General features: G+C 72.6%; 87 protein-coding genes and 4 pseudogenes (2 of these 91 cut by a window edge). 59 read left to right on the forward strand and 32 right to left on the reverse strand.

Going from position 1 to position 115343, the window contains the following annotated elements:
• The 8 genes from ACIF83_RS05985 to ACIF83_RS06020 form a co-directional block, all read left to right on the forward strand.
• Positions 1 to 485: the 3' portion of an MmgE/PrpD family protein gene (locus ACIF83_RS05985; protein ID WP_399723755.1), read on the forward strand. Its footprint begins 964 nt before the window's first position; only the last 485 of its 1449 coding nucleotides appear in the window; its start codon lies off the left edge, out of view; its stop codon occupies positions 483 to 485.
• An 11-nt stretch (positions 486 to 496) separates the two neighbouring features.
• Complete coding sequence (locus ACIF83_RS05990) at positions 497 to 1369, forward strand: oxaloacetate decarboxylase (RefSeq protein ID WP_399723758.1); 873 nt, start codon at positions 497 to 499, stop codon at positions 1367 to 1369.
• 50 nt (positions 1370 to 1419) lie between these two features.
• A complete protein-coding gene (locus ACIF83_RS05995) occupies positions 1420 to 2676 on the forward strand; it encodes an aconitase/3-isopropylmalate dehydratase large subunit family protein (protein WP_399723761.1) in 1257 nt (418 codons plus the stop codon).
• Positions 2673 to 3182, forward strand: a complete 510-nt coding sequence (locus tag ACIF83_RS06000; RefSeq protein WP_393477028.1) for a 3-isopropylmalate dehydratase — start codon at positions 2673 to 2675, stop codon at positions 3180 to 3182. Before ACIF83_RS05995 ends, ACIF83_RS06000 begins: the two co-directional genes overlap by 4 nt.
• Positions 3183 to 3308: 126 nt before the next feature.
• The gene (locus ACIF83_RS06005) at positions 3309 to 3992 is read left to right on the forward strand and encodes an MBL fold metallo-hydrolase (protein ID WP_399723764.1); all 684 of its coding nucleotides are present in this window, start codon (positions 3309 to 3311) and stop codon (positions 3990 to 3992) included.
• 60 nt (positions 3993 to 4052) lie between these two features.
• Positions 4053 to 4901 (forward strand): oxygenase MpaB family protein, encoded by an 849-nt coding sequence (locus ACIF83_RS06010; protein ID WP_393477023.1) that lies wholly within the window; start codon positions 4053 to 4055, stop codon positions 4899 to 4901.
• 120 nt (positions 4902 to 5021) lie between these two features.
• On the forward strand, positions 5022 to 7241 hold the full coding sequence (locus ACIF83_RS06015) for a tetratricopeptide repeat protein (RefSeq protein ID WP_399723768.1): 2220 nt from the start codon (positions 5022 to 5024) through the stop codon (positions 7239 to 7241).
• A 64-nt stretch (positions 7242 to 7305) separates the two neighbouring features.
• Positions 7306 to 8865, forward strand: coding sequence for a phytoene desaturase family protein (locus ACIF83_RS06020; protein WP_399723771.1), 1560 nt, complete (start codon positions 7306 to 7308; stop codon positions 8863 to 8865).
• Positions 8866 to 8926: 61 nt separating this feature from the next.
• Here the strand turns inward: ACIF83_RS06020 and ACIF83_RS06025 are convergent, their stop codons facing one another.
• Positions 8927 to 10693, reverse strand: coding sequence for a serine hydrolase (locus ACIF83_RS06025; RefSeq protein WP_399723774.1), 1767 nt, complete (start codon positions 10691 to 10693; stop codon positions 8927 to 8929).
• A 153-nt stretch (positions 10694 to 10846) separates the two neighbouring features.
• On the opposite strand from ACIF83_RS06025, the gene ACIF83_RS06030 reads away from it, so the two are divergent.
• From ACIF83_RS06030 to ACIF83_RS06040, 3 genes are read left to right on the forward strand one after another with little or no spacing between them, the layout of a single operon-like run.
• Positions 10847 to 11974, forward strand: coding sequence for an NAD(P)H-dependent flavin oxidoreductase (locus ACIF83_RS06030; protein WP_399723777.1), 1128 nt, complete (start codon positions 10847 to 10849; stop codon positions 11972 to 11974).
• Positions 11971 to 13521 (forward strand): acyl-CoA synthetase, encoded by a 1551-nt coding sequence (locus tag ACIF83_RS06035; RefSeq protein WP_399723780.1) that lies wholly within the window; start codon positions 11971 to 11973, stop codon positions 13519 to 13521. Before ACIF83_RS06030 ends, ACIF83_RS06035 begins: the two co-directional genes overlap by 4 nt.
• A gap of 42 nt (positions 13522 to 13563) precedes the next feature.
• Positions 13564 to 15090: an acyl-CoA synthetase gene (locus ACIF83_RS06040; protein WP_399723783.1), complete on the forward strand. Its 1527-nt coding sequence runs from the start codon at positions 13564 to 13566 to the stop codon at positions 15088 to 15090.
• Positions 15091 to 15097: 7 nt separating this feature from the next.
• On the opposite strand, the gene ACIF83_RS06045 is transcribed toward ACIF83_RS06040, so the two are convergent.
• The 4 genes from ACIF83_RS06045 to paaK all read right to left on the reverse strand — a co-directional run bounded on the left by ACIF83_RS06045 (position 15098) and on the right by paaK (position 18975).
• Positions 15098 to 16048 (reverse strand): hypothetical protein, encoded by a 951-nt coding sequence (locus ACIF83_RS06045; protein WP_393477003.1) that lies wholly within the window; start codon positions 16046 to 16048, stop codon positions 15098 to 15100.
• A 49-nt stretch (positions 16049 to 16097) separates the two neighbouring features.
• Entirely contained in the window at positions 16098 to 17009 is a 912-nt protein-coding gene (locus ACIF83_RS06050; protein WP_399723787.1) for a TIGR03620 family F420-dependent LLM class oxidoreductase, read from the reverse strand.
• 98 nt (positions 17010 to 17107) lie between these two features.
• Positions 17108 to 17440 (reverse strand): ArsR/SmtB family transcription factor, encoded by a 333-nt coding sequence (locus ACIF83_RS06055; protein ID WP_389177157.1) that lies wholly within the window; start codon positions 17438 to 17440, stop codon positions 17108 to 17110.
• 239 nt (positions 17441 to 17679) lie between these two features.
• A complete protein-coding gene (gene paaK / locus ACIF83_RS06060; protein WP_393476998.1) occupies positions 17680 to 18975 on the reverse strand; it encodes a phenylacetate--CoA ligase PaaK in 1296 nt (431 codons plus the stop codon).
• A 142-nt stretch (positions 18976 to 19117) separates the two neighbouring features.
• Here paaK and ACIF83_RS06065 point away from each other — a divergent pair, with 142 nt between their 5' ends.
• A complete protein-coding gene (locus tag ACIF83_RS06065) occupies positions 19118 to 19585 on the forward strand; it encodes a hypothetical protein (RefSeq protein ID WP_399723791.1) in 468 nt (155 codons plus the stop codon).
• A 50-nt stretch (positions 19586 to 19635) separates the two neighbouring features.
• The gene (locus tag ACIF83_RS06070) at positions 19636 to 20502 is read left to right on the forward strand and encodes an alpha/beta fold hydrolase (protein ID WP_399723794.1); all 867 of its coding nucleotides are present in this window, start codon (positions 19636 to 19638) and stop codon (positions 20500 to 20502) included.
• Here ACIF83_RS06070 and ACIF83_RS06075 read toward each other — a convergent pair.
• Entirely contained in the window at positions 20471 to 22219 is a 1749-nt protein-coding gene (locus ACIF83_RS06075; protein WP_399723797.1) for a sulfatase, read from the reverse strand. The two genes, ACIF83_RS06070 and ACIF83_RS06075, sit on opposite strands and share 32 nt — an antisense overlap.
• Positions 22220 to 22536: 317 nt before the next feature.
• Between ACIF83_RS06075 and ACIF83_RS06080 the strand changes: the two genes are divergently transcribed.
• Positions 22537 to 23106: an SMI1/KNR4 family protein gene (locus ACIF83_RS06080; protein ID WP_399723800.1), complete on the forward strand. Its 570-nt coding sequence runs from the start codon at positions 22537 to 22539 to the stop codon at positions 23104 to 23106.
• A 9-nt stretch (positions 23107 to 23115) separates the two neighbouring features.
• Here the strand turns inward: ACIF83_RS06080 and ACIF83_RS06085 are convergent.
• Together ACIF83_RS06085 and ACIF83_RS06090 are read right to left on the reverse strand one after the other, a co-directional pair.
• A protein-coding gene (locus ACIF83_RS06085; RefSeq protein WP_399723803.1) for an IS5 family transposase occupies positions 23116 to 23960 on the reverse strand; the annotation gives its coding sequence in 2 pieces (ribosomal slippage) (positions 23116 to 23627 and positions 23627 to 23960; 846 coding nt in all).
• A 37-nt stretch (positions 23961 to 23997) separates the two neighbouring features.
• Positions 23998 to 25611: an acyl-CoA synthetase gene (locus ACIF83_RS06090; RefSeq protein ID WP_393476990.1), complete on the reverse strand. Its 1614-nt coding sequence runs from the start codon at positions 25609 to 25611 to the stop codon at positions 23998 to 24000.
• Positions 25612 to 25798: 187 nt separating this feature from the next.
• Between ACIF83_RS06090 and ACIF83_RS06095 the strand changes: the two genes are divergently transcribed.
• The 8 genes from ACIF83_RS06095 to ACIF83_RS06130 all read left to right on the forward strand — a co-directional run bounded on the left by ACIF83_RS06095 (position 25799) and on the right by ACIF83_RS06130 (position 34948).
• Complete coding sequence (locus tag ACIF83_RS06095; RefSeq protein WP_393476987.1) at positions 25799 to 26599, forward strand: crotonase/enoyl-CoA hydratase family protein; 801 nt, start codon at positions 25799 to 25801, stop codon at positions 26597 to 26599.
• 139 nt (positions 26600 to 26738) lie between these two features.
• On the forward strand, positions 26739 to 27680 hold the full coding sequence (locus ACIF83_RS06100; protein ID WP_399723807.1) for a Zn-ribbon domain-containing OB-fold protein: 942 nt from the start codon (positions 26739 to 26741) through the stop codon (positions 27678 to 27680).
• Positions 27677 to 28726 (forward strand): thiolase domain-containing protein, encoded by a 1050-nt coding sequence (locus ACIF83_RS06105; protein WP_399723810.1) that lies wholly within the window; start codon positions 27677 to 27679, stop codon positions 28724 to 28726. The genes ACIF83_RS06100 and ACIF83_RS06105 overlap by 4 nt, the downstream gene beginning before the upstream one ends.
• Positions 28723 to 29889 (forward strand): thiolase domain-containing protein, encoded by a 1167-nt coding sequence (locus tag ACIF83_RS06110; RefSeq protein ID WP_393476978.1) that lies wholly within the window; start codon positions 28723 to 28725, stop codon positions 29887 to 29889. The genes ACIF83_RS06105 and ACIF83_RS06110 overlap by 4 nt, the downstream gene beginning before the upstream one ends.
• A gap of 82 nt (positions 29890 to 29971) precedes the next feature.
• Positions 29972 to 30214, forward strand: a complete 243-nt coding sequence (locus ACIF83_RS06115) for a DUF397 domain-containing protein (RefSeq protein WP_393476975.1) — start codon at positions 29972 to 29974, stop codon at positions 30212 to 30214.
• A gap of 140 nt (positions 30215 to 30354) precedes the next feature.
• Entirely contained in the window at positions 30355 to 31275 is a 921-nt protein-coding gene (locus tag ACIF83_RS06120) for a universal stress protein (protein WP_393476972.1), read from the forward strand.
• Positions 31276 to 31512: 237 nt separating this feature from the next.
• On the forward strand, positions 31513 to 34377 hold the full coding sequence (locus ACIF83_RS06125; protein ID WP_399723814.1) for an ATP-binding protein: 2865 nt from the start codon (positions 31513 to 31515) through the stop codon (positions 34375 to 34377).
• Positions 34378 to 34450: 73 nt separating this feature from the next.
• Positions 34451 to 34948, forward strand: coding sequence for a hypothetical protein (locus tag ACIF83_RS06130; RefSeq protein ID WP_145881428.1), 498 nt, complete (start codon positions 34451 to 34453; stop codon positions 34946 to 34948).
• A gap of 13 nt (positions 34949 to 34961) precedes the next feature.
• Here the strand turns inward: ACIF83_RS06130 and ACIF83_RS06135 are convergent, their stop codons facing one another.
• Both ACIF83_RS06135 and ACIF83_RS06140 read right to left on the reverse strand, forming a co-directional pair.
• Positions 34962 to 36932, reverse strand: coding sequence for an N-acetylmuramoyl-L-alanine amidase (locus ACIF83_RS06135; protein WP_399723818.1), 1971 nt, complete (start codon positions 36930 to 36932; stop codon positions 34962 to 34964).
• Between the two features lie 325 nt (positions 36933 to 37257).
• Positions 37258 to 38403: an aminoglycoside phosphotransferase family protein gene (locus ACIF83_RS06140; protein ID WP_393476964.1), complete on the reverse strand. Its 1146-nt coding sequence runs from the start codon at positions 38401 to 38403 to the stop codon at positions 37258 to 37260.
• A 308-nt stretch (positions 38404 to 38711) separates the two neighbouring features.
• Between ACIF83_RS06140 and ACIF83_RS06145 the strand changes: the two genes are divergently transcribed.
• On the forward strand, positions 38712 to 40205 hold the full coding sequence (locus ACIF83_RS06145) for a hypothetical protein (RefSeq protein WP_398138179.1): 1494 nt from the start codon (positions 38712 to 38714) through the stop codon (positions 40203 to 40205).
• Positions 40206 to 40320: 115 nt separating this feature from the next.
• Here ACIF83_RS06145 and ACIF83_RS06150 read toward each other — a convergent pair whose 3' ends face one another.
• Positions 40321 to 41811 (reverse strand): PP2C family protein-serine/threonine phosphatase, encoded by a 1491-nt coding sequence (locus ACIF83_RS06150; RefSeq protein ID WP_399723822.1) that lies wholly within the window; start codon positions 41809 to 41811, stop codon positions 40321 to 40323.
• A gap of 348 nt (positions 41812 to 42159) precedes the next feature.
• Between ACIF83_RS06150 and ACIF83_RS06155 the strand changes: the two genes are divergently transcribed.
• Positions 42160 to 42573: an SsgA family sporulation/cell division regulator gene (locus ACIF83_RS06155; protein WP_398138181.1), complete on the forward strand. Its 414-nt coding sequence runs from the start codon at positions 42160 to 42162 to the stop codon at positions 42571 to 42573.
• A 139-nt stretch (positions 42574 to 42712) separates the two neighbouring features.
• The gene (locus tag ACIF83_RS06160; protein ID WP_399723825.1) at positions 42713 to 44746 is read left to right on the forward strand and encodes a phosphocholine-specific phospholipase C; all 2034 of its coding nucleotides are present in this window, start codon (positions 42713 to 42715) and stop codon (positions 44744 to 44746) included.
• On the opposite strand, the gene ACIF83_RS06165 is transcribed toward ACIF83_RS06160, so the two are convergent.
• On the reverse strand, positions 44736 to 45761 hold the full coding sequence (locus tag ACIF83_RS06165; RefSeq protein ID WP_399723828.1) for a Gfo/Idh/MocA family protein: 1026 nt from the start codon (positions 45759 to 45761) through the stop codon (positions 44736 to 44738). The genes ACIF83_RS06160 and ACIF83_RS06165 overlap by 11 nt on opposite strands.
• A 165-nt stretch (positions 45762 to 45926) precedes the next feature.
• Positions 45927 to 47021: a chemotaxis protein gene (locus ACIF83_RS06170; RefSeq protein ID WP_393476946.1), complete on the reverse strand. Its 1095-nt coding sequence runs from the start codon at positions 47019 to 47021 to the stop codon at positions 45927 to 45929.
• 423 nt (positions 47022 to 47444) lie between these two features.
• Between ACIF83_RS06170 and ACIF83_RS06175 the strand changes: the two genes are divergently transcribed.
• The 6 genes from ACIF83_RS06175 (at position 47445) to asnB (ending at position 69772) form a co-directional block, all read left to right on the forward strand.
• Positions 47445 to 49169, forward strand: a complete 1725-nt coding sequence (locus ACIF83_RS06175) for a fatty acyl-AMP ligase (RefSeq protein WP_398138185.1) — start codon at positions 47445 to 47447, stop codon at positions 49167 to 49169.
• Positions 49170 to 49301: 132 nt separating this feature from the next.
• Positions 49302 to 63026, forward strand: coding sequence for an SDR family NAD(P)-dependent oxidoreductase (locus ACIF83_RS06180; RefSeq protein ID WP_399723831.1), 13725 nt, complete (start codon positions 49302 to 49304; stop codon positions 63024 to 63026).
• Positions 63027 to 63059: 33 nt separating this feature from the next.
• Positions 63060 to 65675 (forward strand): thioester reductase domain-containing protein, encoded by a 2616-nt coding sequence (locus tag ACIF83_RS06185; RefSeq protein ID WP_393476937.1) that lies wholly within the window; start codon positions 63060 to 63062, stop codon positions 65673 to 65675.
• Positions 65672 to 66811: an alpha/beta hydrolase gene (locus tag ACIF83_RS06190; RefSeq protein WP_393476934.1), complete on the forward strand. Its 1140-nt coding sequence runs from the start codon at positions 65672 to 65674 to the stop codon at positions 66809 to 66811. Before ACIF83_RS06185 ends, ACIF83_RS06190 begins: the two co-directional genes overlap by 4 nt.
• Before the next feature lie 62 nt (positions 66812 to 66873).
• Positions 66874 to 67653 carry an alpha/beta fold hydrolase gene (locus ACIF83_RS06195; protein ID WP_399723836.1) on the forward strand — a complete coding sequence of 260 codons (780 nt, stop codon included), beginning with the start codon at positions 66874 to 66876 and terminating at the stop codon, positions 67651 to 67653.
• Positions 67654 to 67930: 277 nt separating this feature from the next.
• Positions 67931 to 69772, forward strand: a complete 1842-nt coding sequence (asnB, locus tag ACIF83_RS06200; protein ID WP_393476928.1) for an asparagine synthase (glutamine-hydrolyzing) — start codon at positions 67931 to 67933, stop codon at positions 69770 to 69772.
• Between the two features lie 256 nt (positions 69773 to 70028).
• Here the strand turns inward: asnB and ACIF83_RS06205 are convergent, their stop codons facing one another.
• Together ACIF83_RS06205 and ACIF83_RS06210 are read right to left on the reverse strand one after the other, a co-directional pair.
• On the reverse strand, positions 70029 to 70592 hold the full coding sequence (locus ACIF83_RS06205) for a DUF4232 domain-containing protein (protein WP_393476925.1): 564 nt from the start codon (positions 70590 to 70592) through the stop codon (positions 70029 to 70031).
• Positions 70593 to 70720: 128 nt separating this feature from the next.
• Positions 70721 to 72358, reverse strand: a complete 1638-nt coding sequence (locus ACIF83_RS06210; RefSeq protein WP_399723839.1) for an alpha/beta hydrolase — start codon at positions 72356 to 72358, stop codon at positions 70721 to 70723.
• A 308-nt stretch (positions 72359 to 72666) separates the two neighbouring features.
• On the opposite strand from ACIF83_RS06210, the gene ACIF83_RS06215 reads away from it, so the two are divergent.
• Positions 72667 to 73296, forward strand: a complete 630-nt coding sequence (locus ACIF83_RS06215) for a chaplin (RefSeq protein ID WP_399723842.1) — start codon at positions 72667 to 72669, stop codon at positions 73294 to 73296.
• Positions 73297 to 73534: 238 nt separating this feature from the next.
• Positions 73535 to 74389, forward strand: a complete 855-nt coding sequence (locus ACIF83_RS06220; protein WP_399723845.1) for a GNAT family N-acetyltransferase — start codon at positions 73535 to 73537, stop codon at positions 74387 to 74389.
• Positions 74390 to 74431: 42 nt separating this feature from the next.
• Here ACIF83_RS06220 and ACIF83_RS06225 read toward each other — a convergent pair whose 3' ends face one another.
• Both ACIF83_RS06225 and ACIF83_RS06230 read right to left on the reverse strand, forming a co-directional pair.
• Positions 74432 to 74914 carry a nucleoside deaminase gene (locus ACIF83_RS06225; RefSeq protein WP_399723848.1) on the reverse strand — a complete coding sequence of 161 codons (483 nt, stop codon included), beginning with the start codon at positions 74912 to 74914 and terminating at the stop codon, positions 74432 to 74434.
• Positions 74898 to 76187: an MFS transporter gene (locus ACIF83_RS06230; RefSeq protein WP_399723850.1), complete on the reverse strand. Its 1290-nt coding sequence runs from the start codon at positions 76185 to 76187 to the stop codon at positions 74898 to 74900. The genes ACIF83_RS06225 and ACIF83_RS06230 overlap by 17 nt, the downstream gene beginning before the upstream one ends.
• A 59-nt stretch (positions 76188 to 76246) precedes the next feature.
• Between ACIF83_RS06230 and ACIF83_RS06235 the strand changes: the two genes are divergently transcribed.
• Both ACIF83_RS06235 and ACIF83_RS06240 read left to right on the forward strand, forming a co-directional pair.
• Positions 76247 to 76639 (forward strand): MerR family transcriptional regulator, encoded by a 393-nt coding sequence (locus tag ACIF83_RS06235; RefSeq protein WP_399723853.1) that lies wholly within the window; start codon positions 76247 to 76249, stop codon positions 76637 to 76639.
• A gap of 15 nt (positions 76640 to 76654) precedes the next feature.
• Entirely contained in the window at positions 76655 to 77431 is a 777-nt protein-coding gene (locus ACIF83_RS06240) for a GNAT family N-acetyltransferase (protein WP_393476907.1), read from the forward strand.
• A gap of 7 nt (positions 77432 to 77438) precedes the next feature.
• On the opposite strand, the gene ACIF83_RS06245 is transcribed toward ACIF83_RS06240, so the two are convergent.
• Positions 77439 to 77702 carry a GlsB/YeaQ/YmgE family stress response membrane protein gene (locus ACIF83_RS06245; RefSeq protein WP_393476904.1) on the reverse strand — a complete coding sequence of 88 codons (264 nt, stop codon included), beginning with the start codon at positions 77700 to 77702 and terminating at the stop codon, positions 77439 to 77441.
• Between the two features lie 216 nt (positions 77703 to 77918).
• Between ACIF83_RS06245 and ACIF83_RS06250 the strand changes: the two genes are divergently transcribed.
• Positions 77919 to 79373 carry a hydrolase gene (locus ACIF83_RS06250; protein ID WP_393476901.1) on the forward strand — a complete coding sequence of 485 codons (1455 nt, stop codon included), beginning with the start codon at positions 77919 to 77921 and terminating at the stop codon, positions 79371 to 79373.
• A 39-nt stretch (positions 79374 to 79412) separates the two neighbouring features.
• Here the strand turns inward: ACIF83_RS06250 and ACIF83_RS06255 are convergent, their stop codons facing one another.
• Positions 79413 to 82136 carry a glycosyl hydrolase 2 galactose-binding domain-containing protein gene (locus ACIF83_RS06255; RefSeq protein WP_399723858.1) on the reverse strand — a complete coding sequence of 908 codons (2724 nt, stop codon included), beginning with the start codon at positions 82134 to 82136 and terminating at the stop codon, positions 79413 to 79415.
• A 100-nt stretch (positions 82137 to 82236) separates the two neighbouring features.
• Complete coding sequence (locus ACIF83_RS06260; RefSeq protein ID WP_398138196.1) at positions 82237 to 83421, reverse strand: ROK family protein; 1185 nt, start codon at positions 83419 to 83421, stop codon at positions 82237 to 82239.
• 119 nt (positions 83422 to 83540) lie between these two features.
• Here ACIF83_RS06260 and ACIF83_RS06265 point away from each other — a divergent pair, with 119 nt between their 5' ends.
• On the forward strand, positions 83541 to 84995 hold the full coding sequence (locus tag ACIF83_RS06265) for an APC family permease (protein ID WP_399723861.1): 1455 nt from the start codon (positions 83541 to 83543) through the stop codon (positions 84993 to 84995).
• Between the two features lie 346 nt (positions 84996 to 85341).
• Here ACIF83_RS06265 and ACIF83_RS06270 read toward each other — a convergent pair whose 3' ends face one another.
• Complete coding sequence (locus ACIF83_RS06270; RefSeq protein ID WP_393476889.1) at positions 85342 to 85779, reverse strand: SPW repeat protein; 438 nt, start codon at positions 85777 to 85779, stop codon at positions 85342 to 85344.
• A 226-nt stretch (positions 85780 to 86005) separates the two neighbouring features.
• On the opposite strand from ACIF83_RS06270, the gene ACIF83_RS06275 reads away from it, so the two are divergent.
• The 5 genes from ACIF83_RS06275 to ACIF83_RS06295 are packed head-to-tail and all read left to right on the forward strand — an operon-like array spanning position 86006 to position 91374.
• Positions 86006 to 87277 carry an NAD(P)/FAD-dependent oxidoreductase gene (locus ACIF83_RS06275; protein ID WP_399723864.1) on the forward strand — a complete coding sequence of 424 codons (1272 nt, stop codon included), beginning with the start codon at positions 86006 to 86008 and terminating at the stop codon, positions 87275 to 87277.
• Complete coding sequence (locus tag ACIF83_RS06280; RefSeq protein ID WP_399723867.1) at positions 87229 to 88005, forward strand: DUF1365 domain-containing protein; 777 nt, start codon at positions 87229 to 87231, stop codon at positions 88003 to 88005. The genes ACIF83_RS06275 and ACIF83_RS06280 overlap by 49 nt, the downstream gene beginning before the upstream one ends.
• Complete coding sequence (locus tag ACIF83_RS06285; RefSeq protein WP_399723870.1) at positions 88002 to 89264, forward strand: class I SAM-dependent methyltransferase; 1263 nt, start codon at positions 88002 to 88004, stop codon at positions 89262 to 89264. The genes ACIF83_RS06280 and ACIF83_RS06285 overlap by 4 nt, the downstream gene beginning before the upstream one ends.
• Positions 89261 to 90571, forward strand: coding sequence for a class I SAM-dependent methyltransferase (locus ACIF83_RS06290; protein WP_399723873.1), 1311 nt, complete (start codon positions 89261 to 89263; stop codon positions 90569 to 90571). The genes ACIF83_RS06285 and ACIF83_RS06290 overlap by 4 nt, the downstream gene beginning before the upstream one ends.
• Positions 90568 to 91374 (forward strand): DUF1295 domain-containing protein, encoded by an 807-nt coding sequence (locus ACIF83_RS06295; protein ID WP_393476877.1) that lies wholly within the window; start codon positions 90568 to 90570, stop codon positions 91372 to 91374. The genes ACIF83_RS06290 and ACIF83_RS06295 overlap by 4 nt, the downstream gene beginning before the upstream one ends.
• A gap of 18 nt (positions 91375 to 91392) precedes the next feature.
• On the opposite strand, the gene ACIF83_RS06300 is transcribed toward ACIF83_RS06295, so the two are convergent.
• From ACIF83_RS06300 to ACIF83_RS06315, 4 genes are all read right to left on the reverse strand, one after another.
• The gene (locus ACIF83_RS06300) at positions 91393 to 92145 is read right to left on the reverse strand and encodes an anti-sigma factor domain-containing protein (RefSeq protein WP_399723876.1); all 753 of its coding nucleotides are present in this window, start codon (positions 92143 to 92145) and stop codon (positions 91393 to 91395) included.
• Complete coding sequence (gene sigK / locus ACIF83_RS06305; RefSeq protein WP_393476872.1) at positions 92142 to 92726, reverse strand: ECF RNA polymerase sigma factor SigK; 585 nt, start codon at positions 92724 to 92726, stop codon at positions 92142 to 92144. The genes ACIF83_RS06300 and sigK overlap by 4 nt, the downstream gene beginning before the upstream one ends.
• 196 nt (positions 92727 to 92922) lie before the next feature.
• The gene (locus ACIF83_RS06310) at positions 92923 to 93237 is read right to left on the reverse strand and encodes a hypothetical protein (protein WP_393476870.1); all 315 of its coding nucleotides are present in this window, start codon (positions 93235 to 93237) and stop codon (positions 92923 to 92925) included.
• A gap of 174 nt (positions 93238 to 93411) precedes the next feature.
• Positions 93412 to 94059, reverse strand: a complete 648-nt coding sequence (locus ACIF83_RS06315; protein ID WP_393476868.1) for a sigma-70 family RNA polymerase sigma factor — start codon at positions 94057 to 94059, stop codon at positions 93412 to 93414.
• 249 nt (positions 94060 to 94308) lie between these two features.
• On the opposite strand from ACIF83_RS06315, the gene ACIF83_RS06320 reads away from it, so the two are divergent.
• Positions 94309 to 95277, forward strand: coding sequence for a MerR family transcriptional regulator (locus tag ACIF83_RS06320; RefSeq protein ID WP_393477525.1), 969 nt, complete (start codon positions 94309 to 94311; stop codon positions 95275 to 95277).
• A 172-nt stretch (positions 95278 to 95449) separates the two neighbouring features.
• On the forward strand, positions 95450 to 96691 hold the full coding sequence (locus ACIF83_RS06325) for an FAD-dependent oxidoreductase (RefSeq protein WP_399723881.1): 1242 nt from the start codon (positions 95450 to 95452) through the stop codon (positions 96689 to 96691).
• 275 nt (positions 96692 to 96966) lie between these two features.
• Here the strand turns inward: ACIF83_RS06325 and ACIF83_RS06330 are convergent, their stop codons facing one another.
• From ACIF83_RS06330 to ACIF83_RS06345, 4 genes and pseudogenes are all read right to left on the reverse strand, one after another.
• A complete protein-coding gene (locus ACIF83_RS06330; protein ID WP_393476864.1) occupies positions 96967 to 97335 on the reverse strand; it encodes a hypothetical protein in 369 nt (122 codons plus the stop codon).
• Positions 97336 to 97436: 101 nt separating this feature from the next.
• Positions 97437 to 98813, reverse strand: a complete 1377-nt coding sequence (locus ACIF83_RS06335) for a cryptochrome/photolyase family protein (RefSeq protein WP_393476861.1) — start codon at positions 98811 to 98813, stop codon at positions 97437 to 97439.
• Between the two features lie 73 nt (positions 98814 to 98886).
• On the reverse strand, positions 98887 to 100416 hold the full coding sequence (locus tag ACIF83_RS06340) for an SDR family oxidoreductase (protein WP_399723885.1): 1530 nt from the start codon (positions 100414 to 100416) through the stop codon (positions 98887 to 98889).
• Between the two features lie 177 nt (positions 100417 to 100593).
• A pseudogene (locus ACIF83_RS06345) lies at positions 100594 to 101211 on the reverse strand (LysR family transcriptional regulator).
• Between the two features lie 176 nt (positions 101212 to 101387).
• On the opposite strand from ACIF83_RS06345, the gene ACIF83_RS06350 reads away from it, so the two are divergent.
• From ACIF83_RS06350 to ACIF83_RS06380, 7 genes and pseudogenes are all read left to right on the forward strand, one after another.
• Positions 101388 to 101465, forward strand: coding sequence for a putative leader peptide (locus ACIF83_RS06350; protein ID WP_350786652.1), 78 nt, complete (start codon positions 101388 to 101390; stop codon positions 101463 to 101465).
• A gap of 248 nt (positions 101466 to 101713) precedes the next feature.
• A pseudogene (locus ACIF83_RS06355) lies at positions 101714 to 101842 on the forward strand (dimethyl sulfone monooxygenase SfnG); the annotation flags it as partial.
• Positions 101843 to 101901: 59 nt separating this feature from the next.
• Complete coding sequence (gene ssuE / locus ACIF83_RS06360; RefSeq protein ID WP_393476857.1) at positions 101902 to 102456, forward strand: NADPH-dependent FMN reductase; 555 nt, start codon at positions 101902 to 101904, stop codon at positions 102454 to 102456.
• Between the two features lie 198 nt (positions 102457 to 102654).
• A complete protein-coding gene (locus tag ACIF83_RS06365; protein ID WP_399723889.1) occupies positions 102655 to 103797 on the forward strand; it encodes an LLM class flavin-dependent oxidoreductase in 1143 nt (380 codons plus the stop codon).
• Positions 103798 to 103833: 36 nt separating this feature from the next.
• Positions 103834 to 104370, forward strand: a complete 537-nt coding sequence (locus tag ACIF83_RS06370) for an HXXEE domain-containing protein (RefSeq protein ID WP_399723892.1) — start codon at positions 103834 to 103836, stop codon at positions 104368 to 104370.
• 111 nt (positions 104371 to 104481) lie between these two features.
• Positions 104482 to 105174: pseudogene (locus ACIF83_RS06375) on the forward strand (conjugal transfer protein TraA); the annotation flags it as partial.
• A gap of 149 nt (positions 105175 to 105323) precedes the next feature.
• On the forward strand, positions 105324 to 106877 hold the full coding sequence (locus ACIF83_RS06380; RefSeq protein ID WP_399723894.1) for an alpha/beta hydrolase: 1554 nt from the start codon (positions 105324 to 105326) through the stop codon (positions 106875 to 106877).
• A 125-nt stretch (positions 106878 to 107002) separates the two neighbouring features.
• Here the strand turns inward: ACIF83_RS06380 and ACIF83_RS06385 are convergent.
• A pseudogene (locus ACIF83_RS06385) lies at positions 107003 to 107146 on the reverse strand (acyl-CoA dehydrogenase); the annotation flags it as partial.
• A gap of 147 nt (positions 107147 to 107293) precedes the next feature.
• Here ACIF83_RS06385 and ACIF83_RS06390 point away from each other — a divergent pair.
• The 8 genes from ACIF83_RS06390 (at position 107294) to ACIF83_RS06425 (ending at position 114430) form a co-directional block, all read left to right on the forward strand.
• The gene (locus tag ACIF83_RS06390) at positions 107294 to 107644 is read left to right on the forward strand and encodes a YciI family protein (RefSeq protein WP_393476845.1); all 351 of its coding nucleotides are present in this window, start codon (positions 107294 to 107296) and stop codon (positions 107642 to 107644) included.
• Positions 107644 to 108846, forward strand: coding sequence for an RNA polymerase sigma factor (locus ACIF83_RS06395; RefSeq protein ID WP_399723899.1), 1203 nt, complete (start codon positions 107644 to 107646; stop codon positions 108844 to 108846). The genes ACIF83_RS06390 and ACIF83_RS06395 overlap by 1 nt, the downstream gene beginning before the upstream one ends.
• A gap of 122 nt (positions 108847 to 108968) precedes the next feature.
• Positions 108969 to 110291, forward strand: coding sequence for an aldehyde dehydrogenase family protein (locus tag ACIF83_RS06400; protein ID WP_399723902.1), 1323 nt, complete (start codon positions 108969 to 108971; stop codon positions 110289 to 110291).
• A 37-nt stretch (positions 110292 to 110328) separates the two neighbouring features.
• Positions 110329 to 111237 carry an aldo/keto reductase gene (locus tag ACIF83_RS06405; protein ID WP_399723905.1) on the forward strand — a complete coding sequence of 303 codons (909 nt, stop codon included), beginning with the start codon at positions 110329 to 110331 and terminating at the stop codon, positions 111235 to 111237.
• Positions 111238 to 111515: 278 nt separating this feature from the next.
• On the forward strand, positions 111516 to 111884 hold the full coding sequence (locus ACIF83_RS06410) for a BlaI/MecI/CopY family transcriptional regulator (protein ID WP_393476834.1): 369 nt from the start codon (positions 111516 to 111518) through the stop codon (positions 111882 to 111884).
• Complete coding sequence (locus ACIF83_RS06415) at positions 111884 to 112813, forward strand: M48 family metalloprotease (protein WP_399723908.1); 930 nt, start codon at positions 111884 to 111886, stop codon at positions 112811 to 112813. Before ACIF83_RS06410 ends, ACIF83_RS06415 begins: the two co-directional genes overlap by 1 nt.
• Before the next feature lie 107 nt (positions 112814 to 112920).
• The gene (locus tag ACIF83_RS06420; protein ID WP_399723911.1) at positions 112921 to 113313 is read left to right on the forward strand and encodes a VOC family protein; all 393 of its coding nucleotides are present in this window, start codon (positions 112921 to 112923) and stop codon (positions 113311 to 113313) included.
• A gap of 46 nt (positions 113314 to 113359) precedes the next feature.
• Positions 113360 to 114430 carry an adenosine deaminase gene (locus ACIF83_RS06425; protein WP_393476826.1) on the forward strand — a complete coding sequence of 357 codons (1071 nt, stop codon included), beginning with the start codon at positions 113360 to 113362 and terminating at the stop codon, positions 114428 to 114430.
• Here the strand turns inward: ACIF83_RS06425 and ACIF83_RS06430 are convergent.
• Together ACIF83_RS06430 and ACIF83_RS06435 are read right to left on the reverse strand one after the other, a co-directional pair.
• Entirely contained in the window at positions 114412 to 114927 is a 516-nt protein-coding gene (locus ACIF83_RS06430; protein WP_393476823.1) for a DUF664 domain-containing protein, read from the reverse strand. The two genes, ACIF83_RS06425 and ACIF83_RS06430, sit on opposite strands and share 19 nt — an antisense overlap.
• A gap of 99 nt (positions 114928 to 115026) precedes the next feature.
• Positions 115027 to 115343: the final stretch of a LysR substrate-binding domain-containing protein gene (locus ACIF83_RS06435; protein WP_399723915.1), read on the reverse strand. The gene runs 598 nt beyond the window's last position; 317 of the gene's 915 nt are visible here — the last part of the coding sequence; the start codon falls outside the window, past its right edge; its stop codon occupies positions 115027 to 115029.

Raw genomic sequence — 115343 nt, forward strand, 5'->3', positions numbered from 1 at the left:
CCCCACATGCCATCTACCACCACGGCTGGTGGCGGCCCGAGCGTCCGCTGACCACGATCGGCGCGCAGATGTTCCTCGGCTACGCGGTCGCGGTCGCGCTCCTCGACGGGCATGTGCGCCCCGAGCAGTTCGCCCCGTCCCGCATCGACTCCGACGACGTGTGGGAGCTGATCGACCGCGTCGACGCCACGCTGGACGACAGCTTCGACAAGGAGGGACCGGAGGCCCGCTTCTCCACCCGCGTCCGCATCACCCTGCGCGACGGCCGCGAGGTCGAGCGGCTGGTACGGCAGCCGCACGGCGGCCCCGACGACCCGCTCACGAACGAGGAGATCGCCGACAAGTACCGCGCCCTGACCGCACGCGTCATGGACGCCGGCCGCGCGGACGCCGTCGAGGCCGCCGTCCTGGGCTTGGAGGACCTCGACGACATCGCCGCCCTCACCGATCTGCTCGCCGCCCCGGTCCGCGGCGCGCTCGACTGAGAGGGCACGCCATGTCGCTCACCCCAGCCGCACGGCTGCGCGGGCTCCTCGCCGCCGACGGCCTGATCGCCGCCCCCGGCGTCTACGACGGCCTCGGTGCCGCCCTCGTGGCCCGCACCGGCTTCACCGCCGCGTACCTGACCGGCGCCGGAGTCGCCGTCGCCGGGTTCGGACTGCCGGACATCGGCTTGCTCACCCAGACCGAGATGACCGACCGCGCCCGCACGATCGTCACCGCGCTGGGCGACGTGCCGCTGATCGCCGACGCCGATACGGGCTACGGCGCCCCGCTCAACGTCGTACGCACCGTGCGCGAGTACGAGAAGGCCGGTGTGGCAGCGATCCAGCTGGAGGACCAGAAGTTCCCGAAGCGGTGCGGGCACCTGCCCGACAAGGAACTCGTCGACGCGGACGACTTCCTGGTCGTGCTGCGGGCCGCGCTGGAGGCCCGTACCGACCCCGACACGGTGATCGTCGCCCGCACCGACGCCCGCGGGCCGCTCGGCGTCGAGGTGGCGATCGACCGGGCGGGCCGGTACGCGGAGGCCGGGGCGGACGTCCTCTTCGTCGAAGCACCCGAGAGCATGGACGAGATCGAGCGGATCGCCGCGTCCGTCGACGCCCCGCTGCTGATCAACATGGTGCAGGGCGGCCTCACCCCCGACGCTGCTCCCGAGAAGCTCGCCGCCCTCGGCTACCGCATCGCCATCCACCCTGGCGCCCTGCTGGGCCCGTACGTCCTGCACGGACTGGAGGCCCTGACCCGCCTCGGCGGCACGCTGCCCGAGGTCGCATCCGGTCCGCAGGGGCTGTTCGAACTCGTCGGCCTGCGCGAGTGGTTCGCGCTCGGCGAGCGCCACCGCCATGAGGGCAGTGCCCGATGAGCGGCACCACGAACACCGAGCATCGGCAAGAACGACGAGGAGCACGCCCGATGGGCATGACCATGATCGAGAAGATCCTCGCCCGTAAGGCGGGCCTGCAGCGCGTCGGGCCGGGCGACACCGTGGTCTGCGACGTCGACCTGACCGTCATGATCGACCTGCAGTTCGCGACCGGCTGGGTCCGGCCGCTGCGGATCGACGACCCGGACAAGGTGGCGGTCGTCATGGACCACGCCGTCCCCGCCCCCAACGTCCACGACGCCCTCGGCGGCACCCGTGCCCGCGCCTTCGCCCGGGACTTCGGCATCGAGAAGTTCTACGACGTCGGGCGGCACGGCATCTGCCACGAGGTCATCGCCGAGAACGGCCTCGCCCGGCCCGGCGAGATCCTCGCCTGCACGGACTCCCACTCCTGCGCGGCCGGCGCCTACAACACGGCGGCACGCGGGCTCGGCCCCGCCGAGGTGTACGCGATCCTGTGCACCGGCCGGACCTGGTTCCAGGCCGCTCCGACGATCCGCTACGAACTCACCGGCACCAAGCCCGCCGCCGTCTTCGGAAAGGACGTCTTCCTGCACATCGCCGGCACCTACGGCGACGCCACCAACCACAACCTGGAGTACGGCGGCCCTGGCCTCGCCTCGGTCCCGATGAACGACCGGCGCACCATCGCCACCCAGGGCGCCGAGATCTCCGCCGACTTCTCGACCTTCCCGATCGACGACCCGGCCCGGGAGTTCCTCGCCGACCGAGGCGCGCCCCCGGAGTCGTACACCGCCGCCGACCCCGATCCGGACGCGGCCTACGCCGCCGTACGGACCGTGGACCTCTCCGCGCTGGAGCCGTACGTCGCCCGCCCCGGTACCGTCAGCAACAACGCGCTCCCGGTCTCCGCCGTCGAGCGGCGCAAGGTCGACCAGTGCTTCATCGGGTCCTGTGCGAACGGGCAGTTGGAGGATCTGAGGATCGCCGCGGAGGTCGTCCGAGGTCGTCAAGTGGCTCCCGGCGTACGGCTGTTGGTGACTCCGGCCTCGCAACAGGTGTACCGGGAGGCCCTGCGTGCCGGGTACCTCCAGGATCTCGCCGACGCCGGAGCCGTCGTCACCAACTCCACCTGCGGTGCCTGCTTCGGCTACCACATGGGCCTGCTCGCGCCCGGGGAGGTCTGTCTGACCTCCTCCACCCGTAACTTCACCGGCCGTATGGGCAGTCCGGAGGCGTCGATCTACATGGCCTCCCCGGCCACCGTCGCCGCCTCCGCCCTGGCTGGGCACGTCACCGACCCGCGAGGAGTACTCGCCCGATGAACACGCTGATCACCGGCAGGGTGTGGGTCGTGGGCGACTCCGTCACCACCGACGCCATGTACCCGGCCTTCGCCATGAAACTGCCCGTGCCCGAGGCCGCCCGGCACGTCTTCTACGAGCTGCGACCCGGCTGGACCGGCCAGGTGCGGCCCGGCGACCTCGTCGTCGCGGGGCGCAACTTCGGGCTGGGCTCCTCACGCCCCGTGGCCGCACTCTTCCGCGAGCTGGGCGTGGCCGCGCTGGTGGCGGAGGAGTTCAACTCCCTGTTCCTGCGCAACTGCGTGAACCACGGGCTGCCCGCCCTGACCGTCCCCGGCGTCACCGCGGCCTTCACCGACGGCGACACGGCACGGCTGGACTTCGCCGAGGGGTGGGTGGAGAACTCCGCGACCGGCACCCGGCTCCGGGGCAGCGCCCTGCCCCCGCTCGTCCTGGACATCCTCGCGGCCGGCGGCATCCTGCCGAAGCTCGCCCGCGAGGGCTACGTGCCTGTGCCGCAGCGATGAGGCCCGTGCCCGAGCCGGAAGGCCTGTGCCCCAGCGATGAGGCCCGTGCCCGAGCCGGAAGGCCCGTGCCCAAGCGATGACCCGTACCCAAGCCGCAAGGACCGTACCCAAGCCCTGAGGACCTCCATGCACCACCAACTCGCCCCCGGCATCACACAGATCGCCACCACCCGGCGTGACAACGCCTTCCTGGTCGCCGGAGACGACGGCTACACCCTCGTCGATGTCGGCTGGGCCGGCGCCCCCGGCGTCCTGCTCGACGCGCTCGCCGACCTCGGCGGCAAGCCCGGCGACATCCGCCGGATCGTGATCACCCACGCCCACCCCGACCACGTCCAGGGCGCCGCTGACCTGCGGCACCGCACCGGCGCGGACATCCTCGTGCACGCCGCCGACCGGCCCTGGCTGGAGGCCGGCCGCGTCCCGCCCGAGGGGCGCTCGGGGCTGCCCGGGCGGCTCCTGGACCGGCTGCCGAAGCTGCACTGGACGCCGGTCACCGCGGACGGCACACTCGCCGACGGCGATCTCGTCGACGGGTCCGGCGGGCTGCGGGTGATCCACACTCCGGGGCACAGTCCCGGGCACATCGTGCTGTGGCACGAGCCGAGCCGCACCCTGCTGACGGGAGACGCCGTCTTCCACCGCGGTCGCCTCGATCTCGGTCACGCGGCGCTCGCCGCCGACCCCGGACTACGGGCGGATAGCCTCGCGAAACTGCCGGCAGACGTCCGCGCGGTCGGCTTCGCCCACGGCGCCCCGCTCACCGGCGCGGGGGCCGGGACGTTCCGGAGGTTCGTCGAGAGTCCGTAACCGGCGGTATCGCTCCGCTCCGCGGCCGTGGCATCGTGGTCGCAGGGCGGAGGTGACCCCATGACCGATGCCGACCCGGGGCTGTTCGGCCCCTCCTCGGTGACCTGGCAGATGCACGGTGACCCGATGATGTGGGTCGCCGGCGTCCGCGCGCTGTACCTCCAGGCGCTGCACCCGCGCGCCGTGCGCGGCGTCATGCAGAACTCCGACTTCCGGCGCGACGCCTGGGGCCGGCTGATGCGCACCGCCGACTTCGTAGGCACCACGACCTACGGCACCAGCGAGGCGGCCGAGCGGGCCGGTGCCCGGGTGCGGAAGATCCACCGCATGCTCCAGGTGAGCGACCCGGACACGGGGGAGCGGTACGGCGTGGACGAGCCCGAACTGCTGCTGTGGGTGCACTGCGCGGAGATCGACTCCTATGTGCACGTCCTGCGCAGCTCCGGTTACCCGCTCACCGACGCCCAGGCCGACCGGTACATCGACGAACACCGCGTCAGCGCACGTCTGGTGGGCCTCGACCCGGACGCCGTACCGGCCGGCCGGGCCGAGATGGCCGCGTACTTCGAGAAGGTGCGGCCGGAACTGGCCGCGGGACCCGAGGCACGCGCGGTGGACGACTTCCTCCTCCGCCCGCCGACGCATCCCCTCCTGGTCCCGGCGCGCGAGGTGCTGTGGCGGCGCGTGGCGCAGCTGGCGTACGCCTCCCTGCCCCCGTACGCCCACGAGTTGTACGGCAGACCGGCCCCCCGACCCGCCGTCGTGGCCCGCCGGCTGCGGGCCACGGGCGCCCTGCTGCGGTGCGTTCCCGCACGTCTGCGCTGGCAGCTGCCGCCCAAACACATCCTGCGGGCCATGGCGAGGCTCGGCCCGGACGTCCGACCGGCACCGTACAAACTGGGGCGATAGGCCGCCATACTGGACGAGCAGGGGGGTGTGTCACGGATCGGGCCGCGTCGTACGCGGTCGCTGCACGTGGCGATGTCCCCCAGGGGGCGGGGCGGACAGCGACGGGGGCGACGGCGCGCAATGGGGGAGAACAGGCTGGTTCAGGGCCGGTACCGGCTGCTCGATCTGATCGGGCGGGGCGGGATGGGCGAGGTGTGGCGGGCTCGCGACGAGTCCCTGGGGCGGCAGGTCGCGGTGAAGTGCCTCAAGCCGCTCGGCCCGCAGCACGACCCGTCCTTCACCCGCGTCCTGCGGGAGCGGTTCCGCCGGGAGGCCAGAGTGGCCGCCGCGCTCTCGCACCGCGGAGTGACCGTCATCCACGACTTCGGCGAGTACGACGGCGTCCTCTATCTCGTCATGGAGCTGCTGGAAGGACGCGACCTGAGCCGGCTCCTGGAGGACAACAAAGGGCATCCGCTGCCCGTGGGTGACGTGATCGACATCGCGGAACAGGTCGCCGCCGCCCTCGCCTACACCCATCAACAGGGCATCGTGCACCGCGACCTGAAACCCGCCAACATCGTGCGCCTGACCGACGGCACCGTGAAGATCTGCGACTTCGGCATAGCCCGCCTCGGCCACGACATCGGCTTCACCGCCCGCCTCACCGGAACCGGCGTCGCGATGGGCACCCCGCACTACATGTCCCCGGAACAGATCGGCGGCACCGAGGTCGACCAGCGCAGCGACCTGTACTCGCTGGGCTGCGTCCTGTACGAGATCGCCACCGGGGCACCGCCGTTCGACCTGGACGACGCCTGGGCGATCCTCATCGGCCACCGCGACACCCCGCCCCGCCCGCCCCGCACCCACCGCCCCGAACTGCCCGCCCCCTTCGAACGGATCGTCCTCGACCTGCTGGCCAAACAGCCCGAGGAACGTCCGTACGATGCACGCGAGTTGGGGCGTCGCCTGGCCGCGGGGCGTACGGCGCCCACGTACGTGCCGACGGTCGTGACAGGACGGCCGGGCGCCGGTGGGACGGCCGCGCACGAGGCCCGCCTGCCGGCGTGGACCCGAGGCATGACCACCGGCCACAAGGCGGTCGGTACCGGACTGCGGGCCACCGCGCCGGACCCCGGCGCGGCCCTGCGCGGCGCCTGGACCGCCGGGGCCCGGGTCGCCGTCCTCTCCCGGCCGGCGCCGGACGCCGTGGCCGCACTCACCGCACGGCACCATGAAGGCCTCGCACTGGCCCGGCGCGGCCGCTGGGCCGAGGCACGCGACGTGCACCTGACCGTCGCCGCCGAACGGGCGGCGCTCCTCGGCCCGGACCACCCCGACACCCTCGCCAGCCGCTACGAGGCGGCCTTCACCCTCAGTCGCACCGGCCGGGCCGCCGACGCGCTGCGCGCCTACACCGACGTCGTCGCGGCCCGGGCACGCGTCCTCGGCCCCGAGCACCCCGACACGCTGGCCGCCCGCCAGGAAACGGCCTACGTACTGGGCCGGTTGGGCCGCCACTTCGAGGCTCACCAGGGCTACACCTCGGTCCTGGCCGCCCGGATGCGCGTCATGGGCCCCGACCATCCCGACACCCTGCGCTGCAGGCACAACCTCGCCTTCAACCTCAGCCGGCTCGGGCGCCTGGAGGACTCGTACCGCATGGCGCTCGACGTGGCCGCCGCCCGCGCCCGGGTGCTCGGCCCCGATCACCCCGACACCCTGGTCACCCGCTACGAAGTCGCCTACGCCCTGGGTCAGTTGGGCCGCTGGGACGAGGCGCTGCGCACCTACGGCGAGGTCGTCGACGCCCGCGCCCGCACCCTCGGCGCCGACCACCCGGACACCCTCGCCGCCCGCTACGAGGCCGGCATCAGCCTCGGCCGGCTCGGCCGCAGCGCGGACGCCCTCCGCCTCTACCGCGGCCTGGTCGAGGACCGCACCCGCGTCCAGGGCGCCACCCACCCCGAGACCCTGCGCGCCCGCCACGGCCTGGGCGTCAACCTCGGCCGCCTCGACCGCTGGGAGGAGGCCCTCGTCGAGGCCCGCGACGTGTGCGCGCTGCGCGAACGCGTCCTCGGCGCCGACCACCCGGACACCCTGGTCAGCCGGCGCGAGGTCGCCGTCGCCCTGGGCTGGCTGGGCCGCTGGACGGACGCTCTCACCGAGTACCGGCGGGTCGCCACGGCCCGCGAGCGCGTCCTCGGCCCCGACCACCCCGACACCCTTGCCAGCCGCAACGACGAGGCCCACTGCCTGGAACAGCTCGGCCGCGGTGCCGAGGCCGTGGAGTTGTACCGCAGAGTGGCCGTACTGAGCCGGCAGCGGGCGTCCGGCGGACACCGGCCCGTACCCTGACCCGGGCGCCGACACGTCCGGCACGCCTCTGGCCGACGTAGATCATCACGTGTTACGAAGAACCATGCCTGCCAACGAGGGAACCCGGACGTACGACGCCGTCATCATCGGCGGCGGCCACAACGGCCTTGTCGCCGCCGCCTACCTGGCCCGGGCCGGCCGCTCCGTGCTGCTGCTGGAACGGCTCGGCCACACCGGCGGTGCCGCCGTCTCCACCCGTCCGTTCGCCGGGGTGGACGCCCGCCTGTCGCGCTACTCCTACCTGGTCAGCCTGCTGCCGTCGAAGATCGTGCGCGATCTCGGTCTCGACTTCCGCGTCCGCGGGCGCACCATCTCCTCGTACACCCCCGTGGAGCGTGGCGGCCGGCCCACCGGACTCCTCGTCGGCGGCGGGGAGCGGCGCACCCGGGAGGCCTTCGCCCGGCTGACCGGCGGCGAGCGCGAGTACGACGCCTGGCAGCGCTTCTACGGCATGACCGGCCAGGTCGCCCAGCGCGTCTTCCCGACCCTCACCGAGCCCCTGCCCACTCGCGACGAGCTGCGCCGCCGCATCGACGACGACACCGCCTGGCGAGCCCTGTTCGAGGAGCCGATCGGCGTCGCCGTCGAGGAGAACTTCACCGACGACCTGGTCCGGGGCGTCGTCCTCACCGACGCGCTGATCGGTACCTTCGCCGACGCCCACGACTCCTCCCTGGCCCAGAACCGCTGCTTCCTCTACCACGTCATCGGCGGCGGCACCGGAGCCTGGGACGTGCCCGTCGGCGGCATGGGCGCCCTCACCGACGCCCTGGCCACCGCCGCGCGGGAGGCGGGCGCCGAACTCGTGACCGGACACGAGGCGGTCCGCATCGAGACCGACGCCCACACCGCCGAGGTCACCTACCGTACGGCCGACGGCGAGGGCGTCGCCGCCGCACGGCACGTCCTGGTCAACGCCTCCCCGCAGGAACTGGCCGCCCTGACGGGGGACTCCGCACCCGAGCCCGCCGAGGGCGCGCAGCTCAAGGTGAACATGCTGCTCACGCGGCTTCCCAAGCTCCGCGACCCCTCCGTCGACCCCCGCGAGGCCTTCGCCGGCACCTTCCACATCGCCGAGGGCTACGAGCAGCTGGCCGCCGCCCACGCCCAGGCCGCCGCCGGTGAACTCCCCGCCGCGCCGCCCTCGGAGATCTACTGCCACTCCCTGACCGACCCCTCCATCCTCGGGACCGACCTCGCCGAGCGCGGCTACCAGACACTGACCCTGTTCGGACTGCACACCCCCGCCCGGCTCTTCGCCCGGGACAACGACGCCGTACGTGAGGAACTGCTGAAGTCCACCCTCGCCCAGCTCGACGCCCACCTCGCCGAACCCCTCACCGACTGCCTCGCCACGGACGCCGACGGCCGCCCCTGCATCGAGGCGAAGACCCCGCTGGACCTCGAACGCGACCTGCGCCTGCCCGGCGGCAACATCTTCCACCGCGCCCTGTCCTGGCCCTACGCCCAGGAGGACACCGGCCGTTGGGGCGTCGAGACCCGGCACGCCAACATCCTGCTGTGCGGCGCGGCCGCGGTGCGCGGGGGAGGGGTGAGCGGCGTGCCGGGGCACAACGCGGCGATGGCGGTGCTGGAGGGGTAGCGCGCACTTGTTCCTGCGCCCTGCCGGTCCGGCCGACCGGTGACCGCCCCGGCGGTGGGCGTCAGTCGGCCTCAGCCGTCCACCCCACCGCCTCGATCCGTGCGGCGTCGGCCGGCCGCGTCTCGTCGAAGACGACCTCGCCGTCGGCCTCGACGCGCGACGCGTCCACATAGGCGCCGCGGCCGACGTACAGCCGGTCCGTGGTGTACCGCCAGCGCACGGCCAGTTCCCGGGCGGCCGGCAGGTCGGCGGTCAGCCGGTGCCAGACGCGCCCGGACCAGCCGGTCACCGACCCCGCGGGGTGTTCCTGCGGTTCCTCGCCGTGACTCATGGTGGTGAACGGCACCGGCTGCCAGGTGGCGCCCCCGTCCGTGGTGGCCTCCAGGGCGAGGAGGTCCGAGGCGGGCTCGATGTCCCACCACAGGGCGCAGCACAGCCGGGCGTCACCGGGCGAGGTGTCGACCGCGGGCAGGGTCAGGGTCGCCGTCGTGGCGTCGGCCGTTCCGGAGAACCAGGCGGTACGGCCACGGGCCGGGCGGACCGGTACGGCGCGGGCCAGACGGGTGCCCGCGGCGACCCGGGGAGCGGACCCCGACCGCCAAGTACGCACCGGATGAACGGAGTTTCCCAGCACCACGAGGAAGGAGTCGGTGGTCGGGTCGAGTACGAGCGAGGTGCCGGTGAAGCCGGTGTGGCCCGCGGTGTGCGGGGTGGCCATCGCTCCCATGTACCAGTGCTGGTAGAGCTCGAAGCCGAGACCGTGGTCGTGGCCGGGGAAGGCGGTGTTGAAGTTCGTGAACATCAGGTCCACCGACTCCGGCTCCAGGATGCGGGTACGGCCGTAGGTGCCGCGGTCGAGCAGCGTGCGGCCGAGGACCGCGAGGTCCCAGGCGCAGGAGAACACCCCGGCGTGGCCCGCCACTCCGCCGAGGCTGTACGCGTTCTCGTCGTGCACCTCGCCCCACACCAGCCCGCGGTCCAGCCCCGACCAGGGCGGGCGGGCGATCTCGGTGGCGGCGATCGTCGGTTTCCAGGACGCGGGCGGGTTGTAGCGGGTGCGGTCCAGGCCGAGTGGAGCGGTGATGTCGTCGTGCAGGAGGACGTCGAGGGCGCGGCCGGTGATCTTCTCCAGGACGAGCTGCAGGGAGACCAGGTTGAGGTCCGAGTAGAGGTAGACCGTGCCCGGCGGGTTGAGCGGCGCCTCGTTCCAGATGAGACGGAGCTTCTCCTCGTGCGTCGGCGCGTTGTAGAGCGGGAGCCAGGCACGGAAACCCGAGGTGTGGGTGAGGAGTTGACGGATCGTGATGTCCTGCTTGCCGGCCTGGCCGAAGTCCGGGAGGTACGAGGCGACGGTCGCCTCCAGCTCCAGAGTCCCACGCTCCAGCTGTTGCACGGCGAGCAGTGAGGTGAAGAGCTTGGACACCGAGGCGAGGTCGAAGACGGTGTCCTCGGACATCGGGATCTGCTGGTCGGCCGGGAACTCGATCCCGGTGTCGGTCTTGTCGTCGTATCCCGCATAGCGCACCGCCATGCCGATCGGCTGGTGCAGCGCCACGGTCGCGCCGCGTCCGGCGAGCAGGACGGCGCCCGCGTACCAGGGGTGCTTGGGGGAGGGGCCGAGGAACGTCTCCGCGTCGGTGACGAGCCGGCGCAGGTGAGCGGCCAGCAGTCCGGCCTGTTCCGGGGAGCCGTGCCGCAGGGTGCGGTGGCCGGTGGCGGACGCGGCCTCGGCCGGGCCGGCCGGGAGGCCGGCGAGAGCGAGGGCACCGCCCAGGGTCAGGGCGCCCAGTTGACGGCGGGTGAGTCTGGTGGCCGGCTCATCGGTCATCGTGAAACTGTCCTGTCGGGTGCGGGACGTGTCAATGAGGCGTGCGCGTCGGCCGGGGTGAACATGAGTCCGGAGGAGCAAAATCTGCCGAGTATCTGACGGAGCATCAGAAAACCTCTTCCGTCGTCCGGGGGACTGCGGCATCCTGCGCCCATGCAGACGGAGCTGAGCAGGAAACTCGGAGTCGAGCACGCCGTCTTCGGCTTCACGCCGTTCCCCGCCGTCGCCGCGGCCATCAGCCGGGCCGGCGGCTTCGGCGTGCTCGGCGCGGTCCGCTACACCGCCCCCGACGACCTCAAACGGGACCTCGACTGGATCGAGGCGCACGTCGACGGCAGGCCGTACGGGCTGGACGTCGTGATGCCCGCGAAGAAGGTGGAAGCCCCGAATAATCGAACACTGACCGAGGCGGACGTCGAGGCGATGATCCCCGAGGCGCACCGGCAGTTCGTGCGGGACACCCTGGCCAAGCACGGGGTGCCGGAGCTGGCCGAGGGCGAGGCGTCCGGGTGGCGCATCACCGGGTGGATGGAACAGGTCGCCCGCACCCAGCTCGACGTCGCCTTCGACTACCCGATCCGGCTGCTCGCCAACGCCCTCGGCTCCCCGCCCGCCGACGTCGTCGCCCGCGCCCACCACCAGGACGTCCTGGTCGCCGCGCTCGCGGGCAGCGCCCGGCACGCCCGCAAGCACCAGGAAGCGGGCATCGACATCGTCGTGGCCCAGGGCTACGAGGCCGGCGGCCACACCGGCGAGATCGCCTCCATGGTGCTCACCCCCGAGGTGGTCGAGGCGGTCGATCCGCTGCCCGTGCTGGCCGCAGGAGGCATCGGCAGCGGACAGCAGGTGGCGGCCGCCCTGAGCCTCGGCGCCCAGGGCGTGTGGCTGGGCTCCATATGGCTGACCACCACAGAAGCGGACCTCCACTCGCCCGCCCTGACCCGCAAGCTTCTCGCCGCCGGGTCCGGCGACACCGTCCGCTCCCGCGCCCTGACCGGGAAGCCCGCCCGTCAACTGCGCACCGAGTGGACCGAGGCCTGGGACGACCCCGCCGGGCCCGGCACGCTGCCCATGCCGTTGCAGGGCCTGCTGGTCGCCGAGGCGGTCTCCCGGATCCAGAAGTACGAGGTCGAGCCGCTGCTCGGCACGCCCGTCGGTCAGATCGTCGGCAGGATGACCAGCGAACGCAGCGTCCAGGCCGTCTTCGACGACCTCACCCGCGGCTTCGAGCAGGCCGTCGACCGCATCAACCGCATCGCCGGAAGGAGCGGCCAGTCGTGAGCACATCCCCCACCGGGTTCTGGGCCCAGGCGGCCCAGAACCCCGACCGCTCGGTCCTGATCGCCCCCGACGGCGAGCAGTGGACCGCCGGACGCCTGCACGCCGCCGCGAACCGGCTCGTCCACGGGCTGCGCGCGGCGGGCCTCGAACGCGGCGACGCCTTCGCCGTCGTCCTGCCCAACGGCGTCGAGTTCTTCACCGCCTACCTGGCCGCCAGCCAGGCCGGGTTCTACCTCGTCCCGGTCAACCACCACCTGGTCGGACCCGAGATCGCCTGGATCGTCGCCGACTCCGGCGCCAAGGTGCTCATCGCCCACGAGCGCTTCGCCGCACCGGCCCGCCACGCCGCCGACGAGGCCGGCCTGCCGGCCACCCACCGCTACGCGGTCGGCACGGTCGAGGGCTTCCGGCCGTACGCCGAACTTCTGGACGGACAGCCCGGGTCGGCGCCCTTGGACCGCACCCTCGGCTGGGTCATGAACTACACGTCCGGTACCACCGGACGCCCCCGCGGCATCCGCCGCCCGCTGCCCGGCAAGCCCCCCGAGGAGGCCTACCTCGGCGGTTTCCTCGGCATCTTCGGCATCAGGCCCTTCGAAGGCAACGTCCACCTCGTCTGCTCGCCGCTCTACCACACGGCCGTCCTCCAGTTCGCGGGCGCGTCCCTGCACATCGGCCACCGCCTGGTGCTCATGGACAAGTGGACCCCGGAGGAGATGCTCCGCCTCATCGACACCCACAAGTGCACCCACACCCATATGGTCCCCACCCAGTTCCACCGCCTCCTGGCCCTGCCGGACGAGGTGAAGGGCCGGTACGACGTCTCGTCCATGCGACACGCCATACACGGCGCCGCCCCCTGCCCGGACCATGTGAAGCGGGCCATGATCGACTGGTGGGGGCACTGCGTGGAGGAGTACTACGCGGCCAGCGAGGGCGGCGGAGCCTTCGCCACCGCCGAGGACTGGCTGAAGAAACCCGGAACGGTCGGCAAGGCCTGGCCCATCAGCGAACTCGCCGTCTTCGACGACGACGGCAACCGGCTCCCGCCCGGCCAACTGGGCACCGTCTACATGAAGATGACCACCGGCGGGTTCGCGTACCACAAGGACGAGGCCAAGACCCGCAAGAACCGCATCGGCGACTTCTTCACCGTCGGCGACCTCGGCTACCTGGACGAGGACGGCTATCTCTACCTCCGCGACCGCAAGATCGACATGATCATCTCCGGCGGGGTCAACATCTACCCGGCCGAGATCGAGTCCGCGCTGCTCGCCCACCCCGCCGTCGCCGACGCCGCCGCCTTCGGCATCCCGCACGACGACTGGGGCGAGGAGGTCAAGGCCGTCGTGGAACCCGCCCCCGGGCACGAGCCGGGCCCGGCCCTGGCCGCCGCCCTCCTCGACCACTGCGCGGAGCGGCTCGCCGGCTACAAGCGGCCCAGGAGCGTCGACTTCATCACCGAGATGCCCCGCGACCCCAACGGCAAGCTGTACAAGCGGCGTCTGCGGGACCCGTTCTGGGAGGGCCGTACCCGGCTGGTGTGAGGTTCTTGACCTGCGCCTCCGGTGGGCCGAGGATCGGCTGTCATGACGCAGGGACACGGCAGCACGGTCGACGGGGTGCTGCGGCGCAGCGCCCGGCGCACCCCGGCGCGGGTGGCGCTGGAGTACGGCGAACGCACCTGGACGTACGAGGAACTCGACACCGCCGTCTCCCGTGCGGCGGGCCTCCTCCGCGCCCAGGGGCTCGCCCCCGGCGACCGGGTGGGCGCCTACGGCCACAACTCCGACGCCTACCTGATCGCCTTCCTCGCCTGCGCCCGCGCGGGACTGGTCCACGTGCCGGTCAACCAGAACCTGACCGGCGCCGACCTGGCGTACATCGTCGGGCAGTCGGACAGCACGCTGGTGCTCGCCGATCCGGACATCGCCGGTCGACTACCCGACGGCGTACGGGTGTTGCCCCTGAGGAACTCGGACGACTCCTTCCTCGCCCGGCTGGCCGAGGCATCCCCGTACGACGGGCCCGAACCACGCACCGAGGACCTGGTGCAGCTGCTGTACACCTCCGGTACCACCGCCCTGCCCAAGGGGGCGATGATGACCCACCGGGCACTGGTCCACGAGTACCTGAGTGCGATCACGGCCCTCGACCTGAGCGCCGGCGACCGGCCCGTGCACGCGCTGCCGCTCTACCACTCGGCGCAGATGCACGTGTTCCTGCTGCCCTACCTCGCGGTCGGCGCGACCAACGTCATCCTGGACGCGCCCGACGGTGACCGCCTCCTCGACCTGATCGAGGCGGGCCGGGTGGACAGCCTGTTCGCGCCGCCCACCGTCTGGATCGGCCTCGCCGACCGGCCCGACTTCACCACCCGGGACCTGAGCGGCCTGCGCAAGGCCTACTACGGCGCGTCGATCATGCCCGTGCCGGTGCTCCGGCGACTCCGCGAACACCTGCCCGGGCTGGCCTTCTTCAACTGCTTCGGACAGAGCGAGATCGGCCCCCTGGCCACGGTGCTCGGGCCCGACGAGCACGAGGGCCGGCTGGACTCCTGCGGCCGGACCGTCCTGTTCGTGGACGCACGTGTCGTGGACGACAAGGGTGAGGACGTCCCCGACGGTACCCCCGGCGAAATCGTCTACCGCTCACCGCAGTTGTGCGAGGGCTACTGGGACAAGCCCGAGGAGACCGCCGAGGCCTTCCGTGACGGCTGGTTCCACTCGGGCGACCTCGCGGTGCGCGACCCGGACGGCTACTTCACCATCGTCGACCGGGTGAAGGACGTCATCAACTCCGGTGGCGTGCTGGTGGCTTCACGCCAGGTCGAGGACGCCCTCTACACCCACGGCTCCGTCGCCGAGACCGCCGTGATCGGCCTGCCCGACGAGCGGTGGATCGAAGCCGTCACAGCGGTCGTCGTCCCACGCGGCGAGGTGACGGAGACTCAGCTCATCGCGCACGTACGGGAGAGGCTCCCCTCCTTCAAGGCACCCAAGCGGATCCTGTTCGTGGACCGACTGCCGCGCAACGCCAGCGGGAAGATCCTCAAGAGGGAGCTGCGGGACCGGTTCGTCGACGACGGCGACAGCGCCTCACCGAGTGGTCGCTGACACGTGCTCAGGGGCCGTCGGGCACGAGGTTGTTCGTGCTGAGCAGGTTGCCGCCGACCGGAACGCCGATCGACTTCCGCAGTTCTCCGATGCCCGGATCGCGGACGGACACGGTCAGGGTGTAGGCCGGCTGCCCGGTCATGGTGTTCGAGGAGTCGATCGGCGGCTGGAGCCCCTTCCACACCGCGTCGCCGTCGTAGCCGGGGCACAGGGCCCGTAGCGGCAGTGTGATCTCGCCGCTGCCGCCGCCGGTCAGGTCGATGCGAGTCTTGTCCCCGCGGCCGGTCTTCCCGGGGGAGTCCCAGTTGACAGGGAGGCCGTGCGCGCCGGCGACCAGTCCGTCCGGTCCCTCGATCTCCACCGCGACTCCCTCCCCGCCCAGAGTCCGGGAAACCTTGAGGGATCCCTTCGGGCCTTGAGCGAAGAGCAGCCCGATGTGGAAGCTGTCTGCCTCGCGGCCGGACTGCGCATAGCCGTAGGAGCCGAGTGCGAGCTGCGGGCCGGGGCGTGAGGAGGCCTGAGGCGCGGGTGCGGAGGCGGCTGCGGGGAGCGGGAAGTGGTGGTAGCCCTTGGTTCCGCACCGATCGCCGTCGGAGGTCCCGCCTCCCGGCAGTGCGACGGCCTTGTCCGGCCCCGACGCGGGCGTTCTGTCCCACGACAACAGACCCTGCTGGTAGGCGCCCACGAGCACGACGGCCGCCACGGCCATCCACGGGATCACCGCACCCGCCCTGTCGCGGAACGCACGCCCCTTCGGGCTCCGGCCCTTGCGCTCTGCCTCGAGTACGTTCCGGAACGGTCGGTTCACCCTCCTGGCCCGTGCCGACGGCTCCTTCGGCGCGGCGGCGCCGTCGCCTTCGGCAGCGTCCCGCAGGAACGCCGCCCACTGCTCGTCGGATATGGAGGAGTGGTCCTCCGGTCCCCCGCCGGATCCTTCGGGGGGCTGGATGTTGCTCACGGGGCGAACCCTTCACTGGCGTGGGGCTGGGCCCCGGGTGTTTCCGTCATCATGCCGCACCTGTCCGACTGAACCCTCCAGGCGGCAGGGCCTCGGTGAGCAGGCGCCACTGCGGCAGCGCCGAGGTGCCCGGCGCGATGCCGATCACCTGCACGGTGACGTGGTCGGCGCCCGCCTCGGTGTGGCCCCGCAGCTTCCGTACGACGGTGTCCGGGTCGCCCCAGAACACCAGGTCGTCCACGAGGCGGTCGCTGCCGCCGGCGGAGAAGTCGTCGTCCGTGAAGCCGAGCCTGCGGAACTTCGCCAGGTTGTACGGGGTGTTGAGGTAGCCGTGCAGGTGCTCGCGCGCGAGGGTCCGGGCCCGGTCGGGGTCGGTCTCGAAGAGCACCGCGTGCTCGACGGCCAGGAAGGCGTCCGGGCCGAGGAGCTCCCTGGCCCGGGCGGTGTGGGCCGTGTTCACGTGGTAGGTCTGGGCCCCGTCCGCGCGCTCGCGGGCCAGCTCCAGCATCCGGGGGCCGTACGCGGCCAGCAGGCGCCGCATCGGGGCCTCGGGGCGGGGGTTGGGCGTCTCCGCCTCCAGGGCGTCCAGCTCGTCCAGGTACGCGGACATGGCGGCGAGCGGCTTGACCCCCGGGCGCGGCTGACCGCCGAAGCCGAGACCGAGGACGTGCCGGTCCGGGTAGGCGTCCGCGAGCAGCGCAGCGGCGCCGTAGGTCCACCGTGCCTCGCGTGACCAGATGCGGGCGATGCCGTTGACGACACTCAGCCGCTCGGTGCAGGAGAGCAGATAGCCGGCGTGGCTGAACGCGTCCCGCCCGAGGAGTTCGGGGATCCACAGCGCCCGCCAGCCCAGTTCCTCCAGTTCCTGGACCGAGTCACGGATCAGCGCGGCGGGTTGGTACTCGAAGTCGAAGGTGTAGATCCCGAACGGGCCGAGCCCCGGAGACATGTCGCCGGTCATCGTGCGCTCCCTCGTGGATTGGATCATCATTCGATCGAAATATCGCAGAATTTCGATATGTAGTGCAAGGGGAGATCATGCGCGTGGAGCAGGGACGGCTAGAGCGTCTGGCCCAGTTCCGCGACGAGGTGCGCGATGCGCTGCTCGTCCCGCTTGTAGTGGGTCCACTTGCCGACGCGGGTCGCCCGCACCAGACCGGCACGCTGGAGTTCGGCCATGTAGGCCGACACGGTGGACTGGGCCAGTCCCGCCTTCGCCTGGATGTGGCTCACGCACACACCCACCTCGGCCGGATCGGCGATCGCCGCCTCCATGGGGAAGTGCCGCTCGGGCTCGCGCAGCCACTGCAGCATCTGCAGCCGCATCGGATTGGACAGCGCCCGCAACGCGCCGACCAGCTCCGGATCCGGGGAGGGGACGGTGTCGGTCATGCATCCGGAGTATAGGTTCGCCGCCGACGTTTCGAGGTACGTCGATATGACCGGGGTCCAGGTCGTGGTCCTGCGGCGGAGTGCCTCCTTCTTCGCGCGGTTTCCGCCGGTGTCCATGGAGTACGGGCGACGGGTGCCGAGTTGCAAGGTGTTCAGGATCCGACCCGCGGCCGGACGACGCCCGAGGCGGGCCGAAGCCCCCCGGGAACGCCGTACCGGCCGGGCCCGTGCCGTGACCGCTAGCGCGGTCGCAGATCCACGATCCGGCGGATCTTGCCCACGGACCGCTCCAGCGACTCCGGCTCCACGATCTCCACGGCCACGGAGACGCCGACACCGTCCTTCACGGCCGCGGCGATGGACAGGGCTGCCGCGTCCCGCGCCTCGGGCGTGGCGCCCGGGCGGGCCTCGGCGCGTACGGTGAGCGAGTCGAGGCGGCCCTCGCGGGTGAGGCGCAGCTGGAAGTGCGGGGCCACGCCGGGAGTGCGCAGCACGATCTCCTCGATCTGCGTCGGGAACAGGTTGACCCCCCGCAGGATCACCATGTCGTCGCTGCGCCCGGTGACCTTCTCCATGCGCCGGAACACCCGGGCCGTGCCGGGCAGCAGCCGGGTCAGGTCCCGGGTCCGGTACCGGACGATCGGCATGGCCTCCTTGGTGAGCGAGGTGAACACCAGCTCGCCCTGTTCGCCCTCCGGCAGCACCTCACCCGTGATCGGGTCGACGATCTCCGGATAGAAGTGGTCCTCCCACACGTGCAGACCGTCCTTGGTCTCCACGCACTCCTGGGCGACCCCCGGACCGATCACCTCGGACAACCCGTAGATGTCGACGGCGTCGATCGCGAACCGCTCCTCGATCTCCCGCCGCATCTGCTCGGTCCAGGGCTCGGCGCCGAAGACGCCCACCCGCAGCGAGGTGCTCCGCGGGTCCACGCCCTGCCGCTCGAACTCGTCCAGCAGCGTGAGCATGTACGACGGGGTGACCATGATGATGCCGGGTTCGAGGTCCCGGATCAGCTGGACCTGGCGGGCCGTCATACCGCCGGACGCCGGGATGACCGTACAGCCCAGCCGCTCGGCACCGTAGTGGGCGCCCAGCCCCCCGGTGAACAGCCCATAGCCGTAGGCCACATGCACGGTGTCACCGGGGCGCCCGCCCGCGGCGCGGATGGAACGCGCCACCATGTCCGCCCACATGGAAAGGTCGTTCTCCGTGTAGCCGACCACCGTGGGCAGCCCGGTGGTGCCGCTGGAGGCATGGAGTCGGCGAATACGTTCGCGGGGTACGGCGAACATGCCGTACGGGTAGTGCTCCCTGAGGTCGGCCTTGGTGGTGAAGGGGAAGTGTGCCAGGTCGGCCAGCGCGCGGCAGTCCTCCGGACGGACGCCGGCCTTGTCGAAGGACTCCCGGTAGAAGGGCACGTTGTCGTAGGCGTGCCGCAGCGAGGCGCGCAGCCGCTCCAGCTGGAGCGCCCGCAACTCCTCGGGCCCGAGCTTCTCGCCCGCATCCAGCAGGTCCGTCGCATCCGCCATCGGGACTTCTCCCTCGTCAGCCGTACATTCCGGACGACCGATCATTCGGTCGACCCTCCGGGGTCAGTAAATTCAGACCATCCGCCTCCAGGCAAGAGGCCGGCTCCGAATTTCCTGACGGGACGGCGCAGAAAATGGGGGCGTGGAGCTACGACGCGAACTGCTGCCCCCGCCCGTGCCGGCCGAGCGGCCGGCGGAGCCGGGCGAGGAGATCGACCGGATCGAGAGGCTGCTGTGCGAGGACGCGGAGGCGGGGCGCCGGGCCGTCGACGCCTTCAACGCGGCGACCGGGTGCGCGTACGAGCCGTCGGCCTTCCTCTGCCGGTCCGCATCGCGTGATCTGGAGGAGTTCGCTCCGGAGGCCGCCCGGCCGGCCGGGCCACGCGTCCCGGACATCACCCGCGAAGAACTCACCGAGATCGTCCGCCGGATCCTCGCCGGATGCGTATCGGGGAACCCCGACACCGACTACTACCTGTCGGTGCTGCAGACCAACGTCGCTCATCCTCGGGCCGCCGAGCTGCTCCTCCACCCGCCGGCCCACCTGAGGGAGGCCCCGCCGGAGCGGATCGTGGAGGCGCTGCAGGCCTACCGGCCCATCGCCCTGTGAGCGCGCAACGGCGTTGCGGCCCGGCGGCCCGAACCTGGATGATCACCGGCATGCCGACCTTCAGCGCAGCCGACGGAACCCAGCTCTCCTACCACCTCAGGGGCGAAGGCGAGTTCCTTGCCGTCCTGCCCGGCGGGCCCATGCGTGCCTCCGTCTACCTCGGGGACCTGGGCGGGCTGGCCGCGCACCGGCGGCTGGCGCTGCTCGATCTGCGGGGTACCGGGGATTCCGGGGTGCCGGGCGACCCGGCGACGTACCGCTGTGACCGGTTGGTGGACGACGTGGAGGTGTGGCGGGCCCACATGGGGCTGGAGCACATGGATCTGCTGGCTCACTCCGCGGCCGGCAGTCTCGCGATGCTCTACGCGGCCCGCTACCCCCACCGGATACGTCGGCTCGTGCTGATCACCCCGAATCCCTCGGCCCTCGGGATGCCGGCGACGCCCGAGGACCGGCTGGCCGCGGCCCGGCTGCGGGCCGGTGAGCCGTGGTTCGCGGAGGCGTTTCCCGCGTTCGAGGCGTGGCTGACGGGTGAGGGGGACTTCGACGAGGTCTTCATGCCGTTCTTCTACGGCCGCTGGGACGACGTCGTCCGCACGCACGACGCTGCCGCGGACGAGCAGACCAACGACGAGGCGGGCGACCGGTACTTCGGCGACGGAGCCTTCACCCCGGACGCCACCCGGGCCGCGCTCGCCGCCCTGACCGCCCCGGTTCTGGTGTACGCGGGCGAACTCGACGGCGGCCCCCGCCCCGACCTTGCCCGCCGCACCGCCGAGGCCTTCCCGAACGCCGAGGTCAGCGTCCAGCCCGGCGCCGGCCACTACCCGTGGCTGGACGACCCGGAGCACTTCGTCCGCCGCACCCTCACCTTCCTCGACGGGGTCAGCCCTGCTGCGGGCCGTACGCCCGCATGAAGCGGTCGCGGAACTTGTTCATGGGCCAGATCGGAGCGTCCGCCGCCGGCTTCAGGCCCTCCGTCCAGCCCCAGCCGGAGACACGGTCCAGCACCTTCGGGTCGTGGGCGACGATGGTGACGGGCACGTCCTTGCGGGGGCTGCCCGCGGTGACGGTCGGCACCGGCTGGTGGTCGCCCAGGAAGACCAGGACCGTGTTCTTGTCGCCGTAGCGCTGCACGAACTCGACGAGGCTGTGCAACGAGTACTCGATGGCGTTCCGGTACTCCGTCCGCACGCTCTCGGGGTTCTTCCAGACCTCCTTCGGGTCCTTGCCCTCCTTCTTGATGCGGTGGAAGACCGAGCCGTCGCCGAGGTCCTTCCAGTCGATCATGTGGGCGACGGGCGCCCACGGGTTGTGGCTGGAGGCGAGGATGATCTCCGCCATCAGCGGCCCGCGGTCCTTCTTGCCGAACTCCAGCCGGTTGAAGGCCTCCAGGCTGAACTGGTCCGGCACGGGCGTCCAGCTGAAGTAGGGGCCGTGGTAGCCGAGGTGTGTGGAGTCGTAGATGTGGTCCAGGCCGAAGAACCTGCCCTCCGGCCAGGCGTACCGCACACCCGGCACGACGCCGACCGTGCGCCAGGCACCGGTCTCGCGGAAGTACTTGGTGAGGGTCATCCGGTCGCTGGACGTGACGGTCCGGTACCGCTGCTGGTTCTTGACCCACAGGCCGGACAGGAAGGTCGTGTGGCACAGCCAGCTGCCCGCGCCCGTCACCGGGGACCGGAGCCAGCCGCTGCGGGACTCGAATCCCGCCGCCTTCAGGGAGGCCGTGCCCTCCTTCAGGACGGTACCGATCCGCGGCGCCATCGCCGGGTCCTCGATCGCCGTACGGCCGTAGCTCTCGATGAAGGTGAACAGGACGTCCTTGCCGCGCAGGCCGGTCAGCAACTGGTCGCGCGGTGCGCCGGCGAAGGCGTCCACGGCGGCCTCCTCGCGGAAGACCCGGGCATCCTGGAGGCTCGCGCGCACCTGTTCGACCCGGTTTCCCACGATGACGGCGTTGATCTTGGAGGCGATCGGCACATCACCGATCTGCAGGCCGAGCGTGACGCAGGTGATCCACGCGGTGCCCAGCACGAGGGTGCTGCGGGTGGCCACCTGGCGGTGCCGGACCATCAGACCGGTCAGCCGGACCGTGGCGAGCGTGGTCAGGAGGAGGACCGCGCCGGCGAGGAGCAGAGCGCCGGCAACGGCGAACAACTGGCCGGTCCGGCCGAGGGACTCCCGCAGGAAGTCCGCCGCGTCGCCCAGCAGGCCCCAGTCCATCACCAGGTTGAACGGCCGCACCAGCACCGAGTAGAAGCCCATGTCGACGCACTTGAGGATGGTCAGCAGACCGAGCAGCAGGCCCGTGACCACCGCCGCGGCCCGTCGGCTCCGGTGCGGCAGCACCAGGAGCAGGCCGGCCAGCAGGATCCCCTCCGCGGGGATGCGCAAGAACGTGACGAAGGTCAGCCCGTCGAGCCGGTTCGGCAACAGCAGCGCGCCCAGCACGAGGACGGCCGCGAGGACCGTCGTCCCCACGCGCACAGCCCGCGCGACCCGTGGGTGGCGCAGGCGCCGACCGAACCGGCCGGGGCGGGCGCGCGCCGAGGGGTCCCGCCGGCCGTCCTCCCCGCTCCCCTCGTCATCGGTGTCCGACTCCGCCCCGGGGTCGGGCAGTTGACGAGGCATGAGGTGCGACACCCGAAGGTCCTTCCGTGCGTGGCCCGGTCCTGGCTGCGACGGGCCGGAACCAGGAGGCCGACCCGTCATCACCCGTACGGCCGACCGTCACCGTCCGTTCGACCGTGGCGCACACAGTACGCGGCCCCGGGAGCACGGCAACGGGGGGACACCAAGCCCTGGGGCCTGTTGTCGTATTCCCGTCTGCCCCGCTACGTCTGGCAATGACGGGAATGTGACGAAAGGCCCTGGGTCGCGGCTTTTAGATCACCTCGCAGTGAAACCCCGCTGCGGTGTGGGAAGTCCTTCGCCTAGCCTCTGACCTCATGAATCTCCCCGCCGCGCCACGGCCACTGACCGAGGCTGAGGTAGCCGAAGCTGAAGCCCAGCTCGGAGTCGGTTTCCCTCACGAGTACCGTCGCTACTTGTTGCGGGTGAGTGCTGGTGGGGCTGTGGCCCAGCTTGAGAAGACGGAAAACGGCTGGTGGTGGGCAGGTAACAGCACGAGGCGGCGCGACCTGCTGTCCCTGCCTTTCCCCCATCCCGAGTCCTACGAGGACGCCGATGACGAGCTTTATCTGCGTCTGCCTCAGGCTGAAAACTACCCGAACGAGGACGCGTTCTCGGAGGCCATGAGTGCCTGGAACGCCGAGTGCTGGGAGTTCGACGAGCGGAAGACGGCGGGGTCCGTGGTCGCGAAGGAGCATGGCTGTGGATTTGCCACGTTGCTGGTGATCACGGGCCCTCTCACTGGCACCCTGTGGTGGGATGGACGAGCCACCTGCGATCTGATCGTCCCGCTGTCCCTCGACCACTCTGGCGGCGCACGGCCGGTGACTTTCGGCGAGTGGCTGGGGCGTGATTCCTGGGACCTGCTGCCGCCCGGCTGGGGATGAGGCCCGGCGTCATCGTGCGGACCAGAGGAAGATTCCTGCGATGTGCAGCGCGGCGCGGAAGACCGTGGCGGTCTTCTCGTAGCGGGTGGCCAGGCCACGCCACTGTTTGAGCCGGTTGATGCACCGCTCGACGGTGTTGCGCCGCTTGTAGGCGTCGCGGTCAAAGCCGGGTGGTCGGCCACCGTTGCGTCCCTTGCGTTTGCGGTTGGCGATCTGGTCAGCAGGTTCGGGGATGACGGCGCGTATACGGCGTCGGCGAAGGTGGTCGCGGATGGCCCGGGACGAATAGGCCTTGTCCGCCAACACGACGTTGGGCCGGGTCCTGGGTCGGCCGACTCGGCGTGGCACCCGAATGCTGGCCATGACCTGGTCGAACGCGGGCGCGTCTCCTGCCTGGCCGGGCGTGAGGTGAAAGCACAGGGGCCGGCACCGGCTGTCTGCAGCCAGGTGGATCTTCGTGGTCAGTCCGCCGCGGGAGCGGCCGATGGCATGGTCAACCGGTTCGTCGGCCGGGGCCCCTTTTTTCGGGCCCCGGCGGCGTGCTGGTGGGCGCGGACGATGGTGGAGTCCACCGCGACGATCCAGTCCAGGTCGCCTTCCGCGTCGGCCTGGGCGAGCAGGGTCGAGAACACCCGCTTCCAGGTGCCGTCGATGGCCCAGTTCCGAAGTCGCGTGCAGACGCCCTTCCAGGAGCCGTACTCGGGCGGCAGATGCACCCACTGCGAGCCGGTCTGGAACTTCCATGCGATCGCGTCGATCACCTGCCGGTGATCTCGCCACCGCCCACCACGCGTCGGAGTCCGGTCCGGTAGCAACGGCTCGATCCGCGCCCACTGCGCGTCAGTTGACGGCACACCCGGATCAACGAACCCATGATCTGAAAGAGACGGCCTAGTGGTTCGCGGCCACCGCCACCTCCCGCGCCCATCGGTAGTCCGCCTTGCCGCTCGGCGACCGCCGGATGGAGTCCGTGATCACCAGCTGGCGCGGGATCTTGTAGCCGGCCAGCCGGGTGCGGCAGTGGTCCTGGATGTCGGTCAGCGAGGGGTGCCGGGCTCCCTCGCGCAGTTGCACCACGGCCGCCACATGGTTGCCCCACGTGGCGTCCGGCACCCCGGCGACCAGCGCGTCGTACACGTCCGGATGGGCCTTGAGGGCCTGCTCGACCTCCTCCGGGTACACCTTCTCGCCCCCGGTGTTGATGCACTGCGAGCCCCGGCCGAGGACGGTGACCACGCCCTCCTCGTCCACCGTCGCCATGTCACCGAGCAGTACCCAGCGCCTCCCGTCCTTCTCGAAGAACGTCTCGGCGGTCTTGCGCGTGTCGTTGTAGTAGCCGAGCGGTACATGGCCGCACTGTGCGACCCGGCCGATCTCGCCGACGGCGACCGGCTCGTGCGTCGCCGGATCCACCACCTGCGTACGCGAGTTGACCCGGATGCGGAAACCCCGCTCGGGTCCCGAGTCCTCCGTCGCCGTACCGTTGAAGCCGGACTCGGAGGAGCCGAAGTTGTTCAGCAGCAGGGCGTTCGGGACCAGTTCCCGGAACTGCCGGCGCACGGTCTCCGACATGATCGCGCCCGACGAGGAGACGCTGAACAGCGCCGAGCAGTCCGTGCCCTTCATCGGTCCGCCGAGCGCGTCGATCAGCGGCCGGAGCATCGCGTCCCCGACCAGCGACATGCTGGTGACCTTCTCCCTCTCGACGGTCCGCAGCACCTCCTCCGGCACGAACTTGCGGTGCAGGACGACCCGTTGGCCGAAGTTGAAGCCGATGAAAGCGGTGAGGGTGGACGTGCCGTGCATCAGCGGGGGAGTCGGGAAGAAGGTGATCCCCGACCCGCCGGCGGCGACCCGCTCGGCCAGCTCCTCCGGGCTCTTCACCGGCTCGCCCGTCGGCGCACCGCCACCCAGACCCGCGAAGAACAGGTCCTCCTGGCGCCACATCACCCCCTTGGGCATGCCGGTCGTGCCGCCGGTGTAGATGATGAACTGGTCGTCGCCCGACCTGACGGGAAAGCCCCGCTCGGGCGAACCGGACGCCTCCGCCTCGGTGAACGGGACGGCGCCGGGCACCGGCGAGGACGAATCGCCCACCCGCAGCAGGTGCCGCAGCTTCGGCGCCCGTGGCAGTGCCGCTGCCACCCGGTCGTCGAACTCCCCGTCGAAGGCCAGCGCGACCAGGTCCGCGTCCCGGTAGAGGTAGACCAACTCCTCCTCGACGTAGCGGTAGTTGACGTTGACCGGGACGACCCGGGCCTTCATGCAGGCGAGGACCGTCTGCAGGTACTCGACGCCGTTGTAGAGGTGGAGGCCCAGATGCTCCCCGGGGCGTATCCCGCCGGCGATCAGGTGGTGGGCGATGCGGTTGGCGGCCGCGTCCAGCTCCGCGTAGGTCAGGCGGCGTTCCGCGCCGGTGCCGGGGTGGTCGAGGTACACGAGAGCCTCGCGGTCCGGTACCACGTCGACGACCGACTCGAACAGATCGGCAAGGTTGTACTCCACCGCTCCTCCTGACCTCCGACGGCCTGGCGATCCACCGGTTCGCCGGTCATCAGAGCAAAGGGCGCGGCAACTGTGAAGGGTCCGCGCGAAGAAATCTGACTGCCTGTCAGAAAACCCGCGAAGTTCCCTTGAAGTGCCTCCCCGCCTACTGCAACCTGTTCTCGTTCCAACCGAGGGGAGATGGGCAATGGGTGGGACGGAACACCTCACCGTGCAGCGCGAAGGCGCCACACTGGTGCTCACGCTCAACAGGCCCGAAGCGAAGAACGCGCTCTCGCTTCCCATGCTCGTCGGTCTGTACGACGGCTGGGTCGAGGCCGACGAGGACGACACGATCCGCTCGATCGTGCTCACCGGGGCCGGGGGCGCCTTCTGCGCCGGCATGGACCTCAAGGCGCTTGCCGGGGACGGCATGGCGGGGCAGCACTACCGCGACCGGCTCAAGGCCGATCCCGACCTGCACTGGAAGGCCATGCTGCGCCACCACCGCCCCCGCAAACCGGTGATCGCCGCCGTCGAGGGGTACTGCGTGGCCGGCGGCACCGAGATCCTCCAGGGCACCGACATCCGGGTCGCGGGCGAGTCCGCGACCTTCGGCCTGTTCGAGGTCCGGCGCGGCCTGTTCCCGATCGGCGGCTCGACCGTCCGGCTGCAGCGCCAGATCCCGCGCACCCACGCCCTGGAGATGCTGCTCACCGGGCGGCCGTACAGCGCGGCGGAGGCGGCCGCCGTCGGGCTGATCGGGCACGTCGTCCCCGACGGCACCGCACTCTCCAGGGCGCTGGAGATCGCCGAACAGGTCAACGCCTGCGGACCGCTCGCCGTGGAGGCCGTCAAGGCGTCGGTGTACGAGACCGCCGACATGACCGAGACGGACGGACTCGCCGCCGAACTCGCCCGTGGCTGGCCCGTCTTCGACACCGCCGACGCCAAGGAGGGCGCCCGAGCCTTCGCGGAGAAGCGGCCCCCCGTCTACAAGCGCGCGTAGCGCTGCGTCGGCTCAGGCCGGTTTGGACACTGCGGGCCGTGTGTGGCTGGTCGCGCCCCGCGGCGGAGCCGCACATCGACACAGCCCCGCGCCCCTTGTGGGTGCGACCTCGCCGACCTTCCTCAGGAGGCAAGCCCCGATGTCCGAAGTCCTCAAAGCCCCGCTCGTCGTCGAGTTTCCCTTCACCCGCTCTCTCGGCCCCGTCCAGAGCGCCTTCCTCACCGGACTGCGCGAACGCGTCGTCCTAGGGGTGAAGACCACCGACGGCCGCACGCTCGTCCCGCCGGTGGAGTACGACCCCGTCACCGCCGAGGAGATCCGCGACCTGGTGGAGGTCGCCGCCACAGGCACGGTCACCACCTGGGCCTGGAACCACGAGCCCCGCCGGGGCCAGCCCCTCACCACTCCCTTCGCCTGGGTCCTGGTCCGGCTCGACGGCGCCGACACCGCCCTGCTGCACGCCCTGGACGCCCCCGGACCCGACGCCGTGCACACCGGCATGCGGGTGCGGATCCGCTGGGCCGGAGAACGCACCGGCGCCATCACGGACATCGCCTGCTTCGAACCGCACGACGGAGAACCGGACCAACCGCGGGGCCATGACGGCGAGTTCGAGAACCCGCTCACCGGGATCGTCGCCCACGCCCGCCTCGACTACACCTACTCTCCCGGCCGCGCCCAGACCGACTACATCAAAGCCCTCTCCGAACAGCGGTCCGTCGGCGAGCGCTGCCCCTCCTGCCGCAAGGTGTACATCCCGCCGAGGGGTGCGTGCCCCACATGTGGCCTGGCCACATCGGAACACGTCGAAGTGGGCCCCCGCGGCACGGTCACCACCTTCTGCATCGTCAACATCAAGGCGAAGAACCTCGACATCGAGGTGCCGTACGTCTACGCGCACATCGCCCTCGACGGCGCCGACCTGGCCCTGCACGCCCGCATCGGCGGGATCCCGTACGACGAGGTGCGCATGGGCCTGAGGGTCGAGCCCGTGTGGACACCGGGAGCGCGCTACCCCGATCACTACCGCCCGACCGGCGAACCCGACGCCGACTACGACACCTACAAGGAGCTGCTGTGACACGGGAGATCGCGGTCGTCGCCTTCGCCCAGACCGACCACCGGCGCTCCACCGAGGAGTCCTCCGAGGTCGAGATGCTCATGCCGGTGCTGCACCAGGTGCTGGCCCGGACCGGACTCAAGACCGCCGACATCGGCTTCACCTGCTCCGGCTCCAGCGACTACCTCGCCGGCCGTGCCTTCTCCTTCACCCTCGCCCTCGACGGCGTCGGCGCCTGGCCACCCATCTCGGAGTCGCACGTCGAGATGGACGGCGCCTGGGCGCTGTACGAGGCATGGACCAAGCTGCTGACCGGCGATGCCGACACCGCCTTGGTGTACTCCTACGGAAAGTCCTCTCCCGGATCCGTACGAGACGTCCTGACCCGCCAGCTGGACCCGTACTACGTGGCCCCCCTCTGGCCGGACTCGGTCGCGCTGGCCGCCCTCCAGGCGCAGGCGCTCATCGACGCGGGGGACACGGACGAGCCCGCCCTCGCCGCGATCGGGACGCGGAGCCGCGCGTCCGCCACGGCCAACTCCCATGCACAGCTGAGGGGTTCGATCCCGCAGGGCGACTACGTCGTACGCCCCCTGCGTACCGGCGACTGCCCGCCCGTCGGCGACGGCGCCGCCGCCGTGATCCTCGCGGCGGGGGAGCGGGCCCGCGAACTGTGCGAGCGGCCCGCCTGGATCCGGGGCATCGACCACCGCATCGAGGCGCACTCCCTGGGCGTGCGCGACCTCACCGACTCGGCCTCCGCGCGACTGGCCGCCGAGAAGGCCGGGGCCTTCGAGCGCCCCGTCGACACGGCCGAGTTGCACGCACCGTTCACCGCGCAGGAGGTCGTGCTGCGCAAGGCGCTCCGGCTGGACGAGAGCGTCCGCGTCAATCCCTCCGGAGGCGCACTCGCCGCCAACCCGGTCATGGCCGCCGGACTCGTCCGCATCGGCGAGGCCGCCGCCCGCATCCACCGCGGCGAGTCCGACCGTGCCCTCGCCCACGCCACCTCCGGCCCCTGCCTGCAGCAGAACCTGGTCGCCGTACTCGAAGGGGATCCACGATGAGCAAGGAGCCCGTGGCCGTCGTAGGAGTCGGCCAGACCAAGCACGTGGCCGCACGCCGGGACGTGTCGATCGCCGGACTCGTCCGCGAGGCGGCCGGACGGGCCCTCCAGGACGCCGAGTTGACCTGGTCCGACATCGACGCCGTCGTCATCGGCAAGGCGCCCGACTTCTTCGAGGGCGTCATGATGCCCGAGCTGTACCTCGCCGACGCCCTCGGCGCGGTCGGCAAGCCCATGCTGCGGGTGCACACCGCCGGCTCGGTCGGCGGATCCACCGCCCTCGTGGCTGCCAACCTGGTGGCGGCCCGTGTCCACGGCACCGTGCTCACCCTCGCCTTCGAAAAACAGTCCGAGTCCAACGCCATGTGGGGCCTGTCCCTGCCCATCCCCTTCCAGCAGCCCCTGCTCGCCGGGGCGGGCGGCTTCTTCGCCCCGCACGTGCGCGCCTACATGCGGCGCAGCGGCGCCCCCGACACCGTCGGCTCCCTCGTCGCCTACAAGGACCGGCGCAACGCCCTGAAGAATCCCTACGCCCACCTCCACGAGCACGACATCACCCTGGAGAAGGTCCAGGCCTCGCCCATGCTGTGGGACCCGATCCGCTACTCGGAGACCTGCCCGTCCTCCGACGGCGCCTGCGCCATGGTGCTCACCGACCGCGCCGGAGCCGCCCGTGCGCCCCGGCCGCCCGCCTGGATGCTCGGCGGCGCCATGCGCAGCGAGCCGACCCTGTTCGCGGGCAAGGACTTCGTCTCCCCGCAGGCCGGCAAGGACTGCGCCGCCGACGTCTACCGTCAGGCAGGCATCGCCGAACCGCGCCGGGACATCGACGCCGTCGAGATGTACGTGCCGTTCTCCTGGTACGAGCCCATGTGGCTGGAGAACCTGGGCTTCGCCGAGGAGGGCGGCGGCTGGAAGCTCACCGAGTCCGGGGTGACCGAGCTGGACGGGGACCTGCCCGTCAACATGTCGGGCGGGGTGCTCTCCACCAACCCCATCGGTGCCTCCGGCATGATCCGCTTCGCCGAAGCCGCCCTCCAGGTGCGCGGCCAGGCCGGAGAACACCAGGTGGACCGCGCCCGGAAGGTGCTCGGGCACGCCTACGGCGGCGGTTCGCAGTTCTTCTCCATGTGGCTCGTCGGATCCGAGCCCCCCGACTCCTGAAAGGTCCTCCTGACACGGCCTGTCCGCCGTGGGAAGCGGTCGCTAGGCTGACCGCGGACGACGAACCGGGAGGAGCACGGACGTGGCCGAGAGCACCACTCAGCAGAAGCCGCTCGTGGGCTGGGACAAGCCGGAGCTGGACCTCAGCAGGGCCGAGTGGCAGTCCAGCAGCCGAGGGCTGGGCGATGTCCAGATCGCCTTTGTCGAGGGCTTCATCGCCATGCGCAACAGCGAACGCCCGGAAAGCCCTTCCCTGATCTTCACCCCCGCCGAGTGGGGTGCCTTCGTCTCCGGGGCACGGGAAGGCGAGTTCGACCTGACCTGAGTGACCTCGTGCCGCGAGCCGAACCGGGGAGTGTTCGGCGCGGATTTCCGGACACGCGATCCACAGCACCCTGTCGGGGCCGACGGCTGAGCGAGGCTGGCCCCGGCAAGGGGAAGTTCGCGTTCCGGAGGTGAGGGAAGATGAGCAGTGCGCCGGTCATCGCCGCGGTGGACGGTTCCGAGGACAGCCGGCGGGCGCTGGAGTGGGCCGTGGACGCCGCCCACCGTCGCGCGGCGCCGCTGCGCGTGGTGCACGTACGGCAGTACGCCGCCTGGGGACAGGCCGACGTCCTGGTCGCCGGACCCCCGGACACGCAGGGCGACCCGGTGCTCGACGAGGTCCGCGCGCTGCTGCGGGACCGCGCCGACGCGGAGAGCGTGGAGTACGTCGCGCTGGAGGGCGTACCGGGCGCGGTGCTGCCCGAACTCGGCGTGGATGCCCAGCTGTTGGTTCTCGGCTCGCGGGGCCGCGGCGGCTTCGTCGGCCTGCTGCTCGGCTCCAACGGCCTGGCCGCCGCGCGCGACGCATCGTGTCCGGTGGTCGTCGTACCCCGGCCCGACCGCGAGGTCCACGGGGAGGGTCCGGCCGAACCCGGGCCCCGGGTGGTCGTCGGCCTGCACGTCGACAGCCCCGACGACGACAGCCTCGGCCTCGCCTTCGCCGAGGCCGCCCTGCGCGAGGCGCGCGTCGAGGTGATCGCCGCGTACCCGTGGCCGGTGCAGACCTGGTCCGCGCCCGGCCAGCTGGTGCCGCCCCCGATCGACCAGGCAGCCGTCGAGAACGAGACCCGGACCCTCGCCGAGGGCTTCCTCGCCCCGCACCGGCAGCGCCACCCGGACGTCCGCGCCGACGTCGCGGCCCTGCCCGGTGACGCGGCCGGCCGCCTCGTCGCCGCCTCGAAGGACGCCGAGCTGGTCGTCGTCGGCCGCCACCGGCGGCGCGTGCTCGCGCCCGCCCGCATGATGGGCTCGGTCACCCAGGCGGTCCTGCTGCATGCGGCGAGCCCGATCGCGGTGGTACCGCCGGAACCGACGGGGGAGGCCCACGAATCCGTCCGGTGACCCCCGCCGCGGCGTGATGACGGCTGCGGGGCCTCTCGGAGCCGCCGAACGCCTCGACACCGCGGCCGCCCGTACGCCCACCGCCCCCCTGCGACGCCACGAACGGCACCACAACCCCGCCAGGACCGGCCCGAGCGGACTCCGCGAGGCGTACGCTGAGCTGCCTGACGGTCACGGTGCGCGCCCGCTTTCCGCGCGGGTCCGGCACCGTGGCGGGGGTGTGTGAGGGGACAACGGATGGTGCGCAGCCACAAGACCCTCTTCGAGCGGGAGAGTGAACTCGTCGCTGTGGAGGAGGCGTTGGGTGAGCTGACCGGCCTGCGCGCGGACGGCGCGGAGGCGGCGCGGCGGCCGCGCGGCGCCCTGCTCGCGTTCGCCGGCCGCGCGGGCATCGGCAAGACCACCCTCCTCGCCGAAGTCCGCCGCCGGGCCACCGCCCTCGGCTGTACCGTGCTGTCCGCCCGCGGCGGCGACCAGGAACAGCGCGTCGCCTTCCACGTGGCCCGCCAGCTGCTCCAGCCGCAGCTCGCCGGAGTGCCGGAGAGCGAACTGCGCTCCTCGCTGGGCAGTTGGTACGACATCGTCGGCCCCGCCCTCGGCCTGTGCGCACCCACCGAGGGCGCCCCGCCCGACCAGCAGGGCCTGCGCGACGGCCTGGACTGGGTGCTCACCCACCTCGCCGTGCGCAGCGCCCCGATGGTCCTCGTCCTCGACGACGCCCACTGGGCCGACCCCGAATCCCTGCGCTGGCTGGCCGCGTTCGCGCCCCGCGCCGAAGAACTCCCGCTGCTGGTCGTCGTCGCCTACCGCCCCGACGAACTCCCCGACCACGCCGAGTCGTTCCGCGGACTCCCCGGCCGCGCGGGCGGACGCCCCCTCGACCTGGAGCCGCTCAGCGCGGCCGCCGTCGCCCGCCTGGTCCGGGAGGTCCTCGGCACGCACGCCGACGACGCGTTCTGCCGCGAGTGCTGGGCCGTCACCGCAGGCAACCCCTTCGAGACGGTCGAGCTGACCGCCAAGGTGCACGATCGCGGACTCATCCCCACCGAGGCCGGGGCCCATCTGCTGCGTGACCTCGCCGCGGCCGTCAAGGGCACAGGCCTGATCGCCCGGCTCGAACGTCTCGGCCCCTCCACCGTCCGTTTCGCCTGGGCCTGCGCCGTCCTCGGTACCGAGATCCACCCCCGGCTCGGCGCCGCCGTCGCCGGACTCGGCCACGAGGAGGCCGCCGACGCCGCCGACGCGCTGCGCGGCGCGCGCATTCTGACGGGTGTCGAGACGCTCGAATTCGTTCACCCCCTGATCGCCACCGCCGTCTACCGCGCCATCCCGTCCGGCGTGCGCGTCGCCCTGCACGGACAGGCCGCCTGGTGCGTGATCAACGACGGTCAGGGCCCGTCCGCCGCCGCCCGCCATCTCCTGGAGACCCACCCCGAGGGCGACATCTGGGTGGTGCAGCAGCTGCGCGCCGCCGCCGGTGAGACCCTCCGGGCCGGCGCCCCCGAAGCCGCCTGCAGCTACCTCGCCCGCGCCCTGCTCGAGCCTCCGCCGCCCAAGGACCGGGGCGCCGTCCTGTACGAACTGGGCTCCGCCTCCCTGCTCACCGAACCCGCCACCACCGTCAACCACCTGCGCGCCGCCCTCGAAGAGCCCATCGCCGACCCCGAGCTGCGGCACCGCATCGTCTACCGACTCTCCCAGGTCCTCGCCCACAGCGACCGCCTCGCCGAGGCCTCCGACATCCTGGCCCGCGAGATCCGCCTGACCGGGGACGCGCGGGTCAGGCTGCGCATGGTCTCCGAGCAGTTCATGTGGGACGCCTTCCGCGCCGACGAACCCGACCACCCCTCCCGCTCCCGCCGCCTGGCCGGCCTCGCAAGCCGCCTCAAGGGCCGCGACCTCACCGAGCGCTACATCATCGGGCTGCGCACCTGGGACGCCGTCCAGCGCGGCGAACCCGCCCAGGTCGCCCTCCAACACGCCGAACGCGCCCTGGCCGGCGGCCTCGGCTGGGCCGAGTCCGACCGCGGATTCGAGGTGCCGGTCCTGGTCGCGCTCGCCTTCATGTACGCCGACCGGCCGGGCCGCACCGAGGAGCTGTTCGCCGCCGGGATCGCCGACTTCGAGCACCAGGGCTGGCGCGGCGCCCACCTCTCCTTCGCCTACACACTCCTCGCCTACGTCCGCTACCGGCGCGGGCGGCTCGCCGAGGCCGAGGACTTCGTCCGCGCGGGCCTCAGGCTCGCCGAGCGCGTCGGCCCCGGCACGCCCGCTCACTGGTACGCCGTCGGCATCCTGATCGAGGTCCTGCTGGCCCGGGGCCGCGTCGCGGAGGCGGCACAGACCGCCGACGACTTCTGCTTCGGGCAGCCCTTCCCGGCCGCCGTCGTCTTCCCCGACGCCCAGACGGTGCACGGCGAACTGCTGCTCGCCCGCGGCCTCACCCAGGACGCGGCGGCCGAGCTCTCCGCCGCCGGGCGCCGCCTCGACCCGCGGGGCATCCGCAACCCCGCCTGGTGCCCCTGGCAGCTCCACCTCGCCCGCGCCGAGAGCCAAGACGCCCCCGAAAGAGCCCTGGCCACCGCCCTCGAAGCGGTGGGCCGTGCCCGCCAGTTCGGCGCCCCCTCCGCGATCGGACAGGCCCTGCGGACGGTGGCGGAGGTGTCCTCGGGCTCGGCGCGCGTCAAATACCTGGAGGAATCCGTCGCCCATCTGGAGCGCTCCCCGGCCGCGTACGAGCTGGCCTGCGCGCTGGTCGCCCTGGGCACCGAACTGCGTCACACCGGCCGCCCCGGGGAAGCCGCCGAGCACCTCTACCGGGGCCTCGACACGGCCCTCCAGTGCGGCGCCGACGGACTCGTGGACACAGCCCGCGCCGAACTCGCCGCCGCCGGCCTGCGCCCCCGCCGCCTCCACAGCACCGAGACCGACACCCTCACCAGCCGCGAACGCGTCGCCGCCACCCTCACGGTCCACGGCTGCACCGAGGCGGAGATCGCCGTGGAACTCCACACCGACCAGCAGAGCGTCGTACGCCTCCTCTCGGCGGTGTACCGGAAGCTGGGAACCGACCGGTCGGGGCTGGGAGCGGCGCTGGGCTAGGGGACGACGCCGGGCTGGAGACCGCAGGGCGCCCACACGTCGCCGAGTGTGCTCGGGCACGTACCATGGCCGCATGTCGTTCCTCCGCCGCCGCAGCGCCACTCCCGCCGGACCCGACTTCGACGTTCTGGCCATGGACCCGGGAGACTGGCCGGGCAACCTCGGCGCGGGCCTGCTGCCCGCCCCCGACGGCTCCTGCCAGGGCGTCTTCCTGCGCTACGACCTGTTCGGCGGACGCGGCCCCGCCATGATCATCGGCAATCTCCCCGAGGGCTCCCCGGCCCGGGAGGTCGCCGAGGGCGAGATCCCCTTCGAGGTGGGCCAGCTGCTGCTGGCGCTGGAGAACGACGAGGAGGTCACCGTCGTAGGCATCGAGGACACGCCGGTCCTCCAGGGTGACAACCTGCTGATCGTGCGGCGGCTGAAGCTCTCCGAGAGCCGGATCTCCTGCGTCCAGTTCGACCGCAGCGACGGCGTCCTCGTGACCATCGCCGCCTGGGACCGCCCCATCACCGACGACCTGTACGCCCTGCTGAAGCCGCTCCCGGCGGAGCTGTTCCAGCAGGGCTGACGGCCGGTCCCGGCTAACCGGCGGCACCCTCCAGGCGGACGTCCGCGGCGCGCACGAACGCCACCCGGTGGCCGTACTGGATCTCGTAGTACAGGTCCTTGCCGACCACGACCCGGTGCGAGTCGGTGGTGAAGGTGACCGCGTAGTAGTACTCGCCCGGCACCACGTCACCGACCACGTACTTCTGCCCGGCCGGGAGCGTGTACGGCAGCGCCACCACCGACTGCGCGGGCACCCCCGCCGGGTAGGCCTCCTTCTCCGGGTACGCGCGGCCGTACACCGGGACGCTCGCCAGACCGTCATTCGGGGTGACGACGAGACCGGACGCCGGCACCGCCGTGGGCTCCTCGGCCGGGTTCTCGAACCAGGCCTTCTGTCCCAGGTACCAGATCGCCGTCCAGTCGCCCCAGCGGTCGGCGACCGCGTACTGCTGGCCGGTGGAGACCCGCGAGGACAGATCGTTCACCCCGTTGGTCGGATCCGTCTTCAGGCCGATGTCCTTGATCAGCGGGGCGCCCTCGTCGTGGTCGGAGTACAGCCGCACCTCGCTGGAGCCGTGCGCGGTGCAGGGTTCGCCCTTGGTGGTGCAGCCCGTGTACACGGGCTCGTTGTCGCCGTAGTCCGGCCGGATCGTCACCATGTCGGAGTACTTGCCGCCCGTGGCCCTGAAGGGGTGGCCCAGCAGCTGGAAGTAGTGCCGCCAGTCCCAGTACGGGCCCGGGTCCGTGTGCATCCCCGGGATGGTGGAGGCGGTCGGGCCCGGCACGGTGTCGTGGCCCAGGATGTGCTGCCGGTCCAGCGGGATGCCGTACTTCCGGGCCAGGTACTTCACCAGGCGCGCCGAGGACCGGTACATCGCCTCCGTGTACCAGGCGTCCGGCGCCGCGAGGAAGCCCTCGTGCTCGATACCGACCGACTTCGCGTTGATGTACCAGTTGCCCGCGTGCCAGGCCACGTCCTTCGCCTTGACGTGCTGGGCGATCAGACCGTCGGTGGAGCGGATGGTGTAGTTCCAGGACACATAGGTGGGGTCCTGGACCAGGTTCAGCACCCCGTCCCAGGTGCCCTCCGTGTCATGGATGACGATGTATTTGATGCTCTGCGAGTCCGGACGGTCGCCGAGGTCGTGGTTGCCGTAGTCGTTGTCCCCGAACTCGGAGTACGGCGCCGGGATCCACTCGCAGGACACCGAGTTCGGGCACTCGACGTCGTCCGCCGCGACCGTGCGCAGCCCCGCCCGCTTCAGCTGGCCGGTGTCGGCGGCGAGGTGCGGCTGGGCGGCGAGGGCCACCTGCTGGCCGTCGTCCGTGGTGCGCTGCTCACCCGTCCGCAGTACGTCGTACACGTCGTTCGCGTACGCGCCCGCGGTCGCCGTGTCGTCCGCGCCGGAGAACCGGGCCACCGCGCCGTACCAGTGGGCCGGGTCGGTGCTCGCCGGCTCGCCCAGCTCCTTCTGGGCGGCGGCGAGCAGGGCGGCGCCGCCGGCGATGTTGGCGGCCGGGTCGGTGCGCAGCTCGGCCGCGGGCAGCCCCGTCAGTCCGGCCGCCCTGGGCAGCGTCCTGAGGCGGGCCGGGAGTGCCGAGTTCTCGGGCACCTTGATGTCGTGGTGCAGGGCGGGGCGGGCGCTGTCGCCGCGGGCGTCCTCGGTGCCCTCGGCGAGGTGCTCGGTGGTGGCGAGCGCGGTGCGGGCGTCGGTGAGGTGCATCGGGCCGTAGCCGCCGGTCACACTGGGCGCCCCGGCGTGCGAGTCCCAGCGTGACTGCAGATAGGAGACTGCCAGCAGGACGCTCTGCGGCACGTGGTACTGGGCGGCGGCGTCGGCGAAGGCGCGCTGGAGCAGGCCGGCCGAGGAGTCCGTCGCGCTCTGGGCGGGGGCTGCGCCGAGCAGCGGTAGCAGTAAGGCGGCGGAGGCGAGCGTACCGACGCTTCGCCTCAGATGTCTGTGGCCGGGTGTGGGCGTGGGGTCGGTGGCGGATCCTCGCAAGTGCGGCCTCCTGTGACGGGCGGGCGGCGGGCGTGCGGCTCCGAGCTGGATCAGTGGTACCGGCTTGCCGACGATCCGTCAATGATGCCTTCAGGTCCCTGATTTCCCACGTCACGAAGGGTTTCGGCGAGTTTCGCGGCGGCGGCGCACCGGGCCTGCGGGGCGTCAGTGGCGTACACCAGTGACCGTCGCCCGTGGCTGGGCCCTGTCCCGGACCGGACCTGGGGCCGTACCGACGAAGGGCCCCTGCGCACGAAGGGGCCCGAACACACGAAGGTCCGCGGTGCGCCGCCGCTCTGGGCGCACCGCGGAGCCGTCGTCCCCGTCAGCGAGTGCCGACCGCCGCGCGCACGGCCCGGCGGGCCAGCTGGCAGTCGTCGTGCAGCCGCCTGAGCAGCAGCCGCTGTTCCTCGCCGGACGGCGCAGCAGCCGGGTGGGCCGTACCCGGTGCCGCCGGGGCCGTATCGTGCATCGAACGCTGCACGGCCGTCTCGTACGTACGGATCTCCCTCGTCAGCAGGAGCATCAGGTTCACCAGGAAGGCGTCCCGGGAGGCGGGGCCCGCCGACTGGGCGATCTGGCTGATCTGACGCCGCGCCACCGGCGCGTCCCCGAGGACCAGCCACAGCGTCGCCAGGTCGTACCCCGGCAGATACCAGCCCGCGTGTTCCCAGTCCACCAGCACTGGACCGGCCGGTGAGAGCAGGATGTTCGAGAGCAGGGCATCGCCGTGGCAGAACTGGCCCATCCCCTGCCGGCCCGCCGCGTGCGCGATGCCGTGCAGCAGCTTCTGCAGGTCCCCCAGGTCCCGGTCGGTCAGCAGGCCCAGTTCGTGGTACCGGGCGATGCGGGCCGCGTAGTCCAGGGGGGCGTCGAAGGTGCCCGCCGGGGGACGCCAGGCATTCAGCCGGCAGATCGCGCCGAGCGCCGCCCGGATGTCCGGCCGGGGCGGAGCCTCCAACGGATGCCGCTGGAGCGCCGCCACCCGGCCCGGCATGCGCTCGATCACCAGTGTGCAGTTGTCCGGATCCGCTGCGATCAGTCTCGGCACCCGCACCGGTGGGCGGTGCCGGACGAACGAGCGGTATGCGGCTATTTCGTGGCGGATCCGATCCGACCAGGCGGGCGATTGGTCGAGGAGACACTTGGCCACGGCCGTGCTGCGTCCGGTCGTCCCGACCAGGAGGACGGAGCGTCCGCTGCGGCGCAGCACCTGCACCGGAGCGAACTCCGGACAGATCCGGTGCACCGAGGCGATCGCGGTGCGCAACTGCGCGCCCTGGGGACCGGACAGGTCGAGTCGCCCGCTGAGCGGTTGGGATCCGGGCTGCCCCGGAACGCGCCGCGGTCGGGCCGCGCCCAGTGCGGGTGCTGCCGGCCGCGCCGCCGGGTCGAGGTACGGCCCGCCGCCCACCGGGCGGGGACGCAGCGGCCGGGGCGGAGCGGACACGGAGGACGATGCTGCGTACATGGGAGATACAGATCCCTTCGTGTGCCTGCGGTGCCTGCCTGTACATCCATGCTCAAAACCCCTGTGCGAAGTGGATACGCATTGCGGGTGCTTCGAGTTCATACGCCCACCCGCCCCGGTCGCCCGGGTGCACCCTGGGGAGTGCACCCGTCACTGGGAGGGCGACCGGGTCGGGGTGGCGCTTTCCTACCTGACACCCGATGCCCAGTGGCACACCATCTGGCGCACCCTGGCGAACCGTGGCGAATAGTCGCCCGGCAACCTCCACGGGTCTACTGTCAACTCAGCCGAGAACCTGGGGGCTTGACGTGAGCGGACAACCCAACACCCGCCTATCGGACCTGTTCGGCCTGGCCGGCTGGTCCAAGGGCGAACTCGCGAGGCTGGTCAACAAGCAGGCGGCGGCCATGGGCCACCCCCAGTTGTCGACCGACACCTCCCGGGTGCGGCGGTGGATCGACACGGGAGAGATCCCGCGCGATCCCGTACCGCGGGTGCTGGCGGCCCTGTTCACCGAGCGTCTCGGCCGTGTCGTGACCATCGAGGACCTCGGTCTGGTGCGGCACGGGCGTACGGGGAAACGGCAGGGCGACGGGAATGCGGAACATCCCGACGGAGTGCCGTGGGCGCCCGAACGGACCGCCGCGGTCCTCACCGAATTCACGGGAATGGACCTCATGCTCAACCGACGCGGCTTGGTGGGCGCGGGTGCCGCGCTCGCCGCGGGATCCACACTCAGCAGCGCCATGTACGACTGGCTTCACGCCGACCCCACACTGAAGGCCGACGCCCCTGTCCTCGACGATCCCCTGCACGCCGACCCCGCTGGGTTCGACCGCTATGAGGCCGCCCCCATCGGGTCGCAGGAGATCGAGGAACTGGAGCGCTCGGTCGAGGTGTTCCGCGCATGGGACGCCGCCCGAGGCGGCGGGCTCCAGCGCAAGGCGGTCGTGGGCCAGCTCAACGAGGTGGGCGGCATGCTCGCCTACCACCACCCACCCCATCTCCAACGACGCCTGTGGGGCGTCGCCGCCAACCTCGCCGTCCTGGCGGGCTGGATGTCGCACGACGTCGGCCTGGAGCCCACGGCCCAGAAGTACTTCGTCATCGCCGCCCACGCCGCCCGCGAGGGCGGTGACCGGCCGCGCGCCGGGGAGGCCCTGTCCCGGGCGGCCCGGCAGATGGTGCACCTCGGCCGGCCCGACGACGCGCTGGACCTGATGAAGCTCGCCCAGTCCGGTTCGGGGGAGCGTCTGCAGCCGCGTACGAAGGCGATGTTCCACACCATCGAGGCCTGGGCGCAGGCGTCCATGGGCAAGGGCCAGGCGATGCGCCGCACGCTCGGACAGGCGGAGGACCTCTTCGTCTCCGACCGGCAGGACCTGGAACCGCCGGACTGGATGCAGACCTTCAAGGACGAGGATCTGTACGGCATGCAGGCCCTCGCCTACCGCACCCTCGCGGAGTTCGACCCCGGTGCGGCCGCGCACGCCCAGTACTACGCGGAGAAGGCCCTGGCCCTCCGTGTCGACGGGCGGGAGCGGTCGAAGATCTTCGACCATCTTTCCATGGCCTCGGCCTGCTTCATCGCCGACGACCCGGAACAGGCCGACCGCTACGCACGGCTGGCCCTGATGTCGATGGGCTCGAACTCCTCCCGCCGCACCTGGGACCGACTGCGGCAGATGTACCGGCTCACCGCCGAGTACTCCGGCTACCCGAAGATCCACGAACTGCGGGAGGAGATCCGGCTCGCCCTGCCGACGCCGAAGGGCAGGGCGGACAACAGGGCACAGGCATAGAGGCTGTGCGCTGCTTCCTTTCCAGAGCGCTCAGAAGATGCAGAGGGTCCTGAAGGCCCGCTTGATCGGGTGGGGATCAGGTTGGGATCAGGTCCAGAGCGTCAGCTCGGTCGGCTCATGAGGTGACCTTGGCGACGAGCACACAGGCGTCGTCCTCGCGCTCGGCACCGCCGAACTCCTCCACGACCGTCCGCACACACTCCTGCGCGGTGCGCGCCGCGCCGAAGCGTGGGGCGAGGTCGAGCAGGCGGTCCACGGCGGTGGTTCCTCCCCTGCTCTCGGCTTCGCTCGAGCGGGGGGAGCCCCATGAGAGGGGGGACCCCCACTGCCCCGACACCAGTCCGTCGGTGTGCAGCAGGAGGAGGTCGCCTGGCTCCAGGGCCACTTCGGCCTGCCCGTAGGTGGCGCCCGTGGTGGCGCCGAGCAGGACGCCGTCCGGTGCGTTCAGCACGCGCCCCGTCCCGCCGCGGTACAGCAGCGGGGCGGGGTGTCCTGCCTGCGCCCACACCAGGGTGCGGGTCTCGGGCCGGTAGTGGCAGCACACGGCGCTGCCGAGGGCGGGCTGCACGGTGGCGTCGAGTAACTGGTTGATCATGGCCAGGAGCCGGCCGGGCTGAGTGCCGGCCATGGCCATGCCGCGCACGGCACCCAGCAGCATCGCCATGCCCGAGGTGACGGCGACGCCGTGCCCGGTGAGATCGCCGACGCTGAGCAGGGTCGCGCCGTCGGACAGCTCCAGGGCGTCGTACCAGTCGCCGCCGATCAGGGCGCTCGTGGCGGCCGGCAGATAGTGGGCGGCGAGGTCGAGGGTCTGCGGTCCCCGGTGCGGGAGCCGCAGGGAGCCGCGCCATGGCGGCAGCACGGCCTCCTGCAGCTCGACCGCGAGCCGCTGCTCGGTCTGTGCCTGCCGCTGGTGGTGCTGGAGCGAGTCACGGGTCTCGCGCACCGTCCGCTGGCTGCGGCGCAGTTCACTCACGTCACGCAGCACGGCCCACATCGAGGTGGTGCTGCCGTCGCCGCCGAGCACGGGCTCGCCCATCATGTGCACGGTCCGCACCGAGGCGTCGGGCCGTACGACACGGAACTCGCCGTCGATCGGCCTGGCGTCGACCAGGCAGTCCGTCACCATCCGGGTCAGCTTCGCCCGGTCCTCCTCCAGGACCAGTGAAGGCAGCTCGTCCAGGGTGAGGGCGGGGCCGGCCGGGTCGAGGCCGAGGATCTGGTACAGCTCCCCGGACCAACTCGCCTCGTCGGTGAGCAGGTTCCACTCCGCGCTGCCGACACGGCTGAGCAGCGAGGCGCGCGGTGCGCCGGCGTCCGCCGCGGGCCGGACGACGAGGGGCTCGGCGTGTCCGTCCACCGGGACGGGGTCCGGGCCGTCCCGCAGCTGTGCCAAGTGGGCGTCCAGATCCTCGAGTTGGTGCACCGCGAGGTCGTACAGCGCCCGCTGCCAGCGTTCCTCCGGGTCCGATCCCTCGCCCTGCGCGTCCCGCCGTACTGCGTCCACGTCGCCCTTGAGTCGCCGTGCCTGCGTGATCAACGCCTCGACCGAGCCGCGCCCGGGCGGCTGGGCGGCTGAACGGTCCGCGGAGACTGGGGACGGCATGACGCACTCCGAAGGGGGATGGTACGGCCAGGGGGGACGGAGGGACCGTTACGACTGTTGCACAGCCCGCGACGCCCTGTAAGGGATTTGGCAACACACGATACGGTGGTGCTTTCGGCATATGCCAGAGTCTTCCCGGGCTGATCCGAGGGTGCGGATGGCGTACGCGCGGGCCGGTTCAAGTCGTAGGGTTTCTACGGGATTTGACTCATACCGTAGGGCTTCGCGGCCGTGCTCAGTCGCCTGTTCGACGCTCAGGTGTTCCATGATGGCGCCGACTGCTCGAACCGCACCAACTCTGTCTGGATTTGACGTCCTGTGAAGGGCCTTCGCGGACTCCTTAATGGCATGGACACCTTCGTCGAGCAGCCCGCCCACGCCCGTCTCATCACCGCCGAGGACCGGGAGGTCCCGGTGTTCGCTCTCCTGCGCTACGCGGCGGACGATCCGCTGGCCGTCTTCGTGGACTTCCCGCCCGAGGCCACCCTGGCGGGCGACGAGGTCACCTGGACCTTCGCGCGCTCCCTGCTGGACCAGGGTCTGCGCGCCCCGGCCGGACACGGGGACGTACAGATCTGGCCGTACGGACGCACCCGGACGGTCCTCGAACTCCATTCGCCGTGCGGCCTCGCCCTGCTCCAGTTTCCCACCTCGGCGCTGCGCCGCTTCCTGCTGCACACCTACACCGTGGTGCCGGCCGGGCAGGAGGACGTCGAGGCGGTCGTGGAACGCGGTCTGAGCAGCCTGTTCGGCGGGGTGTGAGCCCCTGCCCGGACCGGTGTCCCGACTTTGGCTTCTATTCACTCATGCCTCACCGCACGACTGTGGACCTCGACGATCATCGCGTGCACCCTGGCGCGCGGTGTGCCGCAGGGGCACTCCGCTGACGAGGACGGGGCGAATGACACCGATCAGCCGAAGAGGCTTCGTGGGACTCGGCGCATCCGTGGCGGCAGGCGTGGCGCTGGGCGCGGGCACCCGCACCACGGCCGTGGCGGCGACCGCCGCGACCGGCACGACCGGCACGATCAAGGACGTGCAGCATGTGGTCGTCCTCATGCAGGAGAACCGCAGCTTCGACCACTACTTCGGGCGCCTGAAGGGCGTCCGCGGCTTCGACGACCGCAGTGGTATCACGCTGAGCGGGGGCTACCCGGTCTTCAACCAGCCGAACGGAACGGGCCGCCAGTACCCGTGGAAGCTCAGCGCGACCCCGGCCGCGGGCGGCAAGGACGGCGAGACCCTCGCCCAGTGCAACGGCGACCTGCCGCACTCCTGGTCCTCGCAGCACTCCGCGTGGAACAAGGGCCGCCTCGACAACTGGGTCTCGGGCGTCGGCAACGTCCGCTCGCTGGGCTACCTGGACCGCTCCGACATCCCGTTCCACTACGCGCTCGCCGACAACTACACGATCTGCGACGCCTACTTCTGCTCCACCCTCAGCGCGACCGGCCCCAACCGCACCTACCTGTGGAGCGGCAAGGTCGACTCCTCCAGCTACGACGGCGGCGACGAGTCGGGCCTGACCTGGCAGAACTACGCCGAGGCGCTGCAGGCCGCCGGGGTGACCTGGAAGGTCTACCAGAACGCCGCGGACAACTACGGCGACAACGGCTGCGCCTACTTCAAGAACTTCACCAACGCCAAGGCGGGCGACCCGCTCTACGACCGCGGCATGTCCTCCGTCCCGAAGGCCACCGGCTCGACCCCGGACGACATCGCCGCCGCGATCAAGGCCGACGTCCTCGCGGGCACCCTCCCGCAGGTCTCCTGGGTGGTCCCCAACCAGGCCTTCTCCGAGCACCCCTACGCCCCGCCCGGCGACGGCGCCCACTTCGTCAACCTCGTCTACCAGGCCCTGGCCGCCGACCAGGACGTGTTCGACTCCACCGTCCTGTTCCTCAACTACGACGAGAACGACGGCTGCTTCGACCACGTCCCGCCCCCGGCCCCGCCGGCCGGTACCGCGGGTGAGTTCCTCAACGGGGTGCCGTACGGCTTCGGCTTCCGTGTTCCGATGCTCGTCATCTCACCCTGGACAAGGGGTGGTTGGGTCTCCTCCGAGGTCTTCGAGCACACCTCGGTGCTGCGGTTCCTGGAGACCTGGACGGCGGCGATCGGCAAGCCCGCCAAGTGCCCCAACATCAGCGACTGGCGGCGCAAGGTGAGCGGCGACCTCACCGGTGTCTTCGATTTCGCCAACCCGGTCCACGGCCCCGTCTCGCTGCCCGCGACGAGCGTCCTCGGCATGGCCACCTGCGGCCCGCTGCCCAACCCGGTGCCGACGAGCAACGCCCTGCCCGCCCAGGAGTCCGGCACCCGCCCGGCCCGCGCGCTGCCGTACCAGCCCGGCGGATACCTGGACCACCTGGAGTTCGGGGCGGCCGGCAAGGTCCTCGCCTGGTTCACCATGACCAACCAGGGCGCTCCGGCGGCCAGGGCGGCGCACTTCTCCATCCACCCCAACGCCTACCGCGACACCACGCCCTACCAGTACACGGTCGACGCGGGCGGCACCGCCTCCGACTCCTTCAACATCGGCACGGGTTTCGGCGGCGGCAAGTACGACCTGACCATGGTCGGCCCCAACCGCTTCCTGCGCCGCTTCAAGGGAGACGCCACCAAGGTGGGCAAGTCGGCCGAGGTGAGTACCCGTTACGCCGTGGAACCCGGCACGGGCAAGCTGGCCGTCTACTTCAAGATGACCAACTCGGGTGCGTCCTCGGTGAAGTTCACCATCACCTCCAACCACTACCGCACCGACGGTCCCTGGACCTACACCGTCGCCGCGGGAGCCTCGGCGGAGGACTTCTTCAACGCCGTCGCGTACCAGAACGGCTGGTACGACTTCACGGTGACCGTCGACTCCGACGCGACCTGGTCGCGTCGGTTCACCGGCCATCTGGAGACCGGCGCCACGAGCGTCAGCGGCTGACCTCGGCGTACAGGTCCGGGCGCGGGGCGAGCCCGACGGTCACCCGGCCGCCGGTCTCCAGCGCCCGGACCCCCGCCTCCGCGACGACGGAGGCCGCGTAGCCGTCCCAGACGCTCGGGCCGGTGACCTCGCCGCGCCGCGTGGCGTCGACCCAGGCCTGTACCTCGCGGTCGTAGGCGTCGGCGAAGCGGACGAGGTAGTCCTGCGCGACCTCCTCGGCGGCGCTGCCCCGGCGGGTGACCAGCATGGTGTGCTCGTCGCCGATCCGGGCGCTGCCCGCCTCGCACACGGCCTCGCAGCGCACCTGGTAGCCGAAGCCGCAGTTGACGAAGACCTCCACGTCGACCAGGGCGCCGTGCTCGGTCTCGAACAGCACGAACTGCGGATCGATGAGGCCCTCGGGTGCACCCGCCGAGGACGCCGGGCGCAGCACGGTGACCGCGGTCAGCTCCTGCCCGAGCAGCCAGCGGGCCGCGTCGATCTCGTGCGCGACGGAGCTGTTGATCAGCATGGCGCTGGTGAAGTCGGGCGGGGAGGAGACGTTGCGGTGGGTGCAGTGCAGCATCAGGGGTCGGCCCAGGCTGCCCCCGTCCAGCAGCGCCTTCAGCCGCCGGTACTCGGCGTCGTAGCGCCGCATGAAGCCGATCTGGGCCAGCCGGCGGCCGAGCCGCGCCTCGGCCTCCACCACTCGCAGTGCACCGGTGGAGTCCGGCACCATGGGCTTCTCGCACAGCACGGGCAGGCCGCGCTCGAAGGCCGCGAGCAGCGCCTCCTCGTGCGCGGGGCCGGGGGATGCGATCAGCACGGCCGCCACGCCGGGCGCCTCCAGCGCGGCCAACGGGTCCGTGTGCACGGTCACGCCGTCCGGGCCGGTCACCGCTTCCTTGGCCCGCTCTGGATCGGGATCAGCCACGGCGGCCACCCTGGCGCCGCTCACCACCTCGTCGAGGCGTCGAATGTGGTCGGCTCCCATGTGTCCGGCACCCAGTACGGCCACACCCAGCAGGTCACCCATGTGCGTGCTCCCTCTCGCCGACGATCACGCCGTAGCGTACGCCGCGAGGGGATCGCCGCCTGGGGAGTGCCTCGGCGCAGCGGCCCCGAAGGGGATCTCGGTGCCGCTGCCCGGGAGTGCCTCGGTGCCGCTGCGCGGGGAGTGCCTCGATGCCGCTGAGGTGCCTCAGTACCGCAGCACCCCCGCGATGCCGTTCGCGTCGCCCAGCGTGCCGTCGGGGACGAAGCGCACGTCGGCGCCGGTCTCCAGACACTGCTCCACGATCTCGTCCACGATGTCGTCGCGGGAGTCCAGATCCCCGGGCTCCGCCGGCACGAGGTGGTCGCCCTGGTCGCGGACGGTCACGCGGTAGTTCTCCTCGACCGCGAGGAGCCGGACGCGGCCGTCCCGGGCGTTCTGCCACAGCTCGTCCACCCCGGCCGCGAAGATCTTGCGTCCGCGTGCCGAGGTCAGCTCCCTGACGACGGACGAGGCGTCCTTGCGGGCCTCCGTCTCCAGGACCGGCTTCAGGGCCTGCCACACAGCCTCCGGGCCGGCGTGGGCGAGGCCGCCGCGCGGGACCTGTACGGCGGATTTGGCGGTGCTGCCGACCTCGTCCAGCAAGGACAGGGCCGCCTGCTCGCCGGTGACGTACACCGGACGGGGCTGGTCGCGCAACACTGTGCCCAGGGCGGTGTCGACCTCGCGCAGGAACTGACGCGTGCCCTCGTCGGCGTAGATGCTCGGCACGTTACCGATCTGCTCCTGGCGCTCGGCGTCGAAGTTCTCCCGGATGTGGATCAGCGGGAAGCCGCCGGAATGCTCCTCGACCACCCGGTCGGGGCCGCCGCTCCACAGGGTCACGCGGTCGGCGGAGAGTGACAGTACCCAGAAAGGCCGCTCGGCGGCCTGCGCGGAGACCAGATTGCGGGTGAGGAAGGTGTCCGAGAACACCACCCGCTCGGGGACGGTGCGGGCCAGCGACCAGACCTGGTGCTCACCCGGGGCAGCGAAGATCACCAGGCCGTCCTCGGCGTGCGCGAGGTCCACTTCCGCCAGTGCGCGGTCGAGCTGTGCCACGACATCGGCGCGCCGCTCCCGGGAGACCGAGGGGTCGGATTCCAGCCGTTTCCTGGCCTCGGCCACCACATTGCGCAGCCGGACCGGGTCCTGGCCGTTCTCGGGTTCGCGGCGGTGTGTCGGCGTCAGCACGGACACCGCGGGGTAGGGACGCGGGCGCCGCAGTTCGGCGAGGGTTGCGGGACTCAGTGCGTGCTCCATGACAGCACGATAGGGCGGAATCACCTGTCCGGCATGCGGGGTAATAGCCTGATTTTCAATAACGTTGCGTGGCGGATCGAACGCGTGGCGTGACAGGGGTCACGGGATGCACGTCGGGCCGGTATTTCCGCCGCCTGTTCACGCATTCGTCACGGACCGTCAGCTTGGTCAACTCGCTTGGACACGAAGCGTTTACATGCGTTCGACATGTCGGTCATTCGGGCTGCTAGGGTGCTACTCGCCGGTAGCAATCTGCTGCGGGGGGATCACGCGGTGCCGTCTGACCCACGGCGCCCTGTGCGAGGGGTCGCGTCCAACGATCCGGCAATGAGGCCGGGTTGAACCCGGCCCCGTGCGTCCGTGTGGCGCGACGCCCGAACTTCTGTTTCTACACCACCTATTCAGACAGGTGAGACTCGTCCCATGGCAAGTTCCCTGGTCGATCTAGTGACCGCGCACGCCTCGAACCATCCGGAGCGCACCGCCTACCGCCACCTCGTCACCGGTGACTGCGACGGAGAGATCCAGGAACTCACCTACGGCCGGCTGGCCACCCGCTCCCGAGCCGTTGCCGCCCGGCTGCAGGAGCGCGGACTGGCCGGTTCGCGCGCCATGCTGCTGTACCCGCCCGGCCTGGAGTTCATCAGCGCCTACCTGGGCTGTCTGTCGGCCGGTGTGGTCGCCGTACCGGGCGTGCCCCCGCAGGGCCGCTCACAGAACCACCGTGCGCTGACCCGGATGAAGCGCCTGATGGCCGACGCGGACGCCAAGGTCATCCTGGGCGGCCGGGACGTGATCACCGCACTCGACGGCATGGCCGCACACCTGCCCGAACTCGACGCGATCCCCCGGCTGGCCACCGAGGACATACCCGACGACGCGGCCGCTGCCTGGCGCGAACCCGAACTCACCGCGGACTCCGTCGCGTTCCTCCAGTACACCTCGGGTTCCACCTCCGCCCCGCGCGGCGTCGTCGTCACCCACGGCAACCTGCTGGACAACGAGCGGGTCATCACCGAGCGCATGGGCCACACACCCGAGGTGCTCGCCGCACACGACCACGAACTGTTCGTCAGCTGGCTGCCGGTCTACCACGACATGGGGCTCATCGGTCCCGTCCTCAACACGGTGTACCTCGGCGCCACCGCCACCCTGTTCTCGCCCCTGCACTTCCTCCAGCAGCCGTCCCGCTGGCTCGCCGCCGTCAGCCGCTACCGCCCGCACACCAGCGGCGGGCCCAACTTCGCCTACGAGTTGTGCCTCAAGCACGCCGGCCCGGACCTGGTCGACGGCCTCGACCTCAGCTCCTGGAAGGTCGCCTTCAACGGGGCCGAACCGGTGCGCGCGGCCACCCTGCGCCGCTTCGCCGAGACCTTCGGCCCCTCCGGATTCCGCCGCGAGGCCCTCTACCCCTGCTACGGCCTGGCCGAGGCCACCCTGATGGTCACCGGCGGCACCGTGGACACCCCGCCGACGCTGCTCGCCGCCGCCGACGGAGCCCCGAACGCCGGCGAGGCCGACGCGGCCGCCGTCGGCTGCGGCCGGCCCGGTCCCGGCGTGAGCATGGCGATCGTCCACCCCGAGCGGCAGGAGGAGCTGCCCGAGGGCGAGATCGGCGAGATCTGGGTGGGCGGAGCGAGTGTCGCCAAGGGCTACTGGCGCAACGCCCTCGCCACGCGCGAGACGTTCCGCGCCCAACTCCCGGGTCACGAGGGCCGGTTCCTGCGCACCGGTGACCTCGGCTTCCAGCGGGACGGTGAACTCTTCGTCACCGGCCGCCTGAAGGACCTCATCGTCATCGACGGCCGCAACCACTACCCGCAGGACCTGGAGCTGGCCGCCGAACTGTCCCACCCGGCCCTGCGCCCCGGCTGCACCGCCGCGTTCTCCGTGGACACCGCCGCCGAAGGGGAACAGCCCGTCCTCGTCGCCGAGATCGCCCCGGACGACGCCGGCGAGTCCGAGAAGATCACCGACCTGATCCGCAGCACGGTCGGCGAGGCCCACGGCCTGTCCCTGCGCGACATCGTCCTGGTCCAGCCCGGCACCATCCCCAAGACCTCCAGCGGGAAGATCCAGCGCCGCGCCACCCGGACGGCGTACCTCGACGGCACCCTCTCCGTGGTGACCGCGCCCGCCGCGGGCTGACACCGCCGCCTCCCGCGCCCCGTCGGCACGGGAGGCCCCTGCGGCCGTGCGCCGCCCGTTTCGCCGTACCGCACACCCGTCGCCCGGTACGGAATCCAGCATGAACCCGAGTTCACGAGGACACCTGCCCAGATGCCTGCGAACGAGTCCCCGAAGCACACCCCCGAGCCGTCCCTGACGACCTCCGAGGGCGTCCGGGCCTGGCTGGCATCGGCCGTCGCCGAGGCGGCCGGGACCGACCCGGCGGACGTCGATCCGCACCGTCCGCTGGCCGAATTCGGTCTTGGATCACGCCAGTTGGTCACCCTGGCCGCCGAACTCGGCACGCTGACGGGCCGCTTCCTGGAACCGTCCCTCGTCTTCAACCACCCCACCATCGCCGCTGTCGCGGAGGCCGTCTTCGAACCGCAGCGGGCGGAAACGCCGTTGCCGGATACGGCCGTGGAGCGGACCGGCCCCGGCGACGACGTGGCGATCATCTCCATGGCCTGCCGCTTCCCCGGCGGCGCCGAAGACCCCGAGGCCCTGTGGCGGCTGCTGACCACGGGCGAGGACGCCATCTCCGAGGTCCCGGCCCGCCGTTGGGACACCAAGGGCCTGTACGACGCCGACCCCGAGGCCGTCGGCAAGGCCTACACCCTGCGCGGCGGCTTCCTCGACGGCGGCATCGACCGCTTCGACGCGGCCTTCTTCGGTATCTCCCCGCGCGAGGCCGCCGCCATGGACCCCCAGCAGCGGCTGCTCCTCCAGACCACCTGGGAGGCGATCGAACGCGCCGGAATCCTCCCGGAGTCCCTGAACGGCAGCTCCACCGGCGTCTATCTCGGCCTGTACGACAGCGGCTATCTCGCCGCCGCGCCGCTCACCCAGCTCGACGGACACGTCGGCACCGGATCGGCGGCCAGCGTGGCCTCCGGGCGCATCGCCTACACCCTCGGCCTGCAGGGGCCGGCGGTGACCGTCGACACCGCCTGCTCGTCCTCGCTGGTCGCCCTGCACCTGGCGGCGCGCGCCCTGGCGAGCGGCGAGTGCGATCTCGCCCTGGCCGGCGGGGCCACCCTGCTGGTCACCCCGCGCGGCCACGTCGAGTTCAGCAGGCTGCGCGGGCTGTCCCCGTCCGGGCGGTGCAGCCCGTTCTCCGCCGACGCGGACGGCGTCGTGTGGGCCGAGGGCTGCGGTCTCGTCGTGCTCAAGCGGCTCGCGGACGCGCGCCGGGACGGCGACCGGATCCTGGCCGTCGTCAAGGGCTCGGCAATCAACCAGGACGGCCGCAGCCAGGGCCTCAGCGCCCCCAACGGCCCGGCGCAGGAACGGGTGGTGCGCGCCGCCCTGAACGCGGCCGGGCTCACCCCGCACGACCTCGACCACGTCGAGGCCCACGGCACCGGCACCCGGCTCGGCGACCCCATCGAACTCCGCGCCCTGGCCAACGTGTTCGGCCCCGACCGCCCGGCCGACCACCCCCTCGGCATCGGCTCCCTGAAGTCCAACATCGGCCACACCCAGGCGGCCGCGGGCATCGGCGGCGTCATCAAGACCGTCCTCGCGCTCGGCCACGCACACATGCCGGCCTCCCTGCACGCCGAGCGCCTCACCGACCGGATCGACTGGACCGGCAGCGGACTGCACGTACGGAACGCCGGACAGGACTGGCCGCGCACCGCGGACAGGGTGCGCCGGGCCGGGGTCAGCGCCTTCGGGATCAGCGGCACCAACGCCCACGTGATCCTGGAGGAAGCGCCGGAACCCGCCACCGCCGACGCCTTCGTACAGGAAGCGCCGGAACCCGCCACCGCCGACGTCCTCGTACAGGAAGCGCCGGAACCCGCCACCGCGGACACTCCCGCTCGGCAGGCCGCCCCCACCCTCTTCCCGCTCTCCGCCCGCAGCCTCCCCGCCCTGCACGGCCAGGCCGCCCGGCTGCTCGACGCCCTGGAGACACGCCCGGAGCTGCCGCTGCCCGCGGTCGCCGCGACCCTCGTCCACCACCGCACCCACTTCGACCACCGGGCCGTCGTCCGGGCCGCCGACCGCCCCCGGCTCGTCGACGCCCTGCGCGCCCTCGCCGACGGACACCCCGACCCCGACCGCACCACCGGCCCGCAGCGGACCGTCCCCGCAGGCAAGCTGGCCTTCGTCTTCCCCGGCCAGGGCAGTCAGTGGGCCGGCATGGCCCGCGACCTGCTGGACCGGGACCCCGTGTTCGCCGACGAGCTCGACCGCTGCGACGCGGCGCTGCGCCCGTTCACCGAGTGGTCCGTGACCGCCGTGCTGCGCGGCGACACCGGCGCCCCGTCCCTGGACCGCGTGGATGTCGTCCAGCCCGCCCTGTTCGCCGTGATGGTGTCGCTGGCCGCCGTGTGGCGCGCCCGGGGCATCCGCCCGGACGCCGTCATCGGGCACAGCCAGGGCGAGGTCGCCGCGGCCTGCGTCGCCGGCGCACTCAGCCTCAACGACGCGGCCGCCGTCGTCGCCCTGCGCAGCCAGGCCCTGACGGACCTGTCCGGCACCGGCACCATGGCCGTGATCGCGCTGCCCCACGACGAGGTCCGGGCCGAACTCGACGGACCCGTCTCGGTCGCCGCCGTCAACAGCGGCCGGGCGACCGTGGTCGCGGGCACCGTCGAAGCGGTCGAAGCGCTGCTCGCGCGCCTCGAAGCGCGCCAGGTGTTCGTGCGTCGTCTCGACGTCGACTACGCCTCCCACAGCGCCCAGGTCGAACCGGTCCGCGACCGGATCCTCGACGAGCTCGACGGCGTGACCACGTACCCGACGGACATCGCCTGGTACTCCACGGTCACCGCCGAACCGGTCACCGAGGAGCTGGAGGCCGGCTACTGGTACACCAACCTCCGCGAGACCGTCCGCTTCGCGCCCGCCGTCGAGCGCATGCTCGCCGACGGCTACCGCCACTTCGTGGAACTGAGCCCCCACCCGGCCCTGCTCACCGCGCTGCGCACCCTCGGCGAGGACACCGGCCACGACCTGACCGCCGTCGGCTCGCTGGGCCGCGACGAGGACGGCCCCGCCTGCCTGGACCGGGCCGCCGCCGAACTCCACGTCCACGGACGGCGGATCGACTGGCGCCGCCTGGTCCCCGACGGCGACACCGCCGACCTGCCCACCTACGCCTGGGACGCACAGCGCCACTGGATCGAACCGGAGACCGCCACCGGCGGCCCGGCCCTGTTCGACCAGGCCGCGCATCCGCTCCTCGGCATCCAGCTCCAGTCCGCCGACGAGACCCGCTGGACCTTCCGCAACGAGTGGTCCCCGGCCACCGCCGACTGGCTGCCCGACCACACGGTGTTCGGCCGCACCGTGGTCTCCGGCACCACCCTGATGGAGCTGTGCCGTGCCGCGCTCGCCGTGGCCCGCCCGGACGACGCGGTCGACGTCACCGACCTGCTCCTGCTCAGCCCCCTCGTCCTGCCCGGCACCGGCACGGTCGAGGTCTCGGTCGAGGTCGTCACCGCCGGTGCCGTACCCGAGATCACCGTGCACAGCCGCCCGCGCGGCCAGGACGCCCCCGGCTGGACCCTGCACGCCACCGCCTCCGCGGCCGAGTCCACCCCGCTCACCGCGGGCCGCCCGCCGCAGTGGCCCGACACCGCCGAAGAGGCCTGGGCCGCGCGGACGTACGACCGCCTGGCCGCCCTCGGTCTCGGCTACGGGCCCGCCTTCCAGGGCGTACGGTCGGCGGTCACGACCGGCGACGGAGAACTCCTCGCCCGGCTCTCCCTGCCCTCCACCGCCCGCGACGCAGCCGACCCGTACCCGGTGCACCCGGCCCTGCTGGACGCCGCCCTGCATGTCACCGCCGCCTTCGGAGCGGCCGACGGACGTGCCCTGCTCCCCGTCGCCGTGGGCCGCTGCGTCCTGCCCCACGGCGGCGCGGGCGACCTGACCGTACGGGTGCTGCGCACCGGCGACGCCGACTCGGACCTCACCCTGGACGTCACGCTCTGGGACGCCGACGGCCTGCCCGCCGGACGCCTGGAGGCCGTACGCCTGCGCGCCGCCGACCCGGCCGACCTCGACGCCGGATCGGAGAACGCCCGGCACCTGTACGAGGTGGCCTGGACGGCCGTCACCGAGGAAGCGCCGGCCGCCGCGCCGGACCTCACCTGGACCGTGGCCGGCGACCCGGCCGATCCGCGGGTGGAGGCCGCTCTACAAGGCCTCGCGCTGGGCGAGACGGGTGCCGACGTCGCCGTACGATTCTGGCCGCGCCCCGACGAACCGACTTCCGGAGCCCACGAGCTGGCGGCCACTGCGCTCGCCGAGCTGCAGCGGCTCATCGAGCTCCCCGAGGACCGGACGCCCGCCCGGACGGTGTGGGTGACCCACGGCGCGGTCGCCGCCGCCGACGGCGACCCCGTCGCCGGATACGCACAGTCGGTGCTGTGGGGGCTGGCCCGCAGCGCCCGTGCCGAGCACCCGGACCTCGGGCTGACGTTGCTGGACCTGGACGACGGCGACCCCGCGTCCGCGCTCAGGGCGACAGCAGGCCTTGTCGACGAACCCGAACTCGCCCTTCGGGAAGGGGCGTTGTTCGTCCCGCGGTTGGTGCGCGCACGCCCCGACCGACACGAGCAGGGCCGGGCCGGTCACCTCCCCACGGACGGGACCGTCCTGATCACCGGCGGTCTGGGTGCCGTCGGCCGGCACATCGCCCGCCTCTTCGCCCAACGAGGCGTTCCCCGGCTCCTGCTGACGGCGCGCAGCGGTGTCGAGGATCCCCGCGCGGCCGAGGCGGTCGCCGAGCTGGCCGCGCTCGGCGCCGCGGCCGAGGTCGTCGCCTGCGAGGTCACCGACCCGGCCGCCGTCGCCGACGTACTCGCCCGTGCCGGCGAGGAGTTGCCCCTGCGCGGAGTCGTGCACTGCGCCGGGATCCTCGACGACGGGGTCGTCGCGGAGCTGACGCCCGAGCGGCTGGCGCGGGTACTGCGACCCAAGGTCGACGGAGCCCTCCACCTGCACCGGCTCACCGCCGACACCCCGCTGGACCTGTTCCTGCTGGTGTCCTCGGCCGCGGGTGTCGTGGGCAACGCGGGCCAGGGCAACTACGCGGCCGCCAACGCCTTCCTCGACCAACTCGCCCACCACCGGCGGGCCCTGGGGCTGTCCGGCAGCTCGATCTCCTTCGGCGCCTGGGCCGGTGAGGGCCTCGCCGCGGCCCACGCCGACCTGGACCGCATGGCCCGGCTCGGCCACCGGGCGCTCACCCCGGACCAGGGCCGAGACCTCGTCGCGCTGGCCCTGCGTCGCACCGCCCCACACCTGGTGGCCTGGGCCCTCGACCTGCCCCGCCTGCGCCAGTCGGACGCGGGCGGCACCGCCCTGTGGCGCTCGCTGCTGCCCGCGCCGCGCGGCACCGGGGCAGACGCCCTCGCCGACCGCCTGGCCCGGCTGCCCGAGCCCGAGCGGGCCGAGCGCGTCCTCGCCCTGGTCCGTGACGAGGCCTCCCGCGCCCTCGGCCTGCGCTCGGCCGAGTCCGTACGCCCCGACCAGCCGCTGCGTGACCTCGGCATGGACTCCGTCACCGCGGTCGAACTGCGCAACCGCATCGGGGCCCGCCTCGGCACCCGCCTGCCCGCCACCCTCCTCTTCGACCACCCCACCGTCGACCGGCTCGCCGAGTACCTTCTGGCCACCGTGCTGGGGCGCACCTCGGGCAAGGTCCAGGTCCGGCGGGCTCGGACGACGGCGCCCGCAGGCGACGAACCGATCGCCATCGTGGCCATGACCTGCCGGCTGCCCGGTTCGGTGAGCGACCCGGACGGCCTGTGGCGGCTGGTCGCCGAAGGCCGGGACGCGGTCGGCCCGTTCCCGGCCGGACGCTGGGACGTGGAGGCGCTCTACGACCCCGACCCTGACGCCCTCGGCAAGTCCTACGCCCGCGAGGGCGGCTTCCTGGACGACATCGAGTCCTTCGACGCGGGCTTCTTCGGTATCACCCCGAAGGAGGCCGCCGCCATGGACCCCCAGCAGCGGCTGCTGCTGGAGACGGCCTGGGAGGCGCTGGAGCGCGCCGGAATCGTACCCGCCCGGCTCGCGGGCAGCACCACCGGCGTGTACGTCGGCATGTTCGGCAGCGACTACCTGGCGGGCTCCCGCCTCGACCAGCTCGACGGCTACGTCGGCACCGGTTCGGCGCTCAGCGTCGCCTCCGGCCGGCTGGCGTACGCGCTCGGCCTGCACGGCCCGGCCCTGACCGTGGACACGGCCTGCTCGTCCTCCCTGGTCGCGACGCATCTGGCCGCCCAGGCCCTGCGTGCCGGGGAGTGCGACCTGGCCCTGGCCGGCGGGGTGACGCTCATGGTCACCCCGCAGACCTTCGTGGAGTTCAGCCGCCTGCGCGGCCTGTCCCCGACCGGCCGCTGCCGGTCCTTCTCCGACGACGCCGACGGCGCGATCTGGGCCGAGGGCGCCGGCATGCTCGTCCTCAAGCGGCTGAGCGACGCCGAGCGCGACGGCGACGAGGTGCTCGCCGTGCTGCGCGGCACGGCCGTCAACCAGGACGGCCGCAGCCAGGGCCTGTCCGCGCCCAACGGCCCGGCCCAGGAACAGGTGCTCCGCCGCGCGCTGGAGCTGTCCGGGCTGGCACCCGCCGACCTCGACTACATCGAGGCCCACGGAACCGGGACCACCCTCGGTGACCCGATCGAGGCCAACGCCCTGGCCGAGGTCTTCGCCGACTCCCGCCCCCAGGACCGCCCGCTGTACCTGGGTTCGCTGAAGTCCAACATCGGCCACGCGCAGGCCGCTTCGGGTGTCGCCGGGCTGATCAAGGTCGTGCAGTCGCTGCGCCACCAGACCCTGCCCCGCACGCTGCACGCCGGCACGCCGAGCCGGCACGTCGAGTGGGACGGCAGCGGGCTCCGTCTGCTCCAGGAAGCGGTCGCCTGGCCGGCGACGGAGGAGCGGGTGCGGCGGGCCGGGGTCAGCGCCTTCGGCATCAGCGGCACCAACGCCCACGTCATCGTGGAGGAAGCTCCCGCCAGGCAGCTGCAGGACCCGGAGCTCCCGGACGGCAAACGGCTGTTCCTGCTCTCCGGGCGCAGTGAAGCCGCTCTGCGCGGGCAGGCGGCCCGGCTCGCCCGGTACGTCACCCCCGACACCGCCCTCCCGGACGTCGCCCACACCCTGGCCCGGCACCGCAGCCACTTCGACCGGCGCACCGCGGTCGTCGCGGGCGACCGGGACGAACTGCTCGCCTCCCTCAAGGCGTTGGGCAGCGGGCGCAGGCCCGTGCCCGCACCCCGCGAGGACCGGACCGGCAAGGTCGCCTTCGTGTTCGCCGGGCACGGCGGTCAGTGGACCGGCATGGGCCTGGAGCTGCTGTCCCAGTCGGAGGCCTTCCGGACGGAGCTGACGCGTATCGACGCCGCCGTCGAGCGGCAGGCGGGCTGGTCGGTGCTCAACGTGCTGCGCGCACCCGAGGAGTTCTCGCCGCTCGACCGCACCGAATACCTCCAGCCGGTCCTGTTCGCCGTCAACGCCGCGCTGGCCGCCGCCTGGCGGGAGCTCGGCGTCACCCCGGACGCGGTCGTCGGCCACAGCCTGGGCGAGATCGCCGCCGCCTACAGCGCCGGCGCCCTCACCCTGGACGAGGCCGTCACCGCCGTCACCGGGCGGGCCGCAGCGGTCGTCCCGCTCGTCGGGCAGGGCGGCATGCTCGCCGTGGAGCTGCCGCTCGCCGACGTCGAGGAGCTGCTGGAGCCCTATGGCGGCCTGCTGTTCGTCGGAGCCGTCAACAGTCCCGGTGCCACCGCCGTCTCCGGTGAGGCGGCCGCGCTCACCGCACTGCGTCGCCACCTGGAGGAGCGGGGCGTCTCCACGCGCGTCCTGTCGACGCCGTTCGCCTCGCACACCCCGCTCATGGAACCGCTGCGCGCGGAACTTCTCGACCGCTTCTCCGGCATCCGGGGGACGCGCACACCGACCCCGCTCTACTCGTCGGTGCTTGCCGAACCCGTCACCGGGGAGGGTCTGGACGCCGGCTACTGGTTCGACAACCTGCGCCGGCCGGTCCGCTTCGCCGACACCGTCCGCCGGATGCTCGACGACGGCTACCGCTACTTCGTGGAACTCAGCCCGCACCCCTCGCTCACCGCGGCGATCGAGGCCGTCGCCGCCGAGGCCGGGATCGACGCGGTGGGCATCGGCTCACTGCGCCGCGGCCGGGACGGACAGGACGTACTGCTCGGCAGGCTGGGGGAGTTGTACGAGGCCGGACACACGCCCGACTGGACGGCGCTCTTCCCGCACGGCCGCCGCGCCGACCTGCCCACCTACGCCTTCGCCCGCGAACGCCACTGGCTCGCCCCCGTCCAGGCCACCTCCACCGGCGGCTCACCGCTGCTCGGCACCCACGTCCAGGCCAGCGACGAACCCGACCGGGACCTCTTCCAGAGCGAGATCGACCTGAACGACAGCCGCTTCGCCTATCTGACCGACCATCAGGTCACGGGCGAGGTGTGGCTGCCGGGCGCCGCCTTCCTGGACATGGCGCTGGAGGCCGCGAGCACGCTCGCCGACGGCGACGAGGTGCAGCTGGCCGACGTCCGGTTCGTCCAGCCGCTGCGACTGGACGCCGACCGGCCCGTACGGCTGCAACTGGTGCTGCGGCCCGCGGAGGACGGCTCCCGGGAGTTCTCCGTCGCCTCGGCCCCCGCCGGTGCGCGCCGGCCGCGGTGGGAGCGGCACGTGACCGGGCGCATCGCTCTCACTGCGGAGCCGGCGGCGGGCGCGGGCACGGAACTCGCCGCGCTGCGCGAACGCTGCACCGAACACGTCGACCTGCCCGCCGTCTACGCCGGGCTGGCCGCCCTCGGCATCGACTACGGCCCCGCTTTCCGGGGCCTGACCGAGGGCCACCGGGACGGTGGCACGACAGCGGTGGCCCGCCTGGCCGCCCGGCCCGCCGCCGGTCACCTCCTGCACCCGGCCACGCTCGACGCCTCCTTCCACACGGCCGCGCTGCCCGCGGCCGCCCCACAGGGCCGGGCGTTCGTGCCCGCCGGTGCCGGACACGTACGGTTCACCGGCCTGCGCACCGCACCCGCCTGGGTGAGCTGCGACCTGCGCGCGGTGGACGGCGACACCGCCCTCCTCGACCTGCGCCTGTGGGACGAGGACGGCCGACTCGTCCTCGCAGCCGACGAGTTCCGGCTCGCCGCGCTCTCCCCGCTGGACGGCGCCCTCTTCGAGACCCGCTGGCAGCCCCGCCCCGCGGCGCAGGAGCCGCCTGCCGGGGGCAGCTGGCTCATCGTCGCCGACGAGACCGGAGTCGCCGACGAACTCGCGTCCCGGCTGGCCGACTTGGCACCGCACGTCGTCGCCCGCCGGGGCGCCGCGTACGACGTCGAGGGCCCCGGCCGCTACGTCCTCGACCCGGCCGACCCGGCCCAATGGGCCCGGCTCCTGGACGAGGCCTTCGCGGACGCGCCGCCCGAGCGGGTGGTCCAGCTGTCCGCGCTCGACGCCCCGCCGGTCTGCGACGACCGCAGTGCCGAGGAGGCCGCCAGGCTCTGCTGTCTGACCACCCTGCACCTGGTGCGGACCCTCACCGAGCGCGAGCGGCCCAAGGGCCGGACACCGCGCCTGTTCGTCGTCGCACGCGGCAGCCAGGCCGCCGGTGACAGCACCGCGGTGACCCAGCCGCAGCAGGCCCTCGCCTGGGGCTTCGGACTCGCCGTGGCCCAGGAGCACCCGGAACTCGCCACCACGCTGGTCGACCTGCCCGCCGACGGCGGCGCCGAGGCGCTGTGGACCCAGCTGTGGCACGCCGACGACGAGCGTCTCGTGGCGCTGCGCGGCACCGGCCGGCTCGTCCCGCGCCTGGCCCGTACCCGCCCCGACGAAGGCGGCCACCCCGAACTGCCGGACGGCGTACACCTGATCACCGGTGGCCTGGGCGGCCTCGGCCGTGTCGTCGCCGAACGGCTGGTGCGCCGGGGCGCCCGGCGGCTCGCCCTGCTGAGCCGCGGCACGCCCGACACGGCTGCCACCGCCTGGATACAGGGCCTCGAACAGCGGGGCGTCACCGTGCACCTCGCCCGCGCCGACGTCGCCGACCGCGCCGGACTCAGCGCCGCCCTGGACGCGCTGCGCCGCGAGGCGGGCCCGGTCTCCACCGTGGTGCACGCCGCCGGTGTCCTGGACGACGCCACCCTGGCGAACCTCACCGAGGAGCGCGTCCGGCGCGTCCTCGCGCCCAAGGTGCTCGGCACCGCCCTGCTCACCGAACTGGTTCCGGAGGCCGGGAACCTGGTCCTGTTCGCCTCGGTGGCCGGTCTGCTGGGCTCGGCCGGGCAGAGCCCGTACTCGGCGGCGAACGCCTTCCTCGATGCCTGGGCGCACCACCTCTCCCGGACCGGCCGGCGGGCGCTGAGCCTGGACTGGGGGGCCTGGGCGGGCGTCGGCATGGTCGCCGAGTCCGGCACCCGGGCAGCCGAGACCAGCCGCTCCGGACTGGTCGCCTTCTCCCCGCAGGACGGCGGCGAACTCTTCGAGCGGGTGCTGACCACCGCCCGCCGCCAGCTCGCCCCGATCGCCCTCGACTGGGAACTGCTGGCCCTCGACCCGGACGCGGCACGCAGCCGCCCGCTGCTCGCCGACCTGGTGACCGCCCCGGCCGGTGGCGTGGACACCGACGACCTGGTCGACAAGGTGTTCGCGGCCGCCCCCGGGCAGGAACGCACCGAGTGGCTCGAAACCTACGTACGGGCCCGGGTCGGCGAGGTCTCCGGCGGTGCCGTGGACGTGTTCGCCACCACGGCCCTGAAGGAGCTGGGCCTGGACTCGCTGATGCTGGTCCGGCTGCGCAACGCGTTCGCCCGCGAGCTGGGCGTCGAACTCCCGGCCGCCGACGTGTTCTCCGCCGCCGACGTCCGCAGCCTCGCCCGCACCCTCGGCGAGGCCCTGCCCGAGCGCGCCGCCCCCGCCGAGCGGACCGCCTCCGCCGAGGGGGCGGGCAGCTCATCCGCGCAGGACGTGCCCGAGACCGAACTGCGGCCCGCGACCCGGGACGTCGTACGACTCCTGCGCAGCGCCCAGCCCGACATGCCCCACGCGGCCCACGGCGTCGGCCTGGCCGTACGGCTCAGGACGCCGACCACCCCGGAGGCCCTCGGCGGCATCCTGGACCGGCTCGCCGCCCGCCACGCCGCCCTGCGCACCGCCGTCGTGACCGGCGACGAGGGCGGCCGGCAGCTGCGGGTGGACCGGCAGCCGCCCACGCCGCTGCTGCGGTGGACCGAGACCACGCAGGCCGACGCCGCCGAGCGGCTGCGGCTGCTCCTGGAGCCGCCGTTCGACCTGGCTGTCCCGCCGCTGTGGCGCTTCGAACTCGCCGACGGCGGCCCGCAGGGCCAGATCCTCGTCTTCGGTGCCCATCACGCGGTCAGCGACCTGCAGTCCCTGCTCCTCGTGGCCGCCGAGATCGACGCCGAACTCTCCGGCACCCCGCTGGACGGCGCCGTCACCAACCGGGACATCGACCTGCTGATCGAGGCCCAGCAAGGCGGCGGCGAAGGCCCCGGCGAGGACTGGCGCGCGGCCTTCCAGGGCAGCGAACGGCTCGACCTGACCCTGGCCCGGCCGCGCCCGGAGACCCGCTCCTACCGGTCCGGCAGCGTCACCGTGGCCGTCCCGGACGGTCTCATGGAGCGGGTCTCGGCCGCGGCGAGCGCTCTGACCGTCACGCCCGCCGCGTTCTGCCTCGGCACCCTCACCGTGCTGCTGGCCAGGATGCGGGAGCGGGAGCGGTTCGCGCTCGCCGTGCCCGTGGACACCCGTATCCACGCCGACGCGTACGGCGCGGTGGGCTTCTTCGGCGTCCCCGTGCCCTTCCCCGCCCAGGCGGCGGCCGGGGAGCGGGTCGCGGACGTGCTGCTCCGCACCGACCAGCGCCTGCAGCGGATCCTGGCGAAGGGCGCCATGTTCTCCGACGTCCTCGCCACGCTCGCCCGGCAGGGCCTGCACCGCGCCAACGCACCGCTCGTCGAGGTGTACTTCAACTACGTCCGCTTCTCGGGCCGGTTGACCCACCTCGAAGTGCTGCCCGCCGGCGTCGGCCACACCGACCTCGACCTGATGATCACCATGACTCCGGACTCGGGCACCGTCCGGCTCGACCACAACCTCGACATCCTGGACGCGGACACCGCAACCGAACTCGGCGAGGAGTTCCTGAAGTTGCTCGCGGAGACCGCCGAGGACGCGACCGTGGTCGTGCGCGAGAGCACGACGGTCGCTCACCGGACACCGGTCGAGGGACCGCGGCTCGCCCTCGCCGCCACCTTCGCCCTAGGCAACCTGCCCCTGATGTGCGAGGCGGCGCTGGAGGACGAGCGGGCGACGGTCGCCGAGGCGCCGTACCACCAGGTGCTCGCCGCCCTGCAGGACCCCTCCGGCGTCCTCGCCGACCCGGCCACCACGGTGGGCGTCGTCCTGCTGCGGGCCGCCGACCTGGAGCGGTTCGGACCGGTGGACGACACGGTCCTCGCCGAACTGCGCGGCGCCTACCCGGACGCGCTCAAGTCCCTCGCCGAACGCACCCGCAGGCCGCTCGTCGTCGGCTTCCTGCCGACCGCCCGGGCCGATGCCCGCCTCCTCGACTGGGAGCGCGGAATCGCCGCCGACCTGGCCGAACTGCCCGGCATCGCGGTGCTCGGCCCCGACGAGTGGTCCCGGCACCACACCGTCGAGGACCGCTTCGACCAGCGCACCGAGCGCCTCGCCCACCTGCCCTTCACCCCGCCCTTCCAGGCAGCCGTGGCGCTGCGTCTGGCCGAGGTGGTACGGGCCGTACGGCGCCCCGCGCCCAAGGTGATCGCCGTCGACGGCGACGAGACCCTGTGGGGTGGAGTGGCGGGTGAGGCCGGCCCCGAGGCGGTGGACCTCACCGGCTCCCGCGCCCGGCTGGCCCGCAGGCTGCTGCGGTGGCGGGAAGCGGGCGCGCTGCTGGCACTGGTCAGCAACAACGACGAGGCGACGGTCCGCGCCGTACTCGACCGGCCCGACAGCCTGCTGAAGGCCGAGCACTTCAGCGTGGTCTCCGCCGCCTGGAACCCCAAGCCCGACCGCCTCGCCGAGGCCGCCCGCACCCTCAACCTCGGCCTGGACAGCTTCCTGTTCCTGGACGACAACCCGGCCGAGATCGCGAAGATGCGCGCGATGCACCCGCAGGTGCTGTCCGTGACGTGCCCGCCGGCCGCCGAACTCGATGCGTTCCTCGGCCGGTTGTGGCCGCTCGTCCCGGTCGCGGCGACCGCCGAGGACGCCCTGCGGGCCCGGTTCTACGCACAGGAGCGTGAGCGGGACGCGGTCCGCGAGGGCGCCGGGTTCGAGGAGTTCCTCGCCCAGCTGAACCTCGAGGTGGACATCCGCGAGCTGGGCGACGCAGATGTCGAGCGGGGCGAGCAACTCGTGCGCCGCACCAACCAGTTCACCCTGCACGCCCGGTCCGCGGACGGCGGCGACCTCGCCCGGTGGCGTGAACGGGGCGAGGTGTGGACTGCGGCGGCCCGGGACCGGTTCGGCGACTACGGTCAGATCGCCCTGTTCGCGGTCCAGGCCGACGGGGACCAACTCGACGTGCTCGCCTGGCTGATGAGCTGCCGCGCTCTCGGCCGGGGCGTCGAGGAACGGCTGCTCGGCCGGATCGCCGACCGGGCCGAACAGCTGGGCTGCGCCAAGGTCCGGTTCACCGCGGAGCGCACCCCGCGCAACGCCCCCGCCCGCCGGCTGCTCGCCGCACTCGGCGGCGGCGACCCGGACGACGAGCGGCTGGACGTCGTGACCACCCCCGAACACCTGCGGGCCTTCCGCTCCTGGGAGCAGCAGTGAGGAACAAGACCGAGCACAATGCGAAGGGCTTTCATGCGTGACGTGAACGAGGAGTCGGCCTACGCCGGCCGGCGGGCGATCGCCGAGTCGATCGAGCGCGGCGGCGGCGGACTCGGCGTGTCCGACCTGCTGGCCAAGGTGCGGGCGGCGGGCACCGAGCCCGCGCCCGCCCCGGCCCCGGCGCCCGATCTGGCGGGTCTGACGGCCACCATCGCCGCCGCGGCCGGCCGGCATCTGCCCTCCGGCCGACTGGCGCCCGAAGCCGACTTCTTCGACGCGGGCGGCACGTCCGTCGACGCGGTCGAGCTGGCCGCCGAACTGGAGGCCGAGCTGGGCATCGAGATCGACCTCGACGAGGTCTTCGCGGACGCCCGCCCGGCGAGTCTGGCCCGAAGGTGGCTTCTGCTGGTCGAAGCGACGACGACACCGACGCCCTCGGCCGCGCCGGCACCCCTCGCCGCGGCACCGGGCATCTCCGCACCCGCGGTGCATCCGGCCGGGCCGGTGGCTCTCGGCGCATCGGGGGTCTCTCATGACGCGGGCTCCTCGGCCGCGCCGGTGGCCTTCGGCGCACCGGGGGCTTCGCAGGACACGGCCTCCTCGGCCGTGCCGGCACCCCTCGCCGCGGCACCGGGTATCACCGCACCCACCGCCCCTTCGGCCGCGCCGGCCGCCTTCGCCGTGCCCGGCGTCTCCCGGGCCCCCTCGAGCACGTCCGCCCCCCTCGCATCGCCGGCGCCCGCCCCCCACACCCTCCCCATCCCGTCCCCCCGCACCCCACCCGCCACCCCGTACCGGCCCGACGCGCCCCACTCCCGGGCCCGGCAGGAAGACCTCGACCAGATCCTGGCCGACCTCGCCCTCGCCGACCGGCTGCCCTTCGCCGACGTACCGGAACCGCTTCCGCCGCGCCGGATCCTGCTGACCGGTGCGACCGGGTTCCTCGGCAGCCACATGCTGCTCGACCTGCTGCGGCACAGCGACGCGCATGTGTACTGCCTGGTCCGTGCGGCCGACGAGGCGGCCGCGACCGAACGGCTCGGCGCTCAGCTGCGCAGCTACAAGCTGCCGTGGTCCTCGGAGACACGCCGGCGCATCACCGTGCTGCCCGGGGACATCCGCAGCCCGCGTCTCGGCCTCACCGACGAGCAGTGGCACACCCTCGCGTACGAACTCGACAGCATCGTCGGCGTGGCGGCCGCCGTGGACTTCCTGCGCGGCTACCAGTCGTTGAGAAGCAGCAACGTCCTCGGTGCGCTCACCCTCGCCGAACTCGCCGCGACCGGCCGGCCCAAGCCGCTGCACCACATCTCGTCCATCGCCGTGTTCAACGAGGTCGGCATCACGTCCATGGGCGAGGACGACCCCCTCGCCCACGTCGACCGGCTCATCTCCGGCTACGACCAGTCCAAGTGGGCCGCCGAGGTCGCGCTGCGCCGCGCGCGCGACCACGGACTCGTCGTCACCGCGCTCCGCCCGGGCGGCATCGGCGGCCACACGAAGACCGGCGCGTACAACCCGCTGGACCTCAGCAGCGGCCTGATCTCCGCCTTCGGCCGCTTCCGCACCGTACCGGCGTTCCGCTACCTCAACGCGGCCCCCGTCGACTGGGTCAGCCGGGTCGCGGTCGCCGCGATCTGCGAGCCCGACGCGTGGGGCTTCGACTACAACCTCACGGGCGTGCCCAACACCCTGGACGACGTCGTACAGGACATGGCCCTGGGCGGCATGCACGTCCGCGTCCAGGACTGGGACGAGTGGCGCACCGACACGCTCGCCCGCCTGCAGGCCGAGCCCGTGCCCGAACTCGCTTTCCTCTCACGGGTGTTGCAGAGCCCCACCGCGCTGAAGCTGTGCGAGGCGACCCTGAAGGGCCCCGCCGCCGTCGCGGACCGCACCGACGCCCTGGTCGCCGCCCTCGGCCTCACGCCCGCCGCCCGGTACGACGCCCAGGCCCAGCTGAAGACCTTCGAGAAGCTCGCCGACGACGGCCTCGCCCGGCTTCCGCACAAGGACGACCAGCCCTACCTCTGGTTCGCCGAGACGACCGAGGGCACCGTCGGCCCGGTCGGAGCGGCCGCCGAGACGCCGTGCTCGATGGCGCTCACCCTGTCCATCGCCAGCATGTACCAGCTGGTCAAGGAGCGCCGCGTGGACGTCACGGGCGAGGTGACCTGCCCGGCGGTCCACCCCGAGCCGCTCACCGTGGAGCGTGGCGACGTCTGGGTCCGCCCCGAGGAGGGCATCCCGCTCCAGCACGGCCTCCGTCACCAACTCCTGCGCTACCGGCTGAGGTTGCGCGACGCGGACGGCGGTCAGTGGTGGCTGGAGGGCCGTAAGTACGCGCGGGCCCGCCGGGACCTGTGGCGGCAGACCCGCGCGCTCACCGTGGAGATCGGCCGCGAGGGCGAGGCCGCGAGTCTGCTGGGCGAGGTCGTCGTACCCGCCGATTCCTACGTCCGCGACCAGATCGACGGCATCAGGGTGGACCCGCGCCTGACCGGTCAGGAGAAGCGGGCCGCCAAGCTGACCTGGCTCGCCTGGTTCGGCCTGGAGATGGGCCGCGGCCTGCTCGCCCCGTTCGCCCGGGCCGCGGCGGACCTTCTCGACCTGCGCCGCACCCCCACCCTCACGGAGCACCACCGATGATCTTCAGGTCCACCTCCTCCCGGACGGCCCGGCCGGCGCTCCGCAGGGTCCGCACCACCGCGGCCCTCCGCCCTCTGCGCCACCGCCTCGACCCGGCCCGTGTCGAGGAGATCCCGTTCCGCACGAGCGACGGCGTCCGTCTCGGCCTGACCCGCGTCGACACCGGGGACACGGGCCGGCCCGCCGTGCTGCTCCTGCACGGGCACACCGCCTCCGCCGACATGTTCCTGCTGCCCGAGACCCGCAACCTCGTGGACGCGCTCCTCGACGACGGCTACGAGCCCTGGCTGCTGGACTGGCGGGGCAGCTGCCGGCTGCCGTACAACGAGACCGGCCGACGCTACACCTACGACGACGTGGCGCTGTACGACATCCCCGAGGCCGTCGCCCACATCCGTGGGCGCATCGGCGAGCGCCCGCTGTTCGTGGTCGCGCACTGCATCGGCTCGCTCACCCTGTCGCTGAGCATGACGGCCGGGCTGGTGCCGGGGCTGGCCGGAGTGGTCTCGCAAGGAGTCTTCCTGACGCCCAGGCTGGCGGGGCGGACATCGCTGCGGATGTCCGTGGCGGGGGAGTTGCTGAAGACCCGGATCGACCACATCCCGGTCGACTTCCGCAAAGTGGGCCTGTGGTCGAAGTACACCCCGCTGTTCGCCCTGGCCGCCCGCAGGGCGAGTTGCCCCGATCCGACCTGCCAGATCCTGCACCACTCGGCCTGGGGCACGGGCGCCTCGCTGTTCGTCCACGAGAACCTGGCCGAGGCCACCCACGACCGGCTCGCCGAGCTGCTCGGCCCCGCCCCGCTGTGGATCCTGCCCCACCTGCGCCGGATCGAGCTGGCCCGCAGCGTGGTCCGCTGGCACGACACCGACCACCGCTACCGCGCACTGCCGCAGAACGCCCTGGACGCGGCCGCCCGCATCGACACTCCCGTCCTGCTGCTCTCGGGCAGCGAGAACGGGCTGTGGCTGGACTCGCAGCGGCTCTGCCACGAGGTGCTGGCCCGTCGGCAGCCGCAGCTGGACGTCTCCTACACCGAGATCCCGGGCTACGGACACCTGGACACGTTCCTGGGCCGGGGCGCCGCCCTCGACGTCTTCGGGCACATCCTCGAATTCCTCGGGGAACGCCGGTGACGGCGGGGCGCGCGGCCGGTTACCGTACCGGACAGTAACCGCAGCGCACCCAGGAGGCCCCCATGCCGCAGCTCGACGTCGACGGAGCCGTACTGACGTACGACGACGAGGGCCCCCGTGACGGCGCGGACGTGCCCGTGATGTTCGTGCACGGCTGGACCGCGAACCGGCACCGCTGGGACCACCAGCTGGAGCACTTCTCCGCCGGCCGGCGGGTAATCCGGCTGGACCTGCGCGGGCACGGCGAGAGCACGGGGGCCGGGGTGCGCACGATCGCGGAGCTGGCGAAGGACGTCCTCGCCCTCCTCGACCACCTGGAGGTGGAGCGGTTCGTGTTGGTCGGCCACTCGATGGGCGGGATGATCTCCCAGACCATCGCCCTCTCCCACGCGGAGCGGGTGGAGCGGATGGTGCTGGTCAACTCCATCGGGCGGATGACCTACAACCGAGGCCGGGGCCTGCTCATGGCCGCGTCCACCCTGGTGCCGTACAAGCTGTTCGTCGCGACCAACATCCAGCGGGCCTTCGCCCCGGGGTACCCGCGCGAGGAGGTCCGGGAGTACATCCGCTCCTCCGCCGACACCCCGCGCGAGGTCGTCATGACCCTGTACGGCGCCATGCGGGCCTTCGACCTCCTCGACCGCGCCGGTGAGATCGCCACGCCCACCCTGATGGTGCACGGCTTTCACGACATCCAGCTGCCCGTGCGGCAGATGCTCCGGATGGCGAAGGCCTACCCGAACGCGGTCGTGCGCATCATCGACGCGGGCCATGAGCTGCCCGTGGAGAAGCCGGCCGAACTCACCGCGGCGCTCGACTGGTTTCTGACTGCGAAGGCCTAGTGCTGGAGGTGCTTGGCGAAGTTTTTGCCCGTGGCCGGTTCCTGCCGGGCCGGCCCGGTGTCACGGCGGTTCTTCGATTTCGCGTGGGCAAAACGCGGCCGAAACCCTGAGGGAGTCTGGGCCGTCCGTGTTACGCCCGCGTTGACCGCCGCGAGCGCCTGACGGAGGCTCGTCATATAGGTGCTCGATACAACCGGTTCGGCGGTCGCCTTCTCTCCACCCCGGAAAGCACAGGTGAGCGAGGGGACGGCCGCGGGCCGGAGGCAGGAGGTAGCGCATGTGCGGCATCACCGGATGGGTCTCCTTCGACCGTGACCTGACCACCGAGTCCACCGCCTTGCATGCGATGACCGAGACGATGGCCTGCCGTGGCCCGGACGACCGGGGCACCTGGGCCGAGGGCCCCGCCGCCCTGGGTCACCGCCGCCTCGCGATCATCGACCTCCCCGGCGGCCGCCAGCCGATGTCCGTCCGCACCCCCGAGGGGGCCGTCGCCCTCGTCTACTCCGGCGAGACGTACAACTTCACCGAACTCCGCCGCGAACTCACCGACCGAGGCCACCGGTTCACGACCGACTCCGACACCGAGGTAGTCCTCCACGGCTACCTCGAATGGGGCGACGCCGTCGCCGAGCGACTGAACGGCATGTACGCCTTCGCCGTGTGGGACGCACGCCACGACCGGCTGGTGATGATCCGCGACCGCATGGGCATCAAGCCGTTCTACTACCACCCGACCCCGGACGGCGTCCTGTTCGGCTCCGAACCCAAGGCGATCCTCGCCAACCCGCTCGTCCGGCCGCGCGTCGCCCTGGACGGCCTGCGCGAGCTGTTCACCATGGTCAAGACGCCCGGACACGCCGTGTGGGACGGCATGCACGAGGTCGAACCCGGCACCGTCGTCACCATCGACCGTACGGGCCTGCGCACCCGCGTCTACTGGCGGCTGGAGACTCGCCCGCACACCGACGACCGCGACACCACCGTCGCCACCGTCCGCTCGCTCCTCGACGACATCGTGCGCCGCCAGCTGGTCGCCGACGTCCCGCGCTGCACCCTGCTCTCCGGCGGCCTCGACTCCTCCGCCATGACCGCGCTGGCCGCCCGGCAGCTCGCCGAGCACGGCGAGAAGGTCCGCAGCTTCTCCGTCGACTTCGTCGGCCAGACCGACAACTTCGTCGCCGACGAGCTGCGCGGCACCCCGGACACCCCCTTCGTGCACGACGTGGCCCGGCTCGCCCGCACCGACCATCAGGACATCGTCCTGGACGCCCAGTCCCTCGCCGACGCGGGCGTGCGCGAGAAGGTGATCCGCGCCCGCGATCTGCCGGTCGGCTTCGGCGACATGGACACCTCGCTGCTGCTGCTCTTCCGAGCCATCCGGGACCAGTCCACGGTCGCCCTGTCCGGCGAGTCCGCCGACGAGGTCTTCGGCGGCTACCTGCAGTTCTTCGACGAGGAGGCCCGCCGCGCCGAGACCTTCCCCTGGCTGGTGAGCTTCGGCCGCCACTTCGGCGACGACGCCGACGTACTGCGCCCCGACCTGGCCAAGACCCTGGACCTGGAGCGATACATCGCCGACGGCTACCGCACCGCCGTCGCCGCCATCCACCGCCTGGACGGCGAGAGCGACTTCGAGTACCGGATGCGGCAGATCTGCCACCTGCACCTGACCCGTTTCGTCCGCACCCTGCTCGATCGCAAGGACCGGATGAGCATGGCTGTCGGCCTGGAGGTGCGGGTGCCGTTCTGCGACCACCGGCTCGTCGAGTACGTCTACAACACGCCCTGGTCGCTGAAGTCCTTCGACGGCCGGGAGAAGAGCCTGCTCAGGGAGGCCACCGCGGACCTCCTGCCGCGGTCGGTGTACGACAGGGTCAAGAGCCCGTACCCGTCCACCCAGGACCCGCGGTACGCCCTGGCCCTGCAGGTCCAGGTCAAGGACCTCCTCGCCCGGCCCTCCCACCCCGTCTTCGACCTGGTCGACCGGGAGCGGGTCCGGGAGGCCGCCGAACGCGACACCCCCGTCAGCACCCAGGTGGCCCGCCGCGGTCTGGAGCGCGCCCTGGACCTCGCCCAGTGGCTGGACCTCTACAACCCGGAACTGACCCTCGGCTGAGGCCCCGACGCCGGGTCCCCTGCTTCCCGGACCAGGCCGAGGGCCTGGTCCGCGGCTCTGTGGAGTCGGCGGTCAGGTGGGGCCGGGAACCCTGTCCGCGGCTCAGGGAGCCGGCCTTGAGCTGAGGGCCGGGGGCTTGGTCCGCGGTTCCCTGGAGCCGGTCCTCGGCTGCGGCCGAGTGTTCGGTCCGCGGTTCCTTGGAGCCGGTCCTCGGCTGCGGTCAAGTGCCCGGTCCGCGGTTCCCTGGAACCGGTCCTCAGCCGCGGCCGAGCGCCCGGTCCGCGGCCGCCGCCGTCGGCTGCCACCACGTCGTCACCGGCTCCCACACCCGGACCTGGCTCCCGGTGCCGAGCTGTGCGGCGGTGAAGACGCGGCCCCACTGGGACGCCGACGCGGCCACCGTGATCGCGTCCACCCGGCGGGCCTCGGGGTCCGCCGGGTCGGCGATGGTGCGTACGGCCGCGTAGGCGGTCTTTCCGGCCCCGAGCCGGTACGTGCCTCCCCCAAGCTCTCGGCTTCGCTCGAGCAGGGAGGTACCCCCACCGCCCTCCGGCACCGGCAGCGCGGCCCCGTCCAGGTCACCGAAGGTGACCGTGGGCACCCGGTCGACGACGCAGGCCCGGGCGCTGATGTTGGTCACCCCGACCCGCACCACGGAGGGATCGCCGGGCACGGCCTTCGCCCGCAGGCTCAGCGCCTTCTCCGCACACCGGGCGGGCTGGGCGTGCCCCGCGGCCGCCTGGCTCGGCGGCGCGGTGAGCAGCAGAGCCGCCGTTGCGGCGGAGACGGCGGGTACGGCGATGGCGGCGCGGATACGCATGGCGGTTCCCCTGTCACGGTCACGTACGGGTACGGCGGGCCGAGGCGCGCCTGTCCAGTGTGACGTCAGGGCCGGCCGGGAGGTTGTGCCGGAATCGCGCCTGATACCCGTTTGCGCTGCTCCTGTCATCAATTGGCGGTGTTCGCGGTGGAGCTCCAGGTGTTCCCGTCCGCGGGACAGGAGCTGCCGCTCGGTGGCAGCGTGCCGTACAGCAGGAAGTCGTTGACCTTGCGGTGCACGCACATGGACGACGAGTAGCCGGTGTGTCCGTCGCCCCTGTTGTCGAGCACCACGGCGGAGGAGCCGAGCCGTCCGGCCGTCTCCTGGGTCCAGCGATACGGCGTCGCCGGGTCGCCGCGCGTGCCCACCAGCAGCATCTTGGCCGAGTGGAGGTTCTTGACCCGGTCGCGGATGAAGTTCGTGCCCTTGGGGCGGCCGTAGCACATCAGCAGCTGGGTGAGCCGGAAGCGGCCGAAGACCGGCGACGCATGGTCGTAGGCGGCCTGGAGATCCTTCAGGTCCCTGGTGATCTGCGCTTCGCCGGGCCGGTCGGGGTCGTCCGCGCAGTTGATCGCCATCAGCGCGGCCGACAGGTTGTCCGCCGGGACGTCCTGGGCGTCCACGAGCCCGCCGTCCCGCCTCGCGCCGCCCGGGCCCTTCCCCTGGCCGCCCTCGCGGACGGGCAGCGCGAAACCGCCGCCGGAGGTGAGGCTGAGCAGCCGCCGCGTGTCGCCGTCCTCGACCAGCGAGACGAGCGCACGCTCCAGGGAGGGCCACAGCTCCTTGCTGTACAGGGCCTGCCCGATGGCGCCCACCAGGTCCTGGCCGGAGAACGCGCCGCCGAAGTCCGTGGGCACCGGGTTCTCGTCGAGTGAGCGCACCAGCTGGACGACCTGGTGCCCGGCCATGCGCCGGTCCTGCCCGAACGGGCACGCGATGTCCGTCGTGCACCAGTCCAGGAAGTCGTCGAGCGCGGTCTGCTGCCCCTCGGCGCCGGCCAGGCCCTGCTCGGACAGCGGCTCGGTCAGGGTGTCCACGCCGTCCAGGGCCATCCGGCCGAGCTTGTGCGGGAACTGCGCCGCGTACACCGCGCCGAGTCGGGTGCCGTAGGAGAAGCCCAGGTAGTTGAGCTTCTTGTCGCCGAGGGCCTGGCGGATGACGTCCATGTCCCGGGCGGCGTTCACGGTGCCTATGTGTCGCAGGACCGGGCCGGAGTGCCTGGCGCACTGGTCGGCGGCCTGTCGCAGCTTCTGCAGCAGGGCCTGGGGATGGCCGATGTCGGCGTTCTGGCCCATCGCCGCCGAGGCCTCCTCGGTGCCCTGGCCGCAGCTGACGGGGGAGGAGCGGCCGACGCCGCGCGGATCGAAGGTGACCACGTCATAGCCGTTGGTCAGCTCCATGAACTCCTTGCCGCCTCCGGAGAGTTCGGGGATGCCCGCGCCGCCGGGCCCGCCGAAGTTCAGCAGCACCGAGCCCCGCGACTTACCGGTGGCCCGGTACCGGGCCAGGGCCAGGTCGAGGGTGCCCGCGTTCGGGTGCTCGTAGTCGAGCGGGACGGTCACCTTGGCGCACTGGAGATCCTTCGGCATGTCCGGGCCCTCGCAGGCGGCCCAGGACGGCTTCTGCCGGTAGAACCGGGACAGGTCCGGCTGCGGCTGGTCGGCGGCGGTCGCCGCGGGCAGCCCGGACCCGAGCAGCGCCAGCGTGAGGGCTCCGGCGCCCGCGCAGCGCCGCACCGCGGGCCGTGTGGACAGCTTGACCAGCATCGATCGCCTCCCGGGGCGCACCCGCCACGGACCGGGGCCGCGCCCTCGCTCACCATAAGCGGGCCTCGTGCAGGTCGCCTCCGGGCGAGCAGGGTCATGTCCGATGATCTATCCTTCGAGGCTTCCGTCATGATCAATGATCTTTCGATTACTTTGCGCGCGGTTCGAACGATCACGTCACTCGACGGGGTGAAAGGCCGATAAGCCATAACTCGGATGGTTCGTCTGCGTTTTCTGGGGTGCGGGTGAGTGCCCGCGACGAAGTCTGGAAGGCAGGGAAACCTATGAGACGGGCTACCCGAAACGGTGTGATCGCTGTCGTCGCCGCCTCCGGCGCGATGGCCGTGGCGATGCCGGCGTCCGCCGCCTTCGCGGCCGACGGGGCTGCCGCCGACGGCTCGGCGGCGGGCTCGCCCGGTGTGCTCTCCGGCAACACCGTTCAGCTCCCGGTGCACGTTCCGGTGAACTTGTGCGGCAACACCGTGAACGTGGTGGGGCTGCTCGACCCCGCGGCCGGCAACGTCTGCGCGAACGGCGGCGGTGGCGGCACGGATGCCTCGTCGACGTCCGGTGGTGCGTCGGCGCAGGGCGGCACGAAGGACTCGCCCGGTGTGCTGTCCGGCAACACCGTTCAGCTCCCCGTCCACCTGCCGGTGAACGTCAGCGGCAACTCCGTCGACGTCGCCGGCGTGGGCAACCCGGCCACGGGCAACCATTCGGTCAACACCCACCACCCGGCACCGAACCCGAAGCCGCCGGCCCCCATCAAGTCCCACCCGCACACCCCGCACACCCCGCACCCCGCCCCGCAGCCGCCCGGGGCCACCCTGGCCCACACCGGAGCCGACGTCACGGCCCCAGCGGTCGCCGGCAGCGCCGCCCTCCTGCTCACCGGCGCGACCCTGTACCGCCGCTTCCGCCCCGGTCGGGACCGCTGACCCTCCCCGCGCGCAGAGCGGCCCCGCCGGACGCCGGCCCGGTGGGGCCGTCGGTGTGGGCCGGTCCGGGGCCATGTCCGGCGCGCGCTGCCAACTGGGTCCGAAGTGGCGCGTCGTGGGCGCCGTAACGGCCGAACCGTGCGTGGCGCGGCCCGCGTTGATCGGCAAGGATGCTGCGGGCGCGGTCGCCGCACCGCGCCGTCCAGCACGTCCGACCCCCACGCAATGGAGCGCACCGATGACCTCTCCGGCCCCCCAGGACCTCGTCGTCACGCAGGCCACCCTCGCCGACTGGCCGGTGATCAGCGGGTGGGCGGCGGCGGAGGGGTGGAATCCCGGACTGTCGGACGGTCCGGCCTTCTTCGCCCAGGACCCGGACGGGTTCTTCCTGGGCAGGGTCGACGGGGAGCCGGTGTCGGCCGTCTCCGTCGTGAACTACGGCTCCGACTACGCCTTCCTCGGCTGCTACCTCGTCCGCCCGGACCTGCGCGGCCACGGCCACGGCCTGGCCACCTGGAAGACGGCCCTGGCCCACGCCGGGAACCGCACCGTCGGCCTGGACGGAGTCGTGGCCCAGCAGGACAACTACCGCCAGTCCGGCTTCGAACTCGCCTACCGCACCATCCGCTTCACCGGCACCGCCCCGCAGAGCCGGATGCCCGAGGGCGTCCGTCCCGCCGGGCCCGCCGACCTGCCCGCCGTCACCGCCTACGACAGCGCCTGCTCCCCGGCCGACCGCCCGCGCTTCCTCGCCGAGTGGCTCGCCGGTCCCGGTCACCGCGCGTTCGTCCGCCACGACGGCGACCGCCTCACCGGCTACGGCGTGATCCGGCCCGGCCACGACAACCTGCGCATCGGCCCGCTCTTCGCCGACACCGCCGGCGACGCCCGGGCCCTGTTCGCCGCGCTCACAGCCGAGGCCGCCGGCCACGAGGTCGCGATCGACGTCCCCGAACCGAACACGGCCGGCGTCGCACTGGCCGAGGAGGCCGGCTTCAGCGCCTCGTTCGAGACCGCCCGGATGTACACCGGGCCGGTCCGGGAACACGCCCGCGAGCGGATCTTCGGTGTCGCCACGCTCGAACTCGGCTGAGGGGGCCGGCGCCGGTCGACAGCGGTGGGTGTGAAGCGCCGGTCAGCGGCCGTCCGCGTGACAGCGGCGGTGGAGGTCCCATACCTCCTCGACCAGCTCGGGCACCGGTCCCTCTACGGCCGCACCGGGGGCCACCTCACGCACGGGCAGCGCCCGCACCGGAGCCGCGGGCACGCCCAACTCGGGCAGCCAGGAAACGAGTTGTTCGGACGAGGCGACGTACACGATGCGGCCGAGCCCGACCCAGGCGTGCGCTGCCGCGCACATCGGGCAGTGCTCGCCCGAGGTGTAGACGGTGGCGGCGGCCCGCTCCGCGGGCGTGAGGTGGGCGGCCGACCAGCGGGCCAGCTCGAACTCCGGATGCCGGGTGCGGTCCCCGGCGGCCACCCGGTTGCGGTCCTCGGCGAGGATCGTGCCGTCCGCCGCCACGAGCACCGACCCGAAGGGCTCGTCGCCCGCATCGAGCGCCTCACGCGCCGGCTCGACGCACCGGCGCAGACAACCCAGCTCATCGTCCTTCACCATGGGGCACGGACCTCCTCGCAGCACGATCCCCGGCGCCGCAGGCCACGGGCACCGAGGGTGACGCAGTCGCCCGGTCCCCGTGCGGCGCCGCACCGTGCCGCACGGTCGGAAAGGCGTGCCGGCGCCCCGCCGCGACCGTCGACAGCGCGAGCACGGCCGCGGGCAGCGCAGTCCAGGGCAGCGCCCCGGCACCCAGGGAGTCCAGCGTCACCCCGCCCGTGAGCGAACCCGCGGCGATCCCCGCGTTGTACACCGTGGTCTGCAGCGAGGTCGCCACATCGGCGTCGGCCGGGCCCGAGACGTCGACGAGCGCGGTCTGGATCAGTGTCGGCGCCCCGCCGAAGGCCACGCCCCACCCGGCGACGGCGCAGACCAGCACCGCGTGCGCACCGGAGGCCAGGCCCAGTACCGACAGGACCGTCGCGAACAGGGCGAGCGCCGCCAGCAGCGTGGGCCGCAGATGCCGGTCGACCAGCGTGCCGGTGAGCCAGATCCCGCTCACCGTGGCGGCCCCGAACACCGCGAGCAGCACGCCGGTACGGCCGTATCCGGCGTGCGCCGCGAACGGGGCGACGTACGTGTACATCACCTGGTGCCCCAGCAGCAGACACAGTGTCACGGACAGCACCGGGCGGATCCCGGGCCGTACGGCGACCCGGACGAGCGGCACGCGCGCGTGCGGGGGTTCGCCGGGGAAGCCGGGCACCCGCAGCCGCACCCACACCACGAGCAGTACGGCGAGGACGGCCAGCGAGCCGAAGGCCGCCCGCCAGCCCACCGCACCCGCCAGCGCCGTACCGGCGGGCAGGCCCAGGGCCAGGGCCAGGGTGATCCCGGCGAGCACGACCGCGATGGCCCGGCCGCGCCGGGCGGCCGGCACCATCCGGGCCGCGTAGCCCACGAGCATCGCCCACAGCGTGCCGCCCATGGCGCCGGCCAGCAGCCGGGCCGCGAAGGTGAGCGCGTACGACGACGACAGCGCGACGAGCGCGTCGCTGACCGCGAACCCCAGCAGCGCGCCGCACAGCACCGGCCGCCGCGGCAGCCCGCGCAGCGCCGTCGTGAGCGGGACGGCCGCGAGGAAGGAAGCCGCCGCGTACGCGGTGACCAGGAAGCCGATCCGGGACTCGGTCACCCCCAGCCGGGGTGCCATCGCGGGCAGCAGACCCGCCGGCAGAAGTTCGGTCAGGACGGCCGTGAAGGCGGCGCAGGACAGGGCGAGCAGCCCCGACCACGGCAGCGGACCGCCCTTGACCTGGGAAGACAGGGACATGCGACCATGGTGGAACCTTGACATCAGTGTGAAGGCAAGCGGGGGACCGGGAGGCGGGAATGAGGATCGGCGAACTGTCCCGGCGCACCGGCGTACCCAATCGCCTGCTCCGCTACTACGAGGAGCAGGGCCTGCTCCGGCCCGACCGCGCCGACAACGGCTACCGCAGCTACCCCGCCTCCGCCGTCCCGGACGTCCAGCAGATCCGGGGCCTGCTGGACTCGGGCCTCACCACCGAGATGATCCGAGCGATCCTGCCGTACCTCTCGGGGCCCGAGGAACTCCACCCGCCCGCCGAGTGCGTGACCCCGCAGACGGCCTCCCTGCTGCAGGCGCACATCGACCGCATCCAGGCCCGCATCGACTGCCTGGCCCGCAACCGCGACCGGCTGACCGCGTACCTGTCCGTGGTGCGGCCGGAGGGCAATTCCGTTGCCCCGCCGGGCCGCTGATGCTGGAGTGAGCCCATGGATCACGCCGCGGTGCTCGCCCTCTACGACCGGGACATGCGCGAGGGCGCACGCCCGGACGGGCCCGGCGCCCGGATCGAACGGACCGGCCCGGTAGTCCGCCAGGTCGCCGACGCGCAGGGCTGGAACGGCGTGCTGTGGTCCGCCCTGGACGAGGGGAGCGCCGACCGGGCGATCGGCGAACAGATCGCGTACTTCACCGGCCTCGGCCGCGAGTTCGAGTGGAAGCTCTACGGCCACGACCGGCCGGTGGACCTCGGACCCCGGCTCGCCGCCGCCGGATTCCGCGCGGAGCCCGAGGAGACGCTCCTGATCGGCGAGGTCGCCCGGCTCGACCTGGACGCCGGGCCGCCCGAGGGGATCCGCTTCGTCCGGGCCACCGACCCGGCCGGCATCGACCTCGTCGTGGACGTGCACGAGAAGGCCTTCGGCGCCGACGGCACCCGGCTGCGTCACCGGCTGCTCGCCCGGCTGGCCGCCGACCCCGGGACGGTCGTCGCCGTGGTCGCGCTCGCCGGGGACGAGCCGGTCAGCGCCGCCCGTATGGAGCTGGTGCCCGGCACCCGCTTCGCCGGACTGTGGGGCGGCGGCACCGTCGAGGCCTGGCGGGGCCGGGGTATCTACCGTGCCCTGGTCGCTCACCGCGCCCGTGTCGCCGCCGCCCATGGCTACCGCTACCTCCAGGTCGACGCCTCGGTGCTGAGCCGCCCGATCCTGGAACGCCTCGGCTTCCACGCGGTGAGCACCACGACCCCTTACCTGTACGGGAGTTGACGCACCTTCAGCGCCGAGCCTGCGCCCGGTCCAGCGCGGCGACCCCCACGGCCGCGAGGCCGATCTGGATGAACCACTCGATCCAGTCGGGCCCCTTGGTGTCCGCGACTCCGAACCCGGCGGCGATCGCCGAGCCCAGCAGCGCCGCGACGATGCCGACCACGATGGTCCACAGCATGCCGATGTGCTGCCGCCCGGGCACGACCAGCCGGCCCAACACACCGATGACGAGCCCGATGACGATGGCGCTGATGAGGCCTGAGATCTCCATGTCCACCCCTCTTCGTCGCGTTCCCCGCTGAAGTTCCATGTGCCCGTTCCGGCCGCAGGCACTCCGCCCCGCTTATTGCCGGGACTTTCTGTTCACCGAGCCGTCATGCCATGTACCTTTCAACCAATCGACGCGTGTAGAACCCTCAAGCGGGTTCTACGCGCGCAGACTTGGCGCCCCCACCGCCTCTCCCCACCCCTCATGGAGGTTCGCCGGATGCTCGGATCGAGGAGATCCCGCCGCAGATTCACCACCGCCCTGGCCGGACTCGGGCTGCTCGTCACGTCCGCAGCCCTGCAGGTCACAACGAGCGCCACCCCCGCGCACGCGGCCACCACGCACCGGATCCTGTTCGACAACGCCCACGCCGAGACGGCCGGCAACGCGGACTGGATCGTCTCCACCAGCCAGCCCGACCCGCTCGGCCAGAACTCCTCCCCGTCGGCCGAGACGGACTGGACCGGCGCCCTGTCCTCCTGGGGCGTCGACCTGCAGAAGACCGGCAGCTACAGCCTGAAGACGCTGCCCTCGGGCTCCAGCCTCAGCTACGGCGGCTCCTCGACCACCGACCTGTCGAACTTCGACACGCTGGTCCTGCCCGAGCCCAACACGATGTTCACGACCGCCGAGAAGACGGCGATCATGAACTTCGTGAAGAACGGCGGCGGTCTCTTCATGATCTCCGACCACACCGGAGCCGACCGCAACAACGACGGCTACGACGCGGTCGAGATCCTCAACGATCTGATGACGAACAACAGCGTCGACTCCACCGACCCGTTCGGCTTCTCCATCGACTCGCTGAGCATCAGCTCCGACTACCCGTCGGCGATCAGCGACAGCACCGACCCGGTCCTGCACGGATCCTTCGGCACCGTCACCAAGAGCCTGATCGCCAGCGGCACCACCGCCACGCTCAAGCCCGCCGACAACTCCGGCGTCAAGGGCCTGCTCTACCGCACCGGTTACTCCGGCAACACCGGCGCCTTCTTCCTGACGTCCACCTTCGGCAGCGGCCGCGTCGCCTTCTGGGGCGACAGCTCGCCGATCGACGACGGCACCGGCCAGTCGGGCAACACCCTGTACGACGGCTGGAACGACTCCGGCGCCACCAACGCGGCCCTCGCCCTCAACGCCACTGCCTGGCTGGCCGGCGCGGGCACCAGTGGTGGCGGCGGTGGCGGCGGCACCGGCACCTGCACCGCCGCCCAGCTGCTGGCCAACCCCGGCTTCGAGTCGGGCGCCACCTCCTGGACCGCTTCCAGCGGTGTCATCAGCAACGACACCGGCGAGGCCGCTCGCACCGGCTCCTACAAGGCCTGGCTGAACGGCTACGGCTCCGCCCACACCGACACCCTCGCGCAGTCGGTGACCATCCCGGCCGGGTGCACGAGTGCCACCCTGAGCTTCTACCTCCACGTCGACACCGCCGAGACGTCCACCTCGACGGCCTACGACACCCTGAAGGCGCAGGTCCTCAACAGCAGCGGAACGGTGCTGTCGACCCTCGCGACCTACTCGAACCTGAACGCGGCGAGCGGGTACGCCCAACGCAGTTTCAACCTTGCGAGCTACGCGGGCCAGACGGTCACGATCAAGTTCACCGGCACCGAGGGCTCCACCCTCCAGACCTCGTTCGTCGTGGACGACACCGCGCTCAACGTCAGCTGAGCCGTGCGGGGGTGGGCCACCGGGCCCACCCCCGGCACGTCAGGCGGCCGGCACCGTCTGCTCCGGCGTGTTCCAGCCGGAGATTCGCACGCCCGGCGCCGAGCCGTGCAGGTCGGCGGTCCGGTAGGTGGCGGTCAGCGTCACCGACTCGCCCGGCCACAGACCGGCCTCGTTGTCCGACCACCGCACCGGCAGCACCGGCTTCCCCTGCGCGTCGACCAGGTGGACGTCCGTGAACAGCGACGGGGTCCGCCCGCTGCCCGTGTTGCGCAGGGTCACCGTCGTGGTCGACGTACCACCGGACGACTCGGTCGATGCCGTCGCCGACACCGGTGCCTGAGCCATCGAGGCGAGCCCCTTCAGGTCGGCGTAGCCGGTCGTCGGCGTGTGGTACCAGTCGGTCTTCGCCCAGTCGAGCGTGTCGGCCTTGGTGGAGAGCCAGTACACGTTCCGGCTCACCTCCTTGCCGTCGGCGCCGGTCAGGGTCAGCCGCAGCAGGTAGGTGGACGACAGGCCGCTCACCGACGCGGGCACAGTGAGCGCGGTGCCGTGCGCACCGTCGCCGTTCACCTTCACTCCGGTCACGGTCTTGTCGTACTTCTGTGTGCCGTCGGGGTTGAACAGCGTGGCCCGCGCGGTGAGTCCGCCGGCCGGGGCGTGCCGGTTGTTCACCACGACGACCGAGCGGTCGTCGTAGGAGTACTGGACGTGCAGCGGCTCGTTCGCCTTCTTGGCGCCGAAGTAGGCGCCGCCCTGGTCCAGATAGCGGTCCGTCAGCTGCCAGTGCAGCGAGGTCCAGCCGCTGTTGAACATCCAGTAGATCATTCCGGTGGCGGGCTTGCTCGCGTCCGTCGCGTTGCGCGCATAGGCCTCGTACTGGGCGCGGACGTTCTCGTACTGGGCGAGCTGCGCCTTGCGCACGTAGTCGGTGAGGCCGGCCGGGGCGCCGTAGCGGCCGGTGAGGGCGGTGTCGTAGATCTTGAGCGTGCCGAACACGGGCGAGGGCGAGCGATGGTACTGCCGGGTGTCCGGGTTCTTCCAGAGCGTGTCGAGCTCGGCGGGTGTCATCATCCGGCGCAGGGTGTCGAGCGTGGGGATGTCGGGGCCCGCGCTGGTCTCGGAGTTGAAGCCGGTGGCCCCGCCCTCGCGCTTGGCGTACCAGTAGTTCGGCGGGATCCAGTCGTAGGGCCCGGACATCTTCATGCCCGAGCTGCCCAGCCGGGGCGAGGACCTGTCGGAGGCCGAGGAGACCACCGGGTTCGGCCAGTCGGCTGCCTTCAGGGCGTCCAGGTAGTTCTTCTCGATGGTCGCGTCGGGCGCGTAGTCGCTGCCGATCAGGAAGGAGATCACGCTCGGGTGGTCGCGCAGCCGGGCGGCCTCGGCGGCCATGGATGCCTTGGCGATCGGGTAGTCGGCGGCGGTCCACTCGTCGCCGGACTCGCCGTTGCCGTTGACCTGGCCCTCCCACTTGTCGCAGCACTCCCAGCCCGGCAGCGTGAGCACGCCGTACCGATCGGCGAGGTCGAAGAACTCGTCCGGCTCGATGTGGCCTTCCAGGCGGATGGTGTTCAGCCCGAGGTCGAGGGCGTACTTCAGCCGGTCCTCCACATAGGTGGAGTCCCAGCGCAGGAACTCGTCCGGCGACCAGCCACCGCCCTTGATCAGCAGCTTGCGGCCGTTGATCCGGTACTGGCGGGCGCCGTCGGAATTCAGGGGCGCCTGCACGTCGCGGATGCCGAAGCTCTCGTGGGCGGTGTCCGAGGCCGTGCCGGAGACGGACGCGGTGAGGTCCAGGTCGTACAGCGGCTGCCCGCCCATGCCGGCAGGCCACCACACCTTCGGCGAGGTGAGGTGGAGTCCGGGGACGTCGGCGGGGGAGAAGGTGACGGTCTTCGTCTCGTGCGCGGCGAGCGGCACGGACCTGGTGAAGGCCGCCCCGGCGACGGTGCCGGAGATCTCGGCCGTGACCGCCGTCCCGGAGTCGTTGCGGGCCTGCGCCTTGACGGTCAGGTCGGCGGTGGCCAGGGACGGCACGGCGAGCTTGGTCACCACGTGTGCGTCGCGCAGCGCGACCGGGCCGCCCCGGCGGACCAGGACGTCACGGACGATGCCCATGTTCCGGTCGGGCGGCGGCTGGAGCCAGTCGATCCAGCCCATGGTGAGGTTCTTGTTGGGCTCGTTGGGCTGGACGCGGAAGGCGACCGTGTTCGTACCGGACTTCACCAGCGAGGAGATGTCCAGCTCGTGGTGGGTGTAGGCGCCGGCGACATCGGCGGCCCGGGCCACCTGACGGCCGTTCACATAGACGTCTGCTGCCGAGATCACGCCGCTGAAGTCGAGCTGGGTGCGCTCGGCGGTGTCGGCGACCGTGAAGTCGGCCCGGTACCACCACGGGACCTGGAAGTCGGCCCTGGGGATCTTGTCCAGGTTGGTGGAGTGGAACGGATCCGCGTACCGGCCGCTCGCGAGCAGCGCCGCGAGGACCGTCGAGCGCGGCCCCGCCGGATACCAGTCGGTCGCCGGATAGCCGGGGGAGGAGACGGCCTGTGCCGAATCGCCGACCTTCGCTGTCGACTGGATCGCGTACCCGGACAGCGGGGTGCTGCTTCCGGCTGCGGAGGGGACGTGGGTGACCCGGGCGTGCCGGTGCGTCGGGGCCGGATCCCGGGACCCGGCCCAGGCACTGGTGGACAGCGAGCAGAGCAGACCCAGGGCCACGGCGGCCGTGGCGAGGCGGCGTCTGCGGACGGGGCGAGGGAACACGGCGGTCTCCAGGTCGTAAAGTTAGGAAACTTTACTAACCCGCCTCAAGCTAGGGCGCAGGGTGGGCGGTGTCAATCACCGTGGCCGCGGCGGCAGATGCTCAGGGCGCGGCCGTCCTGTGCTCGAACACCATCTCCCGTGCCGTGCCCAGGGCCGTCGCCACCGCGCCCAACAGGACCGCGTCCTCACCCAGTCGGCTGGGTGCGAGCTTCGGCCGCAGCGGAGTCAGCGTGCGCAGATGTTCCCGTACCGGTCGCAGCAGCAGGTCCACGCTGTGGCCCACGCCGCCGCCGAGCACGACGAGGTCCGGGTCGAGCACCGCGGCCGCGGCCGCCACGGTGTGCGCGATCCGCTCGCCCTCCAGCTCCACAGCCTGCACCGCGGCCGTGTTGCCCTGCCGGGCCGCGTCGAACACGGCCTTCGCCGTCAGCTGCCCGCGCATCCCGAAGTGCCGGGCCGCCTCCACGACGGCCACCCCCGACACCGCGTCCTCCAGCCGCTCCGGCTTCTGCCGGCCGGGCCACGGCAGGAACCCGATCTCCCCGGCCAGCCCGTGCGCTCCCGTGAACAGCCGTCCCTCGCTGACGACTCCCATGCCGAGACCGGTGCCGATCAGGATGTACGCGAACAGCCGGCTGCCCGCGCCGACCCCGTACGTGTACTCGCCGAGGGCGGCCAGGTTGGCGTCGTTGTGCACCTCGAGCGGTATGCCCAGCTCCCCGCGCAGGCGGTCGAGCAGCCCCGCGCGGCCCCACCCCGGCAGATGCATCGCGTAGCGCACCCGCCGCTGCTTCTCGTCGTAGACCCCGGGCGTGCCCACCACGCCGTGCACCACCTCCGCCGGGTTCACCCCGGAGTTGGCGACGACCTGGCGGGCGGTGCCCACGACCAGGTCGGCGAGGGCGTCCGCGCCGCGGGCGGGGTTGCGCACATCGGACCGGGCGACCACCGTGCCGTCCAGATCGGCCAGCGCGACCCGCAGCCAGCTGCGGCCTATGTCGACGCCGAGCGCGTAACCGGCGGCCGGGTCGGGTGCGTACAGCACGGCGACGCGCCCGCGCTCGGGGGCATGGGTGCCGACCTCGTGCACGAGGCCGGCCGCCGCCAGTGAGGCGAGCGCGCTGGAGACCGTCGGCTTGGACAGGCCGGTCTCCCGGGCCAGCTGGGCACGCGAGGCGGCGCCGGCGTGGCGCAGCCGGTCGAGGAGCAGCCGTTCGTTGGCGCTGCGCAGCCGCCGTCGGCTCCAGGGCTGTTCGTGCTGCTCTACGGCGTCGCTGGCGGGCATCGCACCATTCTCACGCATTACTCACGCATGCTTGACGTATCTAGTAAGGCTCCTTAACTTTATCGGCCATCCCGCCTCCTCCGGCAGACCCCTCTCCGTGCCTCGCGTCAGGAGCCCCCATGTCCGGTAACCCGCCACCCTCCGGTGGCTTCGTCCGCCGTGTCGGCCTGTTCCAGGCCACGGCCATCAACATGAGCCAGATGTGCGGCATCGGCCCGTTCGTGACGATCCCGCTGATGGTCGCCGCGTTCGGCGGCCCCCAGGCGGTCATCGGATTCGTCGCGGGCGCCGTGCTGGCCCTGTGCGACGGGCTGGTGTGGGCCGAGCTGGGCGCCGCCATGCCCGGCTCCGGCGGCAGTTACGTCTACCTCCGCCAGGCCTTCCAGTACCGCACCGGCCGGCTGATGCCGTTCCTGTTCGTGTGGACGGCGATGCTCTTCATCCCGCTGATCATGTCCACCGGCGTGGTCGGTTTCGTCCAGTACCTGGGCTACCTCGCCCCCGACCTCGGCCGGACCTCGGGCGACCTGATCGGCCTCGGCGTCATCGCCCTCGTCGTGCTGCTGCTCTGGCGCGGCATCGAACACATCGCCCGCATCACCGCCGTGATGTGGACCGTGATGATCGCCTCGGTCCTCCTGGTGATCGTCGCCGCGGCCACGGACTTCAGCCCGCACCGGGCCTTCACCTACCCGGCGCACGCCTTCGACCTCACCTCGAACCACTTCTGGCTCGGCTTCGCCGCGGGCCTGACCATCGGCATCTACGACTACCTCGGCTACAACACCACCGCCTACATGGGCGCCGAGATCAAGGACCCCGGCCGCATCCTGCCGCGCTCCATCCTCTTCTCGATCCTCGGCATCATGGCGATCTACCTGCTCCTGCAGATCGGCACGCTCGGCGTCCTCGACTGGCACCGCATGGCCGACCCGAAGGACATCGCCTCCACCTCCGTGGCTTCCGCGGTGCTGGAGGAGACCTGGGGCAAGGGTGCCGCCGACACGGTCACCGTCCTCATCCTGATCACGGCCTTCGCCTCGGTCTTCACCGGCCTGCTCGGCGGCTCCCGCGTTCCCTACGACGCGGCCCGCGACCGGGTCTTCTTCCGCCCGTACGAGAAGCTGCACCCGAAGCACCGCTTCCCGATGCTGGGCCTGGCGACCATGGGCGTGATCACCGCGGTCGGCTTCCTGATCGGCCGCCACACCGACCTCGCCACGCTGATCCAGCTGCTCACCACGGTGATGGTGATCGTCCAGGCGCTGGCCCAGATCATCGCCCTCTCCGTCCTGCGCAAGCGGCAGGCGACCCTGCGCCGTCCTTACCGGATGTGGCTCTACCCGCTCCCGAGCATCGTGGCCTTCGCCGGCTGGTGCGTGATCTACGCCTACGCCGACAAGAACTCCCCGGGCCGTCACCCCATCGAGTGGTCCCTGGCCTGGCTGGTCCTCGGCTGCGTGGCCTTCCTGATCTGGGCACGGCTGGAGAAGGTGTGGCCGTTCGGGGCGAGGGAGATCAGCGAGGAGTACCTGGCCGGCCGGGGCCCGGACACCGCACCCGCGGCGGTCTGAACGGCTCCTGCGCCGTGCACCTCTGACCAGGCGTCACCCGGGGTCCGCGGGTGATCCCCGTACGTCGGGTCAGGCCGGCTGCGGCTCCCCTTCGTGCCCTGCCGTGCGTCAAGGCCTGCCGTACGTGTCAGGTAACGGACGCCTGCGGCGGTCCATTCGAATCGGTGCACATACCCCCACTCGGCCATCGAATCCGAAGGAAGGTCTGCGACCCTGCCTGGGTCTTCAAGGCGACGAGGCTGGCCCGCCCGGGCGGACCAGCCTCGCGCTTCTCTTTCGTGGCCTTCACTTCCTTCGATGGGTGCTCCCTTCCTCGTGTCCTGTCCTTATGGCTCGTGTCCGGCCCTTACGGCCTGGGGACGCTCTTCGCTGCCGTGCCGGCGCACATCAGCCCGAGGAGGACGGCCAGCGCGCCGATGATGACGTTGTTGAGGATCACGCCGGTGTCCGGGCTGCTGCCCACGACCCACGGCGCGATGATCATCCAGACCCCGATGGCGCAGATGGCCCAGCTGAGGCCGTACATCCGGTCGGGGGTCGAGGTGAACCCGAGTGCCAGCAGGCCTATCGCGATGCCCATGATCAGGTTGTGCGTCGCGAGTGCGGGCTGGCTCGTCGTGTAGTGCAGAATCCACGGAGATGCCGCGCAGTACAGGCCGAGCAGGAACACCGGCCCGTCCACCAGTGCCACATCACGACCACCGACAATGCGGGCGTAGCGTTCCCGCATTTCGGATACATCGGGGTGGGTTGTCATGTCACCCCTGTGCGACACGTTGGCCATGACTCGTCTCCTTCATGACTTCAGGCCTGACCGCGCCTGCGGTGGTATGCGGTAAGCGCCGCTTCTACGCATTCTGCTCTTATTTCTCCCTTATGTGTAGGGCTCGGGAACTCTCGCCCTCGGCCCGTCCCACCTGCGAAGAAGATCCGCGACCGGCCAATCCGTACGTCATGCAGCTTCGGATTACCCGCGACAACCGTGAAGGCGGCCGGGCGGAGGAAGAACGATGGCGCAGAGGGAACGGCGGCGCGTCGCCGTCGTGGGCAGCGGAGTGGCGGGCCTCACCGCGGCGTACGTGCTCACCCGCACCCACCACGTCACCCTGTACGAGGCGGACAACCGGCTCGGCGGGCACGCCCACACCCACGACCTGTCCTCGCAGGACGGCCTGGTGCACCGGGTCGACTCCGGCTTCATCGTGCACAACCGCCGCACCTACCCGAACCTGCTCCGGCTCTTTCGCGAACTCGACGTCGCCACCCAGGAGTCGGAAATGAGCATGTCCGTCCGGTGCGAGGGCTGCGGACTGGAGTACGCCGGAGCCCGGGGACCCGCGGGACTGCTCGCCCGGCCGCTGAACGCCGCGCGCCCCGCGTACCTGCGCATGCTCACCGAGGTGCCGGCCTTCCATCGCGCGGCCCGGCGGCTGCTCGCCCGGGGCGCCGACGGCGCCCTCACCCTGGGCGGCTTCCTCGACCGGGAAGGCTTCTCGGCCTACTTCCGGGCGCACTTCATGACTCCGCTGGTGGCGGCGGTGTGGTCCTGCGACGCGGTCACCGCCCTGCGGTACCCGGCCGCCCACCTGTTCCGCTTCCTGGAGCACCACGGGATGCTCGCGGTGGGCGGCTCGCCGGTGTGGCGCACGGTGACCGGCGGCTCGCGCACCTACGTCGACCGGATCGCCGAGCGCCTCCACACCGTCCGCACCGCGACTCCCGTGCGTGCCGTGAGCCGGCGCACCGACGGGGCCGACGTCGTCACCGGGGACGGAGCCGCGCAGACCTTCGACGCCGTCGTGATCGCCGTACACCCCGACCAGGCGCTGCGACTGCTGGCCGACGCCACCCCTGGGGAGAAGGAGGTACTCGGAGCCTTCCGCTACTCCCGCAACGCCACACTCCTGCACACCGACACCGCGCTGCTGCCCCGCGCCCGTGGAGCCCGCGCCTCCTGGAACTACCTCATGCCGGCGTGCGCGGCGCCCGCCGACCGGGTGCGCGTCAGCTACGACATGAACCGCCTCCAACGCCTCGACGCCGAGGAGACGTTCGTGGTCACGCTCGGCGGCGAGGACCGCGTCGACCCCGACCGGGTCCTCGCCCGCATGACCTACGAGCACCCCGTGTACACGCCCGAGTCGGTCGCCGCGCAGCAGCGGCTGCCCGAGCTGAACACGGCCGTCACCGCCTACGCGGGCGCCTACCACGGCTGGGGTTTCCACGAGGACGGATGCCGCTCCGGGGCCCGCGCCGCCGAGGTCCTCGGGGCGCGGTGGTGACTCGCGCCCCCGCCCTCTACCCGTGCACGATCACGCACGTACGCACCGCGCCCACCCGTTACGCGCTGCGCCACCGCACCTACCTGTGGCTGATCGACCCCGACCGGCCGCCCCGGCTGCCGCGCGCCCTGCGCCCGCTGGCCCGCTTCGACCCCCGCGACCACTTCGCGGGCGACCAGCCGTCCGTGCGGGCGGCCCTGGACGCCTTCCTCGCCGCACGGGGAATCCACCTCGCCGGGGGACCGGTCGCCATGCTCACCCAGGCGCGCGTGCTCGGGTACGTCTTCAACCCGCTCACCCTCTACTGGTGCCACGACCCGGACGGCGAACTCCGCTGCGTGGTCGCGGAGGTGCACAACACCTACGGCGAGCGGCACTGTTACCTGCTCCGCCCGGACGGGGCGGGGGCAGCAGGCGCCGACAAGGCCTTCTACGTCTCGCCGTTCTTCCCCGTCGACGGCCGCTACCGCATGCGCCTGCCGGAGCCCGGGGACCGGCTCCGACTCACGGTCCGCCTGGAGCGGGCCGGGACCCGGCCCTTCACCGCAACCGTTCACGGCTCCCGGCGCGAAGTGACCGCGGGGGTGCTGTTGCGGCTGGCCCTGCGGCACCCCCTGTCCACCCTCGCCGTGTCGGCCGCCATCCGTCTGCACGGCATCCGCCTGTACCTGCGGGGACTGCCCGTCCAGCCCCGCCCCGACCACCGCACCCCGGAGAACGTCACATGACGACAGCCGAACTCCGTCCCCCCGCCGTCGATCCGGCGCGCTGGCCCGACGTGGCCGCTCCGCCGAGGGCGGCGTGGCCGCGGACCGCCGCGGCCGGGGCCCTCGTACGCCGGGCCCTGGGACGGCTGCCCCTGTGGGTGCGCTACGCCGGGGACGAGCCCGTCGGCCGGGGCGGGCCGGTGCTGGACGTGCTCGACCCCCGCGCCTTCCACGCCCGCATCGGGTCCCGGGGCCTGATCGGCTTCGGTGAGTCGTACATGGCCGGGGAGTGGGACGCACCCGACCCGGTCGCCGCCCTCACGGTGCTGGCCTCCCACGCCGCCGACCTCGTCCCGGAACCGCTGCAGCGCCTGCGCCGGCTGTGGGCGCCGCGCCGGCCCGGCGGCCAGCGCAACACCCCCGACGCCGCCCGCAGCAACGTCAGCCGCCACTACGACCTGTCCAACGACCTGTTCGCCCTCTTCCTCGACGACACCCTCACCTATTCGTCGGCGGTCTTTCGGAGCTTCCCCGCACGCCAGGACCTGCTGGCATCCGCCCAGCACCGCAAGATCGACCGGCTGCTCGACCTCGCCGGGGCCGGCGCCGGAACCCGTCTGCTGGAGATCGGCACAGGTTGGGGCGAACTCGCCCTCAGGGCCGCCGCCCGGGGCGCCCACGTCACCTCCCTCACCTTGTCGCAGGAGCAGCGCGACCTCGCCCGCAACCGTGTCCGCGCGGCCGGCGCCGACGACCGGGTCCGCATCGAACTGTGCGACTACCGCGAGGCGCGCGGCACCTACGACGCCGTCGTCAGCGTGGAGATGGTCGAGGCGGTCGGCGCCGAGTTCTGGCCCCGCTACTTCCGTACGCTCGACGAACGGCTGGCCCCGGGCGGCCGGGTCGCACTCCAGGCCATCACCATGCCGCACGACCGCATGCTGGCCACCCGCGACACGTTCACCTGGATCCAGAAGTACATCTTCCCCGGCGGCCAACTGCCCTCCACCGAGGCCGTCGAGCACACCGTCCGGGACCACACCCGGCTCACCCTCACCCGGCGCGACGGCTTCGGAGCCCACTACGCCGAGACCCTGCGCCTGTGGCGGGAGCGCTTCACCGAGCGTGCCGACGCGGTGGCCGCCCTCGGCTTCGACGACACCTTCCGACGCATGTGGACCTTCTACCTCGCCTACTCCGAGGCCGGATTCCGCTCCGGCTATCTCGACGTCCAGCAGTACCTGTTCACCAAGCCGACCGAGAAGGAGCTCTCCCGATGACCGTCCCGCGCCGCGCACGCAGCGGCTCCGCCCACCGGCTCGCCGCGCTCGCCGAGAACGCCCTCGGTGCTCCCCTCCCGGTACGGCTGCGCACCTGGGACGGCAGCGAGACGGGCCCGGCCGACGCTCCGACGGTCGTCGTACGCTCCAGGCGCGCGCTGCGCCGACTGCTGTGGGACCCCGGCGAACTCGCCCTCGCCCAGGCCTATGTGACCGGTGAGCTCGACATCGAGGGCGACCTGGCCGAAGGCTTGCGCGCGATCTGGGCCGCCGCCCGGGAGCGGGGACTGCGCCCGCCACGGCTCACCCTCGCCGACCGGGCACGCGCCGCCCGGACCGCCCTGCGACTGGGCGCAGTCGGACCGCGACCCGCCGCGCCTGCCTCCCAGGCACGCCTGCGCGGCGGCCTCCACAGCAAGGACCGCGACCGCGCCGCGATCAGCCACCACTACGACCTGTCGAACGACTTCTACGCCCTGCTCCTCGACGAGACCATGGCGTACTCCTGCGGCTACTGGGCGAGCGAGAAACCCGGTTTCTCCCCCGCGGACGCGCAGCGCGCCAAGCTGGAGCTGATCTGCCGCAAGCTGGCCGTCGTCCCCGGAGCCCGGCTGCTCGACATCGGCTGCGGCTGGGGCTCGCTCACCCTGTACGCGGCCGAACGGCACAAGGCCCAGGTCACCGCGGTCACCCTGGCACGCGAACAGGCCGAGTACGTGAGGGAACAGGTCCGGCGGCGCGGCCTGGAACCGCGGGTCGACGTCGTGTGTCAGGACTACCGGGACATCGACACAGGCTCCTACGACGCCGTCGCCACCGTCGAGATGGGCGAGCACGTGGGAGACGCCGAGTACCCGGGCTTCGCCGGCCTTCTGCACCGGCTGGTGCGGCCCTGTGGGCGCGTGCTCGTGCAGCAGATGTCCCGGGGCCACGCCGCTCCCGGTGGCGGGGCCTTCATCGAGGCCTGCATCGCCCCCGACATGCACATGCGGCCGCTCGGCGAGACCGTCGGGCTGCTGGAGGCCGCCGGTCTGGAGGTGCGCTCCGTCGAGTCGCTGCGCGAGCACTACGTGCGCACCGTCGAGGCCTGGCACCGCACGCTGGAGGAACGCTGGGCGGACGTCGTGCGCCTGGTCGGCCAGGAGACCGCCCGGGTCTGGCGGCTCTACCTGGTGGGCGGGGCGCTCGCCTTCGAGGAGGGGCGGATGGGCGTCGACCAGATCCTGACCGTGCGGCGCACCCGGGACGGGCGCAGCGGCATCCCCCTCACCCCGGGGGGCTGGTACACGGCTCTGGAGGACCTGTGAGCGGATTCCCCTGGGGCGCCTTCGCGCTCAACCTCGGCTGGGCGGCCTGTGCCGTGTCCGCCGTGCTCCTCGCCACCTTCGCCGTGGCCGTACGGGGCGGCGTGCACCGGGTGGTCGACGTCGCGTGGGGGCTCGCGTTCACCGCCGTGGCCCTCGTGACCTGCGCGGCGTCGGCCGGTGAGGGCGACACCGGGCGCCGGATCCTGGTCGCCGCTCTCACCTCGGTGTGGGGTGTGCGGCTCGCCGTCCACATCGCCCGGCGCGGGCGGGGCACGGGCGAGGACCCGCGCTACACGGCCCTGCTGGCCAAGGCGCCCGGCAACCGCGACCTGTATGCGCTGCGCATGGTGTACCTCCTCCAGGGCGCCCTGGTGTGGCTGATCTCCCTGCCCGTGCAGGCCGCGTCCTACGTGCCCTCGGGGATGACGGCGTTCGCCTGGGCCGGCGCGGCGCTCTGGGCGGTCGGTCTGTTCTTCGAGGCCGTCGGCGACGCCCAGCTGGCCCGCTTCAAGGCGGACCCCGCCCACCGCGGCCGGGTGATGGACCAAGGACTGTGGCGCTACACCCGGCACCCCAACTACTTCGGCGACTTCTGCGTGTGGTGGGGACTGTTCCTCATCGCCTGCGACTCGGGCGCGTCGGCGGCGGTGTCCGTCGTGTCCCCCCTCGTGATGAGCCTCCTGCTCATCAAGGGAAGCGGCAAGCCGCTCCTGGAGCGGCACATGGCGCAACGGCCCGGCTATGCCGAGTACGCGGCCCGGACGAGCGGGTTCCTGCCCCGGCCGCCCCGCAGGCGCGGGTGAGCGGGACGGCCGGCCCGCTCAGGCCGGCAACGGCAGCAGGGCGACCGGCACGGACGTGGGCGCGTGCGACCCGCCGACAGGCACCACCGTGATCCCCAGACCGGAGGCGCCGTCGACGGACCCCTTCATCACCACGGCCTGGCTGCGACGGTGAGGATCCATCAGCCCGGCGTCGCGCATCGTGCCGACGGCGTCGAACCACAGCTGGTAGACCTTGCCGGGCGGCGGCTCGGCCATCCCGGTGACCAGGAACGCGGCCCGGTCGCGACGCTCGGACACGACGACCGTCCCCGTCGCGCCGCCCGCCAGCCGCGCCGTGCGGGTGCGGGCGTCCGGGGCCGCGAGGACGGCGGCCAGCTCGCCGGCGTCCTCGCGCACCTCGCGCGCCCGGTCGCGGGCGTCCTGCGCGCGTTCGTGCTGCCACACAGCCGTGCCGCCCAGCGCGCCCGCCACCACGAGACAGGCCGCAAGCGCCCGGCGCATCGGCCGGTGCGCACGGCGCCCGGAGCGGCCGGAGCGGGCGATGGACAGGGGACGTGGCGCGTCCTGACGCACCCCGGCGACCCTCAGCAGCACCTCTTCCCTGAACCCGGGGCGCGGTACGACGGCGCCGGTGAGACCGAGCCGCGCCGCGGTGGCCTCGAACTCGGCGACCTCCCGGCCACAGGCCGCACATTCCCTCAGGTGCCGTTCGAACGCGTCGCGTTCCTCGTCGTCCAGGGCGTGCAGGGCGTAGGCACCCGTCAAGGTGTGCACATCGGCGGCGATCAAGCGCTCACACCCAGACAGCCGCGCAGCCGCACCAGCCCGTCCCGCAGTCGGGTCTTGACCGTGCCGAGCGGTAGCGCGAGGTCCTCGGCGACCTGCCGGTACGTCAGTCCCCCGTAGTAGGCGAGGATCACGGCCTGGCGCTGGATCCGCGTCAGGGTGCGCAGACAGCGCCGCAGCTGCTCCCGCTCCAGGCGCGCCTCCACCTCCTCGACCACCTCGTCGTACTCCGGCATCCGGTCCAGCAGGGCCGCTCGCTGCTCCCTGGCCGCGGACGCCTCCGCCGAGCGCACCCGGTCCACGGCCCGCCGATGGGCGAGGGTGAGGATCCAGTTGACGGCCGTGCCGCGGTCGCGGCGGTAGCGGGGAGCGGTGCGCCATATCTCCACCAGCACCTCCTGGGCGACCTCCTCCGACTGCGCCCGGTCCCGCAGCACACCGTGCACGACCCCGAGGACGGAGCCCGCCACGGCGTCATGGAGCGCGGCGAAGGCTTCCCGGTCGCCCAGGGCCACCGCGTGCAGCAGCCCCTGCGGATCCGGCTCCGACGACGGGTTCCCGCCGATGTGCACGGCCTGTTTCACGAGCGGGTCCTCCGGGAGTGCGACGGGTCCGGGCGGCATCCGGTGCCTGGGCGTCGGCGGACGTGTGCGCGGGCCGTGAACCGCACACCGCGGTCACGGGGAACGCCCCCGAAGAGCGCCGACCCTCTTCGGGGGCGGTGGGAGGGAGGCGCCTTCGCGCTCCCCGCCGGCAGCCGTCCGGCGGACCGGTGCTGCGTCACCCACTTCCGGTGCCGGGGCCGGGACGGATGCACCCGGACCTCCGGGCCCGGGACCGGCGTTCGTGCAGGGCCCCGGCCACGGCCTGCCACAACCCGGGCGGCGGCACCATCACGTCGTCGTCGGGCGAGGCGGCCCGCCCCGCCGCCACGACCCGGCGCAGCTCGCCCAGTGCCGCGCGGCACGCCCTGCACCGCGTGACGTGCGCGAGGGCACGGGCGAGGTCCGCGTCCCCTGCGGCATGCGCCTCGTCCAGGGCGATCGACGCCAGGTCGTCGGGCGGCACGTGCCCCTCCGGGTCCGCGTCGGCCATGTCCCACCTCCGAGGAGCTGCCGGTCCGCACTCCTCTTCCGGGCCGGCGGCCCGTACGGATGCGCGACAGGGCCGCATGTGCGGCCCCGGCCCAACAGGGCGGGGCAGCGGGTGGGTGTCGAGCACGGTTCCACATATCGCATCGTTTCTGCATCGTCCTGCGAGACGGGCGGCTCAGGCGCCTGTGTGCCCGTCCGGTCGCTCCCCTTCCAGCCGCCGCCGCAACTGGTGCAGTCCCCGGCGCGCGTGGCTCTTGACCGTGCCGAGCGGCCATCCCGTGCGCGCCGCGATCTGGGTCTGGGTCAGGTCCTCGTAGAAGGCCAGCCGCAGCACTCGCCGTTGCGCCTCCGGGAGCCGGTCCAGCTCGTGCCGCACCAGCACCCGGTCGAGAGCGGCCTCGGGCTGCCCCGCCCGGGCGTCGACCAGCGACAGGGCCGAGCCGGCAGCCGCGACCAGGTCGCTGCGCCGGGTCCGGGCGGAGAGCGCGTCGGCGATCTTGCGTCGGGTGATGCCGACGATCCAGCCGCCCAGCGGGCCGCGCTCGGGCCGGTACCCGTGCCGCCCGCGCCACACGCCGAGAAACACCCGCTGGGTGACGTCCTCGGCCTCGCCTCGGTCGCCCAGCGAACGCCAGGCCAGCGTGTACACCAGGGGGGACCAGCGGCGGAAGGCCGCCGCCAGGCACGCGTCGTCGCCCGCGACCAGGCCGCGCGCCAGCTCCTCGTCGTCGAACGACTTCTCCACGGGCGCCCACCGGGGCGTCTGCCCGGCCAGGTCCCGCGCGCTAGTCGAGGCCACGGCGGTGACCGGATACGGCGTCATGACCACGGCTCCTCACGTGCGGCGGGTCCGTCCGGACCGCCTGGCGGCCACCGGAGACCGCGGCGGCCTCGGACGTCCCCCGGAGTCCCTCCCGGTGCCGTCATCGTGTGAGCCCGAGCACGAGGTCATCAACTTGCATCGATTCTGCGTCGTATAGTCGGTCCCGTGGCAGCGCACACGGGCGAGTACGAGGGTGACGAGGAGCCGCGCGGCGCGGCGGGGCCGCTCCCGCCGGGCGTCGACACCGGGCTGACCAGCGGCGCCCTCGCCCGGCGGCTCGGCGTGTCACCGACCACGCTGCGGTCCTGGGACCGCCGGTACGGCATCGGCCCTGCCGTGCGCGCGGACGGCAGACACCGGCGCTGGACACCTCGGGACGTGGCGATGCTGGAGACGATGTGCCGGCTGACCTCGGCCGGTGTCCCGCCCGCCGAGGCGGCCCGCGCGGCCCGGGAGGGGGTGGACGCTCCCGGCGGCAGCGCGACGCCGGAGCCCGGGCCACGCCCGCCCGCCACTCCCACGCGTTCCCGGGCGGCCGGCACGCTGCCCCTCGGGGATGTGCGCCAGGAGTGCCGCGGGCTCGCCCGCGCCGCGGTGCGGCTCGACGCGAGCGCCGTGGACGAGCACCTGGAGGCCGCGGTGGCCGCGCACGGCCTCGACGTGGCCTGGCAGGAGGTGATGGTGCCGACCCTGCACGCCGTGGGACGCAAATGGGCTTCGTCGGGGGATCGTTATGTGGAGGTGGAGCACCTGCTGTCCTGGCACGTCTCCACCACCCTGCGCCGGTGCACCCGGCCGCCCGCCCCCGCCCCCGACACCGGTGCCGGCCCCGTGCTCCTGGCCTGCGTGCCCGGCGAACAGCACACCCTGCCGCTGGAGGCACTGAACGCCGGGCTGAGCGAACTCCGTGTGCCCACCAGGATGTTCGGCGCCGCCGTGCCGGCCGAGGCGCTCACCTCCGCGGTACGGCGGCTGGGCCCCGCCGCGGTGGTGCTGTGGGCGCAGGCCCGTTCCTCGGCGAGCCTCCCGCTGGCCCAGCACATCGCCGCCATCGAGTGGGGCGTCAAGGGCGCGCGCGGCCGGCCACTGGTGCTGCTGGGCGGCCCGGGCTGGTCCGGTCGCCCGACCCGGGGGATGGCGCGCCCGACGAGCCTGCGCGAGGCGCTCGACACGCTGGACGGCATCCACCGGGCCACCGTGCGGCGCGAGTCGCGCTGACCCGAGCGGGCATACGGCGCATCCGTCGCACCGGCACGGCGGGAAGAAGTTACGGAGGCACACGCCGTCGACGGCGTACGCCCCCGCCCGGGACCCTCCCGGGCGGCCCGCCCGGACGGGCCGGGAGCAGGCCGGCGGACGGTCTGCCGACGGCCCGGAGAAGGAGGCTCCCGTGCCGACGACATCGGCTCCCTGGGACGTCCTGGTGATCGGCGCGGGCGTCGCCGGACTCGCCTGCGCCGCTGATCTGCTCGCGGCGGGCCTCGCCGTGCGCGTCGTCGAGGCGTCCGACGGGGTCGGCGGCCGGATGCGCACCGACCGGGTGGACGGCTTCGTCGTCGACCGGGGCTTCCAGGTGTTCAACACTTCCTACCCGCAGGCGAGGAAGCGCCTGGTCCTGCGCGATCTGCGCCTGCGGCCCTTCACCCCGGGCGTCCTGGTGCACTCCGACCGTGGCCGGCAGCGCTTCACCGACCCCACCCGGCGCCCCCGCTCCCTGCCCGACCTCCTGCCCGGCCGGCTGGCCGGCCCTCGCGACCTGGTCGCCCTCGCCGCCCTGTCGGCCCGCGACCTGCTCGCCCCGGTCGGACAGGTGAAGCGCTCCGCCGACCGCACCACCCGCACCGCGCTGGCGGAGGCGGGTGTGTCCGAGGAACTCGTCGAGCGCTTCTTCCGCCCCTTCCTCGCGGGCGTCTTCCTGGAGGACGAACTGGAGACCTCCAGCCGGTTCTTCCACCTGGTCTGGCGGAGCATGCTGCGCGGCACCCTGTGCCTGCCCGCCGAGGGCATCGCAGCGGTGCCTCTGGCGCTGGCCGCCTCGCTGCCGCCCGGGACCGTCCGTCTGGAGACGCCCGTCGCACGGCTCACCGACGAGGGAGCCGAGACCGTGGACGCCGAGCCGCTGCCCGCCCCCTGCGTGGTGGTCGCGACCGGCCCCGGCCCGGCGGCCGCACTGCTGCCCGGCATCGACGTCCCCGCCACCCGGACCGTCACGACGTATTACCACGCGGCCCCCCGCTCGCCCCTGCGCGAACCCTCCCTGCTCGTCGACTGCCGGCGCCGCGTGCTCAACACCTGCGTGCTCAGCGAGGTCGTACCCGGTCACGCCCCCGCAGGTGCGGCCCTGGTCGCCACCTCCGTCCTGGGCACGGACTCCGACGGCCGGGCGGGCATCGTCGGGCAGACCCTGACCGAGATGTACGGCACCGACACCGGCCGCTGGGACCTGCTGACGGTCCGTACGGTCGCCGACGCCCTGCCCGCCATGCCCCCGCCGCAGCCGCTCAGCCGCACCACCCGTGTGGCGCCCGGGCGGTACGTGTGCGGCGACCACCGGGCCACCGGATCGGTGCAGGGCGCGCTGGCCTCGGGGGCCCGGGCCGCGCGCGAGGTGCTGCGCGACCTCGGTCGCTGACGCCGACAGGGGCGCTCGGGGTGGAGCGTCCCCGCGTCGTTCCTCCTCGCGCAGCGGTTCTCCCGGGCCCGCCGGCCGGACCAGGCCGCGCGCCGCCTGCGCCGGGCGGGGGTTGCGCTCCAGCCGGTCGCGGTGACGGTGCAGGAAGGCCCCGGCCGGCCGGTGCGCCATGAACCGCCGCAGCGCGGCCGGCGCCTCCCGGCGGGTGACGGGGAACAGCCGAGGGCCAGTCACCCACGAAACGGATGCCGTCCTCGCGCTCCCGACGGTCCACGTCACCGCGGCGCACCCAGAGGTGGAAGTCCTCCTGGCGCAGCCGCCCGCCCCCGCCCCCCGCCCCCGCGTCCATGGACGCAGGCCCGGAAGGCGTCGTGCGGGACGGGGAAACCGCGGGCGGGCAGGACGGCGACGTCGCCGAGCGAGCGGCCCAGGCGCAGGGCGGCGTGCGAGGTGGGGTGACACACCGTGGACGGGTCGTTCCCTCCGAGGGCCTCGCGTGGACCGTCCCGGTAGGTCCCGGCCCGTACGCACCGCACCCGGTCGCCGAGTTCGGCGGCGCGGTGCCGCATCGCCGACACCACCAGGTGGGCCTCGGCCCGGTGGAAGCGCCGGCGGCGGAGGACGGACCGTGCCTCGACCATCACGACCGGCGCGGCACGGTCGGGTCCGCCCCCGCCGGGAGTCAGGAAGCGCGGTCCGAGCCGGTCGCCGAAGAGCCGGTGCGGGATGCCACGGTCTTCGCTCCTCAGCTGTCGCGTCCGCGGGCCCGCCGGAACCGCTCCAGGCCCTCGGGCAGGCCGATGAGGGGGTCCGGGTAGTCGACCGCGGCCCGCTCCAGGCCCTGGAGCTTCCACGGTTCGTGCACCGACGGGCCGTCCACCTGTTCCAGTTCGGGCACCCAGCGGCGCACGTACGTGCCGTCCGGGTCGTAGCGCTTGGCCTGGGTGACCGGGTTGAGGACGCGGTTGGGGCGGGTGTCGGTGCCGGTGCCGGCCATCCACTGCCAGTTGAGCTGGTTGTTGGCGACGTCCCCGTCGACCAGGAGGTCCAGGAAGTACCGGGCGCCCACCCGCCAGTCGACGTAGAGCGTCTTGGCCAGGAAGCTCGCGGCCAGCAGCCGGCCGCGATTGTGCATCCAGCCCTCGTACCGCAACTGGCGCATCGCCGCGTCGACGATCGGATAGCCGGTACGGCCCTCCCGCCACGCCTCGATGTCCGCCCGGGCCGTCCGCTCCGTGCGCCAGCGGTCGTGCTTGGTGCGGTAGTCGGCACCGGCCGCGGCCGGCCGTGCCGCCAGGACCTGGCGGTGGAAGTCGCGCCAGGCGAGCTGCCGTACGAAGGCCTCGGCGCCCGGCCCGCCCGCCTTCCGGGACCGGTGGACCAGCTCGACGGGGGAGAGCGTGCCGAAGTGCAGATGCGGGGAGAGCCGGGATGTCGCGTCGCCGGCCAGGTCGTCGTGGCGGTCCTCGTAGGCGTCGATGCCCTCGCGCAGCCAGGCGCCGAACCGCTTGCGGCCCGCCGTCTCCCCGCCCTCGGCCAGCCCCTCGGACACACCCGGGACGCCGTTCCGGGACGGCAGCTCCACGGACCCGATGCCCTCCGGCACCCGGATCGTGCGCGGCGCGGCCAGCGGGTCGCGCAGCCGCTGCTGCGACCACTGCCGGAAGTACGGAGTGAACACCGCGAAGTGGTCCGAGGAGGCCGGCGTCACCGCGCCGGGCACGAGGGCCGTGGTCACCGTGTCGTGGACGTGCAGCCTGCGCCCGTCGGCCTCCAGGGCCCGGCGCAGCCGCTCCTCCCGGCGGTGCGCGTACGCGCTGACGTCGGCGGCCATGTGCACCTCGTCGGCGTCCGCCTCGGTGACCACCTTGCACACCTCCTCGACCAGGTCGCCGGAGCGGAGCACGAGCCGCCCGCCGCGCTCGCGCAGCCCCGAGTCGAGATCGCGCAGGCAGTCGGCGAGGAAGGCCAGCCGGTTGGGCGCCGCGAACCCGGCCGCGTCCACCCCGCGATCCCGCACGAAGAGCGGAACCACGTGCCGCGCCCCGTCCAGCGCGGCCCGCAGCGGCGGGTGGTCGTGCAGACGCAGGTCGGCGGTGAACAGGACGACCGAGACGTTCATGGCGCGGCTCCGGGACGAGACGGGGTGGACGGTGAACTGCTTCCCGCTCGCGCGGCCCGGCGGATGCGGGGTGTCAGCGCCCGGGCGCGCATTCCTTCTCCTGGGTGACCCGGGCCCCGGCGGCGGCGCGCGCGATGTTGCGGGCCATGCCACCGAACACCACGGCGTGGAACGGTGAGACGCTCCACCAGTAGGCCTGGCCGAGCAGCCCGTGCGGATGGAACAACGCGCGTTGCCGGTACCGGCTGCGCCCGGGGCCATCCCGTTCCACCCACATCTCCAGCCAGGCCGGCCCCGGCAGCCGCATCTCCGCCCGCAGCCGCAGCAGATGCCCCGGCTCGATCTCCTCCACCCGCCAGAAGTCCAGCGAGTCGCCGACCCGCAGCCGCTGCGCGTCCCGGCGGCCACGGCGCAGCCCGACCCCGCCCACCAGCCGGTCCAGCCAGCCGCGCACCGCCCAGGCGAGCGGGAAGGAGTACCAGCCGTTCTCGCCGCCCACGCCCTCCACGACCCGCCACAGCGCCTCGGGCGGGGCGTCGACCTCGGTCTCCCGCACATCCGTGTACAAGCTGCCGCCCGCCCAGTCGGGGTCGGTGGGCAGCGGGTCGCTGGGAGCGCCCGGCAGCGCCGCCGAGGACCAGCGGGTGGCCACCTGTGCGTCACGGACGCGCTGCAGGGCCAGCCGGACCGCTTCGTCGAAGGGGAGCGGATGTCCGGGCGGGTACGGCACGTAGTCCTCGATGTCGTGCTCGTGGCAGACCACTTCGTGGCGCAGCGACTCCGTCAGCGGTCGGGCGATCGACGCCGGGACGGGCGTGACGAGGCCCACCCAGTGGCTGGAGAGGCCGGGGGTGAGCACCGGCACGGACAGGATGAGCCGGCGCGGCAGGTTCGCCACCGCCGCGTAACGGATCATCATCTCCCGGTAGGTGAGGACGTCCGGGCCCCCGACGTCGAAGGCGCGGTGCACGTCCGCCGGCATGTCCGCGCTGCCGACCAGGATCCGCAGCACGTCCCGTACGGCGATGGGCTGGATGCGGGTGTGCACCCAGCTCGGGGTCACCATCACGGGCAGTCGCTCGGTGAGGTAGCGCAGCATCTCGAAGGAGGCCGAGCCGGATCCGATGATCACCGCCGCGCGCAGCACCGCGGTGGGCACGCCCGAGTCCAGCAGGATGCGGCCGACCTCGGCACGGGACCGCAGATGCGGCGACAGCTCCCGCTCGGGCACGCCTTCGGGGGTGAGCCCGCCCAGGTAGACGATGCGGCGCACACCGGCCGCCCGGGCCTGCTCGCCGAAGACGCGGGCCGCCCTGCGGTCGGTCTCCTCGAAGTCGTCGCCCGTGCCCAGCGCGTGCACCAGGTAGTAGGCCACGTCGACGCCCCGCATCGCCTCGGCGACGGAGTCCGCGTCGGTGACGTCACCGCCCACCACCTCGACGTCGCCCGCCCAGGGATGGTCGCGCAGCTTGCCGGGCGAGCGGGCCAGGCAGCGCACGCGGTGGCCCGCGCCCAGGAGCTCCGGGACGAGCCGGCCGCCGATGTACCCGGTACCGCCGGTCACCAGGCAGAGCCTGCCTGCGTGGGTGTCGTCACCCTGCATCGGATCGCGCCTTTCGTCTCGACGGCGGGGACATGTGCCGGGTCCCCTCGATGGATCCCTTCCACACGCGGACGCCGTCCGGATGCGCCCCGGCTCCGCCCGGCCATCGGTCGTCGATGCGCACGACGTGCCCCTTGTCCGGACCCTCGGGACTTTGCATGCGCGGGCCCAGGACGGTCAGCCGGGTTCCCCGGTGCCCGCGGTCGGGGTTCGGCCCAGGGCCCGGGCCCGGCGTACGAACGTGTCGTGCAGGTCCCGCGCCGACCTCGGTACGGACTCCGTCCGGCGGCGACGCAGCATCACGTGGACCCCGGTGGCGTGCACGGCGAGCGGCCGGTACGTGATCAGGCCGATGCGCTCCAGCGGATCTCCGGCCACGCTGAAGTCGGGCAGCACCGTCGCACCGAGCCCCTCGGCCACCATCAGCCTCCGTCCGTGGAACAGGAGAAGGCCGGTGCGCGCCCCTCCAGCAGGCGGTGCACGTAGCGGTGCATCACATAGCCGGCCCGCATCGCGGTCAGCGGCACGGTCGCCGCGTTGAGTGTGCCGACGTGCACCATGCGACTGATCCGGTGCTGCTCACCCGCCGCCTCCCGCAGCCGGTCCACCGCCTCCAGCACACCGACGATGTACGGCAGCAGCTCCCGGCCGGCCGCGCTCATGGTTGCGCCCGACCGCTTGCGCTCCAGCAGGTCGACGTCCAGCTTCCGCTCGAGGTTGCGCACAGTCTCACTCACGCGGGCTGCGACAGGCGCAGTCGTCGGCCGCCCGGCGCAATGAGCCGAGCCGGGTCACGGCCGCGATGTATTCCAGTTGTTCCGTCCGCGCCGCCGCAGAATGCGCGGTCGGCCGAACCGGGTTCAAGGGATTCCCTGTCACACCTTCGTGAAATTCAATGGTCCGCGATACGAGACCGGTCGGGTTTTCCTTGACGATCCTCGCGGGCGGCTGCCACGATCGACGGCATGATGATGCGACTGGACCTCACGCGGCGACGCCATGTCGACCTCGCGCGCGTCTCCAGCGCCTCCTGTTGCGCCGCGGCCTGATCGTCCGATCCCTTCTCCGATCCGCCGCGAATCCTCGCTCTTCCTTCCCGCACCGCTCGAATTCTCCTGGCGTTCGACCCGCACGGAATTCGGCGTACCCGGAACATCACCGAGCAATTCCGCAACTGGAGTTCAGCATGTCCGCGCCCGTGAAATTCACCGCCGAGAACAACGGCTTCGACCACGCCCTCAGCCAGGTCCGCCACGTGGCCGGTCACGGCGCCGAGCACCAGCGCGAGTCCACCGGCTTCGGCCTCGACCTCCTCCACCACCACGAGGAGGTCGAGAACTTCGGCAAGCGCGTGCTGCCCCTCGTACGGGAACTGGAGGCCGGGCTCCCGGCGTCCGGGCCCGGGTCCGTGCCCGCCCACGCCTGACTCCCTCCCGTCCTGTGCCCGTCCCGTACGGGTGCCCCGTACCGAGAAAGAGGCTCTTCATGGCCACCGTCCTGTCCGTCTCCGGCAGTCCTTCCGCCTCCTCGCGCACCGGCCGCCTGCTGCGTCATCTGGACCAGCGGCTGGTCGCCCAGGGCCACGACGTGGTTCCGCTCGACGTCCGCACCATCCCGGCCGAGGCGCTGCTGGGCGCGGACTTCCGGCACCCGGCCATCGTGGCGGCGACCGAGCTGTTCGCCCGTGCCGACGGCGTCGTGGTCGGCACGCCCGTCTACAAGGCGTCGTACTCCGGAGTCCTCAAGGCGCTCCTCGACCTGCTGCCGCAGTACGCGCTCGCCGGCAAGACGGTCCTGCCGCTCGCCACCGGGGGCTCCACCGCACACGTCCTCGCCATCGACTACGCGCTGCGCCCGGTCCTGAACTCCATGGGCGCCGGCCACATCGTCCAGGGCTGGTTCACCCTCGACAAGGACATCACCGTGCGAGAGGACGGCTCGCTCACCGTCGCCCCGGCCACCGCCGAGGCCCTGGGGCAGATCGTGGACCAGTTCTCGGCGGCTCTGCACCGCACCCCGGTGCTGGCGGCGGCGAGCTGAGCTCCACGGCCGGACCTGCCATCGCCGACGACGCGGCGGCGCTCGCGGTCGCCGCGGCCCCGGCCGGGGAGTTCCTGGTGGGGGCCGTAGGGAAGCGGAGCGGCGGGCGGGACAACGAACGGCGTTTGCCGCGGGCCGAGTCGGACCTGCTGCCCGTATCCGGCCCGCTCTGACCCACGCACCCGAACGGAGACCCGCGTGTCCCTCACCTTCCACTGGTTTCTCCCCACCAACGGCGACAGCCGGCACGTCGTCGGCGGCGGCCACGGCACCCCGGCCACCGCCTCCGGCCGGGACCGGCCGCCGACCGTGGCCTACCTGAGCCAGATCGCGCGGGCCGCCGAGGACCTGGGTTTCATCGGCGCGCTCACTCCCACCGGCGCCTGGTGCGAGGACGCCTGGCTGACCACCGCCATGGTCAGCCGGCACACCGAGCGGCTGAAGTTCCTGGTCGCCCTCCGGCCCGGCCTCGTCTCACCGACGCTCGCCGCGCAGATGGCGTCCACCTTCCAACGGCATTCCGGCGGACGGCTGTTGCTCAACGTGGTCACCGGCGGCGAGAGCCAGGAGCAGCGGGCCTACGGCGACTTCCTCGACAAGGACGACCGCTACCGCCGTACCGGAGAATTCCTCCGGATCGTACGGGAGTTGTGGGACGGCAAGAGCGTCGACCTGCACGGGGAGCACCTCCACGTCGAGGGCGCGAAGCTGAGCCGGGTGCCCGATCCCGTGCCCGAGGTCTACTTCGGCGGCTCCTCGCCCATCGCCGGTGAGATCGCAGCCCGGCATGTCGACGTCTATCTGACCTGGGGCGAGCCGCCCGCGCAGGTCGCGGAGAAGATCGCCCGGATCAGGGCGCTGGCCGCGCGGCACGGCCGTACCCTGCGCTTCGGTGTCCGGCTGCACGTCATCACCCGGGACACCTCCGAGCAGGCCTGGGCCGAGGCGAACCGGCTGCTCGACGGCTTCGACGCGGAGACCGTACGGTCAGTCCAGGCGGGTCTTGGCCGCAGCGAGTCCGAGGGGCAGCAGCGCATGCTCGCCCTGCACGGCGGCAGCCGCGACGCGCTGGAGATCCACCCCAACCTGTGGGCCGGCATCGGCCTGGTGCGCGGGGGCGCGGGCACGGCCCTGGTCGGCAGCCACGAGGAGGTCGCCGAGCGGGTCAAGGAGTACCACGCCCTCGGCATCGAGGAGTTCGTGCTCTCCGGCTACCCGCACCTGGAGGAGGCGTACTGGTTCGGCGAGGGCGTACTGCCCCGGCTCGCCGCACAGGGGCTGTGGCGGCATCCCGCCGGCGAGCCGACGGATCCCTCGGTACGGGTGCCGTCGGGGCGCTGACCAGGTGAGCAACTCCGCCTGGCAGACTGCGGGTTCATGACACGAGAACCGCTGGATGTGGGGGCGTCCGTCACCTTCGGGCTGCTGGCCGCCTGGGCCGTGCACGACACCGAGGAACTGGTCACGGTGCCGAGGTGGGTGCGGACAGGGGTGCCGGAGCTGCGGAAGCGGTATCCCCGGGTGCCGGAGACGGTGTGGCGGCAACTGGAGTCGGTGGACGGCCGCGAGTTCACGACCGCCGTGGCCGCGATGGCGGTGGTGGTCGCGGCGGCCGCCGCCGACGGGCACCGCACCGGCGGCCGCTCCGCCGTCTACCAGACAGCGCTCAACGCTTTCGGCCTGCACGGCGTGGTGCACCTGGCCCAGGCGGCCGCGTTCCGGGGCTACACCCCGGGCTCGGTGACCACCCCACTGATCGTCCTCCCGTTCACCCTCTGGGCCCGCAACCGCCTGCGCCGCTCCGGGGTCCTCCGCCCCACCCGCCCGCGCGACGCACTCCAGGGCCTCGCCTTCGCGGCGGCCGCCACGGTGGGCACCCACGCCCTGGCGCGCCGGGTACTGCGCCACCGCTGACCCGGTCCGCCTGTGGCGCGCACACGCGAACCGGCTCGCTGAGGCGTACAGCCTCCGCCGGTGTGGCCGGGTGTGCTCCTGGGGTGTGCGGGGCTGCTGCGGCTGACCCCGGCCCGGGTGCGGCAGGTGGTCGGCGTCGTTCTGGCGGCCGTGGACACTGTCGCCGTGGTGTACGTGATGCGCGGCGCGTTCACGCGTCGGCACCTGCTCGCCGAAGCCCGACGCCACCTCGCCTACGCCCTGCGCGGCCGACCTCACCAGCCGGGCCTGGACGAACCGATCGTGCAGGCGGTGGTCGACGACTACATCCGCCCCGTCGGGCGGGGCCGGATGATGACCGCCGGCCTGCGCGCCCTGGACCCGCGCGACACCGAGGACCAGGCTGTGCTGCGCCCGCGCCCCGTAAGCGGTCCGCGCCCCCGTACGAGCGGGTCCGCCTCGCTGCCGGCGCCCTGGCCGCCCGGGTCAACGCAGCGCGACGTGCGGAGCGCCTGGGCTCCCGGCCGTACGCCGTCGCCGAGCCCGCCGCATCGAGGTCGCACCCGCGGCCGTTCCACACCGGCCGGAGGGCCGGCCGCCTTCTGGAGCAGGAGTCCGGCGTCGACGTCGACACGGTGCAGCAGTCCAGCCGGACCTTCGAAGCAGCCGCCCGGCCGGCCGCCAAGCTCCACGACGCCGTGCGGGAGCGCGCCGTCGCCCGCGGCCCCCGGCCACAGCCCGCCCCGGTGACGGCCCGCGCCGCCGCACACCCAGCAGCCCGGCGTCCAGCACACGCCGGGCCGGACCGCAGGAGGAGTCGCGTGAGCACGGGGTGGTCTGAATTTCTGGGCACTCTCGCGAGCCGTGCTGTCGGAGGCGGCTTGTACCCTGCACTCATTCGACGATCGGACGATCACGGGTACGGGCATGCGGGCACGGGGCGGGCGTCCAGGGGCGGGAGCGCGGGGATTTCGATGAGTGACGCACATCCGATACGAAGCCGCAAACCGGGCCTCTCGGTCGGCGCGCGCATCATCGCCGTGGTCGTCCTCACCGCGATCGGGGCCGTCGGCGCCTGGCTCCAGCACGACGCTCGCGACCGGAGTGGGCAGCCGCGTACGGAGTTCACCGCGGACAACCCGCCCGTCGGCCTGCCCACCGCGCTCACCACCGGCCAGCACCTCCACTGGTCCCGCTGCACCTCGCCGCCCACCGCACGCACGGGCTACGACTGCGCCACCATGAAGGCCCCCCTCGACTACCGGAAACCGGACGGCAGGACGATCGACGTCGCCCTGATCCGCCGCAAGGCCACCGGCCCGAACGCCCGGCGCATCGGCTCGCTCGTCCTCAACTTCGGCGGCCCCGGCGTGTCCGGCGTGAGCGGACTGCCCGAACGCCTCAACCAGTACGAGCCGCTCCTCGACCGCTACGACCTGGTCTCCTTCGACCCGCGCGGCGTCGGCGCGACCATCCCCGTGCGCTGCGGGAAGACCGCGGACGACACCGGCTACGACGGGGCCGACGCCTGCGCCGAGCACTCCGGGGCGCTCCTCCCGTACGTCGGCACCTCGCACACCGCGCGCGACATCGACCTGATGCGCTACCTCCTCGGCGACGAGCGGCTGCACTACTTCGGCGTCTCGTACGGAACGGCGCTCGGCGCGGTCTACGCCCACCTGTACCCGTCGCACGTCGGACGGCTCGTCCTCGAAGCGTCCGTCGATCCGACCGAGGACCTCGATGAGGAGCAGGTGTCGCAGGTCAAGGCGGTCCAGGCGGCGTTCGACCGGTTCGCTGCGCACTGCGCGGCCCGTATCCGCCACTGCCCGACCGGCGACGGGCCCGAGGAGGCCGCGCGACGCATGGCGCGCCTGGCCGACCGCCTGAAGAAGAAGCCCGCCCCGGCCGGCGGCGGAAGGAACCTCGACGCCGACGACCTCGCGTACGCCGTCAGCGACCATCTCGACCTCGGCACGGACGGCTGGTCGCCGCTCGCCAAGGCCCTCACCGCGCTGATCGACCACAACGACGGCCGTCCGCTGAGCAAGGGCACGGACGACATCGGCTCCGCCGACCGCGCGGCGACCCCGCGCGACAGCAGCCGCGCCGCCCAGACCGCGATCACCTGCGCGGACTCCAGCCTGCGCCCCGGCTTCGAACGCCTCGACAGGGACAAGGCCCGTGTCAAAGCCGCCTCACCCGTCTTCGGCGCGGCCTGGTCCACCGGCGTCTACCTCTGTTACGACTGGCCGTTCGACGGCGAGCGCGCCACGCCCCAGGTGAACGCCGACGGCGCGGCCCCCGTCCTGGTGGTCGGCGGAACCGGCGACCCGACTACCCCCTACCCCGGCGCCCGCCACATGGCCCGCGCCCTGGGCGACGGTGTCGGCGTGCTCCTGACGGCCGAGGAGGAGGGCCACGGCACATACCCGCAGAATCGCTGCGTCACGGAGACGGTCGACGAATACCTCCGCACGGGACGCACCCCGGCCCCGGGAACGGTGTGCCGGGGCAGCATGTCCTGAGGCCCGTACGGATCCGCCGGGCGGCCGTCAGCCCACCGGTTCGCTCGCAGGGGCCCCGGGCGCGCACGGGTAACTGACGACCTCAACCGCAGGTCATTCCGCAGGTTCTGACAGCCGGACCTACCAGCACCGGCCAGGATCTCCGCGGTCTCCCGCAGCACCGCCGGCGGTGCCCCCGCGCCGCCGTACGCGGCGGGTGCGACCACGCCGAGCAGCCCGGCGGCGAGCCTACGGGCGCGGACGACGAGCGGGTGTGCGCTGTCGGTCATGCGGAGGATTCTTCCGAAGACCGCTGCCGGTTCTTTCTTCCGGATCCGTGGCGCGGGGTGTCGATCCGGGCTCCGCCCGTTCGTGTAGGAGGTGACAGACACCCCCGGCACCGGGAAGACGCCGGGGAAGAACCTCAGGAGGACATCATGAAGCACTACCTGCTCAGCGTGGTCCAGCCGACCGGGGTACAGCCGCCCGCCCCCGAGGCGCTCGCCGGGATCATGCGCGACGTCGAGGCCTTCAACGACGAACTCCGCGCGGCCGGCGCCTGGGTCTTCGCCGGCGGCCTGCACGGCCCGGAGACCGCGACCGTGCTGCGCCCCAAGGACGGCGACGTGCTCATCACCGACGGGCCCTACGCAGAGGGCAAGGAGTACCTGGGCGGGCTCTGCCTGATCCGGGCCGCCGACCTGGACGAGGCACTGGAGTGGGGGCGCAAGGCCGCCCTGGCGACCACCCTGCCCATCGAGGTACGGCCCTTCGTGGACCAGCACTGATGGTCGAGGCGCCCGACATCGAGGCCGTCTTCCGCGCGGAGTACGGGCGCGCGGTCGCCGTCCTCGTCCGCTTCCTCGGCGACATCGACCTCGCCGAGGAAGCGGTGCAGGACGCCTTCGCCACCGCCGTGCGCAAGTGGCCGGAGACCGGCGTGCCGCCGAGCCCGGCCGGCTGGATCATCACCACCGCCCGCAACCGGGCCGTCGACCGGCTGCGCCGCGAGTCCTCCCGGGACGCCCGACACGCCGAGGCCGCCCGGCTGTACGCGCCCGACGCACCGCCCGAGGAGGGCCCCGTGCGCGACGACCGGCTCCGTCTGATCTTCACCTGCTGCCACCCCGCACTCGCCCTGCAGTCCCGGGTCGCCCTCACCCTGCGCCTGCTCGGCGGCCTGAGCACCGCCCAGATCGCCCGCGCCTTCCTGGTGCCCGAGCCGACCCTCGCGCAGCGGCTGGTGCGGGCCAAGGCCAAGATCCGCGACGCGGGCATCCCGTACCGCGTGCCCCGCGACGCCGATCTGCCCGACCGGCTCGGCGGAGTCCTGGCCGTCGTCTACCTGATCTTCAACGAGGGCTACACCGGCGATCCCGCCCTGTGCGCGGAAGCCGTCCGGCTCGGCCGGCTGCTGACCGAGCTGATGCCGGACGAGCCCGAGGTCACCGGACTGCTCGCCCTGATGCTGCTGATCGAGGCGCGCCGGCCGGCCCGGCGGGACGCGGACGGCGCGCTGGTGCCGCTGCCCGAGCAGGACCGCGGCCGGTGGGACCGCGGCCTGATCGCCGAGGGCCAGGACCTGGTCCGGCGCTGCCTGCGCCGCGACCGGCCGGGGCCGTACCAGATCCAGGCCGCGATCAACGCCGTGCACAGCGACGCGCCGATCGCCGCCGCCACCGACTGGGGCCAGATCCTCAGCCTGTACGACCAGCTGACGGCAGTCGCCCCGTCGCCGGTCGTCGCGCTGAACCGGGCGGTCGCGGTGGCGGAGGTCGAGGGCCCGGCCGAGGCCCTGGCGCTGGTCGACTCCCTCGACCTCACCGGCTACCACGTCCTGCACGCCGTCCGCGCCGACCTGCTGCGCCGCCTGGACCGGCCCGCCGAGGCCGCGGCGGAGTACGCGAAAGCCGTCGAGCTGGCCGCGAGCGAGGCCGAGCGGGTCCATCTGGAGCGGCGCCGACGGGACCTCGACGACCGGACGACGTGACCCTCGTCACCGAGGGCGGTCGGCGGAATTTACTTGGGCACCTGAAAGGTTGGTATTTACATCTGACCTTTCGTGACCCTACGCTCGGGCCGACCAGCCCGTGCACCACCAGCGAGGCATCCGTGAACCACTCCACCCCCGAGCAGCCTGCCGACGTCGTGGCCCGGCTGCGCGCCACGTTCCGCACCGGCCGCACCAAGCCCGTCGAGTGGCGCACCGGCCAGCTCCGGCGCCTGCGCACGATGCTCACGGAGAACGGCGCGGACCTCGCCGCCGCTCTCCACGCCGACCTGGGCAAGAGCAGCACCGAGGCCTATCGCACCGAGATCGACTTCACGATCCGGGAGATCGACCACACCCTCGAGCACCTGGACGAGTGGCTGCGCCCGGAGTCCGCGCCCGTCCCGGCGCACCTCGGCGCCGACGCGACGGCCTGGACGCAGTACGACCCGCTCGGCGTCGTCCTCGTGATCGCCCCCTGGAACTACCCGGCCCAGCTCCTGCTCGCCCCCATGGTCGGCGCGCTGGCCTCCGGCAACGCGGTCGTGGCCAAGCCGAGCGAACTGGCCCCGGCCACCTCGGCCGCGCTGGCCGAGCTGATCCCCGCCCATCTCGACACCGACGCCGTCGCCGTGGTCGAGGGCGGCATCCCGGAGACCACGGCCCTGCTCGCCGAGCGCTTCGACCACATCTTCTACACCGGCAACGGCGCCGTCGGCCGCATCGTGATGCGCGCCGCCGCCGAGCACCTCACCCCGGTCACCCTCGAACTGGGCGGCAAGTCCCCGGTGTTCGTCGACCGCGGCACCGACCTCGACGTGGTCGCCGACCGGCTGGCGCGCGGCAAGTTCCTGAACGCGGGCCAGACCTGCGTCGCCCCCGACTACGTCCTCACCGACCCGGAGACCGCCGCAGCCCTGGAGGCCGCGCTGGTCCGCGCCGTCGAGGCCCTCTTCGGCACCGACCCGCAGGCTTCGCCCGAGTACGGCCGGATCGTCAACGAGCGCCACTTCGACCGGCTCTCCGCCCTGCTCGGCTCCGGCCGGGTGGCGGTCGGCGGCGCCGGCGACCGCACGGACAAGTACATCGCGCCGACCGTGCTCGCGGACGTCGACCCGAAGTCCCCCGTGATGCAGGAGGAGATCTTCGGCCCGGTCCTGCCCATCGTCACCGTGCCCGGCCTGGACGCGGCGATCGACTTCATCAACGACCGCGACAAGCCGCTCGCGCTGTACGTCTTCACCGAGTCCGAGCAGACGCGCGGGCGCCTCGCCGCCGAGACCTCCTCGGGCGGCCTCGGCTACGGCCTGCCGCTCGCCCACCTGACCGTCTCCGACCTGCCGTTCGGTGGTGTGGGGGAGAGTGGCATGGGCAGCTACCACGGGCGCTACTCCATCGAGACGTTCAGCCACCGCAAGGCGGTGCTGGCCAAGCCGCTCGGCTGAAGGGACGGTTCCGGGGCGCGTGTGCGAGACTCCGCCGATGACCGCTGAAATGATCATCGCGGACGCCTCCGGTACCTTCAAGCTCGGCGACCTGCCCGTCCACCGCATCGGCTTCGGTGCCATGCGGCTGACGGGCAGTGCCGCCTTCCATCTCGGCACCGTCAGCGACCGCGCACGCTCGATCGCCGTCCTGCGCCGGGCCGTGGAACTCGGTGTGAACCACATCGACACGGCCGCGTTCTACTTCTCCTCCCTGCGCTCCGCCAACGAACTCATCAACACCGCCCTCGCGCCCTACGCCGACGACCTGGTCATCGCGACCAAGGTCGGCCCGTTCCGCGACTATTGCGGAGAGTGGGGCACCTCGGCCCGGCCCGACCAGCTGCGCGGTCACGTCGAGGAGAACCTGCGCCAGCTCGGCCGGGACCACCTGGACCTCGTCTATCTGCGCCGAATGAACCAGGACTCCATCGCCGAACACTTCGGTGCCCTCGCCGAACTGCGCGAGGCCGGCCTGGTCCGGCACCTCGGCATCTCCGCGATCCAGCCCCGGCACCTGGCCGAGGCGTTGGAGATCGCCCCCGTCGTCTCCGTGCAGAACCGGTACGCGCTGGACGCCCCGGATCCGCGGGCCGACGAACTCCTGCGGATGTGCGGCGAGCACGGCATCGCCTTCGTGCCCTACTACGCCGTCGCGGGCGAGGGCGGCGAGCGCGGCGCGGCCGGCACGCGCAACGACGACGAGATCCTCGCCGTCGCCCGCGCGCACGGCGTGAGCCCCGCGCAGATCCGCACCGCCTGGACCCTGCACCAGGGCCCGCACGTCCTCGCCATCCCCGGCACCGGCAACCCGGACCACCTGGCGCAGAACGTCGCCGCGGGCGCCCTGCGGCTCGGCCAGGAGGAGCTGGAGCGGCTGAACGCCCTCCACACCCAGGCCGTCTGACACCCGACCGCGGACGGCACAGGAAGGGCCGAGGGCCCCGCCGGCGTTCACGGACGTCAGCAGGCGCGAGCCCCGCCGTTCCCCGGGACCGCTGCGCCGGGCAGGGAGCCGCCGTCGACGAAGGGCAGCGGGCGGTGCGCAGGCAACCGTTCGGTCTTCGTCGGCGGCCCCTTCCACAACGGGCGTCCGGGCGCACGGCCCGGGGCTGCACCCGGCTGACTACAATGGCGTAGACGGTCTTCCGAACTGCAGACGAAGACGGGGTGAGGAACGTTCCCATGACCGACGCCAAGGACGAACGCCGGCCGGCCGGTGAGCTCGAAGCGAGCGTCATGGCTGCCCTCTGGGCCGCCGGCGCGCCCCAGACGCCCGGCCAGGTCCAGCTGAGTCTCGGCGCGGCCCTCGCGCGCACGACGGTGACGACCATCCTCACCCGTCTGCACGACAAGGGCACGGTGGAGCGGAGGCGCCAGGGCCGCGGCTACGCCTACTTCCCGCTCCAGGACGCCCAGGGCCTCACCGCCCGCCGGATGCACACCGAACTCGACCGGGACAGCGACCGCGAGACCGTCCTCGCCCGCTTCGTCGCCCAGCTCAGCCCCGACGACGAGCGCATCCTGCGGGACCTGCTCGAGTCCGACGACTGATGACCGCACTGCTCCTGCTGCCGCTGCTGCTGCCGTTCGCCCTGCCGGCGCTGGCCCGGCGGGCCCTGGACCGGCTGGTCCCGGCCGTCGCGCTGTGGGCGATCACCGCCTGTGCGGTCGTCCTCGCGGGCAGCTCGCTCGCCGCGCTCGGCGGGTTCGTCCTGACGGGCCTGCTCAAGGTGCCGCTGTTCGCCGCGCTCGGTGAGCTGGTGCACCCGCTGCGCACCGCCTCGGACCTCATCGTCCTGCCCGCCGCCGCGACCTCCGTCGGCGCCCTCGCCGTGTGCGGCTGGACCCTCGTCCGCTCGGTGCTGCGCCAGACCCGCGCCTTCCGGGCCGCCCGCACGGAGGCCGGCCGCGGACCCGCCGCGGGCGACCTGTGCGTGGTCGACTCGCCGCGCCCGGACGCGTACGCCCTGCCCGGGCGCCCGCACCGCATCGTCGTCACCACCGCGATGCTGCGCAGCCTCGACGGCCCCGAGCGCGAGGCGCTGTTCGCGCACGAGCGGGCGCACAACGACGGCGGCCACCACTACTTCCTCGCCGCCGCCGAACTCGCGGCGCACTGCCATCCCGCCCTGCGCCCGGTCCGCGAGACCATCCGGCTCGCCGCCGAGCGCGCCGCCGACGAGGCCGCCGCGGCCTCGGTGGGCGACCGGCGTCTGACCGCCCGTGCCATCGCCCGCGCCGCCCTCGCCGGCCAGGCCGCCCGCTCGGAGCGCCCCGACTTCGCCGCGGCGGCCACGACGGGCCCCGTCCCCCGGCGCGTCCAGGCCCTGCTGGCCGCCCCCCGTCCCGCGCACCGCACCGGTCGCCGCGTCGCCGCGCTCCTGCTCGCCTGCGCCGCACTCTCCTGTGTGGCCGCGGTGACGGGAATGGCCGACTTCCACCACCGGGTCGAGGTCGCCCAGGGCGACGAGAAGCCCTGATCCACCGCTTCTCGCAGCCGGACGAACCCACCCGTGCGGCGGGTGACTGGCGTCCGCGAAGTTTTACGTATAACCTCACCCGCTAATACCCTCACCGGAAGGCCCCGATGCGACGCGTTGCCCTGGTCACCCTCGTCGTGGACGACTACGACGAGGCCATCCGTTTCTACACCGAGGCCCTCGGATTCCGACTGGCCGAGGACGCGCCGCGGCCGGACGGCTCCCGCTGGGTCGTGGTCGAGCCCGGCACGGACAACCACGGCACCGGCCTGCTGCTCGCCCGTGCCAAGGGTGAGGACCAGCGCGCCCGGATCGGGGACCAGACCGGTGGGCGGGTCGGGTTCTTCCTGTACACCGACGACTTCGCCCGCGACCACGCCCGCATGACCGCCGCCGGCGTGACCTTCCTGGAGGAGCCGCGCCACGAGCCGTACGGCTCGGTCGCCGTCTTCCAGGACCTCTACGGCAACCGCTGGGACCTGCTCCAGCCCGCCGCCTGACTCGCCTCCCGCTGTTTCGAACCGCCTGCTCAAGGAAAGACCCGCCATGACTGCTACGCGCGTAGACGCCGACGTGATCCGCCGCCTGCCCAAGGCCGTCCTGCACGACCACCTCGACGGCGGCCTGCGCCCCGCCACCGTCGTCGAGCTCGCGGCCGCGGTCGGCCACACCCTGCCGACCACCGACCCCGACGAGCTGGCCGCCTGGTACTACGAGGCCGCCAACTCCGGCGACCTGGTCCGCTACATAGCCACCTTCGAGCACACCCTCGCCGTGATGCAGAACCGCGAGGGCCTGCTGCGCGTCGCCGAGGAGTACGTCCTCGACCTCGCCGCCGACGGCGTCGTCTACGCCGAGGTGCGCTACGCGCCCGAGCTGAACACCAAGGGCGGGCTCACGCTGAACGAGGTCGTGGAGACCGTCCAGGAGGGCCTCGCCGCCGGTATGGCCAAGGCGGCCGCCGCCGGTACGCCCGTCCGTGTCGGCACCCTGCTGTGCGGCATGCGCATGTTCGACCGTGTCGGCGAGGCCGCCGAGCTGGCCGTCGCCTACCGCGACGCCGGTGTCGTCGGCTTCGACATCGCCGGCGCCGAGGACGGCTTCCCGCCCGCCGACCACCTGGCAGCCTTCGAGCACCTGCGCCGGGAGAGCGTGCCCTTCACCATCCACGCCGGCGAGGCGCACGGCCTGCCCAGCATCCACCAGGCCCTGCAGGTGTGCGGCGCCCAGCGCATCGGCCACGGTGTGCGCATCACCGAGGACATCGTCGACGGCAAGCTCGGCCGCCTGGCCGGCTGGGTGCGCGACCGCCGCATCGCCCTGGAGATGTGCCCGACCTCCAACCTGCAGACGGGCTGCGCCACCTCGATCGCCGAGCACCCCATCACCACGCTGAAGGACCTGGGCTTCCGGGTCACCCTCAACACCGACAACCGGCTGGTCTCCGGTACGACGATGACCCGGGAGATGTCCCTGTTGGTCGAGGAGGCCGGCTGGACCGTCGAGGACCTGCGCACGGTCACCGTGAACGCCGTCAAGAGCGCGTTCATCCCGTTCGACGAGCGCAACGCCCTCATCGAGGGCGTGGTCCTGCCGGGTTACGCGGCCGCGCTCTGAAGTACCCCCCGCAGGTAGGCGGCCTGTCCGATGTGCTGAAGGTCGTCGGACAGGACGCTCACCAGGCGGACTCCCAGGGTGACCGGGGGAGCCCAGCGCTCGTCCACGATGCGCTCGAGATCCTTGGCGGCCAGTTCGCGCAGGGCGCCGAGGGTCTGCTCGTGCACGGCGTCGTAGTACCCGGTGAGCAGGTCGGCCGACTCGACCCGCACCTTCGCGACCTTCGCGGGCGTGTGGCCGTAGCCGGTGTCGTGGCGGGGCAGGTCGAGGCCGAAGCGCTTGTGCCAGTCCTGGGTCAGCCACACCTGGTCGAGGTCGAAGGCGTCGGCGATGTGGTCGTCCTGCACCCGGGTGAGGTGCCAGACGAGCCACGCGATGGAGTTGGCGTCGGGGGCCGGGCGGGAGTGCAGTTCGTCCGGTCCGAGGCCGTCGAGGGCGGCATGGACTTCTTCCTGGATGCGGCCGTAGCCGTCGATGAGGATGTCCTTCGCATGCATGCGTCCACCTTCGCGCATCGCGCGCGGTCATGCGTGCGGAATCCGGCCCCCTCGTGCCCCTTCCCGGTACGGGCGGTGAGACGGTGCCCGGCCGTCCGATCAGGAAGCCCGGGGCCCGTCCTGGAACGTCGTCAGGCCCCCTGTCTCCAGGAGGGTGACCAGGGCGCGGGCCGCGGGGCTCGTCGCCCGCTCGGGCGGCAGCAGGGCCACGGTCTCGTACTCCGCCTCGCCCCTGCCCTTCACCGGGAGTGCCGTCAGCGAGGGCCGCTTGTGCCGGAAGTGCCGCGGCACGACGGCGATGCCGAGGTTCTCGTCGACCAGGTCCAGCAGGCTGTGCACGTCGTTGACCTCCAGCGCGACCGTGCGCCGGACACCGGCCGCGGCGAAGGCGGAGTCCGTGGTGCGGCGCGGCCCCC

The organism is Streptomyces sp. NPDC085866 (assembly GCF_044541035.1).
In the GTDB taxonomy this organism is placed as follows: Bacteria; Actinomycetota; Actinomycetes; order Streptomycetales; family Streptomycetaceae; genus Streptomyces.

What these genes read in the sequence shown, in the direction of transcription:
- ACIF83_RS05990 (WP_399723758.1), top strand. Translation starts at nt 497, where the DNA reads ATGTCGCTCACCCCAGCCGCACGGCTGCGCGGGCTCCTCGCCGCCGAC.
- ACIF83_RS05995 (WP_399723761.1), top strand. Translation starts at nt 1,420, where the DNA reads ATGGGCATGACCATGATCGAGAAGATCCTCGCCCGTAAGGCGGGCCTG.
- ACIF83_RS06000 (WP_393477028.1), top strand. Translation starts at nt 2,673, where the DNA reads ATGAACACGCTGATCACCGGCAGGGTGTGGGTCGTGGGCGACTCCGTC.
- ACIF83_RS06005 (WP_399723764.1), top strand. Translation starts at nt 3,309, where the DNA reads ATGCACCACCAACTCGCCCCCGGCATCACACAGATCGCCACCACCCGG.
- ACIF83_RS06010 (WP_393477023.1), top strand. Translation starts at nt 4,053, where the DNA reads ATGACCGATGCCGACCCGGGGCTGTTCGGCCCCTCCTCGGTGACCTGG.
- ACIF83_RS06015 (WP_399723768.1), top strand. Translation starts at nt 5,022, where the DNA reads ATGGGGGAGAACAGGCTGGTTCAGGGCCGGTACCGGCTGCTCGATCTG.
- ACIF83_RS06020 (WP_399723771.1), top strand. Translation starts at nt 7,306, where the DNA reads ATGCCTGCCAACGAGGGAACCCGGACGTACGACGCCGTCATCATCGGC.
- ACIF83_RS06025 (WP_399723774.1), bottom strand. Translation starts at nt 10,693, where the DNA reads ATGACCGATGAGCCGGCCACCAGACTCACCCGCCGTCAACTGGGCGCC.
- ACIF83_RS06030 (WP_399723777.1), top strand. Translation starts at nt 10,847, where the DNA reads ATGCAGACGGAGCTGAGCAGGAAACTCGGAGTCGAGCACGCCGTCTTC.
- ACIF83_RS06040 (WP_399723783.1), top strand. Translation starts at nt 13,564, where the DNA reads ATGACGCAGGGACACGGCAGCACGGTCGACGGGGTGCTGCGGCGCAGC.
- ACIF83_RS06050 (WP_399723787.1), bottom strand. Translation starts at nt 17,009, where the DNA reads ATGACCGGCGACATGTCTCCGGGGCTCGGCCCGTTCGGGATCTACACC.
- ACIF83_RS06055 (WP_389177157.1), bottom strand. Translation starts at nt 17,440, where the DNA reads ATGACCGACACCGTCCCCTCCCCGGATCCGGAGCTGGTCGGCGCGTTG.
- paaK (WP_393476998.1), bottom strand. Translation starts at nt 18,975, where the DNA reads ATGGCGGATGCGACGGACCTGCTGGATGCGGGCGAGAAGCTCGGGCCC.
- ACIF83_RS06070 (WP_399723794.1), top strand. Translation starts at nt 19,636, where the DNA reads ATGCCGACCTTCAGCGCAGCCGACGGAACCCAGCTCTCCTACCACCTC.
- ACIF83_RS06075 (WP_399723797.1), bottom strand. Translation starts at nt 22,219, where the DNA reads ATGCCTCGTCAACTGCCCGACCCCGGGGCGGAGTCGGACACCGATGAC.
- ACIF83_RS06080 (WP_399723800.1), top strand. Translation starts at nt 22,537, where the DNA reads ATGAATCTCCCCGCCGCGCCACGGCCACTGACCGAGGCTGAGGTAGCC.
- ACIF83_RS06095 (WP_393476987.1), top strand. Translation starts at nt 25,799, where the DNA reads ATGGGTGGGACGGAACACCTCACCGTGCAGCGCGAAGGCGCCACACTG.
- ACIF83_RS06100 (WP_399723807.1), top strand. Translation starts at nt 26,739, where the DNA reads ATGTCCGAAGTCCTCAAAGCCCCGCTCGTCGTCGAGTTTCCCTTCACC.
- ACIF83_RS06110 (WP_393476978.1), top strand. Translation starts at nt 28,723, where the DNA reads ATGAGCAAGGAGCCCGTGGCCGTCGTAGGAGTCGGCCAGACCAAGCAC.
- ACIF83_RS06120 (WP_393476972.1), top strand. Translation starts at nt 30,355, where the DNA reads ATGAGCAGTGCGCCGGTCATCGCCGCGGTGGACGGTTCCGAGGACAGC.
- ACIF83_RS06125 (WP_399723814.1), top strand. Translation starts at nt 31,513, where the DNA reads ATGGTGCGCAGCCACAAGACCCTCTTCGAGCGGGAGAGTGAACTCGTC.
- ACIF83_RS06130 (WP_145881428.1), top strand. Translation starts at nt 34,451, where the DNA reads ATGTCGTTCCTCCGCCGCCGCAGCGCCACTCCCGCCGGACCCGACTTC.
- ACIF83_RS06140 (WP_393476964.1), bottom strand. Translation starts at nt 38,403, where the DNA reads ATGTACGCAGCATCGTCCTCCGTGTCCGCTCCGCCCCGGCCGCTGCGT.
- ACIF83_RS06150 (WP_399723822.1), bottom strand. Translation starts at nt 41,811, where the DNA reads ATGCCGTCCCCAGTCTCCGCGGACCGTTCAGCCGCCCAGCCGCCCGGG.
- ACIF83_RS06155 (WP_398138181.1), top strand. Translation starts at nt 42,160, where the DNA reads ATGGACACCTTCGTCGAGCAGCCCGCCCACGCCCGTCTCATCACCGCC.
- ACIF83_RS06160 (WP_399723825.1), top strand. Translation starts at nt 42,713, where the DNA reads ATGACACCGATCAGCCGAAGAGGCTTCGTGGGACTCGGCGCATCCGTG.
- ACIF83_RS06165 (WP_399723828.1), bottom strand. Translation starts at nt 45,761, where the DNA reads ATGGGTGACCTGCTGGGTGTGGCCGTACTGGGTGCCGGACACATGGGA.
- ACIF83_RS06170 (WP_393476946.1), bottom strand. Translation starts at nt 47,021, where the DNA reads ATGGAGCACGCACTGAGTCCCGCAACCCTCGCCGAACTGCGGCGCCCG.
- ACIF83_RS06175 (WP_398138185.1), top strand. Translation starts at nt 47,445, where the DNA reads ATGGCAAGTTCCCTGGTCGATCTAGTGACCGCGCACGCCTCGAACCAT.
- ACIF83_RS06180 (WP_399723831.1), top strand. Translation starts at nt 49,302, where the DNA reads ATGCCTGCGAACGAGTCCCCGAAGCACACCCCCGAGCCGTCCCTGACG.
- ACIF83_RS06185 (WP_393476937.1), top strand. Translation starts at nt 63,060, where the DNA reads ATGCGTGACGTGAACGAGGAGTCGGCCTACGCCGGCCGGCGGGCGATC.
- ACIF83_RS06190 (WP_393476934.1), top strand. Translation starts at nt 65,672, where the DNA reads ATGATCTTCAGGTCCACCTCCTCCCGGACGGCCCGGCCGGCGCTCCGC.
- ACIF83_RS06195 (WP_399723836.1), top strand. Translation starts at nt 66,874, where the DNA reads ATGCCGCAGCTCGACGTCGACGGAGCCGTACTGACGTACGACGACGAG.
- asnB (WP_393476928.1), top strand. Translation starts at nt 67,931, where the DNA reads ATGTGCGGCATCACCGGATGGGTCTCCTTCGACCGTGACCTGACCACC.
- ACIF83_RS06205 (WP_393476925.1), bottom strand. Translation starts at nt 70,592, where the DNA reads ATGCGTATCCGCGCCGCCATCGCCGTACCCGCCGTCTCCGCCGCAACG.
- ACIF83_RS06210 (WP_399723839.1), bottom strand. Translation starts at nt 72,358, where the DNA reads ATGCTGGTCAAGCTGTCCACACGGCCCGCGGTGCGGCGCTGCGCGGGC.
- ACIF83_RS06220 (WP_399723845.1), top strand. Translation starts at nt 73,535, where the DNA reads ATGACCTCTCCGGCCCCCCAGGACCTCGTCGTCACGCAGGCCACCCTC.
- ACIF83_RS06225 (WP_399723848.1), bottom strand. Translation starts at nt 74,914, where the DNA reads ATGGTGAAGGACGATGAGCTGGGTTGTCTGCGCCGGTGCGTCGAGCCG.
- ACIF83_RS06230 (WP_399723850.1), bottom strand. Translation starts at nt 76,187, where the DNA reads ATGTCCCTGTCTTCCCAGGTCAAGGGCGGTCCGCTGCCGTGGTCGGGG.
- ACIF83_RS06235 (WP_399723853.1), top strand. Translation starts at nt 76,247, where the DNA reads ATGAGGATCGGCGAACTGTCCCGGCGCACCGGCGTACCCAATCGCCTG.
- ACIF83_RS06240 (WP_393476907.1), top strand. Translation starts at nt 76,655, where the DNA reads ATGGATCACGCCGCGGTGCTCGCCCTCTACGACCGGGACATGCGCGAG.
- ACIF83_RS06245 (WP_393476904.1), bottom strand. Translation starts at nt 77,702, where the DNA reads ATGGAGATCTCAGGCCTCATCAGCGCCATCGTCATCGGGCTCGTCATC.
- ACIF83_RS06250 (WP_393476901.1), top strand. Translation starts at nt 77,919, where the DNA reads ATGCTCGGATCGAGGAGATCCCGCCGCAGATTCACCACCGCCCTGGCC.
- ACIF83_RS06260 (WP_398138196.1), bottom strand. Translation starts at nt 83,421, where the DNA reads ATGCCCGCCAGCGACGCCGTAGAGCAGCACGAACAGCCCTGGAGCCGA.
- ACIF83_RS06265 (WP_399723861.1), top strand. Translation starts at nt 83,541, where the DNA reads ATGTCCGGTAACCCGCCACCCTCCGGTGGCTTCGTCCGCCGTGTCGGC.
- ACIF83_RS06270 (WP_393476889.1), bottom strand. Translation starts at nt 85,779, where the DNA reads ATGGCCAACGTGTCGCACAGGGGTGACATGACAACCCACCCCGATGTA.
- ACIF83_RS06275 (WP_399723864.1), top strand. Translation starts at nt 86,006, where the DNA reads ATGGCGCAGAGGGAACGGCGGCGCGTCGCCGTCGTGGGCAGCGGAGTG.
- ACIF83_RS06280 (WP_399723867.1), top strand. Translation starts at nt 87,229, where the DNA reads ATGCCGCTCCGGGGCCCGCGCCGCCGAGGTCCTCGGGGCGCGGTGGTG.
- ACIF83_RS06285 (WP_399723870.1), top strand. Translation starts at nt 88,002, where the DNA reads ATGACGACAGCCGAACTCCGTCCCCCCGCCGTCGATCCGGCGCGCTGG.
- ACIF83_RS06290 (WP_399723873.1), top strand. Translation starts at nt 89,261, where the DNA reads ATGACCGTCCCGCGCCGCGCACGCAGCGGCTCCGCCCACCGGCTCGCC.
- ACIF83_RS06310 (WP_393476870.1), bottom strand. Translation starts at nt 93,237, where the DNA reads ATGGCCGACGCGGACCCGGAGGGGCACGTGCCGCCCGACGACCTGGCG.
- ACIF83_RS06315 (WP_393476868.1), bottom strand. Translation starts at nt 94,059, where the DNA reads ATGACGCCGTATCCGGTCACCGCCGTGGCCTCGACTAGCGCGCGGGAC.
- ACIF83_RS06335 (WP_393476861.1), bottom strand. Translation starts at nt 98,813, where the DNA reads ATGAACGTCTCGGTCGTCCTGTTCACCGCCGACCTGCGTCTGCACGAC.
- ACIF83_RS06340 (WP_399723885.1), bottom strand. Translation starts at nt 100,416, where the DNA reads ATGCAGGGTGACGACACCCACGCAGGCAGGCTCTGCCTGGTGACCGGC.
- ACIF83_RS06350 (WP_350786652.1), top strand. Translation starts at nt 101,388, where the DNA reads ATGCGACTGGACCTCACGCGGCGACGCCATGTCGACCTCGCGCGCGTC.
- ssuE (WP_393476857.1), top strand. Translation starts at nt 101,902, where the DNA reads ATGGCCACCGTCCTGTCCGTCTCCGGCAGTCCTTCCGCCTCCTCGCGC.
- ACIF83_RS06370 (WP_399723892.1), top strand. Translation starts at nt 103,834, where the DNA reads ATGACACGAGAACCGCTGGATGTGGGGGCGTCCGTCACCTTCGGGCTG.
- ACIF83_RS06380 (WP_399723894.1), top strand. Translation starts at nt 105,324, where the DNA reads ATGAGTGACGCACATCCGATACGAAGCCGCAAACCGGGCCTCTCGGTC.
- ACIF83_RS06390 (WP_393476845.1), top strand. Translation starts at nt 107,294, where the DNA reads ATGAAGCACTACCTGCTCAGCGTGGTCCAGCCGACCGGGGTACAGCCG.
- ACIF83_RS06395 (WP_399723899.1), top strand. Translation starts at nt 107,644, where the DNA reads ATGGTCGAGGCGCCCGACATCGAGGCCGTCTTCCGCGCGGAGTACGGG.
- ACIF83_RS06405 (WP_399723905.1), top strand. Translation starts at nt 110,329, where the DNA reads ATGACCGCTGAAATGATCATCGCGGACGCCTCCGGTACCTTCAAGCTC.
- ACIF83_RS06410 (WP_393476834.1), top strand. Translation starts at nt 111,516, where the DNA reads ATGACCGACGCCAAGGACGAACGCCGGCCGGCCGGTGAGCTCGAAGCG.
- ACIF83_RS06415 (WP_399723908.1), top strand. Translation starts at nt 111,884, where the DNA reads ATGACCGCACTGCTCCTGCTGCCGCTGCTGCTGCCGTTCGCCCTGCCG.
- ACIF83_RS06420 (WP_399723911.1), top strand. Translation starts at nt 112,921, where the DNA reads ATGCGACGCGTTGCCCTGGTCACCCTCGTCGTGGACGACTACGACGAG.
- ACIF83_RS06425 (WP_393476826.1), top strand. Translation starts at nt 113,360, where the DNA reads ATGACTGCTACGCGCGTAGACGCCGACGTGATCCGCCGCCTGCCCAAG.
- ACIF83_RS06430 (WP_393476823.1), bottom strand. Translation starts at nt 114,927, where the DNA reads ATGCATGCGAAGGACATCCTCATCGACGGCTACGGCCGCATCCAGGAA.